The 115,343-nt window shown below is 40.3% G+C and carries 99 protein-coding genes, 2 tRNA genes, 1 rRNA gene and 3 riboswitches (1 of these 105 running past the window's edge); of the genes, 24 read left to right on the top strand and 78 right to left on the bottom strand.

Going from position 1 to position 115,343, the window contains the following annotated elements; genetic code table 11:
* From purL to ACFO3D_RS14670, 21 genes are all read right to left on the bottom strand, one after another.
* On the bottom strand, window positions 1-259 hold the start of the coding sequence (gene purL / locus ACFO3D_RS14770) for a phosphoribosylformylglycinamidine synthase subunit PurL (RefSeq protein ID WP_390297649.1). 1,961 nt of this gene lie to the left of the window's left edge; 259 of the gene's 2,220 nt are visible here — the first part of the coding sequence; its start codon is at window positions 257-259; its stop codon lies off the left edge, out of view.
* Window positions 243-926, bottom strand: a complete 684-nt coding sequence (gene purQ, locus ACFO3D_RS14765) for a phosphoribosylformylglycinamidine synthase subunit PurQ (RefSeq protein WP_390297646.1) — start codon at window positions 924-926, stop codon at window positions 243-245. The genes purL and purQ overlap by 17 nt, the downstream gene beginning before the upstream one ends.
* Window positions 923-1,174, bottom strand: a complete 252-nt coding sequence (purS, locus tag ACFO3D_RS14760) for a phosphoribosylformylglycinamidine synthase subunit PurS (protein ID WP_390297643.1) — start codon at window positions 1,172-1,174, stop codon at window positions 923-925. The genes purQ and purS overlap by 4 nt, the downstream gene beginning before the upstream one ends.
* On the bottom strand, window positions 1,171-1,884 hold the full coding sequence (purC, locus tag ACFO3D_RS14755) for a phosphoribosylaminoimidazolesuccinocarboxamide synthase (RefSeq protein WP_390297640.1): 714 nt from the start codon (window positions 1,882-1,884) through the stop codon (window positions 1,171-1,173). The genes purS and purC overlap by 4 nt, the downstream gene beginning before the upstream one ends.
* Window positions 1,885-1,886: 2 nt before the next feature.
* Window positions 1,887-3,185, bottom strand: coding sequence for an adenylosuccinate lyase (purB, locus tag ACFO3D_RS14750; RefSeq protein ID WP_390297637.1), 1,299 nt, complete (start codon window positions 3,183-3,185; stop codon window positions 1,887-1,889).
* Window positions 3,182-4,312, bottom strand: a complete 1,131-nt coding sequence (gene purK, locus ACFO3D_RS14745) for a 5-(carboxyamino)imidazole ribonucleotide synthase (RefSeq protein ID WP_390297634.1) — start codon at window positions 4,310-4,312, stop codon at window positions 3,182-3,184. The genes purB and purK overlap by 4 nt, the downstream gene beginning before the upstream one ends.
* A complete protein-coding gene (gene purE / locus ACFO3D_RS14740) occupies window positions 4,299-4,790 on the bottom strand; it encodes a 5-(carboxyamino)imidazole ribonucleotide mutase (RefSeq protein ID WP_390297631.1) in 492 nt (163 codons plus the stop codon). Before purE ends, purK begins: the two co-directional genes overlap by 14 nt.
* Window positions 4,791-5,199: 409 nt before the next feature.
* Window positions 5,200-5,299, bottom strand: a riboswitch (purine riboswitch).
* A gap of 208 nt (window positions 5,300-5,507) precedes the next feature.
* Window positions 5,508-5,876, bottom strand: coding sequence for a DUF1801 domain-containing protein (locus ACFO3D_RS14735; RefSeq protein WP_390297628.1), 369 nt, complete (start codon window positions 5,874-5,876; stop codon window positions 5,508-5,510).
* Window positions 5,877-5,901: 25 nt separating this feature from the next.
* Window positions 5,902-6,357, bottom strand: a complete 456-nt coding sequence (locus ACFO3D_RS14730) for a DinB family protein (protein ID WP_390297625.1) — start codon at window positions 6,355-6,357, stop codon at window positions 5,902-5,904.
* Between the two features lie 200 nt (window positions 6,358-6,557).
* The gene (locus ACFO3D_RS14725; RefSeq protein WP_390297622.1) at window positions 6,558-7,175 is read right to left on the bottom strand and encodes a DUF2179 domain-containing protein; all 618 of its coding nucleotides are present in this window, start codon (window positions 7,173-7,175) and stop codon (window positions 6,558-6,560) included.
* Window positions 7,176-7,287: 112 nt separating this feature from the next.
* Window positions 7,288-7,947, bottom strand: a complete 660-nt coding sequence (locus tag ACFO3D_RS14720) for an MOSC domain-containing protein (protein ID WP_390297619.1) — start codon at window positions 7,945-7,947, stop codon at window positions 7,288-7,290.
* A gap of 91 nt (window positions 7,948-8,038) precedes the next feature.
* Window positions 8,039-9,532: a class I adenylate-forming enzyme family protein gene (locus ACFO3D_RS14715; RefSeq protein WP_390297616.1), complete on the bottom strand. Its 1,494-nt coding sequence runs from the start codon at window positions 9,530-9,532 to the stop codon at window positions 8,039-8,041.
* Between the two features lie 790 nt (window positions 9,533-10,322).
* On the bottom strand, window positions 10,323-11,066 hold the full coding sequence (fabG, locus tag ACFO3D_RS14710) for a 3-oxoacyl-ACP reductase FabG (protein WP_390297613.1): 744 nt from the start codon (window positions 11,064-11,066) through the stop codon (window positions 10,323-10,325).
* 3 nt (window positions 11,067-11,069) lie between these two features.
* Window positions 11,070-11,990 carry an intracellular short-chain-length polyhydroxyalkanoate depolymerase gene (phaZ, locus tag ACFO3D_RS14705; RefSeq protein ID WP_390297610.1) on the bottom strand — a complete coding sequence of 307 codons (921 nt, stop codon included), beginning with the start codon at window positions 11,988-11,990 and terminating at the stop codon, window positions 11,070-11,072.
* On the bottom strand, window positions 11,991-13,016 hold the full coding sequence (locus ACFO3D_RS14700; protein WP_390297607.1) for a 3-oxoacyl-ACP synthase: 1,026 nt from the start codon (window positions 13,014-13,016) through the stop codon (window positions 11,991-11,993). It abuts the gene before it with no gap.
* Window positions 13,017-13,026: 10 nt separating this feature from the next.
* Window positions 13,027-14,004: a branched-chain amino acid ABC transporter permease gene (locus tag ACFO3D_RS14695; protein WP_390297604.1), complete on the bottom strand. Its 978-nt coding sequence runs from the start codon at window positions 14,002-14,004 to the stop codon at window positions 13,027-13,029.
* Between the two features lie 8 nt (window positions 14,005-14,012).
* Window positions 14,013-14,873, bottom strand: a complete 861-nt coding sequence (locus tag ACFO3D_RS14690) for a branched-chain amino acid ABC transporter permease (RefSeq protein WP_390297601.1) — start codon at window positions 14,871-14,873, stop codon at window positions 14,013-14,015.
* Between the two features lie 12 nt (window positions 14,874-14,885).
* Complete coding sequence (locus ACFO3D_RS14685) at window positions 14,886-15,593, bottom strand: ABC transporter ATP-binding protein (protein ID WP_390297598.1); 708 nt, start codon at window positions 15,591-15,593, stop codon at window positions 14,886-14,888.
* Window positions 15,577-16,344 carry an ABC transporter ATP-binding protein gene (locus ACFO3D_RS14680; protein ID WP_390297595.1) on the bottom strand — a complete coding sequence of 256 codons (768 nt, stop codon included), beginning with the start codon at window positions 16,342-16,344 and terminating at the stop codon, window positions 15,577-15,579. The genes ACFO3D_RS14685 and ACFO3D_RS14680 overlap by 17 nt, the downstream gene beginning before the upstream one ends.
* A 110-nt stretch (window positions 16,345-16,454) precedes the next feature.
* Window positions 16,455-17,678 carry a substrate-binding domain-containing protein gene (locus tag ACFO3D_RS14675; RefSeq protein ID WP_390297593.1) on the bottom strand — a complete coding sequence of 408 codons (1,224 nt, stop codon included), beginning with the start codon at window positions 17,676-17,678 and terminating at the stop codon, window positions 16,455-16,457.
* 200 nt (window positions 17,679-17,878) lie between these two features.
* On the bottom strand, window positions 17,879-21,112 hold the full coding sequence (locus ACFO3D_RS14670) for a winged helix-turn-helix domain-containing protein (protein ID WP_390297590.1): 3,234 nt from the start codon (window positions 21,110-21,112) through the stop codon (window positions 17,879-17,881).
* Window positions 21,113-21,246: 134 nt separating this feature from the next.
* Here ACFO3D_RS14670 and msrA point away from each other — a divergent pair, with 134 nt between their 5' ends.
* Window positions 21,247-21,777: a peptide-methionine (S)-S-oxide reductase MsrA gene (msrA, locus tag ACFO3D_RS14665; protein WP_390297587.1), complete on the top strand. Its 531-nt coding sequence runs from the start codon at window positions 21,247-21,249 to the stop codon at window positions 21,775-21,777.
* A 33-nt stretch (window positions 21,778-21,810) separates the two neighbouring features.
* Here the strand turns inward: msrA and ACFO3D_RS14660 are convergent, their stop codons facing one another.
* A complete protein-coding gene (locus ACFO3D_RS14660; RefSeq protein WP_390297584.1) occupies window positions 21,811-22,308 on the bottom strand; it encodes a hypothetical protein in 498 nt (165 codons plus the stop codon).
* A 129-nt stretch (window positions 22,309-22,437) separates the two neighbouring features.
* Here ACFO3D_RS14660 and ACFO3D_RS14655 point away from each other — a divergent pair, with 129 nt between their 5' ends.
* On the top strand, window positions 22,438-23,598 hold the full coding sequence (locus ACFO3D_RS14655; RefSeq protein ID WP_390297581.1) for an MFS transporter: 1,161 nt from the start codon (window positions 22,438-22,440) through the stop codon (window positions 23,596-23,598).
* Window positions 23,599-24,121: 523 nt separating this feature from the next.
* Here the strand turns inward: ACFO3D_RS14655 and ACFO3D_RS14650 are convergent.
* The 10 genes from ACFO3D_RS14650 to ACFO3D_RS14605 all read right to left on the bottom strand — a co-directional run bounded on the left by ACFO3D_RS14650 (window position 24,122) and on the right by ACFO3D_RS14605 (window position 37,850).
* Window positions 24,122-25,456, bottom strand: a complete 1,335-nt coding sequence (locus ACFO3D_RS14650) for an NCS2 family permease (protein WP_390297578.1) — start codon at window positions 25,454-25,456, stop codon at window positions 24,122-24,124.
* Between the two features lie 116 nt (window positions 25,457-25,572).
* Window positions 25,573-25,674: riboswitch (purine riboswitch) on the bottom strand.
* 84 nt (window positions 25,675-25,758) lie between these two features.
* Window positions 25,759-27,294, bottom strand: a complete 1,536-nt coding sequence (gene guaA / locus ACFO3D_RS14645) for a glutamine-hydrolyzing GMP synthase (protein WP_390297575.1) — start codon at window positions 27,292-27,294, stop codon at window positions 25,759-25,761.
* Between the two features lie 187 nt (window positions 27,295-27,481).
* A riboswitch (purine riboswitch) is annotated at window positions 27,482-27,583 on the bottom strand.
* Window positions 27,584-27,657: 74 nt separating this feature from the next.
* Window positions 27,658-29,832: a DUF4129 domain-containing transglutaminase family protein gene (locus ACFO3D_RS14640; RefSeq protein ID WP_390297572.1), complete on the bottom strand. Its 2,175-nt coding sequence runs from the start codon at window positions 29,830-29,832 to the stop codon at window positions 27,658-27,660.
* Window positions 29,829-31,097: a DUF58 domain-containing protein gene (locus ACFO3D_RS14635; RefSeq protein ID WP_390297569.1), complete on the bottom strand. Its 1,269-nt coding sequence runs from the start codon at window positions 31,095-31,097 to the stop codon at window positions 29,829-29,831. Before ACFO3D_RS14635 ends, ACFO3D_RS14640 begins: the two co-directional genes overlap by 4 nt.
* A complete protein-coding gene (locus tag ACFO3D_RS14630; RefSeq protein ID WP_390297566.1) occupies window positions 31,097-32,059 on the bottom strand; it encodes an AAA family ATPase in 963 nt (320 codons plus the stop codon). Before ACFO3D_RS14630 ends, ACFO3D_RS14635 begins: the two co-directional genes overlap by 1 nt.
* Before the next feature lie 180 nt (window positions 32,060-32,239).
* The gene (locus ACFO3D_RS14625; protein ID WP_390297563.1) at window positions 32,240-33,763 is read right to left on the bottom strand and encodes an amidase; all 1,524 of its coding nucleotides are present in this window, start codon (window positions 33,761-33,763) and stop codon (window positions 32,240-32,242) included.
* Window positions 33,764-33,816: 53 nt separating this feature from the next.
* On the bottom strand, window positions 33,817-33,999 hold the full coding sequence (locus tag ACFO3D_RS14620) for a hypothetical protein (protein WP_390297560.1): 183 nt from the start codon (window positions 33,997-33,999) through the stop codon (window positions 33,817-33,819).
* A 2-nt stretch (window positions 34,000-34,001) separates the two neighbouring features.
* On the bottom strand, window positions 34,002-35,204 hold the full coding sequence (locus ACFO3D_RS14615) for a Ger(x)C family spore germination protein (protein WP_390297557.1): 1,203 nt from the start codon (window positions 35,202-35,204) through the stop codon (window positions 34,002-34,004).
* Complete coding sequence (locus ACFO3D_RS14610) at window positions 35,197-36,303, bottom strand: GerAB/ArcD/ProY family transporter (RefSeq protein WP_390297554.1); 1,107 nt, start codon at window positions 36,301-36,303, stop codon at window positions 35,197-35,199. Before ACFO3D_RS14610 ends, ACFO3D_RS14615 begins: the two co-directional genes overlap by 8 nt.
* A 5-nt stretch (window positions 36,304-36,308) precedes the next feature.
* Complete coding sequence (locus ACFO3D_RS14605; RefSeq protein WP_390297551.1) at window positions 36,309-37,850, bottom strand: spore germination protein; 1,542 nt, start codon at window positions 37,848-37,850, stop codon at window positions 36,309-36,311.
* A 169-nt stretch (window positions 37,851-38,019) separates the two neighbouring features.
* Between ACFO3D_RS14605 and ACFO3D_RS14600 the strand changes: the two genes are divergently transcribed.
* Both ACFO3D_RS14600 and ACFO3D_RS14595 read left to right on the top strand, forming a co-directional pair.
* Window positions 38,020-39,033 (top strand): DUF3231 family protein, encoded by a 1,014-nt coding sequence (locus tag ACFO3D_RS14600; protein ID WP_390297548.1) that lies wholly within the window; start codon window positions 38,020-38,022, stop codon window positions 39,031-39,033.
* A gap of 2 nt (window positions 39,034-39,035) precedes the next feature.
* Window positions 39,036-39,521, top strand: a complete 486-nt coding sequence (locus ACFO3D_RS14595; RefSeq protein WP_390297545.1) for a hypothetical protein — start codon at window positions 39,036-39,038, stop codon at window positions 39,519-39,521.
* A 41-nt stretch (window positions 39,522-39,562) separates the two neighbouring features.
* Here ACFO3D_RS14595 and ACFO3D_RS14590 read toward each other — a convergent pair whose 3' ends face one another.
* The 4 genes from ACFO3D_RS14590 to ACFO3D_RS14575 all read right to left on the bottom strand — a co-directional run bounded on the left by ACFO3D_RS14590 (window position 39,563) and on the right by ACFO3D_RS14575 (window position 43,303).
* On the bottom strand, window positions 39,563-40,726 hold the full coding sequence (locus tag ACFO3D_RS14590; protein WP_390297542.1) for a D-alanyl-D-alanine carboxypeptidase family protein: 1,164 nt from the start codon (window positions 40,724-40,726) through the stop codon (window positions 39,563-39,565).
* A 466-nt stretch (window positions 40,727-41,192) separates the two neighbouring features.
* Window positions 41,193-41,465: a hypothetical protein gene (locus ACFO3D_RS14585; RefSeq protein WP_390297539.1), complete on the bottom strand. Its 273-nt coding sequence runs from the start codon at window positions 41,463-41,465 to the stop codon at window positions 41,193-41,195.
* A gap of 199 nt (window positions 41,466-41,664) precedes the next feature.
* On the bottom strand, window positions 41,665-42,231 hold the full coding sequence (locus tag ACFO3D_RS14580; protein WP_390297536.1) for an NADPH-dependent FMN reductase: 567 nt from the start codon (window positions 42,229-42,231) through the stop codon (window positions 41,665-41,667).
* Between the two features lie 13 nt (window positions 42,232-42,244).
* Window positions 42,245-43,303 (bottom strand): LLM class flavin-dependent oxidoreductase, encoded by a 1,059-nt coding sequence (locus tag ACFO3D_RS14575; protein ID WP_390297533.1) that lies wholly within the window; start codon window positions 43,301-43,303, stop codon window positions 42,245-42,247.
* 174 nt (window positions 43,304-43,477) lie between these two features.
* Here ACFO3D_RS14575 and ACFO3D_RS14570 point away from each other — a divergent pair, with 174 nt between their 5' ends.
* On the top strand, window positions 43,478-45,715 hold the full coding sequence (locus tag ACFO3D_RS14570; RefSeq protein ID WP_390297530.1) for an outer membrane protein assembly factor BamB family protein: 2,238 nt from the start codon (window positions 43,478-43,480) through the stop codon (window positions 45,713-45,715).
* Between the two features lie 249 nt (window positions 45,716-45,964).
* Here the strand turns inward: ACFO3D_RS14570 and ACFO3D_RS14565 are convergent, their stop codons facing one another.
* Window positions 45,965-47,113: a PQQ-dependent sugar dehydrogenase gene (locus ACFO3D_RS14565; RefSeq protein WP_390297527.1), complete on the bottom strand. Its 1,149-nt coding sequence runs from the start codon at window positions 47,111-47,113 to the stop codon at window positions 45,965-45,967.
* A gap of 214 nt (window positions 47,114-47,327) precedes the next feature.
* Between ACFO3D_RS14565 and ACFO3D_RS14560 the strand changes: the two genes are divergently transcribed.
* The 3 genes from ACFO3D_RS14560 to ACFO3D_RS14550 all read left to right on the top strand — a co-directional run bounded on the left by ACFO3D_RS14560 (window position 47,328) and on the right by ACFO3D_RS14550 (window position 49,509).
* Complete coding sequence (locus ACFO3D_RS14560) at window positions 47,328-47,543, top strand: hypothetical protein (protein ID WP_390297525.1); 216 nt, start codon at window positions 47,328-47,330, stop codon at window positions 47,541-47,543.
* 448 nt (window positions 47,544-47,991) lie between these two features.
* The gene (locus ACFO3D_RS14555) at window positions 47,992-48,297 is read left to right on the top strand and encodes a PadR family transcriptional regulator (protein ID WP_390297522.1); all 306 of its coding nucleotides are present in this window, start codon (window positions 47,992-47,994) and stop codon (window positions 48,295-48,297) included.
* An 18-nt stretch (window positions 48,298-48,315) separates the two neighbouring features.
* Window positions 48,316-49,509, top strand: coding sequence for a chromate transporter (locus ACFO3D_RS14550; protein WP_390297519.1), 1,194 nt, complete (start codon window positions 48,316-48,318; stop codon window positions 49,507-49,509).
* A gap of 101 nt (window positions 49,510-49,610) precedes the next feature.
* Here ACFO3D_RS14550 and ACFO3D_RS14545 read toward each other — a convergent pair whose 3' ends face one another.
* A complete protein-coding gene (locus ACFO3D_RS14545) occupies window positions 49,611-50,174 on the bottom strand; it encodes a GNAT family N-acetyltransferase (RefSeq protein ID WP_390297516.1) in 564 nt (187 codons plus the stop codon).
* 101 nt (window positions 50,175-50,275) lie between these two features.
* Window positions 50,276-51,730, bottom strand: a complete 1,455-nt coding sequence (locus ACFO3D_RS14540) for a DHA2 family efflux MFS transporter permease subunit (RefSeq protein ID WP_390297513.1) — start codon at window positions 51,728-51,730, stop codon at window positions 50,276-50,278.
* Between the two features lie 227 nt (window positions 51,731-51,957).
* On the opposite strand from ACFO3D_RS14540, the gene ACFO3D_RS14535 reads away from it, so the two are divergent.
* Entirely contained in the window at window positions 51,958-52,461 is a 504-nt protein-coding gene (locus tag ACFO3D_RS14535) for a CarD family transcriptional regulator (RefSeq protein ID WP_390297510.1), read from the top strand.
* Window positions 52,462-52,527: 66 nt separating this feature from the next.
* On the opposite strand, the gene ACFO3D_RS14530 is transcribed toward ACFO3D_RS14535, so the two are convergent.
* The 3 genes from ACFO3D_RS14530 to ACFO3D_RS14520 all read right to left on the bottom strand — a co-directional run bounded on the left by ACFO3D_RS14530 (window position 52,528) and on the right by ACFO3D_RS14520 (window position 59,432).
* Complete coding sequence (locus ACFO3D_RS14530) at window positions 52,528-52,965, bottom strand: MarR family winged helix-turn-helix transcriptional regulator (protein ID WP_390297507.1); 438 nt, start codon at window positions 52,963-52,965, stop codon at window positions 52,528-52,530.
* Window positions 52,966-53,270: 305 nt separating this feature from the next.
* On the bottom strand, window positions 53,271-57,815 hold the full coding sequence (locus tag ACFO3D_RS14525) for a S8 family serine peptidase (protein WP_390297504.1): 4,545 nt from the start codon (window positions 57,813-57,815) through the stop codon (window positions 53,271-53,273).
* Between the two features lie 603 nt (window positions 57,816-58,418).
* Window positions 58,419-59,432 (bottom strand): hypothetical protein, encoded by a 1,014-nt coding sequence (locus tag ACFO3D_RS14520; RefSeq protein ID WP_390297501.1) that lies wholly within the window; start codon window positions 59,430-59,432, stop codon window positions 58,419-58,421.
* 250 nt (window positions 59,433-59,682) lie between these two features.
* On the opposite strand from ACFO3D_RS14520, the gene ACFO3D_RS14515 reads away from it, so the two are divergent.
* The gene (locus ACFO3D_RS14515) at window positions 59,683-59,934 is read left to right on the top strand and encodes a hypothetical protein (RefSeq protein ID WP_390297498.1); all 252 of its coding nucleotides are present in this window, start codon (window positions 59,683-59,685) and stop codon (window positions 59,932-59,934) included.
* An 85-nt stretch (window positions 59,935-60,019) separates the two neighbouring features.
* On the opposite strand, the gene ACFO3D_RS14510 is transcribed toward ACFO3D_RS14515, so the two are convergent.
* The 8 genes from ACFO3D_RS14510 to ACFO3D_RS14475 form a co-directional block, all read right to left on the bottom strand.
* Entirely contained in the window at window positions 60,020-60,382 is a 363-nt protein-coding gene (locus ACFO3D_RS14510; RefSeq protein WP_390297495.1) for a cytochrome C oxidase subunit IV family protein, read from the bottom strand.
* 1 nt (window position 60,383) lies between these two features.
* Window positions 60,384-60,989 carry a cytochrome aa3 quinol oxidase subunit III gene (gene qoxC / locus ACFO3D_RS14505; RefSeq protein ID WP_390297492.1) on the bottom strand — a complete coding sequence of 202 codons (606 nt, stop codon included), beginning with the start codon at window positions 60,987-60,989 and terminating at the stop codon, window positions 60,384-60,386.
* Window position 60,990: 1 nt separating this feature from the next.
* On the bottom strand, window positions 60,991-62,925 hold the full coding sequence (gene qoxB, locus ACFO3D_RS14500; RefSeq protein WP_390297489.1) for a cytochrome aa3 quinol oxidase subunit I: 1,935 nt from the start codon (window positions 62,923-62,925) through the stop codon (window positions 60,991-60,993).
* A complete protein-coding gene (gene qoxA, locus ACFO3D_RS14495; protein ID WP_390297486.1) occupies window positions 62,925-63,866 on the bottom strand; it encodes a cytochrome aa3 quinol oxidase subunit II in 942 nt (313 codons plus the stop codon). Before qoxA ends, qoxB begins: the two co-directional genes overlap by 1 nt.
* 449 nt (window positions 63,867-64,315) lie before the next feature.
* The gene (locus tag ACFO3D_RS14490; protein ID WP_390297483.1) at window positions 64,316-64,738 is read right to left on the bottom strand and encodes a RibD family protein; all 423 of its coding nucleotides are present in this window, start codon (window positions 64,736-64,738) and stop codon (window positions 64,316-64,318) included.
* 2 nt (window positions 64,739-64,740) lie between these two features.
* Complete coding sequence (locus ACFO3D_RS14485; protein WP_390297480.1) at window positions 64,741-65,496, bottom strand: GTP cyclohydrolase II; 756 nt, start codon at window positions 65,494-65,496, stop codon at window positions 64,741-64,743.
* Between the two features lie 1,020 nt (window positions 65,497-66,516).
* Window positions 66,517-67,644, bottom strand: coding sequence for a glutamate 5-kinase (gene proB / locus ACFO3D_RS14480; protein WP_390297477.1), 1,128 nt, complete (start codon window positions 67,642-67,644; stop codon window positions 66,517-66,519).
* Between the two features lie 688 nt (window positions 67,645-68,332).
* Complete coding sequence (locus ACFO3D_RS14475; RefSeq protein WP_390297474.1) at window positions 68,333-69,025, bottom strand: helix-turn-helix transcriptional regulator; 693 nt, start codon at window positions 69,023-69,025, stop codon at window positions 68,333-68,335.
* A gap of 264 nt (window positions 69,026-69,289) precedes the next feature.
* On the opposite strand from ACFO3D_RS14475, the gene ACFO3D_RS14470 reads away from it, so the two are divergent.
* Together ACFO3D_RS14470 and ACFO3D_RS14465 are read left to right on the top strand one after the other, a co-directional pair.
* Window positions 69,290-70,951, top strand: coding sequence for a GMC family oxidoreductase (locus ACFO3D_RS14470; protein ID WP_390297471.1), 1,662 nt, complete (start codon window positions 69,290-69,292; stop codon window positions 70,949-70,951).
* 504 nt (window positions 70,952-71,455) lie between these two features.
* Window positions 71,456-72,016, top strand: a complete 561-nt coding sequence (locus ACFO3D_RS14465) for a hypothetical protein (RefSeq protein ID WP_390297468.1) — start codon at window positions 71,456-71,458, stop codon at window positions 72,014-72,016.
* A gap of 24 nt (window positions 72,017-72,040) precedes the next feature.
* Here ACFO3D_RS14465 and ACFO3D_RS14460 read toward each other — a convergent pair whose 3' ends face one another.
* Complete coding sequence (locus ACFO3D_RS14460; protein WP_390297465.1) at window positions 72,041-73,492, bottom strand: PQQ-dependent sugar dehydrogenase; 1,452 nt, start codon at window positions 73,490-73,492, stop codon at window positions 72,041-72,043.
* Between the two features lie 438 nt (window positions 73,493-73,930).
* Between ACFO3D_RS14460 and ACFO3D_RS14455 the strand changes: the two genes are divergently transcribed.
* On the top strand, window positions 73,931-76,063 hold the full coding sequence (locus tag ACFO3D_RS14455; RefSeq protein ID WP_390297462.1) for a choice-of-anchor J domain-containing protein: 2,133 nt from the start codon (window positions 73,931-73,933) through the stop codon (window positions 76,061-76,063).
* A 349-nt stretch (window positions 76,064-76,412) separates the two neighbouring features.
* Here ACFO3D_RS14455 and ACFO3D_RS14450 read toward each other — a convergent pair whose 3' ends face one another.
* Together ACFO3D_RS14450 and ACFO3D_RS14445 are read right to left on the bottom strand one after the other, a co-directional pair.
* On the bottom strand, window positions 76,413-76,886 hold the full coding sequence (locus ACFO3D_RS14450) for a GNAT family N-acetyltransferase (RefSeq protein WP_390297459.1): 474 nt from the start codon (window positions 76,884-76,886) through the stop codon (window positions 76,413-76,415).
* 93 nt (window positions 76,887-76,979) lie between these two features.
* The gene (locus ACFO3D_RS14445; protein ID WP_390297456.1) at window positions 76,980-79,127 is read right to left on the bottom strand and encodes a type IA DNA topoisomerase; all 2,148 of its coding nucleotides are present in this window, start codon (window positions 79,125-79,127) and stop codon (window positions 76,980-76,982) included.
* A 443-nt stretch (window positions 79,128-79,570) separates the two neighbouring features.
* Between ACFO3D_RS14445 and ACFO3D_RS14440 the strand changes: the two genes are divergently transcribed.
* Window positions 79,571-79,708 (top strand): recombinase family protein, encoded by a 138-nt coding sequence (locus ACFO3D_RS14440; RefSeq protein ID WP_390297453.1) that lies wholly within the window; start codon window positions 79,571-79,573, stop codon window positions 79,706-79,708.
* A 22-nt stretch (window positions 79,709-79,730) separates the two neighbouring features.
* Window positions 79,731-80,003 carry a recombinase family protein gene (locus ACFO3D_RS14435; protein WP_390297449.1) on the top strand — a complete coding sequence of 91 codons (273 nt, stop codon included), beginning with the start codon at window positions 79,731-79,733 and terminating at the stop codon, window positions 80,001-80,003.
* Between the two features lie 142 nt (window positions 80,004-80,145).
* Here the strand turns inward: ACFO3D_RS14435 and ACFO3D_RS14430 are convergent, their stop codons facing one another.
* Window positions 80,146-80,412 carry a hypothetical protein gene (locus ACFO3D_RS14430; RefSeq protein ID WP_390297446.1) on the bottom strand — a complete coding sequence of 89 codons (267 nt, stop codon included), beginning with the start codon at window positions 80,410-80,412 and terminating at the stop codon, window positions 80,146-80,148.
* A gap of 305 nt (window positions 80,413-80,717) precedes the next feature.
* Between ACFO3D_RS14430 and ACFO3D_RS14425 the strand changes: the two genes are divergently transcribed.
* Together ACFO3D_RS14425 and ACFO3D_RS14420 are read left to right on the top strand one after the other, a co-directional pair.
* Window positions 80,718-81,335, top strand: a complete 618-nt coding sequence (locus tag ACFO3D_RS14425; RefSeq protein WP_390297442.1) for a hypothetical protein — start codon at window positions 80,718-80,720, stop codon at window positions 81,333-81,335.
* A gap of 102 nt (window positions 81,336-81,437) precedes the next feature.
* The gene (locus ACFO3D_RS14420; protein ID WP_390297439.1) at window positions 81,438-81,674 is read left to right on the top strand and encodes a hypothetical protein; all 237 of its coding nucleotides are present in this window, start codon (window positions 81,438-81,440) and stop codon (window positions 81,672-81,674) included.
* A gap of 117 nt (window positions 81,675-81,791) precedes the next feature.
* On the opposite strand, the gene ACFO3D_RS14415 is transcribed toward ACFO3D_RS14420, so the two are convergent.
* The 6 genes from ACFO3D_RS14415 to ACFO3D_RS14390 all read right to left on the bottom strand — a co-directional run bounded on the left by ACFO3D_RS14415 (window position 81,792) and on the right by ACFO3D_RS14390 (window position 88,064).
* Window positions 81,792-82,409, bottom strand: coding sequence for a YecA family protein (locus tag ACFO3D_RS14415; RefSeq protein ID WP_390297436.1), 618 nt, complete (start codon window positions 82,407-82,409; stop codon window positions 81,792-81,794).
* Between the two features lie 149 nt (window positions 82,410-82,558).
* Window positions 82,559-83,020 (bottom strand): hypothetical protein, encoded by a 462-nt coding sequence (locus ACFO3D_RS14410; protein ID WP_390297433.1) that lies wholly within the window; start codon window positions 83,018-83,020, stop codon window positions 82,559-82,561.
* Window positions 83,021-83,068: 48 nt separating this feature from the next.
* Complete coding sequence (locus ACFO3D_RS14405; RefSeq protein WP_390297430.1) at window positions 83,069-83,572, bottom strand: helix-turn-helix domain-containing protein; 504 nt, start codon at window positions 83,570-83,572, stop codon at window positions 83,069-83,071.
* 80 nt (window positions 83,573-83,652) lie between these two features.
* Window positions 83,653-85,143 (bottom strand): 23S rRNA (uracil(1939)-C(5))-methyltransferase RlmD, encoded by a 1,491-nt coding sequence (gene rlmD, locus ACFO3D_RS14400; RefSeq protein WP_390297427.1) that lies wholly within the window; start codon window positions 85,141-85,143, stop codon window positions 83,653-83,655.
* 333 nt (window positions 85,144-85,476) lie between these two features.
* Window positions 85,477-86,469, bottom strand: a complete 993-nt coding sequence (locus tag ACFO3D_RS14395; RefSeq protein ID WP_390297424.1) for a DNA/RNA non-specific endonuclease — start codon at window positions 86,467-86,469, stop codon at window positions 85,477-85,479.
* A gap of 608 nt (window positions 86,470-87,077) precedes the next feature.
* Window positions 87,078-88,064 (bottom strand): HNH endonuclease, encoded by a 987-nt coding sequence (locus ACFO3D_RS14390; protein WP_390297421.1) that lies wholly within the window; start codon window positions 88,062-88,064, stop codon window positions 87,078-87,080.
* A gap of 230 nt (window positions 88,065-88,294) precedes the next feature.
* Here ACFO3D_RS14390 and ACFO3D_RS14385 point away from each other — a divergent pair, with 230 nt between their 5' ends.
* On the top strand, window positions 88,295-91,087 hold the full coding sequence (locus tag ACFO3D_RS14385) for a UvrD-helicase domain-containing protein (protein ID WP_390297418.1): 2,793 nt from the start codon (window positions 88,295-88,297) through the stop codon (window positions 91,085-91,087).
* Between the two features lie 940 nt (window positions 91,088-92,027).
* Here the strand turns inward: ACFO3D_RS14385 and ACFO3D_RS14380 are convergent.
* Window positions 92,028-93,692 carry an AIPR family protein gene (locus ACFO3D_RS14380; protein ID WP_390297415.1) on the bottom strand — a complete coding sequence of 555 codons (1,665 nt, stop codon included), beginning with the start codon at window positions 93,690-93,692 and terminating at the stop codon, window positions 92,028-92,030.
* A gap of 429 nt (window positions 93,693-94,121) precedes the next feature.
* Here ACFO3D_RS14380 and ACFO3D_RS14375 point away from each other — a divergent pair, with 429 nt between their 5' ends.
* A complete protein-coding gene (locus tag ACFO3D_RS14375; protein ID WP_390297412.1) occupies window positions 94,122-95,081 on the top strand; it encodes a hypothetical protein in 960 nt (319 codons plus the stop codon).
* Window positions 95,082-95,094: 13 nt separating this feature from the next.
* Entirely contained in the window at window positions 95,095-97,893 is a 2,799-nt protein-coding gene (locus ACFO3D_RS14370; protein ID WP_390297409.1) for an N-6 DNA methylase, read from the top strand.
* A gap of 73 nt (window positions 97,894-97,966) precedes the next feature.
* On the opposite strand, the gene ACFO3D_RS14365 is transcribed toward ACFO3D_RS14370, so the two are convergent.
* The 4 genes from ACFO3D_RS14365 to ACFO3D_RS14350 all read right to left on the bottom strand — a co-directional run bounded on the left by ACFO3D_RS14365 (window position 97,967) and on the right by ACFO3D_RS14350 (window position 101,585).
* Entirely contained in the window at window positions 97,967-98,842 is an 876-nt protein-coding gene (locus ACFO3D_RS14365) for a DNA-methyltransferase (protein WP_390297407.1), read from the bottom strand.
* Window positions 98,843-99,651: 809 nt separating this feature from the next.
* Window positions 99,652-100,611 (bottom strand): hypothetical protein, encoded by a 960-nt coding sequence (locus tag ACFO3D_RS14360; RefSeq protein ID WP_390297405.1) that lies wholly within the window; start codon window positions 100,609-100,611, stop codon window positions 99,652-99,654.
* 46 nt (window positions 100,612-100,657) lie between these two features.
* Window positions 100,658-101,440 carry a MobA/MobL family protein gene (locus ACFO3D_RS14355; protein ID WP_390297403.1) on the bottom strand — a complete coding sequence of 261 codons (783 nt, stop codon included), beginning with the start codon at window positions 101,438-101,440 and terminating at the stop codon, window positions 100,658-100,660.
* The gene (locus ACFO3D_RS14350; RefSeq protein WP_390297750.1) at window positions 101,379-101,585 is read right to left on the bottom strand and encodes a MobA/MobL family protein; all 207 of its coding nucleotides are present in this window, start codon (window positions 101,583-101,585) and stop codon (window positions 101,379-101,381) included. Before ACFO3D_RS14350 ends, ACFO3D_RS14355 begins: the two co-directional genes overlap by 62 nt.
* A 172-nt stretch (window positions 101,586-101,757) precedes the next feature.
* Here ACFO3D_RS14350 and ACFO3D_RS14345 point away from each other — a divergent pair, with 172 nt between their 5' ends.
* Window positions 101,758-102,291: a DUF2441 domain-containing protein gene (locus tag ACFO3D_RS14345; protein ID WP_390297401.1), complete on the top strand. Its 534-nt coding sequence runs from the start codon at window positions 101,758-101,760 to the stop codon at window positions 102,289-102,291.
* A 228-nt stretch (window positions 102,292-102,519) separates the two neighbouring features.
* Here the strand turns inward: ACFO3D_RS14345 and groL are convergent, their stop codons facing one another.
* Together groL and groES are read right to left on the bottom strand one after the other, a co-directional pair.
* Window positions 102,520-104,157, bottom strand: a complete 1,638-nt coding sequence (groL, locus tag ACFO3D_RS14340; RefSeq protein WP_390297399.1) for a chaperonin GroEL — start codon at window positions 104,155-104,157, stop codon at window positions 102,520-102,522.
* A 54-nt stretch (window positions 104,158-104,211) separates the two neighbouring features.
* The gene (gene groES, locus ACFO3D_RS14335; protein WP_390297397.1) at window positions 104,212-104,496 is read right to left on the bottom strand and encodes a co-chaperone GroES; all 285 of its coding nucleotides are present in this window, start codon (window positions 104,494-104,496) and stop codon (window positions 104,212-104,214) included.
* Between the two features lie 281 nt (window positions 104,497-104,777).
* On the opposite strand from groES, the gene ACFO3D_RS14330 reads away from it, so the two are divergent.
* Entirely contained in the window at window positions 104,778-105,491 is a 714-nt protein-coding gene (locus tag ACFO3D_RS14330; protein WP_390297394.1) for a CPBP family intramembrane glutamic endopeptidase, read from the top strand.
* A gap of 7 nt (window positions 105,492-105,498) precedes the next feature.
* On the top strand, window positions 105,499-105,696 hold the full coding sequence (locus ACFO3D_RS14325; protein ID WP_390297392.1) for a YdiK family protein: 198 nt from the start codon (window positions 105,499-105,501) through the stop codon (window positions 105,694-105,696).
* Between the two features lie 247 nt (window positions 105,697-105,943).
* Here ACFO3D_RS14325 and ACFO3D_RS14320 read toward each other — a convergent pair whose 3' ends face one another.
* Window positions 105,944-106,573 (bottom strand): redox-sensing transcriptional repressor Rex, encoded by a 630-nt coding sequence (locus ACFO3D_RS14320; protein WP_390297390.1) that lies wholly within the window; start codon window positions 106,571-106,573, stop codon window positions 105,944-105,946.
* Between the two features lie 13 nt (window positions 106,574-106,586).
* A complete protein-coding gene (gene moaC, locus ACFO3D_RS14315; protein WP_390297387.1) occupies window positions 106,587-107,072 on the bottom strand; it encodes a cyclic pyranopterin monophosphate synthase MoaC in 486 nt (161 codons plus the stop codon).
* Window positions 107,073-107,207: 135 nt separating this feature from the next.
* Here moaC and ACFO3D_RS14310 point away from each other — a divergent pair, with 135 nt between their 5' ends.
* A complete protein-coding gene (locus tag ACFO3D_RS14310; protein ID WP_390297384.1) occupies window positions 107,208-109,130 on the top strand; it encodes an ABC-F family ATP-binding cassette domain-containing protein in 1,923 nt (640 codons plus the stop codon).
* 496 nt (window positions 109,131-109,626) lie between these two features.
* Here ACFO3D_RS14310 and ACFO3D_RS14305 read toward each other — a convergent pair whose 3' ends face one another.
* The 9 genes from ACFO3D_RS14305 to rrf form a co-directional block, all read right to left on the bottom strand.
* Complete coding sequence (locus tag ACFO3D_RS14305; protein ID WP_390297381.1) at window positions 109,627-110,796, bottom strand: FtsW/RodA/SpoVE family cell cycle protein; 1,170 nt, start codon at window positions 110,794-110,796, stop codon at window positions 109,627-109,629.
* Window positions 110,797-111,015: 219 nt separating this feature from the next.
* Window positions 111,016-112,026, bottom strand: coding sequence for a tRNA (adenosine(37)-N6)-threonylcarbamoyltransferase complex transferase subunit TsaD (gene tsaD, locus ACFO3D_RS14300; protein ID WP_390297378.1), 1,011 nt, complete (start codon window positions 112,024-112,026; stop codon window positions 111,016-111,018).
* Window positions 112,016-112,471, bottom strand: coding sequence for a ribosomal protein S18-alanine N-acetyltransferase (gene rimI / locus ACFO3D_RS14295; RefSeq protein WP_390297747.1), 456 nt, complete (start codon window positions 112,469-112,471; stop codon window positions 112,016-112,018). The genes tsaD and rimI overlap by 11 nt, the downstream gene beginning before the upstream one ends.
* Window positions 112,464-113,171, bottom strand: a complete 708-nt coding sequence (tsaB, locus tag ACFO3D_RS14290; RefSeq protein ID WP_390297375.1) for a tRNA (adenosine(37)-N6)-threonylcarbamoyltransferase complex dimerization subunit type 1 TsaB — start codon at window positions 113,169-113,171, stop codon at window positions 112,464-112,466. The genes rimI and tsaB overlap by 8 nt, the downstream gene beginning before the upstream one ends.
* 17 nt (window positions 113,172-113,188) lie before the next feature.
* Window positions 113,189-113,644, bottom strand: coding sequence for a tRNA (adenosine(37)-N6)-threonylcarbamoyltransferase complex ATPase subunit type 1 TsaE (gene tsaE, locus ACFO3D_RS14285; protein ID WP_390297372.1), 456 nt, complete (start codon window positions 113,642-113,644; stop codon window positions 113,189-113,191).
* A gap of 8 nt (window positions 113,645-113,652) precedes the next feature.
* A complete protein-coding gene (gene thiL / locus ACFO3D_RS14280) occupies window positions 113,653-114,615 on the bottom strand; it encodes a thiamine-phosphate kinase (protein ID WP_390297369.1) in 963 nt (320 codons plus the stop codon).
* Window positions 114,616-114,817: 202 nt separating this feature from the next.
* Window positions 114,818-114,894: transfer RNA gene (locus ACFO3D_RS14275), tRNA-Asp, on the bottom strand.
* Window positions 114,895-114,968: 74 nt separating this feature from the next.
* Window positions 114,969-115,045 (bottom strand) — tRNA-Met (locus tag ACFO3D_RS14270).
* A gap of 33 nt (window positions 115,046-115,078) precedes the next feature.
* Window positions 115,079-115,194 (bottom strand): 5S ribosomal RNA (rrf, locus tag ACFO3D_RS14265).
* Between the last annotated feature and the right edge of the window lie 149 nt (window positions 115,195-115,343).

Below are 115,343 nucleotides of genomic sequence, written 5' to 3'. Positions count from 1 at the left end.
TATCAATGATACCTGCACCTTCTCCCGGCCCTTGAAGAACGTGCGGTGCCTTGGTCGGAAACTTTTTCAGCAGTGGTTTAGAAGTTTTATAGCTGCAGTGTTCAGACCACATAACAGAGAATATTCCAGTCTCCGTGAAATTCGGATGACGATTTAGGATTTTTTTGACCAGTTCAAATTCCTCATCGCTTAATCCCATATCCTTGTATAGCTGGTCTGCTTCAATTTTCTCCGGGCTGATATCAACTGTTGACAACATAGGATTCCCTCCAATTTTTTACCACTGACTGAAATAACTTAAGTCCATCGTCACTGCCAAGCAGCTGCTCAACGGCCCGCTCTGGATGCGGCATCATACCAAGGACATTACCCTGTTTGTTGACAATCCCTGCTATATCAGCCACCGAGCCATTCGGGTTATTCTCATATGTGAAAACAATCTGGTTATTTACTTTCAACTGTTGTAGTGTTTCTTCATCGCAAAAATAATTACCTTCACCGTGCGCAATCGGGAAACGAACAACTTCTCCCGCTTTATAACCGGAAGTAAATATCGTCGTATTGTTCTCGACTACCAATGGCTCGTGATGGCACATGAATTTCAAATTCTTATTACGGAGCATTGCACCTGGCAAGAGTCCTGCCTCGAGCAACACCTGGAAGCCGTTGCAGACACCAAGAACAGGTTTTCCTTTTTCCGCGTGGTCTTTGATCTGTTGCATAATGGACGAGGTTGCCGCTACTGCTCCGGAACGAAGATAGTCACCGTACGAAAAGCCGCCAGGAAGCAGAACGCCATCATAGTTTTCAAGATTTGCAGATTGATACCATACGAGATCAGCCTCAGCACCAAGTATTTCTTTTGCCGCATGGTACATGTCACGGTCACAGTTGGATCCAGGAAAAACTACTACAGCAAATTTCACGAGCGAACAGCCTCCTCCAGGTCAATCTCGTAATCTTCAATTACCGGATTTGCGAGCAGCTTGGCGCACATATCCTTAACACGTGCTTCTACATCCTCTGTTTCACCGATATACAGCTCAATGTACTTGCCTACACGTGCCTCCTCAACTTCCTGAAATCCAAGTGAGTTCAGTGATGTTTGAATTGCTTTACCCTGTGGGTCAAGAACGCCCTGCTTCAATGTAACGTGTACGGTAACCTTTTTCATGATACTGCCTCCAGTCGAGTTAAAATTTCCTGATAGACTTCCAGTAAATCACCTGTCCCCTGACGAAAAACGTCCTTATCGAGTTTCTCCTGTGTGCCCGAGTCCCAGAGTCTGCATGTATCCGGTGAGATTTCATCGGCCAGCACAATGCTGCCATCGTTCAGCCGTCCAAACTCCAGCTTGAAATCCACCAGGGTGACGTTTACTCCATCAAAAATTCGTCTGAGTTGCTCGTTAACTAAAAGAGCCTTTGCTTTAATTTCCTCCAGTTCACTTACCTTAACGTCACTTAAAAATAATGCATGCTGATCATTAATCAGCGGATCGCCCAAGTCATCATTTTTGTAAAAAAGCTCGATCATCGGCGGAGTGAATGCCGTTTTTTCCTCAATACCAAGACGGCGGGTAATACTGCCGGTCGCCAGATTACGAACCACAACCTCGAGTGGAATGATTTTGGTCTGGTGGACAAGCTGCTCAGTCTCATTCAATCGCTCAATGAAATGTGAGTCGATTCCATTTTCTTTTAATAACGGAAAAATCCGTGAAGAGATTTCATTGTTCAGCCGTCCTTTGCCGGTAAAAGAAGCCTTCTTTTCGCCATTAAATGCCGTGGCATCATTTTTATATGACAATACCAACTGACCCGGCTTCCCCTCTGCCTTATATACACGTTTAGCCTTCCCCTCGTATAACAGTTCTGCCTTCATCATTACACCTCAAGTCCGATACGATTGAAAATAGCATCCACATTTTTCAGGTGGTACGTATAATCAAAACAGTCATCAATTTCTTCCTGCGTTAGTTTTTCGGTGATCTGTTCATCAGCTTCGACTAACTGTTTGAAATGCGTCTCCGTTTCCCATGCCTGCATAGCTTTAGGCTGGACAATGTCGTACGCTGCTTCACGGGCCATGCCTTTTTCAATCAGCGCAAGCAATACGCGTTGTGAAAAAATCACGCCATGCGTGCGGTCGATATTCCGGCGCATATTTTCCGGAAATACGGTCAGGTTCTTTACGATATTGGAGAATCGGTTCAGCATATAATTCAGTGCAATTGTAGTATCCGGTAAAATCACACGCTCCGCTGATGAATGCGAGATATCGCGTTCATGCCAGAGGGATACATTTTCAAAAGCAGTAATCATGTTGCCACGGAGAACCCGCGCCATCCCGGTCATATTTTCCGAACCAATCGGATTGCGTTTGTGCGGCATTGCGGAAGACCCTTTCTGTCCTTTGGCAAAAAACTCTTCCGCCTCGCGTGTTTCGGTCTTCTGCAGTCCCCGGATTTCAGTTGCGAACTTTTCGATTGATGTGCCAATCAGTGCAAGGGCAGATACATATGCTGCGTGCCGGTCACGCTGTAATGTCTGCGTGGAGACGGGTGCTGGCTGAAGGCCAAGGTTCTCACACACGTATTTTTCAACAAATGGGTCAATGTTCGCATACGTTCCAACCGCGCCTGAAAGCTTACCGAATTCAATATCGCGAGCTGCCAGTTCAAAACGTTCAAGGTTGCGCTTCATTTCCTCATACCATAGGGCAAGCTTCAGTCCGAACGTGGTTGGTTCCGCATGAACCCCGTGTGTCCGTCCCATCATGACAGTATGCTTATGTTCGATTGCTTTGTTTTTCAATATTTCAATGAAATTTGTAAGGTCTTTACGGATGATTTCATTCGCCTGACGCAACTGATAGGACAACGCCGTGTCTACAACGTCTGTTGAAGTCAGCCCGTAATGAACCCATTTCCGTTCCTCACCAAGTGTTTCAGAAACAGCCCGGGTAAACGCTACAACATCGTGTCGGGTTTCCTGCTCGATCTCATAAATACGGTTTATATTAAACGATGCATTCTCCCGAAGTTTTTTTACATCGTCAGCTGGAATGACGCCAAGTTCACTCCATGCTTCACATGCAAGAATCTCTACTTCCAGCCACGCCTTAAATTTATTTTCTTCAGTCCAGATGGAACCCATTTCTTCTCTTGTATAACGATCAATCATGCGTTTGCCTCCTCATATGCAGTAACAACTTTGCTAACTCTTTCTTCAGTTTCGGCGATAAAGGTAATATGCCCCATTTTGCGTTTTGGTTTTACTCCTTCTTTTCCGTACAGATGAACGAACCCGTTCTTAAGGTCCGGCATTACCTTTAGTGCATGTTCCAGGTCTTCTCCGAGAATGTTCACCATCCGGGCAGGTGCCAACAGTTTAACCGGCATCAGATCCAACCCGCAGATTGCACGGATATGCTGCTGAAATTGCGATATGTTACACGCTTCAATGGTATAGTGTCCGGAGTTATGAGGTCGTGGTGCCATCTCATTAAGGAAAATTTCCTCTTCTTTTACGAACATTTCAATCGCAAATGTGCCGACTACGTTCATCTTTTCAGCAAGCTTCTTTGCAGCGTTGATTGCTTTCTGATTAACTGTCTCGCTTATCGTTGCCGGAACTGTAGTTTTATATAAGATATGGTTCTTATGATCATTCTCCGCGATTGGAAAAAATGCCATTTCCCCTGATTGTGCGCGGGTGAACACTGCGGAAATTTCCCTGTCAAATGGTACCCATTGCTCGATAATACAGGTGTTATTCCGGTCAGCGAATTCACATGCTGCGCTGATACCTTCTGTAGATTCAAGTTTCAGCTGTCCTTTACCATCGTAGCCTCCGCTGCACGTCTTGATAACCGCCGGAAAGGTGAAATCCTTCAGTACCGTCTCACATTCCTTGCTGTTTGTTACAATCGCAAAACGGGGTACCGGCAGTCCTGCTTCACGCATAACTGTCTTTTCTTTTTCACGGTTCTGCGTTACTTCAAGCGCATAAGCACCTTGTGGCAGCTTCCCCGCATTCTCTATATATGCAGCGGCCCCTAAGTCCACATTTTCAAACTCGTACGTTACAACATCACTGATTTCTGTTAGCTGTTTTATTCCGTCCATATGGTCGTATGCGGCAATGATTTGCTCATCAGCTACCTGGGCGGTTGGACAGTTTGGTGTTGGGTCAAGTACAGCAACCCGATACCCCATATACTTGGCAGCAATAGCCATCATGCGTCCAAGCTGTCCACCACCGATAATTCCGATTGTCTGTCCTGGCAGGATTACATTATTTTTTGGCAAGTTCATCCCTCATTTCTGCTACACTGTTTTTCATATTTTTACGGGATTCTTCCAGACGCACAGCAACCTGTCTATTAAACGCCCCGATAATTTGTGCTGCCAGAATTCCAGCATTTTTGGCACCTGCTTTCCCGATAGCGACTGTGGCAGTCGGTACGCCGCCAGGCATCTGAACGATAGAAAGAAGTGAATCAAGTCCATCAAGTGCCTTGCTCTGTACTGGTACGCCAATCACTGGCAATATCGTTTGTGAAGCGACCATTCCTGGCAAATGTGCTGCGCCCCCAGCGCCAGCAATAATTACTTTTAGACCACGTTCCCGTGCCGTTTTTGCATAAGCGAACATTTCATCAGGCGTTCGGTGTGCTGAAATCACATCTTTCTCGTATGGAATTTCCAGTTGATCAAGTATTTCGCATGTATGTTTCATTGTTTCCCAGTCTGATATACTTCCCATTATCACGCCAACCTGTGCCATAGAATCTCCCTTTTCTTTAAAAAATAAATTTGTCTTCCTTAGATGGTTGCCCTTAACCCTCGCAGTCGATATAAACTTCGTCACTCTAGTAAGGTTTATTTCTCGCAGGCGTCGACTGCCCTTTGCTCCGATCAACGCTATGTTAGCGAAGGAAATATACGAAGACTCCTGCGGGAAAACAAAGACGTTGAGACCCCACATTGAGCGTTCTTTGTGAACGAGGAGGCTCAGCGCGAGCCCGCGGAAAGCGAAGTGTAATTCTGTAGCGGTATGTTATGATGCAATTTATAGTTTTCAAAAACAACAATTTTTTATTAAACTACAAAAATAAAAAAGTCTATTCGTCTCCCCTCATATATGAGAGAAGATGAATAGACTAATACACATAACATCTTAAAAGGATCATTGAACACAATTCATCCTCCCCCATAGTCCGGCATTTACGGTGCCGGGTAGAAACTTTCAGGCCATATTCCTGAGGATATATGAGGAATTATTATTCGATTGTTATGTACATCATACCAATAAGAGTGATGAAAAGTCAACAAATATCGAACGATAAAATTAATAACCAATCTAATGTTCGGATTTAACCCTTGCTAAAAACTTTCTCTCATGCATAATGTTGGAAATAACAGCAAAAGCTAGTACAATTGCCCATAAATAAAGAAATCCATTAAACATACAGTACATTAGCTTCGGCCTTCCCACCAAAATTCATTCTCCGTTCAGGTTTACCGCCTTCTTAATAAGGACTGTGAATTCTTCCGGCTTGATTTCATCCATTTTTTTAACCCGTAGATGCCGCATGGTCTTTCCGCTTCCTTGCAATAAACTTTCAGTATCATACTCCATCAGTTCGCTTCCTTTGTGGAAACCTAGGTTAACATGATTCTTGGAAGCCTGAAGATAACAGACTAAGCCATTACAGGAATAATTGGGCATTGACCACTTGAACTCTTCGGTTAGATCCGCTGATGCTCCCAGAATAATTTTTCTCAATGCGCTGGTTATTTCCTGGATATTCTCCGGCAAACCAAAAATATACTGATCCACTGCTTCAATCTTTCTACTGCTTTCTGCCATACTTTATCTCCTTCATGGTTGGATATTAGATTCCATCGTGTTCAAGTTTATCTTCTATCTGTCTGAAATGATGCTCGTCGTGTTCCACGAAGATTGCCACCAGCTTTTCCGGTGAAAAATCACCTGGCTCATTTACTATTGTGAATCGCTCAGTTGAATCTATTGCTTGTAGCTCACCACTTAATTTTTTACGGGTTTCCGCAAAAACATCCATTACTTCCATGGGATTAAACTTATCAATATACCCTGTAGCCTCTGCGTTATAGGTATCATGATCAGGAAAAGGAATAAGCGTCTTGCCTTTTTTCATATCAGGTACCATTCTCTCCAGTATGAACTTATCCCAGTAAAACATATGACCAACAATCTCCTTAATCGACCACTTTCCTGGAGCGATTGGTTCAGTCAGAACTGCATCAGGAACTTCCTTCAGCTGTACGACTGTATCAATTGCACTTTCGTATTTGTCATAAACGCTCATTTATAAACCCTCCATCCTTACCGGTTTTTAATAAGTAAAAGAATCCCTACTTACTAATTTCGACAAACCTCTTTACATTCCTTCTTGGAAAACATGGCTTTTGTGATAGAAATTCAAAAATACTTGGGATCTTTTGCGGAAGAGAAAGAACTAAAAAGACCATCATTGCTATTTCACAATCTGATGGCCAATTCAGCTTCTTATTCTTTTTTCTCCGTGTCAGGATCTGTAGGGATAACCGGTTCTGCCGGTAAAGGACTGCCTTCTTTGGCACTCTTTTTCGAGAGCCGGCCTCTCCGTACCTGTTTGACCCAGAACCCTCCGTTAATCTGTTTTGGTTCATAGGAGATTATAAAGGCTTTCGGATCAATGGTTTTAATGGATTCGTATAGTGTCAGTTCGTATTTTCTCGGTGTTAGAATCTGCATGGCAAGTCGATCACCTTCCATCCCATAAGCATACCAGCTTGTGACGCCATAGCCTTTTTCCCTAAGCTTCCTCGTGAACTCGATATTCGGGTCGGACGAAATAACATTGACCGTGATATAGCCAAGTGCTAATTTTTCCTCGATTTTTGTACCTACGACAACACCAATCCCAAAACCTACCGCATAAGCTACAAGGTTCTGAATTTCGTTCAGATTGTCGAGTACCAGTCCAAGCCCAAGTACATAAATAACAACTTCAAACATGCTTACAACTGCTGCGATATACCGGCGCCCCTTCAGCGTTAAAATCATCCGGACGGTCGATAGTGATACATACACAATATTGATGATTAGTATAATAGCGACCATAGTATAAACATTACTTAGCACGATAACCCTCCTAGAACTGTTCCAGCTAGCAAACTTCATCCAATTATACGGACATCGTTCCCTTTATTTCTAATGTGTATGCTTTTTGTTTTAGGCCAAGAAGAAGGAAATTCTATATTTTCGTTGTGTTAGCCAGCCGCTTGTTCAGTGATTTCTTCCAATTTTCGGCAAGCAGTTCACATGAAACCAGCTCTGCAGCACGTTTCAAATCATCCTTCATTTCATGCGTAACCTCATTGCAGACAGCGATTGTCCATTGTGGGTACGGCCGCTCAATCAGATGAAGTTGCTGACCCGCTGAAGCTCTTCCTTCCTTTAAGACACGGAAATACCAGCCTGTTCGCCCTGTTGTCTGGATTCTCACAGCAAGGTCTTTCACATTAAAACGCCTTGCCGGTTTCCAGCAGGGTTTCCGGGGTTGAGCCACCTGGATAATACTTTCCCCAAACCTATAAGTATCACCAATACAAACGCTGTATTCATCTGCATGCACAAGGGAGAGGTTTTCTCCCATTCCGCCCGCATCAATGGTTTCGATTTCCAACTGTTCCTGCCAATATGAATAGTGACTTTCAGGGTAGGCAAACACAGCTTTTTCTGGGCCTCCGTGATTTTTCTTATCTGCTACCTCATCTCCCGTAAACCCTGTTTTGGAAAGCCATTGATCACCATCCACTATTTCTTTAAACATGCCACTTTTCCAGGATCGGTTCATGGGATCGGCCACTTTTACTTTTCCTGTAAATAATTTATGTACGTACGGTGCAGTCATAACTTCACCTCCTTCTTTCCCTATATTGTATCCCTAGTCGAAAAAAAATGAAACTGGCACGTTTACCTATTTGTAAACGTGCCAGTTCGTATCAGGTTTTGTTCATTGTCTTCTCTTTTAGCGCCGCTTTATTGATTTTACCGACATGGGTTTTTGGCAACTCATCAAGCAGGATTATTTTCTTGGGTATTTTATATCGGCTCAGCTTTTTCTCACAGTGTTGTTTAACCTCTTCTTTACTCAACTTCGAATTGGGAACCACGAAAGCTGCAACGATTTCACCCCATTTTTCATCAGGGAGACCAAGTACCGCCGCTTCACTTATTCCTTCATGAGACTCAAGCCAGTGTTCAATTTCCAGCGGATAAACATTCTCTCCGCCAGTAATAATCATATCCTTTTTTCTGCCTACAATATAAACATATCCTTCTTCATCCTGTTTTGCCAGGTCACCGGTATGGACCCAGTCGTCGACCAAAGTTTCCCCGGTCTGCTGTTCTTTTTTCCAGTAAAATTCAAATGCATGATTACCTCGTATTAGCAACTCTCCCACCTCATTGGAGTGAGTTTCTTGACCCTTCTCGTTGACGATCTTTATTTTGTTGAAGATCATCGGCTTACCAACTGAGCCGACTTTCCGTTCCGTTTCCCCTGGGTCGATAAAGAAGTTGTTAGGACCTGCCTCAGTCAGCCCATAACCCTCTTTAAAGGCAATCCCCTTGTCGCGGAAAGCAGTATAAATCTTATGTGGACACGGAGCACCTCCAGATAGAAAAACATTCATATCAGGGAATGTCGCTTGTTGGAATGCCTCGGTCTGAACCATCATGTGGTACATGGTGGGCACACATAAAACAATTGTGCATTGGTAGTTAACCAGATCAGACACAATTTTAGATGGATCGAACGCTGGGGAGATCACAACCTTACCACCAATGAGCAGGAGTGGTAGTGACAGAACATTCAGCCCTCCAGTATGAAACATAGGCAGACAGGTTAAGGTCACATCCTTATCGGTAAGATTCCAGCTGATGATGGTATTCGTTGCATTCCAGAGAATCGATCGGTGCGACAGGACAGCACCTTTCGGCTTCCCGGTGGTGCCTCCTGTGTAGATCATCGCAAGCGGGTCGGATTCCGCAATATTTTCAACCGGGGCAAATGAATGCCGGGCATGAAGGTCATTTACATAATCATTTGCATATATATCGATGATCCCGTACTCGGTCCGGACCTTTTTTATGTTTTCCTGGAATTCCGGGTGGACACCAATCAGGCTTGGCGAGCAATCATTTATGACGTAGCTCAGTTCGTCGATCGACAGCCGCCAATTGAGCGGAACGAATACCGAGCCAATCTTCATACAGGCAAAAATAAAATCAAAATAACTAACATGATTGGGGGCAAGCAGGGCCACACGATCTCCCTTTCCAATCCCTTTTTCGACAAAGTACTGGGCAAGATGATTTGCCCGCTCATTCAGCTCACTATATGTAAATTGTTCGTCTGTTTCCGAATCGATTACTGCTGATTTATCCGGGGACAGATTCACCCGGTTTTGAAACCAATCTACTGCATACTGCATCATGACCCCTCCGTTTGCAACCATCTTAATTATCGATATTATAATGCTGTAGAGTTACACGCTGGTTACAGAAAAGATATCTTCTTCTAAGTTGATAAAAAATGCGACGTAGTGCAAACTCAACGCTTGACTCAGAATGCTCTTTAAGGGTGCGTCTTTGTCGCTCCGGAAATACACTACGCTTTCCACGGGCTCGCGCTGAGCCTCCTCGCTCGCAAAGAACGCTCGTTGCGGGGTCTCAACGTCTTCGCTTTCCCGTAGGAGTCTACGCGTATTTCCTGCGCTAAGCATAGAGTTGATTGTAGTAGAAGGCAAAGAATTCAATAGGAAAGCGCCCCTGTAAGGGGGCGTATCATTGTTGGAAGCAAAATCCGATTTTAGTCGGCCTTCACTTATTTGCACTTACTTTGGGGTCTTCAGACTGTTACGTCCCATGGTGTGCTGTATTTATCCGCGGCTTTGAATAGTTTCCCTAATTAAACAGGAGGATACCTTTGCCAGTTGCATAGTATATCCATATTAATAATGGCATTAGCGTAAGCAATACGCTGAGACTCCTGCGGAAAAACGAGCCTAAGAGACTCCGCAGGAGCGGTCTTTGCGATCGAGGAGGCTTGTGGTGAGTCCGCGGAAAGCGAAGTGTATTGCTGGAGCGAAGCTCAAGCTATTTCTAAAGTTTTTAGTATGTCGCAGTTTATAGTTTATACGAAGGTTTGTTAATATAAAATTCGAACTACCTTATGAAAGGCAGTTCGAATTTTACATGCCGTATACACTTTTTTTATTCCCCTTACATCATGATTCCACCATCAACGTGCAAAACATGCCCATTTATATAGTCTGCTTCACCAGAGGACAGGAACAGATATGCATTGGCAATGTCCTCTGGCCTTCCAAGCCGTCCCATGGGAATCTGCTCCTTCATTTGGCTGATGACTTTATCCGGAACACCTGCTACCATTCCTGTTTCAGTAAACCCGGGAGCAACTGCATTGACATTTATCCCTTTTCGAGCAAGCTCTTTTGCCCAGGTTTTGGTCATACCTATTATGCCGGCTTTAGCTGCTGCATAGTTGGTCTGCCCAATATTCCCGTAAGTGCCAGACACGGAGGATGTATTTATAATCTTGCCTTTACCCTGAGCTGTCATTGATGGCAGAACAGCCTGTGTACAATGGAATACGCCGGTTAAATTGACATCGATCACCTGCTGAAACTCCTCTGGTGACATTTTTGACAGCATGGCATCCCGGGTAATACCTGCATTATTTATTAGAATATCAATCTTGCCGTAAACGGATAAAACCTCCTCAACCATGACGTTTACACTATCCCTGTCAGCAACATTGACTCGGATAAATTTGCAGTCAACACCCTCCTTCTTCAGTACTTCCTCTTGTTCTTTCCCTTTTGTTTCATCAAAGTCAGCAATAACTACCTTTGCTCCCTCACCAGCAAATGTCCTGGCTGCCTGTAGTCCAATTCCGTTCGCCGCCCCGGTAACAATGGCTACTTTATCCTGTAATCTATTCATCTGCTAACGTCCTTTCTGTTTTACTTCCTTTTTCGCGGTAAAAAAATCTTCCATAATTTCTAGTAGACCTGGCAGATCATCAATCACCGGAGAATGCCCGCTTCCAGTCAAATCCTTATATTCTGCTTTATCACCGTAATCCTCGATAAGCTCTTCGGTCATTTGCTTCGTTACAACCAAGTCTTCATCACCCCAGGCAATCAGAACAGGAATGGTAATGTCTTTTATTTTATCCTGACCCTGTGTCAATCCGTTATGGACATTGCTAATATTGAAGATATTTAATGAATGATACGTCTCAGCAAGGTTCCGCTGGGTTGTCATATCCTTTAAATACTTTTTATACCGCTCTTTTTCCGGTTTGTTTTTTCGATAAATTAGCATATCCCATGTTTGGCGAAGGAAATCATAATTATTCGCATCATACGCACCTTGCACTAGCTTAGTCTTGGTATCACGCTTTACTTCTTCCAATGTTGCAAGTCGTCTTGATGTATCAGGCAGGCCATTCTCACCGGTAGCAAAGTGTGGATATCCGCGTGACGAACCAGAAGCCAGCAGAAACAGCCGCTCGGCATATTCCGGATAATCGGCACAAAATTGCTGTGCCACCGTCCCGCCAAGTGACCATCCCACAATCGCAAATCCCTCCAACCCAATTTCATCACAAAAAAGTTTAACATCATCCGCGAAGTCTTTAATTTCGGTAACCGGCTGCTGATAGGATGATTCCCCGAAGCCCCGTAAATCGACTGCAAAAACTTTAAACCTTTCATCGAGCCCTTCAATCACCACATCCCAATGAACAGAAGAGGTCATATTGCCATGAATCAGCAGCACCTTCTCTGTACCGCCCTCACGTTCGCGGTAAGCAATCTCTTCCCCATTTGGCAGCTTTACTTTTTTTAAAGAAACTAAAGCCATTTATACCGCCTCCTTCGTATTTCCCCATTTAATAACATTCGCACCCCATGCATATCCAATACCGGCCGAAACGAGCACAACCGTATCACCATCCTTTAGCATGCCGTGTTCCTCGGCTAGTTCCAGTGAAATTATCTGATCCATCTGACCAATATGACCATAGTCTTCCAGATAGATAGATTTAGCCGGGTCCACACCCAGCTGCTCTAGTACATAAAAGTGAGCCGATCGTTTCATATGCAACATTGCCACATAGTCAATATGCTCTTTCGTAAGCCCGCTTTTATAAAGAGCTTTTTCCACACATGCGATAAAGTTTGCCATTGATTTTTGCTCCAGCCTTTTTTTCATCGCCGGAGGGTCTATTACATCAAGCTGATAAAGTCCTGCTTCAAGTGCTGCATGGGTAATCGGGTTTTTCGTTCCGCCTGTGGTTACTATCACGTCCTCTGAAAAGGACCCATCCGTAATCATATGGGTCTCCAGCAGTTGGTTCTGCACACATCCCTTCTGTAAAATAACGGCTGCGCCTCCTGCGGCAAGATTAAACATAAACCGGGTACGTTCGTTTTGATAGTTGATAAAATCCTCGTTCCGATAGCCACCTGCAAGTAGAACCGTCCGAATGTTCTCGTCCGCCGTCATCATGTCCTTGGCCAGCTTAAGTGCCATAATGGTGGTGCCGCACCGTAGTGCCGTATCAAACGCCCAAGCATTGATTGCCCCAATTTCATGCTGTAGCTTTATACCAGCAGTCCATAAAGGATATTCTTTATGTTCTTCGCCAATATAAATCACAAGGTCGATTGATTTCGGATCGAGATTAGCTTTAGCCAACGCTCTTTTGGCTGCCGTAATACCCATCGCACAGGTATGGTCATCTTCACCCGCAACAGGTTTTTCCTTAATCCCCAACTTCTTTTCAACCACTTCAAGCGGCAGTCCTGATTCTCGTGCAATTTCCGTGGAAGTCATTTTTTTCTTCGGGATGTAAATTCCCGTGCTTACGATACCAATGGGTTCCATAAAAACCACCTCATTTCTTTGCCAGTCCGTTATACCTGCCCCGGAATTTTGCCTGAAGCGTCCCGACAATTCCTTGTGGAAAAAATATTACTGCTAGGATGTATACCGTTCCATATAGAATAATCCAACGTTCAAAAATCCAGTGAACATTTGCCAAATCTGACAGCCAGTGGTGAGCAAATTCCACGAGACCGGCTCCAATAAGCGGCCCCACCAAGGTTCCAACACCACCAATTATCGTCATAAGCAGTGCATCCAATGTCACATCTACTGCAAATACACTTGTATCAATAAACCTTAGTGTTAGAACATACAGGACACCAGCAAAACTTGCAATCACCCCGGCAACAACACTGACAATGACTTTATAGTTAAGCACTTGATAACCAAGTGACTCCGTACGATCCTCATTTTCTCTGATTGCCACCAGCACCTTGCCGAGTGGTGATTTGGTAAACCGCCTGAGCCCGAAAAAGAATACCAGCAATGACAGAAGACAAATCACATACATAACACCCGAATCGCGCAGGAGATCAGGAATCATAAAGGTGAAACCTTCTCCCCCACCAGTCAGACTGGTCCATTTCTCGGCTGCGACAAGGAACAATCCAGCAAGAGCCAGCGTCAGCATGGCATAAAAGTGACTTTTCAGCCGGAGAGTCAAAATGCCGGCAATAAAGCTGATAATTGCAGCAAATATAAGTGCAATTAGAACCCCAATAAGAAGTGACATTATTGAAGCTTCACCATTACTAAGCATGATGGCAGCTGAATAAGCTCCGATACCAAAGAACATAGCATGACCGAACGAAACGATTCCCGTGTATCCGAGAAGGAGATCATAACTCATGGCAAATATGCCAAAAATAAAAATTTGCATAATCATAAATAGTACACTGCGCCCGGTGAAGATAAACGGAACGATAAACAAAGCAAGCGCTATTGCCAGATAAATCCATGTACTTGTTTCCATACGACGTAACATCATTGTTCATCTCACCCCTTCACCTGAAATAATCCCTGCGGCCGGAAAACCAGTACCGCAGCCATCAAAAGCATATTTGCTGCAAGCGACAGAACCGGCACATAATACGCCATGAAAGCCTGGGTCAATCCTACAAGCAGGGCGGCAAACAGTGACCCTTTAAAACTTCCCATACCACCTATTACCACCACAATGAATGCTAAAATAGCGAACTCCAGTCCCATTTCTGCATATATAACACCTGAATATGGTGCCATCAGCATTCCACTCAGCGCTGCCATAGCTGCTCCAACCATGAAAACAGCCATAAATACCATTCGTATATTAATGCCCAGCGTTTGAACCATTTCCTTATTCATAACACCAGCCCTGACAATCAGACCAATCCGCGTGCGTTTCAAAAGGAACGATACTGCTGAATAAATCAGAATTCCAACTACGATTATAAACAGTCGGTATTTTATAAGAATGATATCACCAACCATAAAACTTCCTTCCAAAAATGCCGGTGGTTGTGCCGATCGCTGTTCCGGTCCAAATACTACTTTAATCAGCTCGCCAAGGACCAGCATGAGTCCAAGTGTTATCAGAATCTGTTGGACATGATTTCCATATACTGGACGGATTATCAGATATTCAGTGATAGCGCCTAGTATCAGTCCTGTAATGATAGCTGCCAGTATTCCTGCTATGAAACTACCGGTGGTGGTGTAGACCCAAACACCACTGAATGCCCCCCAGACAAAAAGTCCTCCGTGCGCGAAATTAAGTACATCCATTAATCCAAATATAAGTGTAAGGCCTGCTGCAAGAAGGAAAATAAGCATGCCGGTTGCAAGCCCGTTGATGGTCAAACTCATAATTAAGTCCATATAGTTTCCTCCCTACGCAATCCCCAGGTATTTTTTCATAAGTGCTTTATCGCTCCGCAAATCTTCCATTTGTCCGTGATGAACTGTTTGCCCATCGTCAATGATATGAAACCGATCGCCGATTTTGCTTGCCATCATAAAATTCTGCTCGACCAGAAGAATAGTCGTTTTCTCCTTCATCTGCTCAATGGATTCCATAACCTTTTCTACGATGATAGGTGCAAGTCCTTTACTCGGTTCATCTACCAGTAGCAGGTCATTTTCATTAATGTACGCCCGCGCAATCGCCAGCATCTGCTTCTGCCCGCCACTAAGCTGACCACCAGGCTTCTGCCAGAACTTCTTCAAATCCGGGAAAAGGTCCAATATCCACTCCATCCTATCGGTTGTCTCCTGATCCTCTATTTTCATAGCTACGCGCATATTCTCACCAACGGTCAAATCTCCGAATATGCCCTGATCCTCAGGAACATAACCTATACCTTTTTTAGCTATCGTGTGCGTTTTCTCGCCTGATATCTCTTCCCCTTTAAATAGAACGGAACCTGCGGACGTCTGGTTCAATCCCATGATTGTCCGCAATGTCGTTGTTTTCCCGGCACCATTCCGTCCAAGCAGAACTGTCACTTCTCCAGCAGGTACTTCAAAAGAAATATCATGCAAGATTTTATATTGCTGGATGTACGCCTCGACCTGTTTTAATTCAAGCAAGCTGCTCATCGTACATCCCTCCCAGATATGCTGACTGTACCGTCTCATTTTCAACGATTTCTTCCGGACTCCCCTTTGCAAGAAGCTCACCATGAAAAAGAACGAGTACTTCATCCGACAAATCCATTATCATATCCATCTTGTGTTCAATCAGGACAATTGTCCGGTTTTCTTCATTCTTTATTTTATTGATCACCTCAATAATAGCGGGAACTTCTTCAAGCGCCATACCTGCAGTCGGCTCATCAAGCAATAGTACCTCTGTTTCCAACGCCAGCAGCATTGCCATTTCCAGCTTCCTTTTTTCACCGTGTGCTAGGTTCACCGCCCGAAGCTCTTCCTTACTATCCAGGAACACTTTCTTAAGAAGTTCCCTTGCCTTTTCTTCAAACTGCTTATAGTGCTTAAAATGGGCGAGCATCTGGTAGCGTACCTTAGCCTGTGACTGAACAGCCAGCCGGACATTTTCCAGCACCGTCAGATTGGGGAAAATATTGGTGATTTGAAATGAACGGCCAATCCCCATCCGTGCCCGTTCTGTGGTGGAAAGTTTAGTGATTTCCTTCCCTTTGAAAAAAATACGGCCACTTGTCGGGGAAAGCTGACCACTAAGCAGGTTAAAGAAGGTTGTCTTACCTGCACCATTCGGGCCGATAATTGAAGTGAATTTCTTTTCCGGTATTTTAACAGAGACCTTATCGACAGCCTTGTGGCCGCCAAATGCAATCGACAGGTCATTCGTTTCCAGTATTGCTGTCATGGTTTATCCTCCTGTATCAATTACTTTCGAAAACATGGCATAGGAAAGATTTGTACGCTTACCCGTTGAAACAAACCCTCGCCCGAAGGCAAGGGTTATAGTCCAATTTCTTAGTCTTTCTCGTTCTTAATCGGAGGTGCAGTCTCCTCAGGTGTCAGCACCCGTTTAAGGACAGGAACCGGGTAATCCACGCCTTCTTTTTCCTCAAGGGTTATCGCATACAATGACTGTAGTGCCTGATGGTCTTCTGGACGGAATGTCATCTCCCCTTTTGGTGTATCAAAGCTCATTCCTTCCATTGTATCAATCAGTTTATCGGCTGTTGCATCACCTTCAGTCTTCTTAAGCGCCTCTACAATCGAGATAGCAGCACTCATTCCACCTGGGGTGAATAAATCAGGAACTGCCCCGTCATACCGTTTTTTGTGTTCTTCGACAAGCCAATCATTAATTTCATTATCAGGAAGTGTATGGTAATAGACAGTGAACCCTTCCATTCCAACGAGCGCTGACATTGTAGACAAGGCGGCAATATCAGGAGCACCGGTGGTTATTTTAATGCCCTGTTCCTGAAGTTTCATATCCGCAATCTGGTTCCATGGTGAGTTGGCACCGGCCCAGACAACGAATAAATAGTCAGGGTCTGATTCGATAACCTTTTGTATATTTGCAGTGAAGTCTGTCGCAGTTGCTGCTGCATATTCCTCGTGAATAATTTCAGCACCAAGATTGACTGCAGCTTCTTTAAACGCTGCAACTCCATCCCTTCCGAATGCTGAATCCGGCGCCAGTGTAGCAATCTTAACGCCCTCATCTGCGATAGAGGCAGCCGCTGCAATCGCGTCCTGCGAGGAGTTACGAGCAGTTCTGAAAATGTAATCATTATATTCAGAACCAGTAATACTGTCGGCAACCGCTGGCTCAACAACCATAATAGTTTCATATTCTTCCGCAAGTGGCGTTACGGCCAGCGTATCCCCTGAGCTTGATGACCCAACCAGAAAATCTACATTTTCCTCTTCAAGCAAGCTTAGAGCCTTCTGTCGTGCAACTTTCGGATTGGTTTCCGTATCTTCGTAAATTACTTCAATCTTTTTACCTGCAACTTCCATTGTTCCATCTGTTGCGTATTCAAGACCCAGTTCAAAGCCGCGCTTTGATTGTTGCCCATAAGCTTCAAGAGCCCCGGTAAGTGATGCCAACATACCGATCTTGATGGTTTCCTTGCTTTCGTCCCCACCATCCCCAGCTGCATTTCCATCTCCGCATGCTGTAGCAAGAACAGTTATCAGCATTACCGCAAAGGCAAGGCCAATTATTCGCTTTACATTCATTGCTTAATTCCCCCTTTGATATATTCGTTACATCTTACTGCAATCATAAAATCATCCGGTTACAGAGGAGTTACAAAATCCCAAAACTAAAGCGCCACTCTTCTAGGGCAAACATGACTAATGCGGTATACGGTTGCATCATTAATTTTCCTGCGGTAAAAAAACTCCCCTGACATGAGAGCATATCAAAGGAGTCGAGTTTAGTAGGTTTTCAGTTCTTCAGATTCAATAATCATGTTATACATTTCATTCGTTGGGTCCATCGGCCGGATTCCCAGTTCCTGTTCCAAAACAGAAACGCACTTCTCATACCACTTAATCGCCTGCGGGCGGTTATTATTCCGATAATAGCTGTACATCATGAGCCGATATGCTTCTTCCCATGTATTGTCGATGGCCAGAATCTTGGTGCACCAGTCAATACAGACATTGAACTCCTGCAGGCGCACCGCAACTTGGGCAAGCTTTTCAGCCCCGCGCGAATACAGAAGCTGCAGCCGCTCACGTTCCGAACTGCACCACTCAGCAAAACGAGCATCGGACAAGTAATCACCTTTATACATAGATAGAATTTTTTCAAGCAGTTCTTTTGCCCGGGAATCATCCTTTTCCTGAATCCCCTGTAATATTCCTTCTTCGAAAACTATCGAATCCAGATAGTAACCCGACTCCGGATTGAGTCCATATGCACTGCCCGTCCGTTTAATGAAAAATGATTCCTCTCGTGCTTTCCGTTCCGGCTCCAGCGCCTTCAACAATGCATTCAAGGTAACCTTGAATGTTTTAGCAGCAGTTTTCTCGTCATGGTGCGGCCATAACTTCTGGAAGATTTCCTCCTTGGAAATCAGTGTATTTCTTCTGGTAATGAAAAGTTCGAACAACTCTTTCGCCTTACCACGCTGCCAGTCGCCAGGCTCAAGCGGTCTGTCGCCAAGCAATACTTTTAAATGGCCTAGTGTCTGTATAGTAAGGGTATAGCCCGGGTGACTCTTCACCGATTCATCCACTCCCAATTCAAACATTAATCGGGACACGAACGCCGGGGATATCCCTAGATCCTTTGCTTTCAGCAGCATTGGTGCCACATTCTGGATATCGGCCGGGCCAAATGTTGTACGCTTTTTCAGAAAAAAGTCATATTCACCGGTCTGCATAATGTTTAAAAGCGCTTCCATTTCTCCCGTAAAAGAACCCTCATTATCTTGCTGATGGGCGATAAATGCCTTCCAGAACGTAGTCACAAGTTTTCCATACTGATCTCCGCATGCGTTGAACTCCTGGTAAACTTCTTTAATCACCCGTTCAGCCTGGTCGAAATCCTCATGATAGATTTCGGTGATTCCCAAGCCCAGTTTTATCAATGCACTGAGCCAGCGATCCTTTACCTTTTCCGTCTCATGGAGTCCTTTATTTGCCATTTCTTTAGCTTTCTCGTACTGTTGCTTCTTCCCGTATAAAATCGCAAGACCCATATAGGGTTCAGCTTTTCCTCTTGAGACATTAATTTTATCCATTATATCGAGAGCCGTTTCATAACAGTTGACTGCAAGACTGGAGTCGTATTGGTTAAGCAGTTGAACTGCATGCCCCATCCGCATCCAGCCGCAGGCCTCCACAAATGGTGACTGGATATTCAAGCCAAGTTGAATACCATCACTCGCTAGCTTCTTGCTGGACTCCGCCTCTCCCATAAATGCCTCTATTATAGATAAAAGAATATCGGTTTCACGGTGTGACTGCGGAAGACGTTTGACTGATTTAGCTGCCTTTTTACGCTCAATCAGTATTTCTTTTGCCTTTGCCAGACGACCTGTTCGAAGGTAAATCCGCGCCTGAAGATTACTTTCCTCCAATGGCAAATCGAGCTTTTTAGCCCGGTTAAACCACTCCTCCGCCTTTATTGCCTGTCCGGCGTTTATCAGGTTTTCGGACATTAACTGGTACAATCTTGCCATTTCATCTTTCTCTGCGCCGGACTTTTCGCGCATACGAATTGCCTGGTCCACATAGCGTTCGGCAATATCCGGCTGAATCGTATCCAAATAAATTCTGGCTTTTCCTTCCAGTGCCAATCCTGCCGTATAGTAGTCGTCCTTACAATATTCCAGCACCTGATCATAATAGCGTTCTGCCTGTATATACCCAGACCTGTAACGTTCGATTTCACCCAGGTAAAAGTATAACAGGGGATATTTATCCTTAATGTTCACTGGAAGCTCATCCAGAAGGTCATAAAGATGCTGCAGTCTTCCCGAACGCAGCAGTTTTGTTCCCTGCTTATACAGTAAATGGGCAACCGTATCGTACGAGCGGACTTTACGATAATGGTAGAGCGCCGTTTCCGTATGATAAATACGTTCATAATATTTCGCCGCCCGAGTATGAAGATTAGTAAACTCTTGCGGAAAATTCTTTTCAAGTTTATTTTCCAAAAAGGTTCTAAACAGGGCATGGTACCTGTAGTGACCACCGTCGCCTTCCACGATGAACAGGTTTTGTTCCACCAGTCCAGCCAAGATTTCCTCGGACCCATTGATTTGCAATACCTCATCACTGATATCAGCAGTCAGTACATCGATCACACTTGATTGAAGCAGAAACTGCTGGATAATCATCGATTGCTTGGATAACACCTCAGACGCCAGATAGTCAAATAAGTCCTGCAAAGAAGTCTGCCTGTTTTCCAGGACGTGATCAATCGTAGTCTCTGACTGAATATGCTGGACAAACATACTGAACGCAATCGGCCATCCCTCGGTAAATTGATGAATTTTCTGTAAGTCTTCATCCATAAATTCTACCTCGTAAATATCTTCAAGCACATGTTCCATTTCCTCTGATGTCAATACAAGTTCTCGTTGGGAAATGTCAAGCAAATCCCCCTTCATCCGAAGTTTTGGAATAATACTCCACTTTGGCTTTTGACGAGTTGAGAGAATGAGATGGAGGTTTTCCGGTATATATTCAACCAAAAGACTGGCCCACTGATTAATCTCAGCTGAATTACCTGCGTGGTGAAAATCATCCAGGATTAGAATTATGTCTTTTTTTATCTCCATAACCTCATTTATAAATGCAGATACCAACGACCGGATTTGCTCAGCGGATATGTAATGGTCTAGTTGTTCAAGTTCGAGCAAAATCACCTTGCCGAATGAGGGGTATTTGGATCTCAGGGCATGAACCAATTTATTCAGGAAGGGAAGAATATCGTCATCGCTCTGGGAAATGGAATACCAGCATGTTTCTGGACATGTATCATGCACAAACAGTGTCAGCGCCGTACTCTTTCCATATCCTGCCCCTGCATGAAGTAAGGTGAGCGGATAATTAGCCGAATCGGTAAGCTTACGGTTTAAATTTGCGCGCCGTAAAAAACCATCCTTAATCGGCGGCGGGCTAAGCTGGCTTTGGATGATTGGTATTTTTCCCATAACCGTACCTTCTTTCTAAAACTTCAATCTATTTTTATTCTAACATATGATGAGCGCAACAAAATAATTTATTTCATTAGAAAATCTATGGTATAGTGTTAAGAATATTAACGAAGACTTTGGGGGAGAAGAGCATGAGTAAAACCTTTAAAAAGGCCACCTTTGCCGGCGGATGCTTTTGGTGTATGGTGAAGCCGTTTGACCAGTGGGATGGGATAGAAAGCGTTATTTCCGGGTATACAGGCGGGCATACAGAAAATCCATCCTATGAAGATGTAAAACGCGGAGATACCGGCCACTATGAAGCTGTTGAAATAACGTATGATCCTGAAAAAATGCCATACGATGAAATTCTCGAAGTTTATTGGCGCCAGATAGATCCTACTGATGACGGCGGGCAATTCCATGACCGTGGTGATTCCTATCGTACAGCAATTTTTTATCATGATGAAAACCAGCAACTGGCAGCAGAAAAATCCAAGCAAGCTCTTGCAGACAGCGGAAAATTTTCCAAGCCGATTGTAACAAAAGTATTGCCAGCGTCTACTTTCTATCCTGCTGAGACTTATCACCAGGACTACTATAAAAAGAATAAAAAACATTATGAAGAAGACCGTGCCAAGTCAGGCCGTGATGAATTCATAGGGAAAGTATGGGAAGAGTAGATTTCACATCTACTCTTTTACAAAGGTTTAAGCCTACCCATGCATTATATCTGCAGGAACATTATCTGAGTCTTTTGTAACCTGCCACTCTCCGTCTATATTGACTACGGTCATTTTGCCATCAAAAGTCAATTCATCGACGACTTCATTTTCTTTTGTTACTTCTATCGTTATCTCATATACAAGTTTTATTTCCTCCTCTGACCCTGAGTTTCCTCCTTGACGGCCAAGAGTTATATCCTTCACGGCGATATCTGCCTGCCGTGCTAATGCAGCAATATAAGGTCTCCCCATTATTCGGTCCAGCAAGTCTGATTCCAATAATTCTTTACTCGCGTATGGTGCAGCTTTTTCTTTAAGATACTCCATACGTTCTGCTTTCTTTTCAGGAATCTCATCGTGTTTTATGGTATATGTATCGGTTTTATAGCTTTTTCCTACATCTATAGCTTTCTTGAGATTTTCCTCGTTCTCTGGTGCACAAGCAACCATCAAGGAACCTAAAAGAATCAGCAGCATTAGCATTCTCACATTATCCTTCCTTCTGTTTTAACATTCTCCAAGATCCACCCCCACATGGAAACTCTTTTCGTTAATCAATTTTGTTAAGTATAGTATAATAATCATTTACACAGCCAACAACAGTCAGGAGCGAAATAAATGGCAAACAGTGAATCCCTTACACCCCTTAAGACACTATTATTTTGTTTTCATGCTACTAATACGATTATTATCAGCTTTCTTCCTCTATACCTGAGATTCAAAGGACTGAACGGAACGGAAATCGGTTGGGTGCTAGCGGTAGGTCCACTTGCCACTATTTTCGCCCAGCCTTTCTGGGGCTATCTCAGTGATAAGTACAAAACTGTTAAGAGAATGCTGGTAATCTGTATTATCGGTTTGCTCCTAAGCAGTGTTGTGTTCTTTCAGATGGAAACTCTTATCGCCATTATTCTTGCTGGAGCAGTATTCTACTTTTTTACGTCACCAATTGGAGCTCTTGGAGACAGTCTCGCCCAGCGCCGAGCAGATGATTTAAATATATCATTTGGAACAATCCGAACCTGGGGGTCGATCGGCTTTGCCACTTCTTCACTAATTGTCGGCCAAGTTCTTTCTCAGATCGGGGTCCAGTACATGATATGGCCGTACCTGTTCTTTGGCGTTTCCGCACTTATCGTTGCTCTGAAGCTGACTGATGTAAAAGTAGAATCGGATCCCATACAGTTGAGTGATGTGAAAAGACTGGCACGGAACAAGCCGTTCATCATCTTTTTGCTGATGATTATGTTTCTTACCATTTCACATCGGGCGAATGACAGCTTTATTGGACTATACATCGCACAGCTGGGGGGAAGCGAAGGGTTGGTGGGCCTAGCCTGGTTTCTCGGAGTTGCAAGTGAGGCTGCCGTATTTGCTTTTGCCGGACGTTGGTTTCGAAAATACCATACGTTCGTTTTTATTATCTTTGCCGGTGCTGTCTATAGCCTCCGCTGGTTTTTGTACGCCGCGGTTGATGACCCGATGTTGATTGTCGCCCTTCAGGTCCTTCATGGGCTTACATTCGGTGTTTTCTACCTGGCAGCATTCGAATATGTAACTCGCCTGATTCCGGAAATACTACAGTCGACCGGACACCTGGTTTTCTTTGCTGTCTTTTTTGGAATATCAGGGATAATCGGCTCACTTGGTGGAGGAGCTTTAATCGATTCCTATGGTGGGGGCACTTTATACTTCCTGATGGGCTGCTGTGCTCTGATTGGCACACTCGCCCTTATTGCATATCACCTGCTGCCGTATGGAAAAAAAGCACGTGGTTGACGTAACATATGATTATCAAAGCCTATCCCAAAGTCTTTGTTAGTGAGACAAAAAGTATAAACTACAAAGTAACAGCGAGGTTGATTTCCGCTTCAGGCAGTCGCTTTCACCGCTCCGGGTGCAAGGTCAACATCTGTTCAAGCTAAAGCTTTCACAGTGTTTCCTTTGCCGGGGGCTTCGGATTCGTGCTATTCCCCCAGGAGTCTACGCATTCTGCCTGCACTAATAGGCGTTCACCATTTGATAAGATTAAGAGGCCAATGTAAATACAATATGAATCAGGCTCAATCCAGCGAGGGAAATACATGGAGACTCCTGCGGGAAAAGCAACAGCTGAAAATCCCGCAGGAAGTGGTTTTCTTCCGAGGAAGTTGAAGCGTTGCCCGCGGAAAGCGGAATGTATTTCCGGAGCGAAGCTACGAGAAACGTCACAGTTTCACATCAACTGCAAGGGTTAAAGCCCAACAAAAAAATAACTTATCAAAAAACCCCTGTTCCGTTAAAACGGAACAGGGGTTTTATACTAACTTAAGAATATAAAGTACAATACAAAGATAACAAACAACACATACATAATCGGGTGTATTTCTTTGCTCCGGCCTTTTAAGATCATGGTAATCGGATAAAAAATAAAGCCGATTGCAATTCCTGTTGCGATACTGTAAGTCAATGGCATAGTTACAATCACAAGAAATGCTGGTACAGCAATTTCAAATTCATCCCATGCAATGTCTTTCAACGATGATGCCATCAGGACACCAACAATGATCAGGGCTGGAGCGGTTACTTGAGCTGTAACGACGCTCAGCAATGGTGAAAAGAACAAAGCCAGCAGGAAGAATCCTGCGGTTACAACAGAAGTGAATCCAGTTCGTCCGCCTGCCCCTACTCCTGCAGTTGATTCAATATACGAAGTAGTTGTTGACGTACCAACTACAGCTCCTGCTACAGTTGCAGCAGAGTCGGAAAATAATGCTTTTCCGGCACGCGGCAGTTTATTATCCTTCATAAGCCCCGCCTGATTGGCAACTGCAACGAGTGTTCCTGCAGTATCAAAGAAATCAACAAATAAAAATGTCAGGATAACAACAAGCATTTCAATCGTAAAAATATCACCAAAATGGGCAATTGCCGCTCCGAATGTTGGCGCCAGACTTGGAACCTCACCTACAATTCCACCCAGACCATTAGGGGCATCAATTAATCCGAAAATAATACCAGTTATTGCCGTCAAAATCATTCCGTAAAATATGCCGCCTTTAATATTAAGGCTCAGCAAAATAACGGATACTACAATACCGAAAATCGCAAGCAGTACAGTAGGTTGAGTCAAATCTCCAAGTGATACCAAGGTGGCATCGTTGCCTACAATAATGCCGGCACTCTGGAATCCGATAAAAGCAATATAAACACCAATTCCTGCTCCAACAGCATATTTCAAATGTGCTGGAATAGCATTAATAATGGTTTGCCGCAGGCCGGTTAGCGTCAAAATAATAAATATAAGTCCAGAAGCTAGTACACCAGCCAGTGCTGTTTCCCATGGAATACCATATCCAAGGACTACCGTATAAGCGAAAAATGCGTTAAGTCCCATACCTGGTGCAAGGGCAATTGGATATTTTGCGAGCACACCCATGATCAGAGTACCAAGTGCGGCAGCGATTGCAGTCGCAGTAAATACTGCTCCCTGGTCAATCCGGGTCACACCTTCAGGCAATTCCTCAATCCCAACCAGAGCCAAAGTCGCTGGGTTAACGAAAAGAATATATGCCATCGCGAGGAAGGTTGTCATTCCTGCCATAAATTCTGTTCTATAATTAGTTCCAAATTCCTCAAAACGGAAGTATTTTTTCAATGCTCTCTCCCCCTCAGTAGTAGATAAATTAAGACAAATACAAAAAGCACCCTTGATGGACAAGAGTGCTACTAAACTACGCAGGATGAAGCAATGCAAAACAGACATACGCCTGCCGCCATTACTGTTACCTGCGTAGTCAGACCATTTACGGCGGTCTGGTAGAAACTCATGGGCCATATTCCCGAAATTATACGCAAGGTGCTTATGCAATTTGGAAATCTACAACTATTTTACTACCATATTTCGACAAAGTCAATCAAAATACGAACATTTTATTGTTTTATATCTATATTATTCGTTTATTCCCACTCTATGGTAGCGGGTGGCTTACTGGTGATATCATACACTACACGATTAATATGTTCGACATCATTTACAATCCTAGTTGATATTTTTTCCAATACATCCCATGGAATACGTGCCCAATCGGACGTCATTCCATCAATGGACGTAACTGCTCTAATTCCAATAGTGTAGTCATACGTACGGGCATCACCCATTACCCCTACACTTCGGAAGTTTGGAAGCACCGTAAAATACTGCCAAATATCACGGTCAAGACCGGCAGTCGCTATTTCCTCACGTAGAATTGCATCAGATTCACGGACGATTTCAAGCTTTTCCTCAGTTACTTCCCCTAAAACACGAATTGCAAGACCCGGACCAGGGAACGGCTGACGCCATACAATCTCTTCAGGCAGACCAAGCTGAAGACCCAACTCACGGACCTCGTCTTTAAACAAAGTGTTCAACGGTTCAATTAGCTCAAACTGCATGTTTTCCGGCAGCCCGCCGACATTGTGGTGCGACTTGATTGTCTGGGCAGTGTCAGTACCACTTTCAATAATATCGGTGTAAAGGGTGCCCTGTGCCAAAAAGTCTATATCCTTGAGCTTTGCTGCCTCATCATCAAAAACATAAATAAACTCGTTACCGATTATCTTCCGCTTCTGTTCAGGATCATCCACGCCCTTCAACTTGGACATAAATCGCTCAGCTGCATCCACTTTGATGATGTTCATGTTAAAGTCATCGGCGAATGTCCGCATTACATCATCCGCTTCGTGCTTCCTCAATAAACCATGGTCAACAAAAATACATGTCAGCTGATCACCAATCGCCTTATGGATAAGCGCTGCAACAACCGATGAATCCACCCCGCCGCTCAGTGCACAAAGGACATTTCGGTCTCCCACTTTAGTACGGATTTTTTCTGCTTCCATCTCAATAAAGTTCTCGATAGTCCACTCGCCCTTACAACCACAAACATCGAACACAAATTGTTTTAGCAGGTGATTTCCGTATTCGGTGTGACGCACTTCCGGATGGAACTGTACCCCAAATAAATTACGTTCTTTGTCACTCATTGCAGCAATCGGGGTCGACGCACTCGTTGCATCTACATCGAATGACTCAGGTGCTTCCATTACTTTGTCACCATGACTCATCCAGACTGTCTGATTCTTCGGTGCATCTCTAAAAAGCACCGGGTCCTTGTTCAGATCAATCATCGCTTTACCATATTCCCTGTTAGCCGCTTTATCTACCTTTCCCCCAAAGTGCAGGGCCATCAGCTGCATACCGTAACAGATACCGAGAATTGGAATATCAAGGTCAAAGATTTCTTGGTCACAGCGGAAACTATTCTCATCGTATACACTATGCGGTCCTCCCGACAGAATAATTCCCTTTGGATTCATTTTCCGGATGGTTTCTGCTGTTATTTTGTGCGAGTGCAGCTCACTATAAACACCATGCTCACGAATTCTACGAGTAATAAGCTGGTTATACTGGCTTCCGAAATCCAAAACTAAAATCATTTCATTTATTTCCATGTTTACCGTCTCCTGTCTGCCACCTGGGTATTTTTGATTTGGAAAACCTGGCTTGTGAAAGCCTTTGTTGCCTTTACTTTCTGCAATAAACAATAAAAAAACCCGGACTTGCCTATCATGTAGCACAGTTCAACCGCTACACAAAGGCAGAAAATCCGGGTGATTAAAAATAATCATATCCATAAAAAAGGGATTTTTCCGCCTTCATAGTCAGAGCATTTACGGTGCCCCGGTAGATACTTTCGATCCTTATTATCGAGGATATACGAATGGCGTTTATTCACTTAGTGTTATAATTTCTTATCCCCGGACTGGCCCGGAGCCTTCAATATTATCTCATTCTACTAATCATCTTTAGTACGGTCAACCCATTATCCGCTTAATTAAATTTTTCCATAATTGGCTTAGATTATCTGCGGCATTGTTGTCCAGATTATTCCGGTACAGAATACGCTCGTAATGGGCCGTTAATTGTCCCATCTCATCTGTGTTATACCTGGAGTCAATTCGTCTGGAGTATTCCCTTAATGTTTGACCTTCGTCTTTTGCCAGTCCTTTTACTGCAAGGACCTTCAGCAAATGGTGATATACTTCCTGATACGTTCGCTGATCACCATGACGTTTAAATTTATAATGAAGATAAATCGACTGCCAGCGGAACCGGGTCCGGTAAAGAACATAAGCAACAAGAAGCAGAACGGCTGCCCCTGTTAAAACATACCACCAGTTTACGGTGAAGTTGCTGTTGCCGTCGTCGTTATTGGCTGCGGCAGCTGCATTTTCCTCCGGCTTTTCAACCTGTTCTTGCTGTTCTTCCGGTGTCTGTGGCACTTCTACATCAGTTTCCGGAGTAGCACTCGCCGGATCTGCTTGAAATTCAGCGGGGTTTGAGAAGCCCTGTGTTGGCTCGAAAGGTACCCAGCCAACCTCTGGAAAATAGACTTCCACCCATGAGTGGGCGTTTGCATTTGTCACTTCATAAATATCATGTGCATCTGCAGATTCTCCCTGATCAACGACGGTGCCGGCCGTAAATCCTTTTACCCAGCGGGCAGGAATATCAAGCGTACGAAGCATAACCACCATTGCGGTAGAGAAATTGTCACAATATCCTGCCCGTGATTCAAACAGGAACTGATCAACATAATCCTGATTCTCTTTTGGAACTGGGACGTTATTTATCCGATATACAAACCCATTCTGATTGAAATAGGATTCAATTGTCTTAGCGGCATCATACCGATTTTCCGTATTGGCGGTAACCTGTGTAGCAAGCTCACCGACTCTTTCAGGTAATGACTCAGGTAATTGTGTATACCGTTCCTTGATTGCGGCAGGGTCTTCCTCTCCTGCCTGGCGCAGTTTACCCACATTATACGAAGGGCGGTCATAGGTGATTGTAAACCTGTCCAAATCGGTATTACCCCCGTTTTGCCATGCCTGTATAACGCCAAATTGTCTATCCAGCATAAAATCGACGTTCTTGTCCGTCTCCACCCCTGAAATACCGTATGGATAAACCATCTTATCAATGGAGCCCCTATTCTGGAAATCAATACTTGTTTGAAATTCTTGCGTTTCCACGCGGGCAAGATTCAGATCGATTTCGTCACTGGGCTGCCGCTCAAAATTCAAATCCGATGAACGCTCCCAGCCCTTGCCGGTATAAATATCCTTTGACTCAATCCGCCAATAATGATCGTCTTTGGCCGAGGCCTGAAATACCGGAGTGTAACTTTGGACAAACGACCCGCCAAGTCTCGAGTCATTTGTTCCATAACCCACTTTCTGAATTCCTGCACCACCGCCAGAGCTTCCGGCACCATCAGCAGCACTTCTCAAAAACGGTACAGGATCCGGCCATTGCGGACTGAACTTTGGTGCTGCATAGCCAATCAATGTGGAAAAAAGCACAACTGAAATAATGGGTATCACCCATATCGGTGCATTTCTAGCCCATGAAAAGCGAATCGCTTCCCGGTCTATCTCTTTAAAAAAGTTGGTAATCCCGAGGGCAACAAATGAGAAAATAAACGTCCGTACGATTGCTGTGTCAGCATCATACGCGGTAAAGGTATCAAGCACTGTCAGATAAATGAATGTCAGTATTACAAATAAAAATATCTTTTTCATGACGATGAACCAGTAATGGAGCAAATAGCTCATCAGCCAAATCAAAATCAGAAACAGGATACTGCGGAACATTGGAGTTAGTTCATACCATTCCTGATTGATTAACACATTCACATTGAAACCAATTTCAGTGAACAACTGGGTGACCCATGGCTTACTCAAAAATGGATAGACCAGAAACAAACTATGAATAATGAATACCAGCCCAAAACCTTTCAGGGCCATTGATAACCACCATTTAATCTCAAGCATGGAAATCAGGAAGCAAAACAATGTAAAAAGAATAAACACTGTCAAGTTGGTTACGTCCCCCACCACATTCACAGGATACAGCCACTCCAGAAACAGGATGAAGGCACAGATGTAAAGAACTGCCGTGTATAACATTGGTGTTTCGTTTTTCATGAAATGTTCACCCCAACCATTTCCTGCATAAGTTGTTTTTCAGTCAATACGTTAACTACTACGCCTTCATATCGAAGTTGCTGAATAATATTATTTTCGTACCGTGAGATTAATGAGGAAGCCTGAATAAACAGAATAACCACCCTTCTGGACCGCTGTTTAACCTGCTGAATTGTTTCCTGGAAAGTCTGATCCACATGTGTGGTCACTAAAATCATATTTACACCCGAACCGATTTTCATCATTTCTTCTTTCAATTTCATAGAGAATGGGCGTGCCCCTTCAGGCTGTACCTTTGTCAGATACTGTTTTACCCGTTCCTTCTTGACCGCATTATTCTGAATCGGGAAATGGGCAGTCTCCTCACCGACAGCTATTAAACTGACCTGCGAGGAATGACGTTGAATAGTACTTATTAAGGACAAAGTAAGCTCGATTCCAGCCTCAAACGCAAGCTCATTTATTCCTTCATGGTTACAAGCATTCAGGATTATAGCGGTATCTGTGCTTTTTTCCTGTTCAAACTCCTTGGTGATAATTGTATTCTTCTTGGCAGACTGCTTCCAGTCTATCCAAGAAAATTTATCACCCGGCATATACTCTCGTACACCAGTGGCCACATTTGTATTTTTAAGATTCCTCGCATACGAAGATAACGAGCCCTGTTCAAAGCTGTTAATATTTTCGGTAAGATGTACAGGCTGCTCATCAGGAACAGCAATGATTTGATCTTTCACATAGAAAATCTGTTCTTTTTTAATAAATCCGAAAAAGTCCCCGGTTCGTACTCGAATTGCGTGAAGTTCGTGTTCCCCGCGCGGTACCTGCTCAATGGTATACGGCAGTTCCATATGGCGGCGGAAGCCCGGAAAAATCAATTTCTTTATCCTCCGCTGAACATGCAGCTTTTCCGGCTGATCCATGTAACGGTATTTCTCTCGGTGACTGAATGCCTTCTGGAGGGTATCCGGGAATATTTCTTCACAAATACAGTAGTACAGCGGATAAGGTGTCTTGCGATGAATTTGCAGGGTAACGGCCACACGGTCACCTGCCCGAACTACATGATGGGAAAGCTGGCGGGTGACCTTCCACTTCTTAATGGGATAGAAAAGCAGTCCAATGTGATTAATAAAAATAGGCAAAAATCCGAAAAACAAAAACCAGCTCACAAACCCTCCCTGAAACATTGCATAGGAAAATAAAAGAACCAGCAAAAAGACGACAAAACTTAATTTGCCTATAAATCCAAGCATGCCACGCATCAATTAAATTCCTTTCGTATCGGGATATGCGTTTTGTTAACTACCTGTTCAATTACCCGTTCACTTGTAAGTCCGTCATATTTTGCTTCTGAGGTAAGGATAATCCGGTGACTCAACACAAATGGCGCCAGATACTTCACATCATCCGGTATGACATAATCCCGCCCATGAATGTACGCATACGCCTTCGCAGCTTTCATCAGAGCGATGGAACCACGCGGACTTACCCCCAAATACACGCTGGCATGATTTCGTGAAGCAGTTACTAGATTTATAATATACTGCAGAACGTTTTTATCAATATAAACTTCCTTTACTTCGTCCTGTATTTGGATGAGTTCGTCTTGGTCAATCACAGCAGAGATTGATTCAATTGGGTGATCTTTTGAAGTACGTTCAAGCATTTGGAGTTCCTGATCTATTGACGGGTAGCCCATTTTCAGTTTTAGGATAAACCGGTCCAGTTGGGCTTCGGGAAGCGGATAAGTTCCTTCATACTCAATCGGATTTTGGGTAGCCATAACAAAAAACGGTTGTTTTAATGGGATAGTATTGCCATCAACCGTTACATTCTTCTCTTCCATTCCTTCAAGTAGCGCGGACTGGGTTTTTGGAGAGGTACGGTTGATTTCATCAGCAAGCACCACATTTCCAAGAATCGGTCCACCACGGAATTCGAATTCCATTTCTTTTGGATTATAGATTGATATACCTGTCACATCGGACGGAAGCAAATCAGGTGTGAACTGAATTCTTCTGAAATCACAATCAAGTGACTTCGCCAAGGTCCTGACCAACATTGTTTTACCGACACCCGGAACATCCTCCAGGAGCACATGTCCCTGGGCCAAAAGGGCTACCAGACTAAGTGTTGCTGCATCCTCTTTTCCAATCATGACTTTATTTATATTCGTTAAAACCTTTTCTATCCTTTCGTTGTATACAGCGGTGTCTTGCATCATATTGCGTAACTCCTTCCCAGCTACAATCCTATAAGATTAGTTAACTTAACTATACTAAAAATGTCCCATGAAGTAAAAGCAGAATTGTAGAAAAACTTAGCAAATCGTCTCCAATTTAAGAGGGTTGCTAAGTTTTTCTGTCAAAAGTTACATATTATGCTATTAATAGTATAAAAACCATTATTTGTTGATTTCTTCTTTCTTATACCTGAGTATCGGATTTTCTTTGGATCCAACCCAAATTTCAGAGCTTTCAAGCTGGTAAGCAAGCTGGAGTAATTTATCCTCTCCCCCTTTAGGAGCCATCACCTGAACACCCAACGGCAATCCAGCCTCGGAAAGATGAACCGGAACCGACATTGCAGGTTGCCCGGTAAGGTTCGCAAGCTGTGTATGCGGTGTATAAGTCAGGCTGGGCAGGAACATATCATAAATAAGCTGTTGCTGCTGTTTTGGATTACTGTCCTTCATCTGCCTGCGCAGTTCTTCCTGTTTGGCCGGTGAATGATTCAGTTCCCCTACTTCCGGCGCAGTATTGGCAGTAGCAGGTGTTATATAAAAATCATAAGTCTCATGAAAAGCAGTCATTTTTGCGGCAGCCTGATCCCAAGAGGCAAGACTCGCCGAAAATTCTGCTGCGGAAACCGACTTGCCTGCCTCATGAAAGAGCCAGGTTTCTATCTCCACATCTTCGGGCGTAACCGACCTGCCCAGTCCCTGCTCAATTTGGCTTAAAACATTGGAGATTTCCCCACTGTTCATCAGATAATAGTCACGCATTAACTGAACCCCATCCATGTCAGGTTCCCTCTCCTCAACAATATGGCCTTCTTTTTCCAGCCATTTGACAGTCTTGATGACGGCATCCACTGCTGCATCTGACACAAGGGTGTCAACTGGCGATTTTACAGTATACGCGACCCTTAATTTTCTGTTGAAAGGAAGCTTCATCGTTTCTTTATAACTGCCTGGAAACAGCGGGGTATTAAATGCTGCTTCAGGCTGAAATGTCTGAAGTTCATCAAGCATGGCGGCACTATCCCTTACCGTACGGCTTAACACAAAGTCGATTGACGCGCCCTGCCACTGCCGTCCAGTTCCAGGCCCAACAGGAGTGCGACCACGTGTTGGTTTTAAGCCAAACAGCCCGGTAAAAGAAGCCGGTATACGAATAGAGCCACCACCATCATTAGCACCAGCCACCGGAACAATTCCGGATGCTACGGCCGCAGCTGACCCACCACTTGAACCTCCGGCCGAATGGACAGGGTTCCATGGATTACGAGTTGGCCCATACAATTCAGGCTCAGTTATATTCTTCAGTCCCATTTCAGGGGTGTTTGTATGGCCCATAAACAGAAAACCTGCATCCCGCAGTTTCCGTACAAAATTGGAATCCTGTTTGCTGATGCTCGATTTTAAGAGCCGGGCACCCGCAGTCAGCGGTTCCCCCTCCAACGTCTGGGATATATTTTTTAATAGTAAGGGAACGCCTGCAAATGTACCATGGGTATTGTATCTTCCTTTTTGCAGGTCACCCATTACACGCGCTGTCCGTTCATGAATAACTGCATTCAAGGAGGGATTGACCTTCTTCAGCTGCTGGGTACTAAGATTAACGAGCTCTTCTGGCGTTGTATTTCCCTTCCTGATTTCATTTGCCATTTCCGTTGCGTCCATTGACAGATATGTTTTAAGATCCATAAGTTCACCTCAGTTAAACTAGTTCTACCTTCATTGTACCATGCAAAAGTGTGTTATCCTTCTGAGGTGTCTTTATCTTCCGGCCGCTTGGGAGATTCCTCTTTTTTCCACGGTGGGTCCCCGAACTCGTGAAGCTTCGTGTTTATTTTAAAAATCGAATACGGAACTGCAAATGCAGCAAACGCACAGATCAATTCCGCCCAGTCCGGCAAACGGTCAAGTATACCTTCCCACATGATTATTTACCCACATCCTTGTTTTCTTTCGTCTGTTCTGCAGCACCGGTCGACTGGAGGTTAACTTCAGCATTAACCGTTATACGGGCCTGTGAAAAATAATTTCTGCCTCTGTCCCAGTTCTCTTTAATTTTTTTCCATTCATTATAGTGATTCTGCCGGTAAAGTTGGCCTATACCTAAAATGTCTACTCTCAGTTCATCCTGTGCTTTTTTAAGCGTATCATCAGCAAGTTTTTCGATAACTTTTTCTGTTTTTTTCACTGCTTCTTTTCTAATTTTCGCTGAAGCAAAGCTTGCTGTACTAAAGGTCTCTGCTATTGTTCCTTCAACTTTTATATCAATCGAAACGGCTGCGTTCTGCGGATTACTGTCCTTGATTTTCACCGCATTATTAGATTTAAGGATTTCAATCATGACCGGATACCCATCCATCATAATTTCCAGGGTGCCGCCTTTAACCTGTCCCATCAGGAGGTTATAGCCCTTCGTTTCCAGAGCGTTCAGAACGCCTACCATCTGATCATTATGTCCCTGGAACACGCTAAGTCCTTCGTAATCCAATTTTTCTCCCATTTTTCTTACTCGTGGAAGTACAAAACTCATTTTACTTAACAAGAATTTGTGAATTTGTCCAATGGTTACAGGCTCAATAACTTCCGCATTTTTAAAACTGTTCTCCATGATTGACTGAAAGTAGAATACCGGCAGCTTTTCGGCCTTAGGCTCAGTTTCCAAGATCTCTTTTGCAGGACCATCGGAAATAACCACATTTACGACACGTCGCATATTGTAGTTGCGAATAACCAGATCCATTGCATTGGAAAAGAGGTTTGGCTTACTTGCAAGTTCACCGGATACGATGAACATCTGCAAATGCTGAAAAAATGGCGACCTGCTTGTTAATGTAGCCATTTCGTTCTGAATTTCATACAGACTGTTTCCGGTCGATGATAGATTAAAAAAACCTTTTGAATCGCCACCGTCCCCTCCCCCGCCTGGCGCTCCCATTGCTGATGGAACTGCAAACTGATTGGTGACAGTGATTTCAGGTTTATTCTCCTCCTCGCCTCCTTCTTCCGCCAGGTCAACCGCCATTCCCACTACAAACCCCCGCTGTTCTATTTCCACACGGTCCCAGCATCCTGTTAGTAAAAGAACAATACAAAGCAGCGTTGTTATTATAGCTAGTCTCTTATCACTCATGCCCTTTCACTCCTCGGAGTTTTGCAATAATAAGTAATAAAAAGGTCACAAGGGTCGTCATGAAAAATCCATAATACCCAAGAAAAGATCCAAATGTTCCAAGCTCATTTTCATCATGCGGTATCATTCCTATCAAAAAGATAAGGGGAGACAGCATAAAAACTACTTTTTCTTTTCTTACCTGCCTGAATACTGACTGAATTGCCATCAGTGCTGCTCCCAATGCCATAACTGTTGTGTTGAAAATAGCCATAATCCAGATGACAAAGAAAATGGACTCAAAGCGTTCAAAAAAACCACCGGGTATTTCCACATTTTTTGCCAGTTCAATCGTAGGGAATTGCAGGTTCGCGGTTACCAGATTCCCGAAAACTCCGATACACATGATATAAAAGAGAATATAAAGGACTACTGCATAGGACATACCGATTGCAGCTTTCTTCGGCATGCCTTTTGGGTCTTTTACTAGAACCGAGAAAAAAAGTATGATTCCAAATCCAGTAAACGATAATATGCTATTTTTAAACGCGTCCAAGTAACTCCCTATATCTGTTTTAAAAGCGGGCAGCAGATTCTCCATCTTGAACCACCCAGTAGTAAACAATACGACAGAAAGTGAGATAAACACAATGATCGGGAAAAACATCATATTTATCCGAAACCATCCGGCCTTTGTTCCACATACTGCATATACGACTACCAGCAGAAAAGTTAGCCCAATCACTGGAACCGGCGTCTCCTCAAATAAATATTTTGACGAGACCTGTGCAATCACCCGCATTTCATACGCCGCAATTAAAACTCCAAGTGTAGAGAATAAAAGTGTCATGCCAATTGCTCCAGGCCGGGAGATAACCTTGGAAGCATACTCTAAAAATGGCTGCTGCGGAAACCGTGAACCTAGTTTTCCAACTAGCCATGTCAGAAAAATGACAAACACACCTCCAACCAGCAATGAAATCCAGCCATCAGCCGATACTGTATCTTCCGCAATACTTCTTGGCATAGTTAAAATCCCTACCCCGATTACGATGGAGGGAATAGCAATCAAAATCTCATTATCGGTAATTTGCTCATCACCATATTCGAACTGTCGCATTGTATTTATCCTTTCTTGTCGGCTGATGTGCTGTCTTCTGGTTTTAGATATCCTGGCCGGTTGGTCAGCAATGGAATCGGAAGGCGCAGAACCAGATTACGCCAGTCTTTATAAAAGCTCGGCGCAAAAGGAGCCGAATACGGTACTCCGACGCTTTTCAAATTAACAATATGAATATTGATCATAATGTAGGCAAGAACAATTCCATACAATCCCAGAATCGCTGCAGCAATCATAATCCCAAACCGCATTAATCGAAACGATATCGCGACACTGTATGAAGGAATCGTAAACGATGAAATTGCGGTGAGTGCGACCACAACGACCATGACAGGACTGACTATACCAGCACTGACCGCCGCTTCCCCGATTACCAGACCGCCGACAATCCCAATTGTCTGCCCGATTGTTTTGGGTAGTCTTGCACCCGCTTCACGCAATAATTCCATGGTAAGTGCCATCAGTATGGCCTCCACCACAGCTGGAAACGGAACCCCTTCCCTGGTTGCGGCGATTGAAAAGGCCAGCTTGGAGGGAATCATTCCCTGATGGTAAGAGACCAGAGCAATATAAAGAGACGGCAGGAAGATGGCGATGAAAGCGGCCAAATATCTTAATGACCTGATAAAGGTCCCCATTGACCAGCGTTCATAAAAGTCTTCGGGTGACTGCAGCGTATTCCCAAACGTTGTCGGTGCAATCAATACAAATGGTGTACCGTCCAAAATAATGCCGACTTTCCCACGCATAATTGCGGCTGAAACCTTATCAGGTCTTTCGGTATTAATAAACTGCGGAAAAGGTGAAAGAAAACTGTCCTCAATCCACTGTTCGATATAACCTGATTCTTGCGCATCATCCATGTCGATTGACTTTAGCCGGCGGTTTAGCTCTTTGACAATATCTGGATGAACCAGTCCTTCAATATAGGCCACAACCAGATTCTTCTTTGATCGCCGGCCTACTACGTGTGTTTCAAAGCGCAAATTCTGATCACGTATATGCCTGCGGAGCAGCACTGTGTTTGTCCGCATATTTTCCGTAAAACCTTCACGGGGACCCCGAATCAGTGTCTCCGACTGCGGCTCCATAATTGCACGACTTTCCCATCCTTTTGCATCAATCACAAGGGCCTGTTTGACCCCGTCGGCGAAGAGAATCGTACTTCCATACAGCAATGCATTGGAAATTTCTTCAAATGATTTTACTGCCTTTACACTGCTTAGAGAAATTAGTTCAACTTTTAACGCATCAAGCAGTTTTTCACCTTTTTCTGTAAGTCCCTGTTCTTTTGCCTGAAACTGAAGATTTTTCAGTACAAAGTCATTTATAAACGCCTTATCAACCAGACCATCGATAAATAGGACTCCGCAGCGCTGCTCTGTAACCCCTACTGTAAATTCACGGACCACCAAGTCATTAGGATTTGCGAGCAACTCTCTTATGGCAGAAAGATTCTTGTCCAGTTCCTTTTCAATATCAGCGGCTGACTCTTTTTTGTCTTTTTCTTGTTTGCTGGTTTTCCTGGAAACTATGCGGCGACCCATAACAATCCCTCATTTATGTAGTGACTGGATACAAATACACTATCCTTTTTAAAATAACTCCTCCTGTACTTTTTATACTATAAATGGCCGGATGAATAAGACTCTTTAATTAACGACAAACTAATATTAAATTTAAATTTTTGATGAAAAGCAAAGGAATGATCTGCATATGGAAACTAAGATCAGCAGTATACCGCTGACCTCAGCCGACTTATCATCGTTATGGAATTCCTACCAAATTGAAACGATGGCTATTTGTGGAATCAGTCATTTTCTTCAGCATGTGGAAGACGCTGAAATACAGACTCTTACAGAGAAGGCACTGGCGTTAGCGGAAAGCCATAAAACTGCAATAGTTGGGATACTTAGTGAAGAGAATATTACTATTCCACACGGCTTTACGAAGGAAGATGTGGACGTGGAGGCCCCTCGCCTTTTTTCGGATACACTATATTTAGAGTATCTCCTGAATTCAACCGAACTATATCTTAATGAATACTGTACTTCTTTCTCAATGGCAGACCATGATAATACCATTGAATATTTCTCAGATGTTATCCAGGAGTTAAAAGAATTCCAACTTCGCGCGAAGCAGGTTTCAAAAGAGAAAGGAACTTATCTAAGAGCACCAAAAGTTCCCTTTCCAGAACATGTCAGCTTTGTTAAAAAACAAAATTTCCTGTCAGGTTGGTTTGGAAACCGTCGTCCATTGCTGGGACAGGAAATTGCCCAGATTTCCTATAATGCGAAACGAAATGCGCTCGGACTTGCGCTAATGCTTGGGTTTAAGCAGGTGGCGAAGTCGAAAGAGGTCCGTAATTACCTTGAAAGAGGCAGAAGTATTTCTCAAAAGCATTTTGATATATTTTCTTCGATTCTGAAGGATGATTATATTACTAACAATGCGACCCCACATCTGTCGGAAGTTACCGATTCGACCGTTTCCCCATATTCCGACCGACTAATCATGAGTTTTATATCGACCCTGAATGGAGCAGGATTAGCGCAGTACGGGAAGGCCATGGCAGCAAGCCCTAGACACGATTTGGGGGTTCACTATTCCCGATTGAGCGCAGAAATCGCTCATTATGCTGAGGATGGAGTAAACCTTATGATTAAAAATGAATGGTTGGAACAGCCACCTATTTCTCCAGACAGAGATAATTTAGCGAAGCAGAGATAACTATGGGGAAAAGGTATGGAGTGAACAACGACAAAGTGGAAAAATTGATGTGGAGTATTGCTCTTCCGGGGTTTGGACAACTGCTTAACAGAAAATATATAAAAGGAATACTTTTTATTGCACTGGAATTTTTAGTGAATGTTATGGGGAATTTCAATGAAATCATTTTACTAAGCTTTCATGGAAGGATTTCTGAGGCAATAGCACAAACGGAATATCCTTGGCTTATGTTCTATCCGTGTCTTTATTTTTTTGCTATGTGGGATGCCTATAAGGACGCAGAAGGAGAAAGCAAACCGTACGCTTTCCTGCCATTTGTATTCTCTGCATATATGGTAACAGTGGGATGTATTTTTTCACCGACCTTTACCCTCTTCGGTGTTATGCCAGGTCCAGTATTTCTTCCTATGCTTTTCCTGTTGCCGGGATTGCTGATTGGAGGAATACTTCGGTGGATATTCCTGCAAAGACTTGAACATAATCATTGAAAAAGGATCCTCACCCCGTGTTACGGAGAGGATCCTTTTTATCAAACTTTCTTTCGGCGTCTGAGTATAATACCCAGCAGAATAAGAAATAGCACAGCACCACCAACTGCAATCATCAAATAACGATCACTAAAAAATGAATTTGTCTTAACAGCTTCAGAATCACTGTTGACTGCGGTGGCCTTTTCATCCTTTACTTCTTTCAATTGGAAGGTGTCAATTAACGAACCATCTGAACCGACAACATGCAACTTGCCTCCACTTTCAATTTCTTCCGTCACGTAGTCACTCTTTTTGTGGGTAAAAAATAGCTCTTCGGAAGTCTCAAATTCTTTATCGCTAACTTGGAAAGTAGTGTGTTCCGGGATCGAAGCACGTGTAAAGTTCTCAAATCCATAGTCCAATAGATTCATAGTATCGTCATACGCTCTGGTCTGTATATCAGCGTTCAGAGTAATAACAATAAGACTGAGGTTATCCCGCTTGGCAGTTGTAGCTAGCGTAAAACCAGACTGGTTGACAAACCCGGTTTTTCCGCCTGTTACGCCTTCATATGGAATCTGCCGCAGCATTTTTTGATGTGCCAGAAGTGTTGTATCCCACGTTTCCCCGTGCCACTCCAGCCGAACAGTTCCAAAGATTTCCCTGAAAAGTTCATTTTTTATGGCATACCGGGTAATCTTCGCAAGGTCCTCGGCTGTTGTCATATGATTGGGGTCGAATAAGCCATGCGGATTTTCAAAGTGGGTGTTTTTGACACCAACTTCTTCTTTTAGATACTTGTTTATATCCTCAGCAAACTGGTCTACACTGCCGCTTAAATGTTCAGCGATCGCGACCCCAGCATCATTTCCTGAGTTGATGATAAGTCCTTGAATTAGCTTCTTCAGCGGAACCTGCTCACCAGGTTCCAGGAAAACTCTGGTCCCCTCTACGTTTCTGGCTTTCTCACTGACTGTAACAATATCATCCAGGTCACCAGTCTCAATCGCATAGATAGCTGTCGCAATTTTAGTCAGACTCGCGGGATACATAGGTGTATCAGCATTTTTTTCATAGAGTACGGAACCTGTTTTGGCGTCGATCATGATTGCAGCATTACTAGAAAGTGAAGGTGGCTCACTGGCTTCATCTTCTGCAGCATTGATTGTCATTATAGGATTAATTGTTAGTAATGTTATTAGAATTATTATCAGCTTTCTCACCGGTCACACCCGCTTCTTTTTGAAGTCATTACCTCCATTGTATAGTATTTTTATTCGAATTTTGTCGACGTTAACTAATTGTTAATTATTTGTAACAGGAAAATTCAGGATGGGTTAGTATAGGATGTCTCCAAACTTTGTACAGCGGGCATCGGGTGGAGATTAAACTCTATTGTTCCATTGGTAGCTGAGTTACTGATTTCTCGGATTCTCATTCCGTTATTTCATATATTTCCCTCGATAAAAACATGATTTAGGATCCTGGTTCCGTTATTAGCCTTTTTTACCTATAAATTCTATTAATAATGCTCAATTAGCGGAACCAGGGTCAAAATTTCCCCTTTTGGAACCACTTTTTTCCCTTTTAACGGAATGAGGATCTGCATATGAATAATATAGGACAAAAAAAGACCAAGCCGCTATGCGATTTGGTCAGTTGACGGGCAATTTTATTTGTCTCCATAACTTACTCCTCTGTCCCCTCTTCATTCAGCTCCACACCTTCTAGATCAAGCCAAGAGAGCATTTCACGCACAACCGTATTGATTTTCGCATTGACCATATCTTTTCCGTACTTTTTCTTGGCTCGCTCGATATTAGTTGCTACTTCCTGATCAAATGCAATAATCGGGTCATCACTCTCAAGTTCATTAAATAATTCAATCATCGCTTCATTTCCTTCAGAAATCCGGTCGATTGCTTCGCTATATTTATTAAGGTCTTCCTTATTTGCCTTCATATGTATCACCCGGTCATAGTTTGCCCGGAAAGCTTTATTTCATTATGGATTATGGTTATATTTCAACTGTCATTCGCTTCCTCCACCGGGTCCGCCAAGAGGACTTCCTCCCTTTTTGTCTTCAATTCATAGCCTCATCCAATCTTAACTGAAATGGAAAATCCTGACAGCTACTGTCAGGATTTTTCTTTTCGTTTTATTAAAAGTCATATTCTGCTTCTTTAGCTTCACGGATTTCCTGAAATGTTTTTGAGAGTACTACCATATCTTCCGCCAAACGGTCTATCCGCAATAATACATCATCGTTAACAATTTCTTTCCTATAAAAGTCCATCTCTTCGATAAACACATAGGTCTGCACCATTTGCGCCTTCATATACGAAAGAATCGGTTTAAGCTGCTGTTCAGCAATCAGATAATGTTTTGCTGAACCTGCTGTCACAACCATGCCCACCACTTTATCGCGAAACGCATTGACCGGGAGTAAATCAAATATATTTTTCAATGTCCCCGGAATGGATGCCTGGAATATCGGCGTGCCAATTATTATGGCATCTGCATCCATGATGGTTTTGGTTATATATCCGGTATCACCTTCGTATTCGAGATAATTTCTTCCGTCACTGAACTGGATATCATAGTCAGCAAGGTCCAGTAAGTTCACTTCATGTTCCGGGTACTTTTCATTTACTTTTTTTATGGTGTAATTCATTGCTGTTCTAGTTTTCGATCCGACTACAGAGCCAGAAAGACCAACAATTTTCATGCTTTTCCCCCCCCTATTTTTTTGCCGTGTATTTTCTGATTGCTGGTAAAATTTCGCTACCAATTATTTCGACATTCTTCTTCACCTTATCAAACGGCATACCACCAAAATCAATCTGTGCGATGTAGCGCTGATGCCCAAATTGTTCATGTTGGTAAAGGATCTTTTCGATGATTTCCTGTGGGCTTCCAATATTCATGACATTATGCGGGTCAATGCCCTGTGCAAAATGCTGTTTCGGAAATCCTTGTCCGTTTGTCAGTTTCATGCCTTCGTTAATATGCGGATACATGTCCCTCAATGCCTGCTGGGACGTCTCGGCAGCATAGAAAAAGCCTGCTGTGGCGACTGGAAGTTCTGCCGGTTCAAACCCACGACTTCTTGCTGCGTCACGATAGGCGTCGATAGTCCGTTTGAATATTGATACTGGACCGCCTAGATGCGCCATAAACATTGGAACACCAGAATATCCTGCTTTTCTGGCACTTGCTGGCGTGCCACCTACCGCCCGCCAAATAGGCAAAGAGCCATCCTTAGGACGCGGAAGAACCTTCGCATTTTTAAGTGGCGCCCGGAATTCCCCGCTCCAGTTAACCACTTCTTCTTCATTTATTTTCCGAAGCAAATCAAACTTTTCTTCAAACAATTCCTCGTAGTCACGAAGATTATACCCCAACAGGTCAAACAGCCCTACTCTGGATGCACGTCCAGCCACAATTTCAGCCCGGCCCTTTGAAATTAAATCAAGCGTTGCGAAGTTTTCGTAAACACGGACAGGATCCGAGGTGCTAATAATAGTCGACGAGCTGGCAATCTTTATATTTTCGGTTGCTTGGGCAATCGCTGACAGTACCAGTGCATGCGCCTGTGTCGCGAAATACTCCTGATGACTCTCCCCAACACTGAAAAAGTCAATCCCTGCCTGTTCAGCAAGCTTTGCATATTCAATAATCTCATGAACTCGTTCCCCTGCTGAGACTCGTTCACCTGTAAATGGATTTGGAAGATGGTCCCCCAATGTATAAATACCAAACTCCAATCCTTTATCCGGCTCTATTCTATAATTTTTCATATATATCAAACCTTTCAGCGAAAATAGCTTATTTAAGATACAGTATCAGTTTATAACATATAGGAATTTACTCACAGAAGAATGCTCTTTTTAACGTTTATCAATAATTTTATCGAATAGTGGGCAAATTACAGGATAATTCTAACCCTGCATTCAACATGAAAGGAGAACAATATGAAGAGATGGGTAATGATTTTTATAGTACTCTTTATGGTTTCCGGCTGTCAGGATAACCCTGATAAGGATGAACCTGCAGAAAACGGCAACCAGACAGAAAACAACGAGAATAACGCTAATACTGAGCAAACCGGCAATAAAGATAATGATAAGAATTATGAGACTGTCCAATTTAAGGAGTACCCCGGGAAAATCGCACCGGAATTTTCGGCAAAAGAACTAACAGAACCACCCTCGGGTAACTGGTTAACCAACGGAGGGAATCTTCATAATGGCAGATACTCCCCACTTGGTAAAATAACGACTGAAAATGTCGCGGATTTAAAGTTGGAGTGGGTTACAAGTCTGGGATCGGGAATGGAATTTAAATATTCTGGTGAGTCCACGCCAATTGTATATGAAGGTGTCATGTTCAACATTACGGGTGCCAACGAAGTATCCGCAATTGACGCTAAAACCGGCGAACTTATCTGGCAGTATAAGCCAAAACTAGCTGAAGGACTGGATACGGTGTGCTGTGGATGGACTAGCCGCGGAGTCGCAGTCGGAGACGGAAAAGTTTTTGTTGGGCTTCTGGATGCCAGACTGGTAGCGCTTGATCAGAAGACCGGTGAAGTATTATGGGAAACCCAGGTTGATGAATGGGAGAAAGGATATACCATCACAAGTGCTCCACTTTACTACAATGGAAAAGTTTACACTGGTGTAGCCGGTGGTGAATTTGGAATAAGGGGTTACATGGCCGCATATGATGCAAAACTAGGACGACAAATATGGCGAACCTATACACTCCCGGCCCCTGGAGATCGTGGATCAGAGACCTGGCCAAAAGACAGCCGGGGATGGCTGACTGGCGGAGCACCCGTCTGGCAGACCCCAGCGGTTGATCCGGAACTTGGAACCATTTATTTCGCGACAGGTAATACAGCCCCAGATCTGGATGGAAGCAACCGGAAAGGGAATAATTTATATTCCGACTCAGTCATGGCACTGGATGCAGATACCGGAGAATATAAATGGCATTTCCAGGAGATTCACCATGATATATGGGACCTCGACCCGGCAAACCCCGTCGTTTTATTTGATGTGAAAATGGACGGAAAAATGCGGAAAGGTATCGCACAGGCTGGTAAAACAGGGTGGGTTTATATTTTGGACAGGACGACAGGTGAACCGCTAATCGGCATTGAAGAAAAGCCTGTGCCGCAAAGTGAGAAACAGAAAACATCACCTACCCAGCCATTTCCGATTGGTGATGCATTTGTCCCTCAGACAGTAACGAAGGAAGATGTAAAAAAGGACCTGCCAAAAGATTTCAATGGGAAGATCGGAAGTATTTTCACACCTTTCTGGGACAAACCGGTTACAGTTAAACCATCTCCGCAGGGTGGCGCTAACTGGCCACCATCTGCCTATAACCCAAATACGGAAATGTTTTATGTGCTCGGAAATGACAACTATTTCGCCTATGCACATTACGGTGAAGAGGAACAAGAAAAATTTGAACAAGGTAAAGAATACATTGGAAGTGTTTGGCAGCCTGTTAAGGACTCCCCAAGCCGCGGAACCGTGACAGCACTTGATATTAAGACCAATAAAATTGTCTGGCAGAAGAACTGGGATACAATCGCATACAGCGGTATTTTAACAACCAAGGGAAATCTGATATTCACCGGACATAATGATGGCAGGATTATTGCCTACAATGCCACAAACGGTAAGAAGGTATGGGAATTTAAAACAGACGCAGGAGCAAACGCACCGCCAATCACCTATGAAATTGACGGAAAACAGTATATTTCCATTTTCTCAGCTGGAAATACACTTGCCGGAACGAAACATGGTGACAAAATTTACACCTTCTCCCTTGAAGGAGAGTATAGTTCCCTGGAAGATATACCACGTGATGATATCAACGCCCCACCAGAAAAAAATGAAGAAAATAAGGAAAAGCACGGCGACGATGAAGCAAAGAGTGAAAATGGTGGAGGAACGGTATCAACTGGAGCAGACATTTACAAAGGAAATTGCCTGGCCTGTCATGGAGCCGAAGGAGCGGGCGGTCATAATGGCCCTAACCTGCAGGACAGCAAGATGATTAATGATAAAAAAGCGCTGATCGAGCAGATTAAAAACGGCAGCGGTACCATGCCACCTTTTAAAGATACGTTAACGGAAGAGGAAATTAATGCAGTAGCTGAATACCTGATGAGCCTTTCCAAAGGTGAGGAGTAAATAAATGTGAAATCGCCTGATATGCAATGGTTTTCGCATAATATGGTCGCATAATTGCCTGATTCGAAGCGATTTTCGCCTAATTCTGCTTCAAAATCGCCTGATAACAATATTAAATTTCAAGTTTCTGCCAAAAAGGAATCACTGAGAAAGAGCATTTTTCAAGCAGTGGAGCAAATCCATAATGGCACATACTCCTAACATGCAAAAAGGTAATCTCCCCTTTAAAAGGACGATTACCTTTTTAATTTATTCACCAGTAGTTTTTTCAGTAAGCGATATATGAATTAAACGATCATCTTTTTCACTAGGCTCCCCGCGACTGTCATGATTACTTGTAATCGTGAAGAGAGCATCCTCATCGACAAGCACATCTCGGAGGCGTCCGGCATCATCGAAGAATTCGCTAGTTCTCCCGCTTTCTGGATTGTACGTGAAGATTTTCGAGCCTGCCAGTGATGCAATATATAACTGTCCGTCATAGTAAGCCATCCCTGCTGGTGCCCATGTATCATCACCCGAGTGTTGAAGCGGAGTCACCATATTATCTGCTTCTTCATCACCTTGAATAACTGGCCAGCCATAGTTCTTACCAGCTTTAACTAAGTTAATTTCATCATGGCCAGATTCTCCGTGTTCGGAACTATAAAGGTTATCCTGTCCATCCCAAGCCAGCCCCTGTGGATTTCGGTGTCCATACGAGTAAACAAAGGAATCCTTAAACGGATTATCTTCTGGAATTTCACCGTTTAAATCCATACGCAGAATCTTTCCAGCTAAACTGGCCTGCTCCTGTGCCAGGTTTGGCTCTCCAGTATCACCAGTAGTGGCATATAACATACCATCTGGACCTATCTGAATCCTGCCGCCATTGTTAATATCCCCGCCAGGGATTCCATCCAAGAGAGCATTCTCTTCCTTCCAAGTGTTCCCCTCCAGGGTAAGTGAGACAATACGGTTCAATGCTTCACCATTTTTTTCATACGTATGGTAAGCGAAAGCACTCTTTGAGGATTCAAAATCAGGAGCAAGCGTGAATCCAAGAAAACCACCCTGCCCTTCATGGAGAATTTCTTCAGAGAGTTTTACATCCTGAACTTCCACAATTCCCAAATCCCCCTCAATTTTCACTACCGCACCATCACGCTGGCTCAGAAAAAAAGTATTACCATTCTTACTAATGGTCCATGGAATGAATAAATTACTTACATTAATTTTTCCATCGTCCGTAACAGTAACCTCCACTGATTTATCCAGCACCTCTACTGCATCCTGCTTAAACAGATCCTGCTCTTCCTGCTTAGCTGAATGATCAGGGGAGTTATTGTCAGTAAGTAAATATACAATGCCTGCTATCAATACAATTCCCAGGAAACTTAAATAAAAAGATTTCCTCAAACAAATCACCTCTGCATTCTTTAAATTCTCGTCACTATCGTTGCCAAAGTTCTGATAATTTAAACCCGTTTCAGGTAATTGTTTTCAGAAAGGTTGCTCGTCTAACCAAATAAAAAATTTCAGCAAATTACCCAAAAGCAAGATAAATACCCACCCCGATAATTCATGGTTGAATATCCTGCATTTGTAGACTAATTAACCAGGAGGAATTTCCATGCAATTTGATGATATGTTAGAAAATTTATTAAACGAGGCAACCATGTATTTCTTATTTGCAAAACGATATGAGTATGTGGACCCACAGCGCCATATGTATTTTTATCAGAAACATTTTGATGCAGCGATGAGACTGGAGCAGCACTATATGATGCTCATGGGAGAGGAACACGGGTCACATAAAGGCATGCACGGACACTTTTCCATGTATTAATGAAAAGGGCTGCATGCCTCCCTTTTCACCGTCATAAAATAATCGAATATGCAAAAACTAACCCCAAATAATTAAAGGGGTTGTAGCTTTTGGAAAACAAGTTGAACCTGATCGTCTGGCTATCAGCAGTTGGAGCTGTACTGAATTTTGTTCTGCTTATTATGACACTGATGCATGATAAACGAGTTACGGGTGGCAGCTGGAAATAATTAAGGAGGTACGGGTATAAGCCGTACCTCCATTTCTTTATTTTAACTATTAGTTGTTGCTTTTACCTTTGGAAACTTCGCTTACTGTGTCGCCTGCAACTTTGTCGGCACCTTCTACGCCAAGGTCACCTAATGATTTACAAGAAGATGTTAATTCGTTGACGTTATACATTAATATTGCTATTTTATTATTATTATCGAAAAGCAATATTGATTTTCGATATCGGGGAGTGATAAAAGTGGAGAACAAAATACTACGCAAACTGTTTCTAGGTTTCATACAAATCCATATACTTCACCATGCTGAAGAACATCCTATTTTTGGGGTATGGATGCTGGAGGAACTCAGGGAACATGGATACGAAATCAGTGCCGGTACCCTATATCCCATTCTCCACAACATGGAGGGCGACGGGCTTCTTTTGAAGGAAGAGAAAAAAGTGGAAGGGAAAATCCGTAAGTACTATACAGCTACTCCAAAAGGGAGTGAAGTACTGAAAGAAGCACGAGCTAAGGCATATGAATTATTTAAAGAAATTAAGTAAGATAGGAGAAGGTGAAATATGAAGCGTAAAAGTGAAAATAAATTTTCATCCTTGAAGGAAATCCTGCTGGTTTCCACGAGACTTGGTTTTACCTCTTTTGGAGGTCCTGTTGCCCATCTGGGTTATTTTCATGAAGAATACATACGGAGAAGAAAGTGGCTGGATGAAAAAAGTTATGCAGACCTAGTTGCCTTGTGTCAGTTTCTTCCCGGACCTGCCAGCAGTCAGGTTGGCATTGGGATCGGTGTAATGCGCGCCGGTGCCTTGGGAGGAATTACATCATTTCTTGGCTTTACATTACCATCTGTAATCGCACTTATCATCTTTGCTCTTTTGCTCGACAGTTTTAATGTGGCGGATGCTGGCTGGATTCATGGCCTGAAAATTGTAGCAGTTGCGGTAGTCGCGCATGCGATTATGGGAATGGCAAAAAAACTTACACCTGACATAGAGAGAAAAACAATGGCACTCGGAGCGATCGTAATTACGCTGCTGTGGCAAACAACGTTTTCTCAGGTTGTTGTGATTCTGCTAGCAGCATTTATTGGCTATTTATTATACCGGAAACATACAGACCAGGATGAATCTTTTATACCGGTTCCGATTTCAAAAGGTTTCGCTATAGGTTGTCTCACTTTATTCTTCGGACTGCTCATTCTCTTGCCGATTTTAGCAGAAGCAACCGCGATCGAATGGCTGGCACTGTTCGATAGCTTTTACCGGTCGGGCTCTCTTGTATTTGGCGGGGGGCATGTCGTATTGCCGCTACTTGAGCGGGAATTTGTGCCTACTGGCTGGATGACCGAAGAGGCATTTCTTGCTGGCTATGGTGCAGCTCAAGCTGTACCAGGTCCATTATTTACCTTTGCTGCCTATTTGGGAGCTGTTATAAACGGGTGGGCAGGAGGATTATTGGGTATGGTCGCTATCTTCCTGCCTGCATTCCTGCTTATTTTCGGTACCCTTCCGTTTTGGGGAGCACTGCGCAGTAATGCAGAAATTAGAGGCGCGTTAATGGGGGTTAATGCAGCAGTTGTCGGCATATTGATTGCGGCTTTTTATGATCCAATTTGGACCAGTTCCATTTTTGCACCTATCGATTTTGCATTTGCTGCTGTCCTATTCAGTATGCTGGTATACTGGAAACTGCCGCCTTGGATTATCGTGGTGACTGGAGCAATAGGTGGTTCCATACTGGGAATGATTTTTTAGTGATAGTCTTCTGATATCCATGACTAAATAAAAACAAAACTAAAGAAACGCATGAAACTATCCGAGTAGTTTCATGCGTTTGATGTTTGCCACTAGTTTATTTATTCTTCGACCTGCTTCTGCTTCCAATCTTCTCTAGTCAATTTCATATTAATGGAATCGATCCATTCCCCTTCAGATTCTAAATCTTTCTCGTCAACACTATCTATTATAAAACCAACTTTCTCATATACTCGCTTTGCTCTGGGATTGAACGCAAATACACTCAATGTTAGTTGGTTCAGGTCAGTATTCTTAAAAATATAATCGACTACCAGTTGCGTTGCTTCTGAACCAAATCCTTGATCTCTTCCTCTGGGGCCAATGAGAATTCTAAAATTCATGCTATGATTATTTTCATCATATAAATTGACCACAGCTTCTCCAACTAGAACTTTCCGCTCCCTATCCATAATAGCGAGATCCAAACGTTCAGGTTGTTCATTTCTGGTATTGTACCAATCCAGGACCTCTTCTCTATTATACTCAGAGGAGCTCCCTGTTAATTTAATAACCTCGGGGTCTTGTAAGCACGCTTCTATATAAGGAAAATCTTCAGCTGTCTTAAAAGGCCTCAGCGTAATTTTGTCCCCCGCAATTGTAGGTTTATCTTTTAAATCAATCATCTGTCCCACTCCAATAATTAGCTTATCTCCTATAATATTGCTTCTTAAATATAACAGCTATTTAGCTGTTGAAACAGATTGAATTTAAATTTAAAATTATACTAGCTACGTACAGGTTCGGTTGTTTTCACCGCAACCGCAGATTTTTTCTTTATTTCGCCCGGTTTCTTTACAAATAAAGAACACATTAATCCAACTACTGAAATCCCTGTGATAAAGTAAAAGGCATATTGGACTCCAGCTGCTAATACTTCTTGCTGATTAGCATAGGGAAAATCAATCATATAACTGTTTTGCCCCGCTGTAAAAACCGTAATCGCGATAGCTGTTCCCGCTGCTCCTGCAACTTGATTTAATGTATTCATAGCCGCTGAACCATCCGCATATAGCTCACGCGGCAATTGATTGAGCCCATTTGTTTGCGATGGCATCATTACCATCGTTAATCCAAAGAATAAGATCATGAACGCTGCAACTATTTGCCAAGCGGGTGTTTGACTTGAAATAACCAACATGAAAATTATATTCCCAAGCAACACAAATAGAAAGCCAGTAATTACGAAACGACGTGCCCCCCATTTATCAAATAACGATCCAACAATCGGTGACATAATAACATTAACCGCATTTCCAGGAAGTAATAATAAGCCAGCCGCCGCCGCACTGATTAATAAAGCTCCCTTTAAATAAAGTGGCAACAAAATAGCCGTTCCTAAAATGACTAAAATACCAAGACACATAATCAAGGTTCCTAATGTAAACATTGGATACTTAAAGACTTGTAAATTAACCAAAGGGCTAGCCATTTTCGATTGGCGAATTCCAAATAAACCAAGCGAGATAATTCCTGCAATTAAAGGAACCCATACTTTAGGGGATGATAAGGCCACTTCAGCCATCGTACTCAAAGCATAAATTAATCCACCAAAACCTATTGTTGATAAAAGAATCGACAAGATATCAATTTTAGGTTTGGTGATTTCAGATACATTTGTAATTTTAACTGCAGCAAAAATTGTCAATAACACGTATAAAATAGCGCTAATCCAAAAAATGTAAGGCCAACCCATCGTACTGATAATGACCCCTGAAAGTGTTGGTCCTAAAGCGGGAGCTAATGTAATAACGAGACCCATTACTCCCATGACCACTCCACGTTTACGGACGGGAAAAATAAGCAACACCACATTCAGCATGACCGGTAGTAAGATGCCTGTTCCCGTTGCTTGTACTACACGACCTATCAATAATATAGGAAAATTCGAAGATAACGCTGCTAAAACTGCTCCCAACAGCGAAATTATAAGTCCCCACACAACTAATTGTCTTGTAGAAAACCATTTCATTAAAAGTGCTGAAATCGGCACTAGAATTGCTAACACTAGTAAATATCCTGTTGTCAGCCATTGCGCAGTGGCAGCTAAGACTGAAAATTCCTCCATAACATCTGATAATGCCATATTTAATGCTGTTTCTCCAAACAATCCTAAAAAGGCACCTAACATTAAGATAAATGCCATCGTCTTAGGATTTTTTACGTGAATTTGCGTACTCATAATAAGCTCCTTTTTAACTAACTTGATCCGTCTTTGTCACTACTCTCTGCTGTAAAAGATTTATATGAATTTCAATTGACAGCGGTTGTCCATTTCCGTAGTACACCTCTCATACTTACGGGGCTAGATAACTATATCAATAGCTTTTTTAAAATGTCAACCTGGTTGACAAAAATATTTTCTCATGTTAGTATAAACTTAGTTGATTATGAATATGGGAGGATAAAATGTTTAATATTGGGGATTTAATCATCTATTCCACACATGGCATCTGTAAAATTGATGATATATGTGATAAGACAGTTTCAGGCGTTACAAGAACATATTACGTTCTACACCCTATGGAGGATGATCATCACTTAACAATTAGCACTCCCGTTAATGATAGTAAGGTAGTTATGCTTGAACTGATTCATAAAGAGGAAGCCTCTACTATACTCGATTCTTTTCAATATCCCGGGATAGAGTGGAACGATAACCCTAACGAACGGTTCAGAAAGTATTCTGATATTGTGAATTCAGGTAATCGGAAAGAAATTGCCAGTGTTATTAATACACTGATGCGAAGAAAAACTGAAGCTGAACTTCAGGAAAAAAAGCTGTATGAACGGGACCATAAGCTATTAAACACCATTAAAAATATTTTATTTAAAGAATTGGCTATTTCGATGAACACTACATTTGAAGATGTTAATGAGAATGTCTTTAAAGTAATAACTGAAAATAGATAGTTCTAACTAGAAAGAAGCCCCCTATGGCATTGGATTGCCATAGGGGGCTTCTTTCTTTTGTGGATATCATTGTATTCCCCAATCTAACTTTAAAATATCTTTAAGAACAGTCACCTGTTGCTCACCTATTTTTTCTGCAATTTTTTTCTCCAGTTGGGCTTTGAGAGCGGCGTTCTTTTCATAGCATTCCTCCCCTAAAGGGGTTAACTGAATACACTTCTCTTTCTTGTTACTTTCAACATCCTGGACTTTAACTAACCCTTTTGTGGTGAGGTTTTTGATAAATTTATGTATTGCCTGGCGGGAAATGTCCACATTTTTAGTTACATAGGAAATGGTCGGTCGCTTTTTATAAATCCTCGTCATTATATACCATTCCGAATTGGAAATATAGATTTCACTCTGATCGTTCCATGCTTTCTCGGAGATGCTCCGAACTAAACTATGACGCTCACTTAATAAATCGATAAGGTCTAAATTTTGTAACTCAGCGTTCGAAGTCAACCGATTCACTCTCCCTCTAGTCTTCGCCACCTACTATACAAAAGCCACTATAAGTTGTCAATTTAGTTGACCTTTGATTTCAGTCTTTGTAAGGCTATTTGTTTGCCTAGGAACGGAACAGGTTAATGTCGCAAGAGTGAAACTAACCATTTATTATAGGATACTTTTTTAACGTCCCAATCCCAGCAACTACATAATGCGGCAAGTCCGTTCCTTTTATTCGGCGTGTTAGAATAAGCATTAAAGAAATGAAATCCCCACCTGAAATTAGGTGGGGATGGTAGTGTAACTATCCGCTTCTTTTATTATCTACCTACCTTTAAGTCATGGGTAACGGTGGCTGTCGCCCCACGATTGTCGGTTACAGTAAGGGTAACAGTATAGTTACCTGGTTTATTGAAGGAATAATTAATTGTTTGGCCTTCAATTTTTTTAGCTTTCTGGTTTTTACCTATTTTCCATTCATATTTTACTAACGTTCCGTCCGGATCAATCGATTGATCTGCATTTAAGCTAAAGGCTTCATTCGCCCTCAGGTTTTGTGGCGTTTCAAAATTCGCTATTGGTGCTTCGTTTGGCACATTGATGAATAGTTCTCCATCGGCTACCTTTTCTGTCTTGTTACCAAAGTCATCTTCTGCGATCACCCGAACTTCCGCACCTTCCGCATACCAGTCGGAAGGAACTGTCCAGTAGCCAACATAATGGCCTTCTTCCGTTTCTTCCATTGGTAATACGGTGGCATTGTTAGTCTGGGCTGCCATATTGGTATTAACCAATGGCTTATCAATTGTAAATGATGCGTCTATTCCCGGCTCACTATCCATGGTGATTTTTACACTTTCTCCTGTTTCAAGGTATACATCTTCTTTTGGTGACAGATTTTCAATACTTGGTCCATCAAACTTTGCTAAGACCGTAATGTTTTTAGTTGTTTGGTTCCCTGCCTTATCCTGGGCAGTAACCTCGATAACATTTTCTCCATTATCCAGTAACACTCGGAGGGAATACGTATTATCTTCTGCCACATTGGCAATCTCACCGTTTACTTTCACCCATTCGAGATGTTCATCCTGAATGTTACCAGTGATTTCAGCTGCCATCTCATTTGTTTTCCATCCATCCGCCGGACTGGTGATCGTTAATTCTGGATTAGTTTGATCCAGTGTAACCATGACAGGTTTTGATGGATCTGTTGTACCAACGTCGGTAGAAGCTGTTGCTGTAATTATGTTTTCTCCCTTATTTAAGGTGATATCCCCGGAGAAAACCCCATTCTCATTGGTTTGTGTTTCTACTACTGACTCTCCGTTGTTCAGAATAGTAATGTCGGTATTTGGAGCAGATGTTCCATTAACGGTTAGATTCTCTTCACTGGTAAACGTCTTATCAGTTGGAGAAGTAATCTCCGGTGATACTATTTCAAAATTGACTAGCGCCCGAATCATGTAGTTTCCTTCTTCAGTTGGAGAAGGCGTCCAAGTTCCGCCAGTCAACTGCCAACTGCGTCCATTATGCTGACTGCTCTCATCTGCCGCTAAAGCAGGCGAATTTGGATGAGGGTCGGTTTGGATATATACCATGTAAAAATCATCATGGACGATTATACCTTCTTTGCTCAAATCAACAGTTGTCCACTCACCTGTGCGAAGTGCTGTGGCGTCAATTGGACCTGCTATTTTGTTTCCAGGAGCGCCATCTGATCCACTGGAGTCCCAAATTTCTACTTTGAAGTCAGTTCCACCCGGGTCTGGGAATTCTTCATTCCAGAAGCGGAATTTACCTCCTGTAACCATCGCACTGTTTTCATCTTCCGGCAGGGACATCTTCACCGCCCAACCATTTCCTGCCTCATACCAGGCGCGTGCATTTTCTGCAGTTCCGTCATCATAGGCGAGTTCACCCGGATAACCAATAAACGGTCTTATATTGATGTTTTTCTCTGTGGTTTCATTTCCCGCTATTGTAAGTTCGACTTCTTTACTGTAGTAATCTTTAGCCGATAAATGCAATGTGTACTGCCCTTCAAAAGCGGTAATGGAGTACTGCCCATTCTCATCCGTAGTAACAGGGGTGATTGCAGCATCTTCCATAAGCATTAACGTTGCCCCTGCCACTGGCTCTCCTGTTGCTTCATTAATTACCTGCCCTGTTACAGTTCCTTCAGGGATCGGTTGTAAAGTAAAACTTGTTTCTGTTGTAGTGTCTTCCGCGATGTCGATTGATTGTGTCTTTGGATAGAATCCATATGCATCAGCTTGCAGAGTGTATGTCCCCGCAGGATGCAGCAATGAATAACTGCCATCTGCCGGATTTGTATTTGTTGATAAGCCCGTCTCAACTACACTAACTGTCGCAGTTAAAGGCAGTGCCGATAGATTGGCCTCTGTGCTATTTGCATCCGCATTAGCGGTGGTCTTCTTTTTCAAATCTTTTTCATCTGTTTGCTCGACAAGTTGCAGGGACTGGATATTGGAGGAACTGCTGATAACAACATCATCGATATACCAGCCATCGAACATTCTGCTTCCATCTGAGGAAACATGAAAGCCGATGTAAATTGTTTGCCCAGCATACTCCGAGATATCTATACCATAACTTTCCCATCCATCCGTTTCACCGGTGAATTCAGCAATAGTTTCCCAGTTCTCCTGATCTGTCGATACATATATATGAGCAAAATCATATGCACCAAAGTCATAACTCTCCAGTTCATACCATTGTTTAAAATGAAGATTCGCTGAACCTTCTGGTAGTTGAATGGCTGGTGTGGATAATACCATATCACTATCATTCCGATAGGTATCATCTAAATCCGTTGCGTACACATTTTCTCCGGAGTATGCCTCACCTGGTCCCGAAGTCGGTACACCCCATTCCCACGCATTGTTGGTGCCGGAAGACTCCCAACCAACAGGCTCCGACTCGAAGTCTTCACTGAAGATTGCTGGTAATACCTGGACCTCGAAGTTTTCGGTAACTACTTCATTCTGACCATAGTCGTTGATTCTCCATCTGTATGTCACAGCTGGTTCAGCGACTATGTTCCCTGGAATTTCAACCGTATAGGTGCCGTTCTTATAATCACCGCTTACACGGGGAGCCTTTATGATTTCCCAGCTCCCATCAGCCGTAAGATATTCTAGTTGAACACTTTGTACACTTATATTATCTTTCACTGTAATTGCTAACGGTATCGCAATTCCAGATGATGCGGATTCAGGTATAACATGCTCATAGGTTGGTTCTTCGGTATCCTCTCCATCTTTAAAGACCTGTCCTTTTATAGTTCCCAATCCGGAAGTAACCGATGATACTGCACGGAATGCATTGATCACTCCATATCCATAACCATTATTAGGAGAATCAGTAAACTCTCCATCCGTCAAAGGAGTGGCGGAATTCATTAAGGCACTCTCCAATTCATCAACTGTCAGTGAACTGTCAGCCTGACGTAATAACGCCACTGTCCCGGCTACCACCGGTGTTGCCATAGAAGTACCACTTTTTCCACCATAGGAACTGCCAGGTATCGCGGAACGGGTTCCTACCCCTGGTGCAACCACATCTGGTTTGATTTCATCATACGGCGAAGGACCCTGTAAGGAAAACTCCGCTAGATCATTTTCATTATTAATAGCTCCGACTGCGAAGGATTCAGGATAATTGGATGGAGCAGCTACAGAACCTGGTCCGCCCGGTTCTGTGGCAGTTACATTGCCTGCCGCAAATGCAGGAAAAATACCAGCGTCACGCCATGCCTGTACCATAGGACGGTACCATTCATCTAAACCACGGCCCCCTCCCCAAGAGTTATTTACAATATCAGGAGCCATCTCGGGATGTGGATTTCCTTCAGCATCCTTTGGCGCAAGGATCCATTCACCCGCAGCAAGTAAATCTACATCTGTCCCCCCGAGTGCCGAAAATGCTTTTACTGCTATCCACTCAGCACCAGGTGCCACACCGATCTGATTTGATCCGTCTGATTCTGATCCAACCATGGTTCCAACTGTATGGGTGCCATGACCGATATCATCATATGGAGCCGCTTCTCCATTAATGGGATCAAACCAGTTGAATTCATGATTGGACTGGTCTGGAGTCTCTGGATTATAACCACGGTACTTCTCTTTTAAAGCGGGGTGGTCCCATTGAACTCCCGTGTCAATACTGGCGATTACAACACCAGAACCGTCAATTCCCATTTCCCAAACTTGTGGAGCATTGATATGTTCCACGTTCGGTTCAACCTCATTGGCATTCAACTGGTCGGCAGTTAATGATGTCTTCGATTTCCCAGTTGCATCCCCTTTAATCAGTTGCCGCGTTCTGTTGGGAAGAACTTTCTCGACCTCGCCAAACTCGGCCAGTTTTTTGGCAACTTCTTTCGTGCCTGTTACCGCTATGGCATTAACAATGTAGAAAGATTGGAAGCTTTCCACATTGCCGGCCTTTTTCTCTTTCTTTAAAAAGGCCATGACGTTCTGTTGTGTGTCCAGTGCCTTAGCACGTAGGTTCGACACAATAAGTGAACGTTTCCTCAGCTCTGTCTTGGTCTTACTCAGCTGTAATTTTTTCGCCTGATCAGCTGCTTGTTCGGCGACTTTCGTTGTGTTTACTTGCTCTGTGAATTTCAGTAGGAAGGTAACTTGATTCTCGTCATTGAAGTTATCCAGGAGGTCTTTACTAATTTTGCTTTGAGTGGAGGTCTTGGAAGTGTAAAGCGATTTCTTGCCGTCAGAACTTGACTCTGCTGTCGCAATCTGTGGCAAACCCGCTGACAACAGCAACATAAGTGCCATCATCAGGCTTAACAAGCGTACACCGTCTTTTCTCTTAGCGCTCATTTCCTTTTGCCCTCCTTTAATTTTTGTGCGGAACCAATCGATGGTTATTCCTGAGGCCTGACTATGTCAGCGCCACACATTTGGAATACAAAAATTAAGTGAACAAAATTCATGATGTTTCATCAATTATGTAGTAAGTTCAACAATGTTTCAATTAATTTTAAAATTTTTCTGAAAAATGGTATTATTGTATTGGACCTATTATACTGTGATTACTGTTAAAACCTTACATTTATGGTTCTTTCATACTGTCAAAAGATACATACAGCGGTATAGTAGTAGTGAAATATAAAAAAGCTCCTCTACAATCTAAATCGATTAAGTGGGCTAAAGCGATTGTCTTAATGGATTCCATTTTGCAGAAAAAAGACAGGGCCATCTTCCACAACGAACAAACTATAGACCCCCTTATGTCAATCCAATGGCATAGGGGGCCTTCGTTTGTAGCTATTATTCTATTCTCCAACCTTACTTTAATATATCTTTATGAACATTTACCTGCTTCTTTTCAGGAATTTTTTGTCGAGCTGCGATTTGAAAAAAGCAGAAGGTAAAACAACTGGGACGGAGAACCTGACCCCTTGTCCCAACCCCTTGTCCCACCTATTTTTGTACATATTTAACAAATCCTACTTCAAGAAATACAATCATATTGTCGGGATAAGTCCACATCTGAATTGATTTATACGGATCTTCAATTTTTTTTAGCGGTTCGCCCCATAGCGCAGTTACCTGCCCCTCTGAGAGGCCTTCATATCCGTAATCACCATATTCGTCTAGTTTTGCCTGCAGCTTTTTCTTTTCGGCTTCCACTTCAGGGATGGGATGTGTTATTTTCTTTAAATAATCATTTGCTAGCGTATGGGCATAGTTCTGGTAATCCTGAGTTTTAAAATCCTCATAGTAACTATATGCTTTAGCAAGGTTATGGAAATTGAGATCAATATTGCTTTTTAAAAGTTCTGTTTTAGAACTAATAGCATCATATTCTTCTTTTTCTATCATCTCCAGGTATGTTGATATTCTGTATTCATCATATTTAGTTTTCGCTTCATTTAACTTCTCTTCAACGTTAAATGTGGAGGAGATTCGTTCTACTGTTTCCTTGTCAAATTTCTCATATAACATCGTTAGTGAAACATAATTTTTATAATCATTAGTCAGGTTTTTGAATGATGCTATGATTTTGTCGTCAGCTAACTGTAATAGATACTCATCCTTAATTAAACTTTCATTATATACCGATAGAACTTTCCGGTACTTTTCGTCTTCAAATAAGCGAACCATTTCAGCATATGTTAGGACATCTTGATAGTTATATTTCTCATATAAAAGCTTCTGCGAGGCAAACTCATTTTCTTCAATTAAACGAACTGCCTTATCGTATTCTTCGTTCTCAACATGTGTATTAACCTTATGTACCTTTGCTAACTGTTTATAGTCGTACTTTGGATTTTTGACCTCTTCAGAAGCCAGCTTATATTCTTCTATTTTATCAAAGGCCTTTTCATATTCCTTTGCCATTAATAATTCATCGACTTCTTCGACCTTCGCACTTAGTGAACATCCTGCTAGAGTAATCACAACTAGTAACATCAATAACAAATTTTTTATCATATAATAACTCCCCCTCCGTTTCTTTCCTTTTATCGGCAATTATTCAAAATAAATGAAAGGGGGATGAGGAATCCGCTTTATTTAGGAAGAGATTCTGGACCTTCCACTTTGGAGATATCTTACTCCTAATCCCAAAGTGCTGTTAATTATAAGTTGCGGCTATGTTTTAAAGAACGTATGACAACTTTGTGAATAATTTGTTATAATAGCAGTAAGAATCAGGTTACACGGATGACTGGAGTTGATATCAATGGGTATCACAGTTATGTTTATAATTCTGAGTACTGTCACACCATTCATTTTCTTGTTCTTGAAAAAAAGATTTCTTGCAGTGCTCCAGTCGGTATTACTAATCGGCATGTGGCTTTATTTTGTTCAAATAATGTTCATTGAGGTAACGGCCTTATTTTCCATGACATGGATAATGTTTTACGCCAGCCTATTATTGTCAGTAGTTGGCTGGGTGTTATTAATCATTGATTTGGTCAAACGTCAGCGATAAATAGAAAGCGTTATCAAAACGAAATACGCCATTATTAAAAACCTCTTGCCTGTAACGGGAAAGAGGTTTTTTTGAGGGTGATTTATTAATTCTCTTGCTGTTCCATATGCTCTTCGTTCCCTTGCCCATTTCCGCTATTGTCGTCATGTTCATGAGTAAATCCAAATGACATTGTAAACAGAGAACCCGCCACGATGATGGCGAATACGACGGTCCCATGGAAGATCATATTCCACGGCGTCCGACCGGCTCCTCGCTCGGTCAAGTGCATAAATAAGAATAACTGTATTGCTGCTTGGATTACCGCGAGCAAAAGAATACCTATTATAATCCACATCACGGGCAGATCAGAACTTAGCGCAGTCCATGCTGCAATCAGTGTCAACATCATGGATGTGATATAGCCAATTATGTGGTCTACCGGAATTCGTCTTGAACGATTTGTCATTTTAAACCACCATCCCAATCAAATAGACCGCTGTAAAAATGAAAATCCAAATAACATCTAAAAAGTGCCAATATAGTCCGATAACAAATATCTTCCGGCTGGTGACATCTGTAATACCACGCTGAGCAAGTTGGATAAGCAGGATAATCAACCACCCAAGTCCGAATGTCACATGCAGACCATGTGTTCCGGTTAAGACAAAAAAGGTAGACCAGTAGGCACTCGATTGGAGTGTTGCACCGTTACTGGCATAATGATAAAACTCATAAATCTCAAATCCAAGAAAGCTAAGCCCGAGAACTAAGGTGATAATCAGCCACGTCATCAGCCCTTTTGCCGATCCTCGCCGCATTTCATGGACGGCGATGCCGCATGTGAAACTGCTCGTAAGCAGTATAAACGTCATTATAAGCGTGGTTCCCGGTTCAAAAAGCTCTGCGGGGGTCGGTGCATCGGCAGTGCGGCCAAATAACACGGCATATGTCGCGAATAATGTACCGAACAAGGCCATTTCAGCCGCTAGAAAAATCCAAAAGCCGATGATAGTCATCTGGCCGTCCTTTGTTTTGTATTCAAGCGGGATTTCTTTTGTTTCTTGCGCATTCATGCTATAACCCCCTTGCCGAACGTTCAGTCCGCTTTATTTCTTCTACCTCAATGTGATATCCATCATCATAGTCAAACGAACGGATAATCATCATAATCAGAACACCAATCAAGCCTGCGATTGCCAGCCAAATCCATTCAAATACAAGTGCAAAGCTTGCAAAGAACAAGATAGCCATCATGATGAACGGCTGGCCTGTACTGTTTGGCATGTGGATGGACTCAAGTTTTTTCTCATCGTACACCGTTTTACCTTTTTGTTTCATGTCCCAGTATGCATCATGGGATTCTACATACGGTACAACCGCAAAATTGTACGCCGGTATTGGTGTCCTTGTCGCCCACTCCAATGTCCGGCCATCCCATGGATCATCAGTTGTTTCACGTTCACTGTACCGGTAGCTGTAATAAATATTATAAACAAACACGGCAAAACCGAGTCCCATACCGAATGCGCCAACGGTTGAAATAGCGTTTAATGGCATCCATTCCGGCACGATATGGAAAATGCGACGCGGCATCCCGTCAAGTCCAAGGAAATACTGCGGCAGAAAGCATACGTGAAAGCCAATCACGAATAACCAAAAGCTCCATTTGCCGATTCGCTCATTGAGTGTGTGTCCGAATATTTTCGGATACCAGTATATGAGCCCGGCAAAGGAGGCGAATACGGTACCTGCAATTAGAACATAGTGGAAATGGGCGATCAAAAAGTATGTGTTGTGGAACTGGTAATCAGCTGCTGCCATGCCGAGCATGACCCCGGTTACACCGCCGATGACAAAGCTTGGTATAAACGCCAATGCCCACATCATCGCCATTTTTGTCTGAATTTTCGATTTATATAACGTAGCTAGCCAATTGAATATCTTCACGCCTGTCGGAACCGCAATGGCCATCGTGGTGACCGAAAATACGGAGTTGACAAATGCACCTGCTCCCATTGTAAAGAAGTGGTGGACCCAGACAAGGAAACTCAGTCCCGCAATCATGATAATCGACCAAACCATGACCGTGTAACCGAATAATTGTTTTCTGGCAAAGGTTGCAATCACTTCTGAGAAAATCCCGAATGCTGGCAGAATTACGATATAGACTTCCGGATGACCCCACATCCAGAAGAGATTTGCCCACATCATCGGCATCCCTTCGCCGGTCACCGTGAAAAATTGTGAACCGAATATCCGGTCAATCGTCATTAGTGCCAAAGCGATAGTCAGAATTGGAAATGCAAATACGATGATGAATGATGTAATCAGGGTTGACCATGTGAAAATCGGCATTTTAAATAATGTCATGCCTGGAGCCCGCATTTTCAAAATCGTGACCATTAAGTTAATCCCTGTTGCCAGTGTTCCAATTCCGGATAACTGCAGGCTGAGCAGATAAAAGTTTTGGCCTGGTCCAGGACTCATGGCGGCTCCCGCTAATGGTGTGTAACTAGTCCAGCCTGCATCAGGCGCACCACCAATAATAAATGAAATGTTGAACAGCAATGCACCGAAGAAAAAGGACCAAAAACTCAATGCATTTACAAATGGGAACGCAAAGTCACGGGCACCTATTTGCAGTGGAACAACGATGTTCATTAAACCAATCAGGAAAGGCATTGCCATAAAAAAGATCATAACCGTTCCATGCGTGGTAAAAATCTCATCATAATGCTGAGCATCCAGAAAATTCATATTCGGAAATGCAAGCTGCGTACGCATCATCAGTGCGTCCGTTCCGCCACGGAAAAGCATTACCAACGCACTTAAAATATACATAATCCCGATTTTTTTATGGTCTACGGTTGTCAGCCACTCACGCCAAAGCCACTTCCAACGTTTAAAATAGGTCAATAGAAAGATGATGGCCCCTGATACGAGTGCGATGGCAACCATTCCAGCATAAATGAGAGGTTCTCCCGTCACGAAAAATTCATCCAATTTCACTAGTGTTCACCTTCTTTCCCCGTTGGTCCATGCTCATGATTTTCTCCATTATCGAGGTGCAGTTGATTTCCGTATGCATCCCTGTGCCGTTCAACGGAATAATCAGCGCCCTCACTGGTGCCGTGATGAACCCACTGAAGGTGTGTAGAGGAAAATTCCATTGTTCCTAACAGCCCTGGTTTTAATAGATTATTGTATTTATCCTGTGTCAGCTCAGGTGCTGTATTTTTGGTGGATTCGACCCAGGAACGGAACTCGCTGCTGCTTTCCGCATAGACCTTAAATATCTGTTCAGTGAATCCTTCACCATTAAAGTTGGAATTCCGGCCTTTGTAGACCCCTGGTTCATCTGCTTGCAAATAAAGCTTTGTCTGCATACCGGCCATGTTGTACCTTTGGCCGCCTAAAGCGGGTATCCAGAAGGCAGCCATCGAATCAGCCGAAGATAAGCGGAATTCAATGGCACGGTCTGTCGGGATATGCAAGTAGTTGACCGTTTCAATCCCCTGTTCAGGATAACTGAAAAACCATTTCCAATCTGCTGACGTTGCATAAATAACTAACGGCTCTTGGTCAGCAGATGACTCAGGTGGTTCTTCAAGATCAAACAATGTTGAAACCGTGGGAATGGACAACGCAGTCACAATCATAATCGGGATGGCGGTCCATATGATTTCAAGTTTCCGATTACCGTGAAGATTGGGTTTGTAGTCCCCCTCTTTGCGATTCGGTTTATCCCGGTATTTTACAACCATGATTGTAAATAAAATGAAAACAACCATGACGATTCCTAACATAAAAATCAGCGAGTACATAATCAAATCTCTTTGACTCTCAGCAACGGGACCTTTTGGATTCAATACTGTCAATTCGCTGCACCCGCTGAGCAGCAGAAGAAGCCCTGTGAGCAAAAAGACTGGAAGCTTGTGTATATAACGCATAAACTGACACCCCCGCTTCTTACTTTATTATTAATAGGTTAGTGTAGTTCCTTCCCGTTTTATAACGCTACAAACCGGGTATGAGGAAAAGGTCACGAAATTGTGATTTTTTATTTAAAAATGCATATGCTTATGTATTCTGATTAGTAAAGGAATTTTTTTCTTCCGTAGAAACTTATAAACTCTGATAGCACAAAAAAACTTCTCAAGAGTCTAATGACTGATGAGAAGTTCTTTTTTATTGGAAAGTGTGGTTATATCCTGCCCACCGTATGATGAGCGGGTGTAATATCGTTACCATTTTTCGCCGTCTTATTTCTCCTCTCTCCAAATTGGTGAAGGTTATATTTTAAACTTCCTCATTGGTGTATGCAGGATATCCAGTTAATTTAAAATCTTTCCCAATTTATACAATATCCGTATCAAGTAGGTCAACTGCATCTCGCATTTTATCTACTCCCTAAAATTCCAACTACTTCATTTATATCTACTTGTTTAGACCCACTTGTACGAATCACTTTAATTCCATTTGATAAAAGCTTTTTCTCTTTATCTTGTTCAACATTTTGACTAGTAAAAACCCAAGTTTCAGTTAGTTTATCAATGATTACTTTAGAATCTAAAGGAATTCTCAAATTGGAATCTAGAATAATCCGAATTGGATTACGTCCGTTTGGTATTCTAACCGTTAACTCAGGGTCATCTTTAATCACAGTATTAACCCCAACAAGAATAGCCATATTTTCATTTCTTAAATGATGTACATCTATTCTAGACTCTTCAGATGTAATCCATTTACTGTCTAAAGAATTCGTAGCGATTTTTCCATCTAATGTAATGCCTGTTTTTAAAGTAACAAAAGTAGAATTCATGACTAGTCATTACTACATGTCTCCTCTTCTCCGATGTGACCCGAACGACTTACTTTTGTTTCCAGATATTTTTCATTAAACTCTGATCGATCTCCCCATAACGCCTCTCTTCCTGATACAGGTAAACCAGCATTTTTTAAAGCCTGCAATTTTTTTGGGTTATTGGTCATCAGGGTAACCGGTTTACTTCTTAACGCTTTTAAAACATTAATGGCATCGCTATAATTTCTGGAATCATCAACAAAGCCAAGCGCTTCATTTGCCTCAACAGTATCATAGTTATTCTCCTGGAGAATGTAAGCCATTGCTTTACTGAAAAGTCCAATTCCTCTTCCTTCATGGTTTGCTAAATAAAATAAAGCACCTGATCCATACTCGACAATATTTTTCATTGATTGTTTCAATTGAAATCCACAATCACACCTTTTACTTCCGAAAATATCTCCTGTATGACAGATGGAATGCATTCTAATAATGGCATCATCGTCATAAGAAAAATCTCCATAAGTTAACACACTGGATTGCTGTGATTCAGCTAAATTAGCTGAAGATAACTTTTCAATAATCCGATTAAAATCCCCGGTTACTTCTTCACAGTTTAACCAGCAATACCATTGAAAATTAACTGTCTCTCCATACAATTTAACAGGAAGTTTTATAGGGCCTACTAAATAGATGGCACCTTCCTCTGAATTTATTAATTGTATTTTATCTTCAAGAATCGAATGAATCTTTGACTCAAACTTTGTATGTAGCATTGATAATCCACCTTTTTATATTAGTTTGTATGTTAGGTTAGTTTTATATTTAAGAAAATAACTGGTAATTATAATCGTTAATTTACTAGCTAACATTAATTTTTTCCTTCAAGGATACAAGCGTATTTTTTAATTAGAAATAAAATATTCTTATTAAGAAACATACGAACAAAAAAATTGCAAGACACAAAATAGTATTGCAATAAGAATATATGTTTTTTATAAGATAACAATTTATGTTGTAAGTTGTCAACATACTTTGTTGGTATAAAAATATGTTTCCTGTTAGTAAACTGTTGAGATGATTAATTTGGAGTTTGTCACTAAATTCGTTCAATACGTAAGAGAAAAAACGTGAGGAAGGGGAGCGATTCGTTCACTTGGAAAGCAAGTATTCTTCACTTTGTAAATAAACATTGGAGATGAAAAAGCTGTCATTAAATCAGATAACGAGTTGAACAATGTTTTAAAGAAAGCTGTGTAATAATATTTTTTATATAGAATAAAGAAAAAAAGAGACCTCTCCAAATTTGAAAACTGATTACAAGTACCAAACTTGATTATGTTAGCAAATCATTCAAATACCCTTTTGTATTACATCATGCCGCTCTACGGTGAGAGTGATTAATACCTTTCATGTAGTATTTATCAGGAGCGACAAAGCAGGTCTTTCTTAAAAGTAAGTATAATAGCTTTAATGAAATTTTACTCTTATTATTTCATGCGTTAGCCAAATCGTAGTATTGGATTTAAAACACCACTTTGGAATAATATGGATAACCTTTCCCGCGACGAAATACGGCATTTCCAGGTTTTAAACAGAGATTGATGCATTGACAGTGACTTTCGGTATAGCCTCATGAATCATTTCTATCATGGCAAGTAGATCTCTCTTATTGTAAAATGGTAAGAAATAAACTTAAGTGCTTTATTTTTATTCCGCCGCCTTTGCTAGTGACGCTGCTGTGTATTTTCTTAGCTTTTTAAATTAACTCACTAATTTGGTCATCTTGATAAATTTCACTCATACTTCATGCTCTTTTTATTATGAATTACCCAATAATCCCTATGAATAACGACCTTTTGATCACTATTTGCTTTTATCATTGCCTCTGTGCTTGATAATCCCTTAATTTCTAACAATTGCTTAGAAGAAAAATTCACACTACCTTTCCCGATAAGTTGCCCCTTTACATTAACTACATCAACTACATCATTGACATTAAAGTTACCTATAATGTTTGTTACACCAACAGGCAGGAGACTTTTACCATGTCTTGATATAGCAACTTCGGCACCATGATCAACTTCTATTTTCCCGCTAGGAATGGAATGTAACGCTAGCCACTGTTTAGAGTTCTTCATACTGGCTTGTGAGCTGCTGCCAATATAAGTTCCATCGCCTTTCCCAAATAGAATATCAACAAGTTTTTCATCCCCCGTCCCGGATCCAATAAATACTTTCACACCTAAAACTAATGCTGTACGTGCTGCCTCTATTTTTGACTTCATCCCACCAGTACCTACTTTTGAACCTGCTTCAGAAGCCCCATTTACTAAATGATCATTAATCTCACGAAGGAAGGTATACTTTTTTGCATTTGGATGAGTTCTTGGATTTTGATCATATATACCATTGATATCCGTTAGTATCATTAAAAAATCTGCATGCACCAAACCACTAACTAGTGCTGATAACATGTCATTATCGCCAAAAGTTAATTCTTCAATTGACACTGAATCATTTTCATTAATAATAGGTGTTACATTCCGCTTTAGAAGTTCAGATAAGGTTGCATATGCATTCTGATATTGTTCTTTATACAAAAAGTTTTGTCTTGTTAAAAGTAATTGTGCTGCAACAATAGCATGTCTTTTAAATTCGTCTGTATAATGTTTCAATAATAGTCCTTGCCCTACTGCTGCGGATGCTTGTTTACCGGCAATCGTTACAGGGCGCGATGAATATCCAATATCTGTAAATCCAGCTGCAACTGCTCCGGATGATATCAAAATCACCTCATGCCCAAGTTGCTTCAATCGGGCAAGCGCGTCTACATGCTCACGCAGCTTTTCAGCACTTAACCCACCATTCATATTTGTTAAGGAGCTACTACCTATTTTGACAACGATCCTTTTCTTATTCATTTTCCATCCACCATCCAATTTTTATGTGAAAAATGCCCTTCCCCCTTATACAAAGGACGGAAGAGCAAAATCTCAGCAGTATTACCTTCATAAATATATAGATATATCTAATAACCACTTTATAGTACCCTTTAACGAAGGAAAATCGATAAAGAGATTGACTAACAGGTCAAGGGTCAGGTTCAATAGCATTGCATGGAATGAAATTTTTATGTCGATGAATATTATTCTCTTCCCCCTAAGTTAATAAATAATTATGAAATAAATTTAATTAGAAGTCAATATAAAACCAGACTGAGTTAGTGTAAAAATTAGAATTAATAAGAAACTCCCCATTAGTGGTCTGAACTATAACCCGAATAATGGACATTAAATAAAAAGCGTCCATTACTGTCCACTTGCGGATTAACTTTTTCGGATTATCCTAAGTATCATTAAAAAATTATTGCAATCTAATAGGTTAATAGAAAAATAGAATAGTCATAATGAAAACTAACTTACACTGCCCGTTAAAGCTGTGTGAGTTGCTTTTTCATCACCAATTAATTTAATTTGGCAACCAAAACACTACAGATAACTATCTCTGACGTTGTTGTGACTTCAACACAAACATCTTTCAAGAAAAGAGAGGATCCCCTGCTCTGTGGATAGCAATTAGGATAATAATTTGTCGATCTGTCCCAACAGCTTAACCTATTATCCCTTTTCTTAAAAGTACAGCAATTGCGTGAGTGCGATTTTGTACTTTTAATTTTTTTAGAACAGATTTTACATATTGCTGTACAGTTTGATTACTGATTCCTAGGTAGTTAGCAATTTCTTCTGTATTTTCTCCCCATGAAATTCTTTGCATGACTTCTACTTCTCTTTTACTTAAACTTTCAGTGTTTCCAATCATTTCATTATTGTCAAGTAAACCCCCTGAGAATTTGGCGAAGTGAGTAATTGTAGTCAGTAATTTCTTATCAAAGTTTGGTTCACCTTCAAAATGATAACTTAAAATAAAGCCAATAATGACTTCGCCAATACAGAGGGGGGCAACTAAGGTTGAATTAATTGTAGAAGGGAAAATATAATCACTTGTCATGAGTTTTATTAGATCAATACCAGAATAGAATCTAGCCTTTTTTTCTTTTAGTAGGGGGATAAAACCAGGAGACGTCTTGATACTTGCTCTTTCTTCGCGGATATTAATAATACGTGATGAAGATAAACCGATTACACCTTCGCATAGGTACCCAATAGGAGAATAACGATATAGAAAGGCATCCTCTACAGGGAAGATGTCGATATAAGTTTTTAGAATACTATACAGCTTGTCTTCTTGATTAGAGATATTTTTAAGGTGTGAAATTTGATTTAGAATTTCAGTTTGGTTCATACACGTACCCCTCCATATTGGTATTATTAACATATATATTATCAAAAAATTTTAAACACTACTATTTAGTTGTCTGAAAAGTGAAAAATACTACTTATTGGATAGAAAAGGAATCTCCCAAAAAAGGGAATATACAAGGGTGTTTCCATTCCAATACAATAAGTTTATAGATGAAAAGGGAGGCAGATAACTAAAAAAAGAAAACGGTTACATACCCTAATACAATTCTTAGTAGGGTTAACTTTTTTAAAGGAGGAGAAAAGTATGGGTAAATATGATTATATCATTATTGGCGCGGGATCAGCAGGTGCTCCTCTGGCGGCACGTTTAAGCGAGGATCCAGCCAAGGAAGTGTTATTGATAGAAGCTGGAGACGATTATCCTGATAGTGACAAGTTTCGTGAAGACCTTTTAAATGCTAGTTTTATGGCAGGTGCTGTCCCAGGACATCCAAATAACTGGGCATACACTGGAAATCTCACTCCAGAATTACCATATTCAGTTCCAAGAGGAAAAATTCTTGGCGGTTCATCTGCTTTAAATGGTTGTTATTTCATCCGTGGTACTAAGGAAGACTTTGATCGTTGGGAAAAAGCTGGGAACACGGAATGGTCGTATGAAAAGGTTCTGCCATATTATATAAAAGCTGAAAATGATTTGAATTTTGGGGACACAGATATCCATAGTAGTAACGGTCCAGTACCAGTTTATCGGGAAATGAAAAATCCTTATGGGATGACGAAAGCCTTTTACCAAGCTTGTAAGGAACTTGGTTTCACTTATGAAGAAGATAAGAATGCTGGAGGGGAACCTGGTTATGGTCCGGTACCTTTAAATGCAGTAGATGGAATCAGAATTAATACTGGTCTTGCATATATTAATCCAAATCGAGATCGTGAAAATTTAACTGTCAGTGGAAAGACTTTTGTGAGAAGAGTCATTTTTAGGGAGAAGAAGGCAATTGGTGTGGAGGTCGAAAGAAATGGTGGAACGGAAATTATTCATGGAGACCAAATTGTATTATCTGCAGGGGCTTTTAATACACCTCACTTATTGATGTTATCGGGAATTGGACCCAGTGAAGAATTGGATGCGGTTGGAATTGATGTGGTACATAATTTACCTGGTGTAGGTAAAAAGTTTTCTGACCACCCTGATATTCAAATGGGATATAAACCAAACAAAGTACCTGGCCCAGATGAGCAGCGAGATAACTTACAGTCTGCATTAAACTTCACATCAACGGGCTCGGAACATCCAGGTGATTTGGAAATTATGCTCATGTCGTTACCGCTTGGTGCCTCCATGCTCGGTGGATCAAAGTTTAAGGGGATTGCAGATATCGTCAAAAGACCTGGCCAAACATTAAAGTCAGTGAAAGGTATCTCTAAGAAGCGATTTCTTCAGCAAGCAATGCATCAGGGAGACATGATGGTTGTTATAGGTTTGCAATACTCTAAAGGCAGAGGAAATATTACCATTACTTCAAAAGACCCTCACAAATATCCTAGAATAGATTACCATTATTTAGAGAATGAATATGATTTAAGTAGAATGAGAGAAGCCATGCGAACTGCTGTGAAAATATTAACCAGTGACGCTTATAAACAGTATTTCAAAAAATTGACTGAAATAGATGAAGCTACACTGAATGATGATGATAAATTAAATAAATGGTTACTTACTCATCTCGCATCTGCAATTCATGCTAGTGGAAGTGCAAAAATGGGGCCAAGTAATGACCCTGAAGCAGTCGTTGACCAATATGGTAGAGTACATGGAATGGAAGGATTATGGGTTGCGGATACATCCATCTTCCCAATGGTACCATCACGTGGTCCTGCAGCAACGGCGATAATGGTAGGAGAAAGAATTGCAGATTTCATTAAGGAATTTTCAAAGGATAAGGAAGAAGTGAATCAATAGGATTTGAAGTGTGGAGAAGTTATCCGTTTTTTAGGGTAGCTTCTTATTTTCGGCTCTATACCGAATATGGTGGTGTCCCCCCGGCTTGAAGTAGGTCAAAAAGATGGCAAAGGTGGATCTAACCTCAGCCCTTCTTCATCCCCATTATTTCTCCAAATCCTTCAGCAATCAATGTACTTGTTGGGATAGCTATAACCGCGAAACTCTTCATTATTCCATTATTTACCCGCTCTAAAGCGGCGGTCAAAAAATCCTACCATTATTCCGTCGAGGATGGTACATTTCAATCGCTGTAATCATTAGTAAATCATCCTTCACCCATGGCTGTTTTTGTTTTCATCTTACACAACTTTTGTGATATAAATCACATTTCGTTATCCATAATAATGCTATCATTATTTATGAAGTTAGATAATATAAAAACCGCTATTTAATAAGTTCAATTCTAATAAGTGGTAAATATAATGTATGGTACATATAAATCATTTAGAATGAGGTGGAAAGGTGTATTTTTTAAAACCTATTTCTGAAGAGGTTCGTTTATCTCAAATAATATTCAATAAACATAAAAAAACGATGAGGCTTATTTTAGTATCTATTTTTGCCGGTATTGCTGCTATTCTGCAGGCTGCAGGCGGCTTTTTACCAGGTGTCGGATATTTTTTAAGTGCGCTTGCCACTGCACCCATTCTGCTAAGTTCTATGTTTTCCATTTCATTTGGAGTAAAGTCCTATTTCCTGGTAATTATATTGTTGTTCATCATACAACCAACTGAATTAATTGTATTTCCTTTTACAACAGGATTGTTAGGACTTGGCATAGGGGCATCTTTTCACATTTTTAAAAAGAGATTAAGTATTATTGTTACTGGCACAATTTCTTTAATGTTAGGAATTATGAGTCTATTGTTTATTTTTCACTTTCCAGTTTTAGGTCCAGCTGTCTCAGATTCCATTTCATTTCTTACAACTGCATGGATTTTTTTATTCGCTTTCCTTTATAGCTGGTTATGGGTTGAAATTGCTTTAATCATTTTTAAAAGAGTAAAAAAGATTATTATTTAGTGATCGTACAAATCACACCAGTCATTATGGAACTATTTCAAAAACAGTGCCTTGATTAAAATTTGTTACATTCATAGAGTCATAAACCCCTAAATATAAACTGGTTTGATTCATATTCGTTCCCAAACTAGTATAATAGGCTGATTGAGATTCAAAATCATAATCGATTTCAATCACACTATAATCATTTTGTGTACCATCTGGTCTCACCCTGGTATATGCTAAAGCCCCTCTAATCGGGGATTGAGGCTCTTTCCGGGCAAAATCAGTAAACACAACGCTTCCTGTTAAAGCAGGGATTCTGTTCCCCATATATGGCTGTACTCCAGTAAGTGCAGTCCCTGCAAACTTATCGGGTCTGGTATCTTGATGAAAATAACTAGTTAAAGGCCGAAGACGATTCCCTGAAAGTGCTACTGCTTCATTGTAATAAGCAATAGTTTTCTCATCCAAATTCGGATTATTAGTGCAGCTACTCATAATCGGAGTAGGAAAAGCACCTTCCCAACCTCTCCAGCCAAAGTTAATAAAACCTTCATTGTCAGGTTTAAAGTTCATAAATGGAGCTTGAATTAGCTGAGTAACCGGAATTGGTTTATATTGGACGAATGAAAAAATCGACTCGACCAAATGCTGTCCGACATTTCCTGCGTATTTTATATACTGATTATAAAACCTTTGAAATGTAATGCCTGGTATATTACGAACCCCTTTGGCGATTACTGTAAGCGTTTCCTGAATAGGTGCGGGAATTTCATTAAACCTTGTGACAATCGATGGATTATTGATGTTTGCATTCATACTTACATCTATTTCAATGATTTTACCAGCGATTTCTAAATCGTCCTGGCTTAAGTTAAATGGATCATATCCTGATCCACCATCTCCAGTAGTTAAAACAAGTTTTCCTGTTTCAGGTGAAAAGTTTAAGCTGTTGACACCATTATGATTAAAAAATGGTCTTCTTATATTAAGTAATGTTCTTCGTTTTTGAGGTTTACCATTCGGTTGTAAAATCCATTCTTCAACGGTATCAATATGATCATATTGAGTTTCTCTATTTATCCACTTTAAGTTTAAGGTTTCAGGATCACACGGGTTAGGCTTAAAAAATTCAGGAAGAGCTTCATGATGTTGGTTTGCATCTTCAGACTTAGGAAGAGCACCTGGGCCTTGTGTTCCAGCTGCTGAATAATGAAGATAAAATAAACCATTATAGTAAAATTGGGGATGGAACGCTAATCCTAGCAATCCCCGTTCATCATATCCCCCATCAGCAATGCCCAATTTTAGGATTCGCGGTCGGATATCTAAAAATGTCCGAATATCTCCGTTGCCAATATAAAAGATTTCTCCTACCTGTGTTGCAATAAACAATCTTTCAATTGAGTCACCCGGAAACATAGTTGTTTTTATAACAGTAGGTAAATTTATCTTGCTTACAATGGGTCTTAATCTCACTTTAACTTTTTTCAACTAACATGACCTCCTTCATACTAATTTCTTTTATAAGAATATGATTTGAACTGTTTTATAAGTACCAAATTATGACGAGGAACCAAACCAGGTAATGGCACCATTTTCCGCAAAAAGGTTAATCAAATTAATAGAGGGTAACGTATTTTTAAATTGAAGGAATTACTCTGTATTTATTTGAAAATAGAGGACAAAAAAACACTTACTTTTGACGAGTATTCTACACATGAAAATACAAACCAGCTTGGATAATGTACTTTTTTTTGACAAAAAGAGACTAAATTAGTAATAGAGACGTAAGAAATTGCGACAAAAATTCAGCTTGTTTTGAATTATAATAAAAAAGTAGGACTAATATCTTAGTTTTGATATTAGCTAATTTGGTTGAAAAGGAGGGACAGGCTAGCAAGGCTAAAAATATGAGAGGGGAATAATTAATTGAAAAAGAAGAAGTTCTTTTCAGTCTTATCGGCAGGGACATTAGCGTTATCTCTGATTGTACCATCATTCGGAGGGGCAGTTACCGCAGATACTGCTACTTCCTCCAAGTGGAACACAGAGCGTTATGGAGATCGAATTGATATTGACGGGCAGTTAAACAGGTTGTCCCAGAATGAAGAATTTATGAAGGAAGCTAAACAAAAAATTAAAGAACAGGCAAGTCAAATCAATTTTAACGAAGATACCTCCAGTGAAGGGGAAGAAGCTGATTCTACCTTTACCTATGACGGGGGAACAAAGTATTTTCTGGATCGTAATTTAGCATTCAAGGAATTCACATTGAGAAGTGTTGGAGAAAATGTGGAAATCTGGGTAGCTAAAGACCTCTCATTCCCGGAAGGAGATTCACGACCTGCTCATGTGGTTACCCAGGAACAGGTTGATAAATTAGCAGCAGAATTTGATAGTAATATGTATCCGGTGGCGACAGAATTTTTCGGTAAGCCGGATACCCTCGACGGGTCAAATTCTCCACTTCCGGAAATGGTCGGACTCCCAGAGGGTTACTATTCAGGTAGTGACAAAATCATCATGTTAGTAGATAACATTCAAGATGAAAACTATAACGATCCAAGTTATCCTTTCTTCGTTGCCGGTTTCTTCTGGCAAACACTAGAAATCTATATGGACAGAAATATTATTACAATCGACACAAACAACTGGGAAGAGCGTCTTGAAAATACTTTTTTCGCTACAACCATCCATGAACTTCAGCACTTAATCCACGCAGACAATGACGGTGCAGAAGAAACATGGATTAACGAAGGGATGTCTACGTTCTCCGAGTTCCTTGGCGGTTATGGGCATGGCGAAGGTTCAATCAACTTTTACCTTGACCACCCAGAAAATTCTCTTGTGAACTGGGACGATCATTACGATGCGGAGACCGGGCCGGAAACAATTGCTGACTATGGCCAGGTTTATCTCTTTACGCTTTATCTGTATGACAAATTTGGTCAGGAGTTTGTCCGGGACCTTGCAACAAGTACAGATGTAGGAATTGAGGGAGTTAACAATACTCTAGCAAGCAATGGCATAAATATGGACTTCACTGAGCTTTACAATCAGTTCATCACAGCGCTAGCCCTGGATGATGGCACTGGTGGTAAGTATGACTTTGACAGCATTGATTTAAGAGATTTAGCTGTCGATTCAGAGGAAACAGAACGAGGATTCACGGTAAACTATGTAAAAGCTGAAACATTTGAAAAAGAAGGCGTTCCTGCATGGGGCGGTGATTTTAAACAACTGGACTTTCAGGATAAAATCGATCGGATTAATTTTGATGGAATCGACTTCCTGCCAGTACCATGGGAAAGTGTAGCTGATCCTTTAGGAAGCTACAATCAGGTACTTTGGGGTAACCAGGGGAATGAGTTGGACAATGCCTTGATTTTTGAAGTAGATTTATCAGGTGTAGACACTGCAACACTCCAGTTCGATAACTATATAGATATTGAAGAGAAATGGGACTTCGGAGTTGTGCAGGTATCAACTGACGGTGGACAGAGCTGGACAAACCTTGCTAACGAAAACACCAGGTCAGATATCGTTGCAGAAGGTTACCCTGCCATTAAAGAGAACCTTCCTGGCTTCACTGGCCACTACGAAGACTGGCAGCAGGAAACGTTTGATCTTTTAGCCTATACCGGGCAAAAAGTTCATATTGCTTTCCGCTACATGACGGATTGGGGTTATAACGATTCTGGATGGTTTATCGATAACATTGAAATTCCTGAAATCGGATATTCCAACGATGGAAGCCCAACTGATGAATTTTTATCAATGAATGAACTGCTTGGCCAGTATGTGGATTACACGGTTACATTTATTAACGAGCGTACTGTAGGTAAAGGGAATGGGGCTAACACAAAGTATAAAGTGCTTCATGTTGAGCCTTTTAATGTTACTGAAGAAGATGCTTTACAATTACGGCAGTTGTTTAAAAATGGCAAAAACTATATGATCACAACTTATGCCGCACCAACTAATGATAAAAGTCCAGTTGACTTCTCGTATGAAGTACTGCTAAAAAAGAATAATGGAAAAGGAAATGGGAAAAATAAATAACTATTTAATTCTCGATCAGTCTAATTAGATACTCACGTAAGGTATGATTCTGCTTTCTAAAGATGGCCCTGTTAGGGGTCATCTTTTTAATATTTTGTTATGAACTTTATAGTCATACCTTTTACCATAAAAATATCTCACCGAAGCATTCAGATGATGTATGCTGTGACGGTTACATACACACAGAAACAAACATTTTCATATATTACTTTTATAGTCAAAGGAACTAAAAAAGAGGCTGGGTCAAAACCCATAAAAGTATTACCCTAACTTAATGATCGTCCGCTTACGTCTTTAACGAATTAATCACCAAATCTCATATACTAGCAGACATTCTGTAATAAAAATTTCATTCAAGTATAAATACAAATTCTTCCACTTCTTCCCCGCGTGCGTTAGAAAACCCAATGTCCTCGCCAGAGATTGTAAAACCGCATTTCTCCAGTACCCTGAGTGACCCTATGTTGTCCTTTGCAGCACGAGCATAAAGTGGATGAATTGTAACGTGTTTTGTAAATTCCCTTAAAGCATTGGTAGCGATTCCTTTGCCCCAATATTCTTTTCCTATCCAATAGCTGACACCGGGTACGGCGAACTGCTCAAAACATAGAATATTTCCAGCAACATTTTCCTGAACAGTGATCGTTTGCTTGATGATGTCTTTGTTCGACAGAATTTTGTTCCAATGAGTTAAGAAGCTTTCCCAATCACCCGGGTCCTCACTTGTAAATGCCGCCATATGATTTGCATCCAGATCCTGCTGGTGTTTGAAAAAAACCCGAAGATCATCTTCCGTTACGTCCCGCAGCATTATAGCGCTCATCACAATTCCCCCTTGCAGTTTATTAGGTTTAGCATACGCTTTACCCCTGATATTAATAGTGTAGCCACCACAAATCTGAAAGCTGTGTCAGCATCATTTCACACCCATCCCCGAATCTTTGAAACAAAATTTAATCTTATAATCTTCATCCAATGCTAAAGCTGTACTGAACGTTTTCTTCCCCTTAAATCCTTTTAGAACTTTCGTTTGCTTTCTTTCACACAATGTTTTAATCGTATTCCTAGTCAACGCTTTCCCTGCTAATTTTTTCGGGAATGTCACTTTACATCCCTCTTTATACGCGGAACATCCATAAAACTTGTATCGGTCCACAATCGAGCCTTTAGAACAGGCAGGGCATTTGGCGATTGGCTCATTCCATTTCTTTTTCTCGCCGGTGCTTCGAATGGAAACCTTTTGAATCGAGCCGGGAGTGTCCTGCATTAACTTTTCAATAAACTGGCTTGTCTGTTTGATAAACACTTGTTTTGATCCTTCACCACTGCCGATTTTCTTTAAGTATGATTCCCATTTCGCCGTCATGGAAGGACTTGATAACAGCGTTCCTTCAATTGCTTCACACAACATTATTCCTTTATTTGTAATAGAGACGGTGTTTTTTCTCACTTCAATATACTTCTGCGCCTTTATTGTTTCAATAATGCTTGCACGAGTTGCCTCTGTCCCCAAACCTTCGACTTCCTTTAAAATCTCCACATCTGCCTCGTCATCCATCAGCTTTCCGCAGGTTTTCATCATATTGATCAACTGGCCTTCTGTGTACGGCTTTGGTGGCTGTGTCATACTTTCCTTAATATGAACCTCCGCGCCTACCTTTTCACCTTTTTGGACATTCGGCAGATTAGGTTCCTTCTCCTGTTTTGATTTAGACGGCTTCGGAAACAGCTCTTTCCAGCCACTTTTCACTTCTCTTTTGCCGGTAGTTTTAAAGGGTAGATCATGGACATTTGTAAAAATGGTAGTCTCTTCATACACGTAGTCCGTGTGAAACATCGCCAGGGTGGTGGCCAGAATTTCATGATAAATATTCTGTTCTTCACGGCTTAGTCCGCTTAGCTTCTTTGAAGTGGGGGCTGACTTGGTCGGAATGATTGCATAGTGTTCCTGAACTTTGCTGCCGTTGACATACCGTTTATTTGGTTTCAGGGACGCAGGTGTGAACGAGATGTTCAACACTCCCTGATAGGAATTCAGGTTTTTCACTAAATAAGCAAACTCATTTTCGGTTATGAAGTTACAGTCGGTTCGCGGGTAGCTGACAAGTCGCTTCTCATAGAGTTTCTGGAGCGTCTTGAGGACGTGCGACGGTGTATACTTCCAGCGTCTGTTGGCTACGCTCTGCAGGGTGGACAGCGAATGCAGTTTAGGTGACTTTTGGTGTTTTGTCTTTTTGTTTATGGTTTGAACCAGGCCGGTTAACGATTCCTTTTCTTTCAGTCCGTGTTCATCCATAATTGCTTGCACCTTTGTCTTATCCTTTTCCTTAACTTCAGCCATGCCTTTGTATGTACCTGCTGCAGCCTGAAAAGACCCTTCAATCTGATAAAAAGGCTCGGATTGAAAGCTCTCAATTTCCTTGTGCCTCTGATAGATTAAATACACCGTGGGAGACTGCACACGTCCAATCGTTAAATAGCTTGCGAAACCTTTTTTCTGCAAAAGCAACGTAAACAAGCGACTGGCATTGATTCCAACCATCCAATCACTGATTTGACGGGCTTTCGCTTCATCAAACAACCGCAAATCCTTCTCGTTATTCTGTAAGTTCCTAAATCCTTTCCGAACTTCATCCTTCTCAAGTGAATTGATCCACAATCGCCTGATGGGCTTTTCTTTTACACCCGTTAAGCGGAGAATACTGTAAAAAATGTTGGAGCCTTCCCGATCGACATCGGCCGCATTCACGATCACATTCGCCTGTTGGAACAATTTTTTGACAGCCTGAAACTGTTCCCACTTTCCTTTAGAAACTTTCTCATAAAACTTTTCCGGGACAATCGGCAACTGATCGAGTTTCCATTTCTTCCATTCAGGTTTATAGTCATGAGGCTCTTTTAATTCAACCAGATGGCCGACTCCCCAGGTGATTGTCGCACCATCCGGGAATATATCATCCGGCTTTAATAGAATATAAGTTTTTGTTTTTTCCAATATCGTAAAAGCTTCTGCATATGCTTTAGCCTGAGAAGGTTTTTCGGCCAGGATGACCACTTTTGTCATGGTCTCCACTCCTTTCAATGAACCATTAGAGTACTTTATTTGTTTTTGATTAGGGAATATAAGAAGTTTAAGCATTTCACTAGCATAATTTTACCCTATTCTAAGAGAATGTATGTTCCCATCATATCATGACAGTTAGTCTTTTGGCTATTGCCACTCGAACATATCCAAACTTCTTAATTGCCATTTCTATTCCCCTTATTGATGTTGTTGTATTTGTTGTTTGGTATGTCATAACTATACTCCAATTGTACCAAAAGGTTTATATACTTTTGGGACGTTTCATAAGTTACCATGTAGACATTATGAGACGCGAAAAATATTATTTATGCTACTGCTGCTGATAGTGCCAAAACGTGTACCTTTTAGAAGGGTATTTTTGATAACGGTAGAATAAGGGTTATAGGTGTCTAAAAAGTTAGTATAAAAAGGAGTTCGAAAAAATGATTGTTGGTTATGCAAGAATTTCAGATAAATCGCAAGAAATCGGAACGCAAATCGAGGAACTGAAGAAATATGGATGTAATCGGATTGTGCAAGAAGTGATTACAGGAGTCGCCGAAGAAAAAAATTCTGATTGAGGAATTAAAAGAAGGCGACACGTTGGTTGCGACGCGCGTGGACCGTTTGGGGAGGTCGGCGCTGCAAGTGATGCAGCTCGGAAAAGAATTAAGAGAAAAAAATGTGCATCTGGTCGTTTTGGATCTAGGAGTCGATACACGGACGATTGGCGGGGAATTGATTTTGAACGTGATGGCGGCATTCGCTGACTGGGAACGAAAAAACAATAAAGAAAAACAGCGAAGAGGAATTGAATTGGCTAGGAAAAAAGGAAAACATCTTGGCCGTAGAGGCGAATATGGAGCTCGTTTCTAGGGAATTTTACCAAAATAGCTGATTTTCGTTAAAATCATCAAAAAATAGGATAGGTGATCAACATGGCAGTGATTGATAATTTGAAACTGATCGACAAAACAAAAAATCCACCTATACAAAAGGTTGATTAGCCTATTTTGGACTAGAGATTTTCTTTATCTGTCTTTCTTTTATCGTACTTGGCTTTGATACCTTTAACTCCTTTAACACCTACACCAATTAGACCTAAACCACCCAAAATGATTACCCCTCCGGCCATTTGCCTACGTGGTCTGAAATGCTTAAAATCGTCATATCCGTGCAATCGTTCTAAAGTTATAGATTTTCCGTTTCTCAAAACTTCTTTTTTAGGGTCATTATCGCCCCAAGCATAAAAGAACTCATTAACTAATTTTGATAATTTAGACATAATTATCATATCAGCCTCCTACTATATGAATTTAGTTTCAATACGATCATATTGAGAAAAGGTTTCAAATTTCTATTTCAATAGCAGAAATAACGACTGCTTACTTTCGCTAACCTGCAACGTTAGTTTAATAACAGCATGACATTCTTCAATGTATGTTTCTATAGAAAAACTTACATTCATATAGCAATACACCACAAGGGAACCGTTACGGTATGTTCAGGGTTGACACATGGTTATTTAATGAATATAATGGAAACAAATAATAAACCCTAACGGAACCGTAAGGGTAAAGGAGAGATAATATGAAAAACGTTAATATTTTTCAAATGAAATCCAAACCACATGGAAAGGAGAGGTTCGATGATTTTGTCCGTGATTCATTCGTGGCCATTGGTTGGCCGGGTATTGGAGATTTAACAAACGTAAGTAAAGATGAAATCAGAGAAAGATTAGTAAAGAAATATAAGTATAAAGGGCAGCAATTAGGAACCTATTTAGGTGCAGTCAACGCATTTGCAAATACCTTGAAGAAAGGAGATTTAGTTCTAATAACAAATCGTCTAGACCAGGTATATATTTTTGAAGCTGGAGATTATCGTTATGAAAAAGATTATGACAACGATACAGATGGTATGTGTCACCAAAGGTCAGCAGAATTACTAAAAGTTATTAATAAAGCTGACTTAACTCCTGAAATCCAAGAACTACTAAGAAATCGGGGAACGATTACCCAATTCAAATATCCTTATGAAAAATCGGGATTAGATAAGCACCTTGATGAAACTGAATTAAAGTTGAAAGTAAATCTAGAACAATTAGTCAATAAAGCCCTAGGGGTTTTAGAAATTGAGTTAGATTCCAGCGATCCGATTTGTCGTATTAAAGCCGCAGCAGAGATTCTACGTTATACCAAAAGTTAGTTTAAGGAGATATTAAATTCATTTCCTTTTATTATGATTAATGTTTACTTCTTTCTGTTGTTGTATAGTAATTCTAATCAATGAAATGAAAGGAGAGGTTTTATGAAGATTAAATATGCCAATTTCGAGTTGGAAACATCAAGCGACAAAGAGATAGCTGCAGTAGTTGGTATCGCTACAATGGGGTTTGGTTTTCTAGGCAGCTTAGTTGTAATACTAGCAAAGCAAAAACAGTTAGCACCACTTTGTGAAAAAGCTTTAGAACTACTTATCAATAGAAATCATGATGTAGTTTGTATAGACCCCCCTTATGGTTCTGGTACATCGAATAAAGAATAATGTTTTACTGATTTTAAAAAATGGTGTATTAACATATTTCGTTGTTAATGCACCAATGTTTTATCAAAATTCTTTTGTAGGTAATAATATTTCTTCGGGAAAAAGATATGGAAATTTTTATATTGATTCGGAAATCGACATTTTTCTATATGAACTATAATATTTGCTAACAGCAGCACCAATATCATCAAGGAAAATTCCTGAGTTTTCAGCTATGGTTTGCATTATCTTAAGAGTGCTTTGAGCTTTTCCTTCCATAATATACTGGCCAATAGACTTACTCATGATTACTTGGGCCATAGGATCTAAATATTGTGTTACTCCGTATTGATAATCTATTTTTTTGCCCGTAGCTACTGATTTTCCAAAGAGTACGGGTGGAAGTTTAATATCATTTAACTGATTCATAATTGCAATATCTATTACCTCGCCATCTAACTCAATCCAAGAATGGTCAAATAAATAGTTATCAATTTGAACTTCACCAATTCTGACAACAGAATTGAAACCTTTTTCAGTCAGTAGGATATGGACAATTGCAGAAATCAAATGACACCCACCCTGGTAATTATGTTCTGCTATAAAATCAAAAGCACCTTTTACAATATCTTTAACTTGTTGCTCACATTCAAAATTATCGATACCTATTGCCCAGTTTTCACTCCAATTCAAACAACATTTCTTGTATTTCTTTCCACTCCCACATATGCAAAGATCATTTCTACCTATCCCCATGTATTTCATCTACCTTTCTATCTCAATCCAGTCGCTGTTTAATCCTTTGAATATGTTAACTGGTATCTCAACTCTATTTTGTCTTGTTGGTCTTTTTCTTTCCATTATCCTCACCTATCTTTTTTCTCTACTCTACCAATATAGCAATTTTATTTTAATCGAATGATTTTTACACCCTTATCTTTCCGTTTTTGAATTTCCTCATTGTATTTATCGAATGATTCTTTCTTAACGGCAAGTGTTGTGTAATAGGGTATCGAATCTTTTTTTATAGATCGATATAATTCATTAATTTTCCTCTTTATGTATTCAGCCATAAAAAAAGTTATTGCGTCTCGTTTGTCTTCACTACCTTTATTTTCTATATACCAATTTGCTAGTTTTTGAACATTTATTTGGTCGGGCATAATAAAGTGGCCATCAAGATATTCTGCAGAACCAATTACTGTATCTACTGTACCAACCACCGACATTCCATAACTAGCACCCAGTTGTGAATAATGAACTTTTCCAGAGTAGTTACTAGCATATTTTCTAATTAATGGAATTGCTATATCCTCACTTGTTTCAATATCTTGTAAATCTTCTGGTGTTAATTTTTTATCTTTCACTATTTAATTCCCCCCCTAATCCATTTTGCTGTTACTTTTGAATACAGTTTAGTCATAGTTGCGATATTTTTTCAAATCATTATGGATTTCCTCAATGGCAGCATGAGATAAGCAAACAGTAATCTCCATATTATTTTTATCACCTATCTTCAGGTACACCCCTCCATCTTTAATGGTATATGAAATATTGGAATGGGCTAGTGGTTTATTAATTCTCTTTTCAACTTTCTTTTTTTCTAATAGCTCCGGATAACGTTTGTAATGTTCCCCGAGCGCTTCTTCATGTTCAAAATCAATTGATTCATCATCAAGTAATAGTTCTACACTCCCACTTGGAAATTCTCCACTCTTCCAGGCATCAAGAATAGCTTTATGGAACAATAATAATCTATCGGTCCCCCAGAGCCTGGAATAAGGTATTTTATCTTCTTTTATCATTTTTCTAAGCTTGTATAGGGATATATTTAGGTACTCTGCCGTCTCCTTTGCTTTCATTGGTCCAACAAACCACTTTTTTGCCTCAATCTCTCCTTTTAAAACTGCACCAATCATTTCTTCCACTTCCTTTTAAATGATGAACATATCTTAAAAAAGCCTTCCGGATTAGGAAGGCTTACACACGGTACATCTCATTAATTTTTTCTAACAAGTAGTGAACAACACTCCACGTGTACTGTCTGCGGAAACATATCAACCGGCTGAATACTTTCAACTGCATAACCATTCTTCGCCAAATACTTCAAATCCCGTGCCTGTGTCACCGGGTTGCAGGATATATACACTACCCGATTGGGCTGCATCTTCACCACACTGGATAAGAACGCTTCGTCACTACCGCTTCTTGGCGGGTCCATAAACACCACATCAGCTTTCTCACCGCGTGCTGCCATCTGCATCATGAACTCCCCGGCATCGCCCTGATAAAACCGGGCATTTTTCATGCCGTTGCGCTTTGAATTGTGGATAGCGTCGCGAACCGCATCCTTATTCAACTCCACGCCAATGACCTTTCCGGCTTTCTTACTGGCAATCAGCCCGATAGTACCGATCCCGCAATACGCATCCACCACGGTTTCCTTTCCAGTCAGCTCTGCCATTTCAATTGCCTTTGCATACAATTTTTCCGTCTGGACTGGATTAATTTGGTAGAAAGATTTCGCAGAGATATTGAACTTAAGACCGCAGAGAGTATCTGTTATGGTCCCCTTGCCAAACAGCACTTTTTCCTGATTGCCCAGAACCATGCTGTCATTCCTCTTATTCACGTTCAGCAAAATGGTCGTAATCTCCGGGTGGGCCTTTCTTAGTGCTTTCACAAAATTATTCTTCCCTTTGAACATAGGTGAAGCAGCTACCAGCACTACCATGATTTCACCGCTTTTCTTTCCGACCCTCACCAATACATGTCGCAAAAAGCCTCGTCCGGTGTCTTCGTTGTACGGCTGCATTTTAAAGGATTTCATCATTCCTTTGATGGTTTGAATAATCTCATCCGCTTTCTGATCATGGATGATGGACCTTTCCATCGGTATGATCTGATGGGAATTTTCAGCGTATAACCCACATATAATCTGCCTTTTTTTATTCAAACCGAACGTCATGACATTTTTATTACGGTAGTAAAACGGAAACTCCATGGTTATAATTGGCTCTGGTTTTCCGAATGGCTTCATTAGTTCATCTATGAATTTTTGTTTAAAACGATTTTGGGCATGCTCATTCATGTGATAAAGGTGGCATCCCACACCCTCGTTAGGGAATGAAAGTGTTAGGTTGGCACGGTCTTCTGAAGGTTTTATTACCCGCTTCAGCTTTGTGTCGATAAAGCGCCCTTTCTTGAAAATGTTCACTTCACCCGTTTCACCAGGCAACAGACCAGCTATCTCAAGCTGCTTTCCTTTCCACTGTACAATGCCCTTGCCTTCATTGGTGAGTCCTGTACAGGTTACTTCTGCAGTTATGCCTCTTTGGTTACTCTGACGCGGAGTATCCGTTCTGTGCTTGCCTTTGGATTTGCCGCTCGTTCGACTCGCTTGTGCCGAGTGCTGTTTCCCATACTGTTTTTTAGATTTATGGTGTTTTTTTCCCGATTTTATATTTCCGTTGTTCTTTTGTTTATTCATGGGCACTTCACATCTTTCCTTCTTCTTTGACACCTCATTATATACTACCTAATGCCGGCAGTAAAACGGGGTATGTAAAAATACTGACTTTAGGAATTGAATTAGCAATTCTTCTGGTATACTTAACATTTTATATTAACCATAAATCTAAAAGTAAGTAACAGGTCACTAGTTTGAATGCAATAATAAATGTATATTATCATGTTAAAAATGACATAAAGAAAAGAAGCTTCTCAAAAGTTTTTTAATCACTTGAAAAACTTCCATAACTAATGTAGTAAATATAAGTTCAATGTTATTTCGTTCAATTATTTTGCTCAAAGTTCTAGAGACTTACTCTCCAACCATCCCATCTCCGTCATTATCTTGCATATAGGAGTATAACCAGTGATCACTCGTTATCGGCATATTATAGCCAGCTTCTTTTGCTTCTTTAATTGTTACCTGTCCATTACCGTCTTTATCAACACTAGAAATATCACCGGTTGTGATTGAACTAGTCGAATCGGAAGGCTTACTGTCTGTTAAACCGAGTGATGCGTTTACTTCATCAGGGTTCACATTTTCAAATGTATCAACGATCTCGCTATCCATTAAAGTATAGGTATATTGATAGTTTGAAGGAATCTGTGTTTCCGTATTCGGATATGTGATAATTGCTTCAAAATTATAGGCTCCACCTGCGCTGCGGATTGCGTGTTCCATATATGCTTGATCACCATGTCGGTTGAGCGTACTATTTTGTGGGGTAATATTATAAGCATTCGAAACCCCTCCGAGAGAATCAGCAATAATATGTCCTTCATCTAACACGTCACTTTCAACACCAGGAACCTTTGCCTCATCAGAGTAGTATCTGCCAGACGATAATACAGGTTCGTTTCTGTCATCCTGCAGAACAATTTCGTCTGCAATGACACGTACTAGTTGCCCGTATTCATTGGTGAATGTCCAATATTCACGCTCCCCATAACCAATATCAACAACGACGTTAGGTTCACGATGCCCTGACAAGTCTCCACCATCAACTTCAATAAGTTTGTATCCTGAGAAGAGATCATCACTTGTGTTGGTTGGCGTTTCCTCTACTACTGGATCATCAACAACCGTAGTGGTAGCTTTTTCCTTTTCACTATTTTTATTTGTATTAGCTGTTGTTCCTTCTTGTGGATCTGTTTCTCCATCTGTTTCATTATTTTTATTGGTAACCGTGGTTATTTCTTGTGAATCTTTTTCTTTAGCTGTAATGGATGTATCTTCTCCGTTAGTACACCCAACCATAAAGATAAGAATCGTTAAAATTAAATAGGTCATTTTCTTTTTCATTTTGGAACTCCTCTATATTTGTTTCATATTGTCATTCTAAAAATTTCGCAATGTTAACATAGATTACCATTGCGTCTGTTGAAAAAATCATATGGAAGATGGTAATTGGTCCTTAAGACTCACGCTACCGACAAGTCTAATCTTCTATTCTCCCATAAAATTTCAAATCCATAGCCCCTCCTTATGAGAGATTAACTGTTTTGCAACCTTAAGACCACCTTTTATTGATACAGTTGGCAATACCTTAAGGCGTTATAATTGATTTCGTGGCAGTAAGAAAAATTTTTTTATACCTTCATGGAATTTACTTTCCAACGTTTTCATATTATCTCTCTCAATACCAATTTACCTTTGAAGGTTTGATTTATTTTATTGTCGTATTTGTATTGACCATAATATTTACTATACGGAAATTTGAGCATCGTTAAATATGATAAATTGCCCTAACGTAATATCTAGGTTCCACACCTTTGCTCGAGGATAGGTTAGCAGCTAATATGTCTGAGGCTTTACAATTGGAACATTATGTTCAAAAGTTTCAAATGTATAAATTAGTCATTGTTTAACTTTTCATTGGTATATATTCCCCGTTCAACTTTATAGGCTATTTAACAATAACACGATAGCAATTGTTCAAAAGTTATTACAATCCCAGCTTCTTTCAGTAAATCTTTTCTATCGTCATATAATTTTTTTAATACCACCTCGAAATCCTTACCATAGTGCAAAAGATTATGGCAATGGCTACATAAAGAAACAATATTCTGTTCTATATCTAATGAATAAGGAAAATTATTGTGAAAGCTTAACGGTATTAAGTGGTGTGGTTCGGTATATGGATTACCGTCTCTTTTTCTTATAAAGGATTTATGCCTATTGTCAAATTCACATTTGAACTCAGCCCTTTTTAAAGCATTTATCGCTACTTTCAAATTTCTAGGATAGGTGAATGACCCTTGACCACTTGCTTTCAAAGGTAACTTTTCTTTAGGTTCGCTAAAGTAAGGTGTTACCTTACTTTTTTCTATCTCAATGTTTTCTATAGCATCTACTAAGTCATTATCATCAAGAACTTCCACCTCATCTAATTCTAACAAACCGACTTCCTCTCTTACCTTACGCACGTCTTCTTTGCTTACCTCATCTTGTTGGATTGATTCTGTTTGTTTTAATAAGTACCTTGCTAACTCTTTATTCGCTGAGAACAAATAGCCCGTATTCCCTCTACCAATTGAGTTAAACGGTGCATTATGTGACGGCTGAAGTTCTAAAATTTTTGTGCTATGATCCGAAGTTATAATTGGATTGTTTATCTCAATATATCTGGTATCTACTCTCCACCCTTCATCTTCCCATAACTTCTCTTTCCTTAGTTCCTCTGGCTGAATGGCAGCGAAAACATCAGTAATTGCGATGCTTATGGCCACAATTTTTTTCATATAACTATGTATTATCAAATCACCCTGTTTAACATCCTTCATACTTTCCCAATGAGAAACACGGTTTCCATTTTTACTTCTTTTCGGTGCCCATAAGTATCCGCCTTGTTTTTCTTTAAGATAACTCTTATTTTGAAATACGAAATAGTAATTCATGTGGCATCCCTTTCTTGTTTAAAACAAAACTAGTATATTTGTATTATACTACTATTTTTTGCACATTTCGAAGTTTCGTGGAAGTTTGTTTACGGTGTTATAATAAATACCCTACTCCTTCCGTTAAGATAAAAAATACTCCTGGATTGTGAAAATAGGATTCTCAAGTAAGAAATATAAGTCTAGAACCCAGCTTGACCATAATTTATTAATAGAGAGTTGGAAATTATATGGTTGAAGTAATAATGATATGTATCTTGGTTATCGGAGTCTTAAGTATTGTTATTTTTAATAAGATCAAGAAAAAAAGAACACTTAATAATCCTACTTATATAAAGTTAAATAATTCTGTGAATAAATTTCTTCGTGAGATCGAACATTATAAAACTATGTATTTTAGATATAGCGTAAAAGAAGAGCTTCGAATTGAATACATAAATGATTTTAAGTTACTAAGTTCACATCCCACCTTTGTGAAGATTAACAAGAATGGCACCTTTGCGAAATTTCATGACATATATAAAAACTTGGACCATTTCGTTAAGGAATGGAATGAACAATATGTAACTCAAGAATTAGAATCTAATCAGGCATTTTTAAGCGATATTGATGGCAAATCATTAGACCCTCAACAAAGGAAAGCAGTTGTTATTGATGAGGATAATAATTTAGTTATCGCTGGTGCAGGTAGTGGTAAAACTCTAACGATTACTGGAAAAGTGAAATACTTGGTGGAAAAGAAAAGAGTAAAGGATGATGAAATATTACTCATTTCGTTTACTAAAAAAGCAACTGATGAGATGCAAGAGCGAATTAGTCAAAAGCTTAACATAGGAGTCGAAGCAAAGACTTTCCACAAACTAGGTTTAGATATTATTTCAAAGAAGTTCGGTTATAGACCTGATGTTTTTCAAGATATAGATGAAATATTAGATAACTACCTTTCTAATGAACTCATTAAAGATACAAAATCTATGTCTCAAATAATAACTTTTTTTGGCTACTATTTAAACATACCTAAGGATATGGAAGAATTCGAAAACTTAGGGGAAGCGCAGGATTATTATCGCAATATAGACCTCGAGACTTTAAGATCAAAAGTTTTAAGTAAAACCAATGAGCTAAAAAGACAAAAAGTCACGATTCAAGGTGAAAGAGTAAAAAGCATAGAGGAAGTAATTATTGCAAATTTTTTATATTTGAATGGGATCAACTATGAATATGAAAGAGTATATCCATATGCTTCAAGCGATCCTTACCGTAAAAAATATAGGCCAGATTTTTACTTATCAGATTATGACTTATATTTGGAGCACTTTGGTATTACGAAAGATTGTAGAGTGCCTTGGTTATCGGAAGTCGAAGAAAAGAAATACCTAGAAGGTATTAAATGGAAAAGGGGCTTTCACAATAAAAACAATACCACTTTGCTAGAAACGTATTCTTATTACAATAAAGATGGGGTTTTGCTTTCGGAGTTAGAAAAAATATTGAAATCGAGCGGAGTTGCATTTTCAGAAATAGATTATGGTCAAGTTTATGAAAATTTATTTGCCGCTGACAACGGTAATAAATATTTCACTGAATTCAAAAAGTTGATCAAAACATTTATTGGATTGTATAAATCGAAAGGTTTTTTAGAAGATCAATTTAGACAATTGCATCAAGATGGAAGAAAGATTGAAAATAATTTTCTAAAAAGAAGAACTGAATTATTCTTATCAATTGTTAAACCAATATATGAAAAATACCAAAAATATTTGAAGGAATCTGATCAAATTGATTTTAACGACATGATTAACCTTGCAACTGACATCGTCCAAAATGAGGAAACAGATTTAAATTTTAAATACATTATCATTGATGAGTACCAAGATATCTCTTTTAGCCGGTTTAAACTGATAAAAGAAATTAAAAACCAAACGAATGCAAAGATTTTATGTGTTGGTGACGATTGGCAGTCCATCTATCGTTTTGCGGGTAGTGATATAGATTTATTTACAAGCTTTGAAAAGTACTTCGGATATTCTGTGTTATTAAAAATTGAAAAAACATATAGAAACTCTCAAGAACTAATAAATATTGCTGGGCAATTTATTAGTGCTAATCCTAAACAGATTAAAAAAGAATTAGTATCTGATAAACACAACAGCAATCCAATCCGTATTATAACTTATGATAAATCAAATAATATGGATGATTGGAAGCTGCTTCAATCAATTGAAAAAGCCATAGATGAAATAGTTTACCTAAACGGCGAAAGTACACAAATATTGATTTTGGGAAGGAATAATTTTGATATAAATGTATTTACTGATGACAAGAATGATAACAACAATGCAAAAGATAATGAAATAAGAAAAAGATATAGAGTGAAAAAAGTTGAAAACCGAGTTGTTATTCAATATGCAAAATACCCAAATCTAGAAATATCCTTTTTAACAACTCACCGATCAAAAGGGTTGGAAGCTGAAAATGTAATCGTAATAAACTTAGAAAATAAACTTGTTGGTTTTCCAAATAAAATTTCTGATGATCCGGTGCTTTCGTTAGTATTAACCGATTTGGATACATTTGCTTATGCAGAAGAAAGAAGATTGTTTTACGTAGCGTTGACACGCACACAAAATAATACGTATCTAATTGCACCAGAGTACGGACAATCAGTTTTTGTAGATGAACTTATTAAGAAACAAGGAATTAAATTCGACACCTTAACGGGTAAAAACTCTTTAGTAAATAACCCTAACTGTCCTAAATGTGAAAAAGGTTATTTAATACTTAGGGAAAACACTAATAATAGAGCAAAGTTCTTAGGTTGTACCAATTATCCTCTGTGCGATAACACATTTAAACAAATTGCGTTGTTGGACAATTATATTACTTGCCCCAAATGTGGTGGATACATGGTAAAAAGGAATGGTAAATACGGGGTGTTTTACGGCTGTACCAATTACCCGTTCTGCAAAAACAAGTTTAATATTGAAGGAAGAAATGTAAAAGCATCTTATGAAAAAATTTAATACACAGCTGCTTTGTGGAAGTGGATCTGATCTCAACTTTATCCATCCATAACTATATTAAGAACATTCCAAGGCTTGGACACGATTCCGGGCCTTTTAGTATACTTGCTCAAAGATCTGATACTCTATATCTGTCTATCCAGCAAAACCATAATCATCTTTTTTGTAGATAAGCATTTTCTCTACAATTCGCAGCGATTGCTGTAATGGTTATTGCGTCTTTTATGACTTCGATTCACAACCTGATTAGCTTTCTATTTTAGTTTTCGAGTAGGTCCTCGCTGGTCTTCATATCATTCCACTCTTATAATACTCGCTGTTTTATAAGATGGCTTAATTAATGATATTGATAAAGATTAAATAGAGCACTTTATGTGTGTATTGCTACAGCCTTGTTCCCCCTTTTTCACGGAGTGTTAAAGAGTACGGAGGAAAGAATACTTGACTATTAAATCAATAAAAATACCGCTATCTTTTAATCTAGTATAATTTAAATCTTGACATCTTTTATGAATAATTGTGTTCCAAACATCTAATATGACTTCTTCTTGCTCCTTAACCAAATTACTACATTTCGGACAACGCAAATCTTTCACCTCCATTACCAGCCCTCCGGTGATTACAATAACTATTTTATTAAATATAAAAGGGAGGATAGTAATTAAAAAAGGATAATAAAAAGTACAATAAGCTACTCACTATTACATTAGAACATTTTATTGTTGTACATTGGATTAAGAACTATTTATGTCATAAAAAAATGAACCCCTACCGTCGTAATCAATGAGAGTTCTGAAACACCCTACTGAGATATACCCCTTTACTTCCGATAGCTATAATTAATGAAATATATGTTCCTATCCGAAAGCTCAAAAATATAGGAGGCACCAAAAATAAACCTCCTATATTTTTATCTATGTAAGCTTATACAAACTGTAAACTAAATTCCTTTAAAATGCTTATCTAATTCATCTTTAAATCCCTTTTGTATTAATTTACGCGCCTCGGAAAGTGCACTGTCTTGTTTATATTCAATTAAGACTTTTTCTATAAGTTCGATATTATTATTTATATTCGAATTGAATTCATTCAGATATAACGCATAGAAAATCTTTTGCTCGTATACATTATAACTGCTTTTTTCATATGAATTACTTATTTCAAGATATTTTTCTATCACTCTAACAGCATCATCGATATCAAAATTATCCTCACCGAAAATCTCATCATAGTATGTATCAAAAATTCTTTTCTTTTGATTACTTGCACGATCAGGATAACCAAGTTTTGAATAAAGGAGTTGTCCAAATTTTTCCATTGAAATACGATGATCATATTCTATATCATTTTCACCTAAGTCTCCAACCTTTCTAACATACAAAATCTTGTGGTCTTTTAAGATTTGTTCAATTTTCATTTGAAGTGAGTCTAAAGACTTTAAATCAACAGGTGATATTGCATTTTGACTATTAGTAAACTCAGCAATTTTATTAGTTAATCCTTCTTGAGTTCCGGTCTTAAATACTCGAACTAATACATTCGCCTTATTTAATATTTCTTCGTCATAATGAGATTCTTTAAAATCATAAAGTGTTCTTAATGATTGCCCTCCATTAACCACTTGAAAATCTTCTAATGAAATTTTCCACTTTTGATTACCATTTACTGGTTGCACTTCAATATCTTTTGACGTCATCGTTATACCATTATTATACATAAAAAACTTAGAAGGTTCTGAGTTGAGTGTCTTAAAAATGTTTTTATTAAATTTGGTTTTCCCTAAATACCCTCTCACATTATCGAACAATACGGAAAAATCTAATTTTAAGTGTTCTATTTCGTCCATATTCTCATAACTATACTTATTCCTCATGTCTTTAGATGAACTTGTAATTCTAATTAATTCGCCTATTGATAATTTCATTAAATATGACTTATAAGTAGACAAATCTTCTTCTTCATACGATAACACAGAATTTCTATTTAATAATAGAGTTGCCCCTATTGGTTCTGGTCTCATTGATATAAAATTGCTAAAATCCCCAAGTGTATATGTTATAACTTCTAACCCATATTGAGATTGTAAATTTCTAATAGCCTCACTATCAGTCGATAAACCATTATTTTCATTTGAAACCATATATAATCTTAAATTCCAAATATCATCCGAATTAAGCCTTTTAATTATTTCATCCACAAAAGCTTTAGTTTTACCTGATATTTCACTGCTATCTGAGTTTTGAAAAGCATTTACGAAATTCATACTAATTAAAGCGTCATTTTGTGATAAACCTCTTCTTGGATTAAAGTTTTCACGAAATTTGAAATTAAATAGATTAATAGTATGGTATTCTTCATCTATATCCACAGCATCTATTCCCAAGTCTATATTTTCTAACCCAAATACAATACTGTTAAATTCAGTATCATTAATTTTCTCTTTTAATTCATCAATATCTTTATTATTTGTGATGCACTCTAGAGCGAATAAATAAAACCCTAATCTTGCCTGTTCAATTTCCGCTACTTCCTTATTGAGTTTCAAATATTTATAATACATCTTAGATTTCTTCTTAACTATTTTAAAGTCATTTAATGTTGCCAATGTAGTTCACCTCAATATTTTTTAATGTAAATAATATATATTATATCATTAGCGAAAATGTATTAATATAATTACTTGCTATAAGTATTAATGATTATCCTTTATGTGACACTTCTAGTCCCTACAAAAAATAACCGCACAACTCCAGTGAGTGATTGACTTGTTTTGATTAACAACCGACTATTTAATGTACACCTAACTTAAACAAATGCTAATCCTGATCTATCAAGCATTCACATTGTTCATTTAGACTTGTTCAATAAATAAATTATTAACTTTATGATAAAAATTTTATATGAAAGAAATCTTTATCTAATACTGAAATTTAATGATGACATATTAAGTTAACTACTTTTCAACTATTTATATAAGTGAATAGTTAATGTAAAATGATCTTACTTAACAATAAATAATTTCAGGAGGGTTAATTTGATTAGTGAACCTGTTTCAAAAAGATGTGATAACAGAAAAATGCAAGCACCTCAGCACCCTAATACTACAGACGCAAGTGAATGGTTTTCCATTAAATATTTACCAAATGGCTATTACACGCTTTCATTTGATTTTTTTGTAAATTGGAGAACATACCAAATTTCCAATGAAATTTGGCTAAAGAGAATAGTAAATCACAATTCATATAGTAGTTGGCCAACAACTAACAAAACAACTGTTCAATCAGCACTAGATCAATGTGAAGGAAAAAATACTCTTAAAAGGATTGGATCATTTGCTTCGAAGCGTAATTTAAGGGCTATATATCATATCTTCAAAGACTCAATAAATTGGGTTGATTACCCTGCAAGTTTTATATCAACAGAAATTAATAGTAAGGGTAATATAGCAAGAATCACAAAAAACGATTTAGGATTTATTAAGGATGAAATTATTAGATTATCTGGGAAGAAAATTTATGTAGGTCAAAAAGGATTAAGCTATTCTTCGACCGCGTTAGAATGTTATCTAGCTAATCAGAAAACAGGTGCTACTTGGCCGGGGGACGTTGATGCCATATTATTTAATAAGGATGACGAACCTATCTCTATTATTGAGTACAAGAAAAATACAATTCATCCAAGGAAATCATATCATACACCTATTATTAAAGAGGGGCTTTCAAATTTTTACAGTCCTACTAAATGGGCTAAAGATAACTCTAAATACAATCGATTATCCATATTTCGTGACTACATAGGGGATAAAGAACTTCCTATTATTATAGTCTATTATCCTTCATGGGAATCCGATAAGCCAGAAAAAAATATCATAAAGCTTGAAGAAATTGGTGGTAAAGTAAACAGTCTAAAAACAATTCAAGAAAAAACCTTAGCAGTACCGTATACAACTAAGGATAAGAAATCTTTAGTTGCCACTCTCCTAAACATGGTTTGAAAGGGTGTTAAAAATGAACATTACTAATTATAACGAAAGAAGTTGGGCAATAGACGTAATTCAGGAAATAACTAAATGGGCTGATCAGAGATCAGTCATGGTTAAAAGGGCTGGCGGGGAAACTACCGTGAACACAGGAACTGGAAGTCTTTTTCCCGACGTCCTTTTGTACGGGGACAAAAACACCTTGTCAAATATATTGCAAGGTTGGGAATTAAAATTCCCTGATACCCCCTTAACAGACCAAGAATTAATTAAGAATGCCCGTAAAAAAGCTGACATCTTTGGTGTAAATAGTTTTTTAGTTTGGAATGTTAAATCTGCTGCCTTATATATTATAAATGACAAAGGTAATCATGAAATATTACATACATGGGACAATCTAAATTATGTTACCAAAAGAGAACACGTCAAACAATACAAGAATGAATGGACAGATATGTTACATAATATTCTAAGTGATATATCTGATTATTTTAATAATGGCACAATCAGAAGTGCCTCAATTATTGATTCCATAACAGGAAACGGAATTTCAAATTTTATATTGGGTAACACGGACCAAGTAGCACAACAATTAGAAGAAAAAGCACAAGTTGATGGAGATTTCTTTGACGATGTTAACATTTGGTGGCTTGAAAGTCGCAGAGAATATTTAGGAGAAAAAGACCCTTGGATTCCGCTTGCTAGAATTATACTAATCTCTTGGACTAACAAACTAATATTTGGTCACTTATTAAAAGGCTTTCGCGAGGAAGCAAATGAATTCAATAACATAACAGGGGATATTACCGTTAAAGAAGCTGTTGAAAAGATTACTTCTATTTCTGAGAAGTGCGATTTCTGGAATATATTTAGACCTAGTTTAGGAGAATACTTAATACCTGATACGGCTTGGAGGGGACTTGTAAAGTTTAATGACCTTCTAACCCGATTAAGATTGGAGGAAGTTGATCAATCTCTATTACAGGATTTATTAAGGAATACTGTTTTTCGTTCTCAGCGTAAAGCTGCTGGGCAATTTTCTACTCCTAGGTCGTTGGCAACCCTTCTTGCATCATTAACCATTAAAGATAAGAGTTCTAATGTCATTGATCCTTGTTGTGGAACTGGTACAATTGCAAGAGCATCTTACGATATTAAATTGAACGCAGGTATTAGTAATAAGGATTCTTTAGAATCAACTTGGGCTAGCGATAAGTTTGCTTTCCCAATTCAAATGGCTACCTTGGCACTTACCAGCCCTGATAATATGGGGGAAGTTATACCTATATTCAGAGAGGATGCAACACAACTACAGCCTAACATGTTAGTAAATTTGTACGATCCATTTGATGGTAATATATTATCAAAACAACTACCAAAATTTAAAAATATCACTTCGAATTTACCGTTTGTTCAGCAAGAGGACTTAAAGAAATTAAACCCAACGATAATTAACGATATAAATAGCACAATCTCTAACATTGCTGAAGAAAAATTAATGCTTAATCCAAGAAGCGATTTATATGCGTATATCCCGTTTTCACTTTGGTCACTGTTAGAAGATGGCGGTAGGTTTGGTTTAATTATTTCCAACTCTTGGCTCTCAACCAATTGGGGTGGGGATTTTAGAAGTTTGCTAAACAGATTCTTCCACATTGAAAGTATAATTACATCAGGAAATTCACGTTGGTTTAAAGAAGCAGATGTTGTGGCGAACATAATTATTCTTATCAAAAAAGATAGAAAAGCAGTAAAGTTAAATAATCCTGAAACCGATGAGGAAACTTCTTTTGTAACTCTGAAAGAAAATATAGAAGAATTGGTAAGAGATGATGATGGAAAAATCGATTATACAAATGCTAATCATCTTTCCTCAATCATAAGGACACAAACTGAAGTAAATGATAATAATCTAATGATTTCCTCATATTCTAAAGAAGAGATTACCATGGCAAAAAACTTGGGGCTTGGTTTGAACTCCCTGTTTGCAAATACTAAATGGCTAGCTACGGTTTCAAATAAAATGGTTAGAGTTAACACTTTATTTGATTCCATTCGTGGAGTCCGAAAGGGCTGGGACAAAATGTTTTATCCTACGAGTGAACATGGAATTGAAAGTGAATATATAAAACCAGTACTTTTAAATTCAAAAAGCATTAAATATCTTGACACGCAAGCTACCTCTGATGCCTTTTGTTGTGATGTCACAAAAGATGAGCTAAATCAACTGGGTCATACAGGTGCATTAAATTGGATAAATACTTTTGAAAAAGGAGTAAACAATACTGGTGTACCTTTACCGAAATCCATTCACTCTACAAAGAAAGAACGTTGGTATCAAATGTTACCAAATCAATTAGCTGAAATAGTAATTGGTATTAATCCTGGGGATAGACTCTTCTTCGCAAAACTCGATAAACTATCATTTATAAACCAAAGATTATCAGGGCTAAGCAGAAAAGACCCGGATACTAACTTAGATTTATGTCATGCATTATTAAATAGTGTTGTAGGTCTATTTTATATTGAGGCTTTGGGATTCGGAAGAGGGTTAGGTGCTCTAGACTTAAGATCCACAGACTTAAAAGAACGATTTTTTATGCTAAATCCAAATTTATTAGACCAACAGCAAAGCAATAAAATCTTATCTAAATTCCAAGCTCTTAAAAAACGACCTATATTACCAATAATACAAGAGCTTAATCATACTGACAGGGAAGAATTTGATAATGCTGTTCTTGAGTCATATGGTATTTTGCATTTAAAAGATGATATTAAAAAGTCCTTAATTACACTGTACAATATTAGAACATCAGTAAATAAATAACCTTTAAACATGTAAAAGGAGAGCATTTATCTGCTCTCCTTTTACAACTTGTGAACCACAGTATGGATGTAACTTAATTTTTAATTGACACCTCATTTAATTCCTCAGCCTGAAATCCTCCTATTAAATTAACATTAAATAATGCACTTTTTTTATCTTTATCTAATTGATTCCAAGCAGTATGAAGCCTTTCTTTACATACCTCTAAATAGTCAATAGATCCTTTTTTAAATAGTTCAGCATCTTCATTTTTTTCAATTCCGATAAAATTACGCCCTTCTAATAGTGCAGCTACCAAAAACGAACCGCTGCCAAACGTATTGTCTAGTACAATATCCCCCTCGTTTGTGTAAGTACGTATCAAATACCTTCCTAATTGAATTGGTTTTTGAGTAGGGTGTACCACTTTCCCTTCCGATTCCGCTGTTTTAACATAAATAATATCTGTTGGGTATCTTTCTCCTTCACTCTGCACTAATACAGGAGAAAAGTCACCATAACTTCCAGTAAGTTGATTTTTACGAACCCCCTTACTGTAAGAATCACCCTCAATCATTTGGGGATTATATGTCGGCTGTTTTTTATAAAAGACACAAATATCTTCATGTTTTCTTAAAGGTTGCTTCTTAGCATTTAGAAAATTAGTAGATTTAGATTTCTCCCAAACCCATTTATATTTATAATATCTTTGATTACTAAGTATAAGCTTTGCAGTAAAAATTCCATTTGAGGTAAGAACAATTGCACCATTATCTTTTATAATACGATTATACTCTTTCCATAGTTTATCTAAAGGTATCACTGTGTCCCATTTATTTTGAGTTGTCCCGTACGGTAAATCACAAAGAATCATGTCTATTGATTTATCAGGAATTTCTTTCATCTTTTCTAAGCAATCTGCCTGATAAATATTATTTAAGAGTTCTTGTATCGTTTCGAAATTTGTCATGGAAGCCAGACTCCTTTTTTTAAAAAGATTTACATGAAAATAATCCTTTTCTAATATATTTCTAATTATAATTCATTTTCTCCAATATCTCTATAGTACTTACCAATCTTATGTGTTATTGCTTTTTGTTTTCTTTGCTTTGTCATGCTTCCTATCATTCCTGTGGATTGATACCTAAAATTAGAGTACTAAATTAATGAAACTTCTCGATTTCCCACTGAAAACATGGATTCATATATACGTAAAAATCCATATCATTGAATTTGCTAACATTTTAATAAGTCTGTTAGCAAGGACTGAATAATTTGAGGGTGAAGTATAGTATAAGCTTATAGGCTTGTTATGGGAAGCACATTAACAGAAGCTTTGAGATTATGTTTACAACATCATTAGTTATTCAATGAGCTCCTGCTTGTGGAAATTATAATACCGCCAACATTCACTATTCTAATACCAGACCCTAAAATATGTCCGATAAATAAAGATTTCCCTATTGTTTTTTTCTGAAATAAGAAAATCCTTCTCCGAGCCAACCGGAAAAGGATTCTGAAAACAACTAGAAGGTAAGGGGGAAACCCCTTCCTTCACCACTTCTTGCACTTCTAACACTTTAATTATATCACGAATCTTTATTTTTTAGTAAATCATTTACCAATTGTTCTCTGGTCATTTCCCCCATACAAACCTTGCGTATAGCCTCTTTATCCTCTGCGGTCATGTTGAAGCCCTCTACTTCTAGTTGTCATTTTACACCCTGCCAATTCTTCTCGAATTGGTCTCTTGAAATTGGTTCGCCCCTAGCCATTCAATCACTCCATTTCTAACTCATTGTTTTTACCTAGCGTCCTTTCTTTCATCTTAGATTTGCTTTTACGCTTAATTTTATCATAATCTTTATCACGGTCATGTGATTGATTGCCCAGATTATCGAACAGTTTAGCAATACCACCAATATTAGCCCCTGCCTGTACAAACTCTTTATCGTATAAATGAGAAATGTCTTTTCCTTCTCTAGCAAGATCCTTTTCCACCAGTTTAAGATCCTTAGAAAGCACTCCTGTACTTCTATTTTCAAGATGTAATTCGAGAAGTCTTGCTTTTAACTTAGTTGGTGTTTGCTCAATCAATGTTGATGGTTGGTTTTGGTACTTAGAAGATAGACTTTCATTCACTCTACCATTCAACACGCCTTTTTCATTCTCACGTTGATTAACCTGATACTTAGCAATTTCAAGTTTAAGTCTTGTGTCATAAATCTTATCTCTTGTTGAACCACTACTATAAATACCGCTGTACTCTTTACTCCACTTAGCAACACTTCGATTAGCAATTAACAAGCTGTGTTGATTATCTTCCCAATCCTTCTTCAACTCTATATCATTAGCACGTTCAGATGTGTAATGCTTGAACAACTCCGGATTTTCAAATTCCTCAATCTGTTCATGCTTAACATCAGTTTTTAAATACTCCTGAACATACTCATGTTTCAAGTCAGTAATCAATGTGTTGTACTCTTCTGTCACATGGCTGTATTCAGAATAAATTTCACTAAACTCTTGATGAACAATTTCCTTCTGAACTTCAAGGGCAATTTTGCTGTGCTTTTCAGATTCATGGAATGCGTTCAGATTTCCTTCGTATTTTTGGGCTTGTTGATTAAGCCCCTTAATTTTATCGCCCTTTTCCTCTGCGAATCGTTGAGGTAACAACCCATATCGCATACCTCTTGATTTATCAATATTAAACTCTTTTTCTGCATTGTCTAACAAACACCTAGCTTACGCCCTGAAAACTCAACAGATTTACCCCAATTCTTTACAGTTTCATATTATCTTTTGCTTTTTCATAGGTCACATAACCATGAATACGCTTTGCGACAAACTGCATTGATTCAGCTTGTTGATTTGACAAAGGAAATGTATCTCTAACATTAGGGATATATTGCTCGTCAATTTCTCTTTCAAGTACTTCTTTATAATCTTCTAAACTAATGATTTCTTGTTGTAGTAAATCTTTCAATTCATTTGTTTCTCTAATATCCTGATTAACCATTCCCATATGTGTTACTGGCTCGTATTCCTCACCCTTTATTTGAGCTTGAATTTGAGCTTCTTGTTCAGCTTTCAACTCGTCATAAGTCAAACGGTGGGTAGCATATTTATCAATTCCTCGTTTTTCATAAGATTCATGAGAAACAGAAATATTTAAACCTGATTCGTTATAATATTCATTAACTTTTCCAGCCCAATTTTCACGCCATGTTTCTAGCGTTTCTTTCTTTCCCCAATCGGTCAAGAAAATGTTTCTCGATCTAACATTTCCGTTAGGCGTTTTTGTTTTATTTCCATCTTCATCAAGAATATATTCCTTCTTAGTTTTCTGCCCCCATGAACCATTTTCATTAAACGGTCTAATAGTCAACATGATATGGGCGTGTGGATTATGCTGTTTATCTCTATGAATAGAAATATCAGCTACCATACCACGTTCAACGAAGTTATCTTCTGAATAGCTTTTCACTAACTCCATCTGTTTTTCATTGGATGGATTCGCTTGGCAACGCAACTCGAATTTCCCTTGATAATTGACTATTAACATTGCTCTCCACTCGTTCAACTTCATTCCAAAGCCTTTCACGATCATAAACAAAGTCAGGTGCGTGTTTAGGGGCTAATATTAGGGTTTCAGGTTGTACTTCTCTTGTTCTGTAATCCTTATACTCTTGATCACCTTCACACCACAACTTTTCACCACTACGATATGAAGCAGAAGCAACAGCAGATTGTCCTTTACCTCTTGAAATGATGTTTGCCGATAAATGATAGTACCCCAATTCCAGGGACTTTATTCCTGCATGTTATGCAGGATTTTAAGGTCTTAAAGCCGAATTAATTGATATAAGGGAGGTAACTTTTATGTACGCATATCACATAGACAGAAGTCATTCAAATCACTTTAATAAGGGGGATAATATAGTACTCAGTAAATCAATTACAAATTTTGAGGAAACAAATTTATTACTCGAGACTCAATTTTCAGAGGGCCTAACAAAACACGGACAAAAGTACCTAACTAATTCTATTGATCCCAGAACACCTTGGAATAATTTTTATGAAACAATTTTTGAATACGAAAGGAAAATTAATTTTCCCGAAAAAATTTCAAGGTACCAATCTCTTTTTGCATTGGAAAAATTAGATGATGTTAGATATTGGGAGGAAGTCTTTCAGTTAAAAGGGAAAGAACCAATTTGGAAAGTTTATGCTCCTGACGACAAGGTATTTCGCGCGGATGCCTCATGGTTCACACTAGAAAATTTCGATCAATCTACATTGCGTATTTCTTATAATGCTAGACAGTATTGGTCGGGTAATTTAAGGGAAGGTTATAGTGCTAAGCCTGAACTATTAATTAGGGGCTCTATGCGATTAGTTGAACGTGTCAGGTAATTTATCTTAAAGAGTTATTAAAGAGTCACTAAAGAAGATGTGTCATTTAGGAAAGATTAACACAAATATACATTTACAGACAACATTGAAAAAGAGGCTTCCAAAAAGTTAGAAACTTAATGGAAAACCTCTTTTAAACCTCAATTTCTAATGTCGGTCACTTTTTCGGACACTATAATTGATAAATACGGTCGTGAACGTTGATGTAACAAGGTTTTATAACCTATATTACATCATGCCGCCCATTCCGCCCATGCCACCCATGTCTGGCATGCCGCCGCCTGCGTTATTGTCTTCTTCTGGAAGATCAGCAACTACAGCTTCAGTTGTTAGGAACATAGCTGCAACAGATGCCGCGTTTTGCAGTGCGGAACGTGTAACTTTTGTTGGGTCAACGATTCCGGATTCAACCATGTTTACCCACTCGCCGTCAGCTGCGTTATAACCTACGCCGACTTTTTCGCCTTTAAGACGCTCAACGATGATTGATCCTTCAAGACCAGCGTTGTGTGCGATTTGACGTACTGGCTCTTCAAGTGCACGAAGTACGATGCTTGCACCAGTAGCTTCGTCACCATCAAGTGACAGTTCGCCAATCTTGCTAAGAACGTTTACGAATGCAGTTCCACCACCGGAAACGATACCTTCCTCAACAGCTGCGCGAGTTGAGTTCAGTGCGTCTTCAATGCGGAGTTTGCGTTCTTTAAGTTCAGTTTCAGTTGCAGCACCAACTTTAATTACTGCTACACCGCCTGCAAGTTTAGCAAGACGTTCCTGAAGTTTTTCTTTATCGAATTCAGAAGTAGTTTCTTCTGCTTGTGCACGGATTTGTGCTACACGGGAAGAAATTGCTTCCGGATTACCTGATCCTTCAACAACTGTAGTGTTTTCTTTTGTAACAACTACTTTAGATGCGCGACCTAGCTGATCGATTGTTGCGCTCTTCAGATCAAGGCCAAGGTCTTCTGTAATTACTTCAGCACCAGTCAGTGTTGCGATGTCTTCAAGCATTGCTTTACGACGGTCACCGAACCCAGGAGCTTTAACAGCTACTGCGTTGAATGTTCCGCGTAGTTTGTTAACAACTAGTGTTGCAAGAGCTTCACCTTCAACGTCTTCAGCGATCAGAAGAAGTGGCTTGCCTTGCTGTACTACTTGTTCAAGAACAGGAAGTACTTCCTGGATGTTACCGATTTTCTTGTCAGTAATCAGGATGTACGGATCTTCAAGAACTGCTTCCATTTTATCCTGGTCAGTAACCATGTATGGAGAAGCATATCCGCGGTCAAACTGCATACCTTCAACCACTTCTAGCTCAGTGTTGAATCCTTTAGATTCTTCGATAGTGATAACACCATCGTTCCCAACGCGTTCCATTGCTTCGGCGATCAGGTTACCTACTTCTTTATCGCCGGAAGAGATAGCTGCAACCTGTGCAATTGATTCTTTACCTTCGATAGGGTTAGAGATACCTTTTAGTTCTTTAACTGCAGATTCTACAGCTTTTTCGATACCGCGACGAACGCCTACAGGGTTAGCACCTGATGCTACGTTTTTAAGACCTTCACGGATCATAGCCTGTGCAAGAACTGTTGCTGTAGTTGTACCGTCACCAGCAACGTCGTTCGTTTTGGAAGCTACTTCAGAAACAAGCTGTGCACCCATGTTTTCGAAATGGTCTTCAAGTTCGATTTCTTTAGCAATTGTAACACCATCATTGGTGATCAATGGTGAACCATATTTTTTATCCAGAACAACGTTACGGCCTTTTGGTCCCAACGTTACTTTAACAGCGTTAGCTAATGTATCGACACCGCGAAGCATAGCTCTGCGGGCTTCTTCACTGAACTTAATTTCTTTAGCCATGTTAAATTCCTCCTTGATAATTGATTTCGTATGTTATTATGCTGACAATCCTGCTTAGCTTACAACAGCAAGAATGTCATTTTCACGAAGAATTAAGTATTCTGTGCCTGCGTATTTCACTTCGGTACCAGCAAATTTTGAAAAGATGATACGGTCCCCTTCGCTAACCTCAAGTGCAACTTTTTCGCCACTGTCTGTTACACGGCCGGAACCTACTGCAACTACTTTACCTTCCTGTGGCTTTTCTTTTGCAGAGTCTGGAAGGACAATACCGCTTGCTGTCTTTTCTTCCTGCTCAACAAGCTCGATTACGACACGATCTCCTAGTGGTTTAATCATGTAGACAACCTCCTTAATTCCTTTTCATGTATTTGTTTTGATTTATTAGCACTCATTGTTAGTGAGTGCTAATTCCAATTAATATAATAATTAATTGACATTAAAAATGCAAGTATTGACCTTTAAAATTTTTACTCTTTTTTTCAGGAACGTCCTACGTAACCATACTATTATAACGTGTAGGGAAATTATGATAAAATATTTATGTTGTAATTTTTTCTAGCAGCGCGTTTTGTTGCATATACTATACTAATCCTCACATTAAAAGGAGTAGTTTTAACTTGGCCAGACGCTATTGGTATGTAATTTCAACTTATATAATTATGCAGTTTTCCGGGTTGCTGTTTGTCCCGGTTCTGTACTTCATGCTTCCTGTCTCACAGGAGCAGGCGGCAATCTACTGGACAATCTTCAGTTTCATCGCCGGGCTGATTGCTGTACTCATTTTCATGCGGCCGGATATGCGACAGGCACCTGTTCGTGATAACACCTCTGCAGGCCATTTAGTCTTATGGTCCATTGCAGGTGTTATTATGGCCTATGTTGCCCAAGCTCTTGCGGTGACAATAGAAGTACAGTTATTCGGTATTAAACAAGGCTCACAAAATACGCAGGTTATTATGGATATAACACGGGCAGCTCCTATATTTATGATTATCCCCGCGATTATTGCACCGATTCTTGAAGAAATTATTTTCCGGAAAATAATATTTGGTGAGCTTTACGTCCGCACAAACTTTTTCATTGCGGCTACACTTTCTGCACTGATTTTCGGAATAATCCACGGGGAGCCGGAACATATTTTAATATACGCATCAATGGGCTTTGTATTTGCATTTCTTTATGTAAAAACCAAACGGATTATGGTTCCGATAATAGTTCATATGACGTTGAATTCCATTTCACTTATCGTTCAGCTGTCACTGGACCCTGAGGATTTAGAAAGAATGCAGCGCCAGATGGAACAGATGCAAATGATTTTAATTGGAGGCTGATTCACTAATGCGACTTTCACCTAAAACAATGTCTTTGATATATTTCCTACTAGGGTCGGTCTTTACCTATATGGCAGTTCAAAGTGCAGAAGATACAGTCTGGAATTTCATGACGATTCTTCTTGCTTTCTTCGCCACAATAGATTTCGGTGTAGGAATCCGGATGCTGATTCTGCATTTTAAATTAAAACAAAAAAATAAGTGAATTATGTACACTCACACAACCAGCAGGATCTGACTGCTGGTTGTATCATCTGCTTGAGTTGCATTACCATTCTCTCCACTTTGTTCATCGCCCGCATTCTCTCTTCAAGTAGTCCACTCTCTTAATCACAGCCATTTAAATCTTTTTAGCTAACAAAGCCGTAAATCCCTTCCCAAGCGCAGGGAAAAGATAGACGTAAAATAAATGTAAAGGAGCAGCCCTCGTGGACTGCTCCCCTATAGAAATATTAATCTAACGGATAATGCTTTAAAAAATATACAAGTGACTGCAGTTCAACAGCAAGGTCTATATGATGGACACGGACCCGCTCCGGTACCGTTATTCTTGCTGGTGTGAAGTTAAGTATTCCAGAGACTCCGTAATCGGTCAGCCTATTGGTGATGTTCTGCGCCTCGGTGGCTGGAACGGTGAGTATTGCTACACTTACGCCCTGCATCCTTTCCTCCAGCTCATCAATATGATAGATGGGCACTCCGCCGATATCGGTTCCCGCTTTTTCTGCGTTTGCTTCGAATGCCATGACAATTTTGGTATTATTATTTTTCATAAAATTATAATGTAAAAATGCCGTACCCAGGTTTCCAACACCAATAAGAGCTACCTCGGTCACTTCATCCTGGTCGAGTGTCTTCCGGAAAAAACCAAGTAAGTATTCTACATTATACCCGTACCCTTTTTTCCCAAGCGCACCGAAATACGAAAAATCTCTTCTGATAGTGGCAGAGTCAACTTTTACTGCCTCACTAAGTTCCCCGGAAGAAACCCGCTTCTTCCCCTGCTGAAATAAATTGTTCAGGAACCGGTAGTATAACGGCAGCCGCTTGGCAGTTGCCTGTGGTATCTTATTTTGCTCCATTCCAGTTACCCCCCTAATCTTCCCTCTGGTAGTCACCCGATTTACCGCCTTTTTTACTCAGGAGATATGTCTGGCCAATTACCATTCCTTTATCGATTGCTTTGCACATGTCATATATGGTCAATGCGGTTGCGGAAGCAGCGGTCAATGCTTCCATTTCCACCCCTGTACTTCCTTTGGTTTTTACCGATGCACTGATCCTAATTTCATATGTATCCCCGTCAATATTCCAGTCAAATGAAATATCCACTCCTTTTAGTTGCAGTGGATGACACATTGGAATCCAGTCAGAAGTTTTCTTGGCTGCCATAATCCCTGCAACCTGAGCTACCGCAAGCGCGTCACCTTTTTTCATGGTATTGGAAGTTATTTTTTCATAGATTTCGCGATTTACAAAAACGCTGGAAGCAGCTGCAGCCGTCCGTTCCGTCTCATTCTTTTCACTGATGTCGACCATTCTTGCTCTTCCTTGCTCGTTAAAATGTGTGAAATCTGCCATAAAAATCAACTCCAGACGAAAATGATATATACCCCATTTTATCAGAAATTAATAGGTTAGTCGTGATTAATTTCACATTTGTATTGCCCGCCTATTTGCTAATACGATACACTTGTATACGATGAGGTGAACGAAATGATTATTATGCAGCTTAACGGAGTCTCCAAGTCTTTTGGAGCCGATGAAATATTATCCAACGTAAAACTTGAAATAAAAGAGAACGACAGGATTGCAATCGTGGGCAGAAATGGGGCAGGTAAGTCCACCCTGCTGAAAATAATGGCGGGTGAGTATTCGTATGATGAAGGGGATTTAATTAAGCCCAAGGATCTTACAACAGGCTATCTCTCCCAGCATACTGGACTCGAATCCGATAAAACTATTTGGAATGAAATGGTGGAAGTCTTTCGGGATCTGGTGAAACAGGAACAGGAACTTCGCGGGCTCGAAAAAGAGATGGAACAGGCTGCGACACTTTCCGAGAAAAAATATGAGCAGCTGCTTGTGGATTATGACCGGAAACAACAGGCTTTTGATGCAGGTGGCGGCTATCGCTATGAGGCAGATATTAAAGCTGTCCTAACCGGCCTTCATTTTCATGACTATGATTATGATACACCGATCAACGAACTTAGCGGCGGGCAAAAAACCCGTCTGGCACTCGGGAAGCTATTACTGAAGAAACCTGACCTGCTCATTCTGGACGAGCCTACCAACCATCTTGATATCGATACACTAAGCTGGCTCGAAAACTATCTGGCAGGTTATCCAGGTGCCGTAACAATTGTTTCGCACGACCGCTACTTTCTGGATAAAACTGTGTCGATTGTTTATGAGATTTCCCGACACAAGACTAAGAAATATCATGGTTCGTACAGCAAGTTTCTCGAACAAAAAGCCCAGGACTTTGAACAGGAAATGAAAGAGTTTGAGAAGCAACAGACAGAAATTAAGAAAACAGAAGAGTTTATTCAAAAAAATATCGTACGTGCTTCGACAACCAAACGTGCGCAAAGCAGACGTAAACAACTTGAGAAAATGGAGAAAATGGAACGGCCAAAAGGCGATGAGTCATCCGCCTCTTTCTCATTTGATATCAACCGGCGGAGCGGGAACGATGTACTGAAGATCGACTCCCTCTCCTTCCGTTATGAGGATAACCTGATTTTTTCCAACGTGGATGTACAAGTGAACCGTGGTGAGCGAGTAGCCCTTGTCGGACCTAATGGCGTTGGAAAAACAACATTGCTGAAAACGATAATCGGCGGTCTACAACCGTCCAGCGGTACAGTTAAAATCGGCACAAATGTGGAAATTGGCTATTATGATCAGGAACAACAAACGCTAACCCCTACAAAAACAGTGCTTCAAGAACTGTGGGACGAGTATCCTCTGGTAAATGAAAAGGATATTCGGACCGTTCTCGGAAACTTTCTATTCTCCGGGGATGACGTGCTAAAACTTGTCCAGTCCCTTAGCGGCGGGGAGAAAGCAAGATTGTCGCTTGCCAAACTGATGATGCAAAAAGCTAATCTGCTGGTGTTGGATGAACCGACAAACCATCTTGATATCGACAGCAAAGAAGTGTTGGAGGCAGCACTTCAGGACTTCTCTGGCACAATTATTTTTGTATCGCATGATCGTTACTTTATAAACAAAATCACCGATCAGATTGTTGAAATGCAACAGGATGGCTCCACTCTTTATCTGGGTGACTATGATTATTATACCGAAAAGAAACAGGAAGAGGCAGAACTGAAACAACTGCAGGAAACGAAAGAGGCTGTCGATACACAGGACCACCGAAAAGCCAAGTTTAAAGAGGATAAAATGCTTCAGCGGGAGGCTCGGAAAAGACAGCGACGGATTGATGAATTGGAAGCTAAGATTGAAGAGCTGGAAGCCAGGCTTGAGGCCACCGAGCAAAAAATGACCGATCCGGAAGTTTACCAGGATCATGAAAAGGCTCTGGAACTGACGAAACAAACCGGGGATTTAAAACAAGAAATTGAGAAGCTGCTGGAAGAATGGACCGCTTTGCAGGAAGAAACGACCTAAAATCATTACAGATTTAAAAATATCGAATTGACTGGGTAACATAGAAAACGCTCCGAGCATAAAAGCTTGGAGCGTTTCTTTATATGGCCTTATTTATTTCTATTAGAATAGTTTATACCCTGACTTTTTTCATATATCTACCTGGATTGGCTGATTGTCGGATTATCATTCCGCTATTTCCTCTAATTTCTCCGTTAAAGCTTGATTTCGGATCCTGGTTCAGTTATGTGTCTATTTCACCTTAAAATCTATTGATATAATCCATTTAACAGAACCAGAATCCACTTTCCCCCTTTTTTCCCTTTTAACGGAATGAGGAACCGCTTTGCTGACTTGCTGGATTCCCAATCCGCTATTTTTCTCATTTGAGGTGATTTTTTTAATTCCCGTTCTACGCTGTGATATCCCGCTATTCTGCTGGTTTAGTTTAGGTACAATAAAAAAGCAGCCCAATTTCTATAAAGATTGGATTGCTAAAGTTAATCGCCGTTTCTATCTAGAATAAATAACTGCGCTGAATGGAGTTTTCCACAGCTACTCGGTAAATCACACCAAAACCAACCATGGTTGCCAGCACGGAACTTCCACCGTAACTGATAAGTAATAATGGGATCCCAGTTATTGGCATGATACCAATCGTCATTCCGATATTCTGAAAAGCATGGATAAGAATAATCCCCAGATAGCCAAAACTTAAAAATGAACCAAACAACGAATACCTGGAACTGTACAAACCCAATGTTACTAGTTTGTATAACAATAGGAAATACAAAAAGATAACAACCGATGTGCCCAGAAACCCAAAGCTCTCCCCGATTACTGAAAAGATAAAGTCTGTATGTGCCTCAGGCGTCTCCACTTCAAGACTATCCATCCCTTTTCCAAATAGCTGCCCTGAGCCCAGCGCAAGCACTGAAAGATCAAAATGGTATGTATCATCGCTGTCCTGTTCCGTTGGATTAATCCAGGTCATTACACGATCAATTTGATAAGGATCAAGCCCTATGTATTCCTCTGCTAGGGAAGGGAACTTAACAATAAATCCCACGGCCCCTCCGAGAATAATGGACACTGCAAGAATCAAGCTTAGTATTATCTTCCAGTCAATTCCCGATAAAAGAACCATTAACCCGGCAATAAACACATAGACCATTGAGGTTCCAAAGTCGGGCTGCAATAGAATAAAGAATACAGGGATTGCTGTTACAAAAATAATTTTGAACAATAAAAATGTATCACTGCCAAGATTACTTACTTCATATTTTTTCTTATGTTTCGTGATTACTGCAGCGAGGAACAGTACGGTTGTTATTTTTGTGAATTCAGCAGGCTGTATCGACAGTCCTGGGAGGGTGAACCAGCTTTTCGTTCCATGTATCTCCCTGGCAATACTGTCAGGGCTAATTAACAGAACGATCAATACCAGTATCCCTAGCCCATAAATATAGATGCTGGCTTTAAAGAGCTGTTCAAGATCTACAAACTGAATAACTGCCGCTCCTACTATACCTGCCGCAAACCATACGCATTGTTTGAGTACAAAGTTTTCCCCTCCGTACTGTGGAAGCTGCTGTGCATTATAAATCGATATCAGACTGACACAGATGAACAGAAACAAAAGGAACAGCAAGTCACTTTGTATATAATAGGACTGTTTATTCGACATATACCTTCACCAGATTTCGATTAGTTTAAGAGATCTGTTGGAACAGTTATTAACGTTATCCACAGACATATATACAAAAAGTCAGCCCTTTTCAAGGTTTTCAACAGAGTTATCCACTATATCCACAGGTTAACGCTAGGTTTTCCACAATTTTTATGCACATCCACAGGCCAAGTACTGTCTACTTTTACAAACATTACCCACATGGTTGTGGATAACTTATTTCAGGATGAGCGATGGGTTTGCATTCAAGTCCCAGCCGGCTCGCAGCCCTCTTTCGTACGAGATAAACCCGGCGGCAGCTATCATCGCAGCGTTGTCCGTACAAAGCTTCAATGGAGGGATAAGTAATGGGATACCCGAGTCAGCAAACTTTTCGTCCAATGCCTTCCGCAGACCCTGATTGGCAGCTACGCCTCCTGCCACAATAACTTGTTTTACCTGATACTTTTGCGCTGCTTTCCGTGTTTTAGTTGTTAATACATCCACAACACTTGCCTGAAAGCTTGCAGCAATATCCTCTTTTTTGATTTCCTCGCCACGCTGTTCAGCATTGTGTATAGTATTGATAACAGAAGACTTTAAGCCGCTAAAACTGAAATCAAAGCTGTCATCCTCCAGCCAGGCACGAGGAAAATTAATACTCTCCTCCCCAACGGCAGCAAGCTTGTCCACATGCGGTCCTCCCGGATATGGAAGTCCAAGCATGCGTGCAACCTTGTCATAAGCTTCACCTGCTGCATCATCTCTAGTTTCACCAATCAATTCATAGCTGCCATGTTCCTTCATCAGGACCAATTCCGTATGCCCGCCTGAAACAATCAATGCAAGTAGCGGAAATTTGAACTCACTCTGGTAGCGGTTTGCATAGATATGGCCGGCTATATGATGCACACCAATTAGCGGTTTATTTTTCGCAAATGCAAGCGCCTTGGCTGCATTAACACCTATCAACAGAGCTCCAACAAGCCCTGGTCCTTCCGTAACTGCTATGGCATCAATGTCATCCCAGGTAACCTTTGCTTCATTAAAAGCTTCTTCAAGCACAACAGTGATCTGTTCAACATGATGTCTGGATGCTATTTCCGGTACAACTCCTCCAAATCGCTTATGGCTATCAATTTGGGAAGCGACTACATTGGAAATTATTTCTCTACCATTTTTGACGATTGCCACGGCAGTTTCGTCGCAGCTAGTTTCAATTCCGAGAATATATTTTTCATTTTCCATCTAAATTCACCCACATAACAATAGCATCCTCCTGGTTATCAGTGTAATAATTTTTACGTAGGCCACCAGGTACCAGACCAAATTTTCGGTACATACGCTGTGCAACTACATTAGATTCTCGTACTTCGAGGGATAATCGCTTTGTTCCCATCCTGATTGCCTGCTCGATTGTATATAAAAATAATTTCCCACCCAATTTGTTACCACGATACGCAGGTTTTATGGCAATATTGGTTATTTGTGCGTCGTCAATCACCAGCCACATTCCAGCATAACCAATTACACGCCCATCTATTTCCACTACATAATAATAAGCATGCCGGTTGCTGACCAGTTCCTGAACAAATATGTCCCTTGACCATGGTGTCTCAAAAGTTGCTTTCTCAACTTCTAGTACTTCCTCAATATCAGAAGGCTTCATCTCGCGAATTACCATTTTAGCCATCATTCTGGTTTTCCTTCTGTTTCTTTTTCCAGTTCGCTTCCGCTTCCGCCAAGCGTAAATAGTTAGGGGTCAATGTATGCGTATGGTCTGGGTTTTTATTCATTCCAGCAATAGCCAGATGGGATGGTTTAGCAATATGGAAAGGTTGTTCCGGGATAATAGCCTGATCGCCAAGAGCCTCCAGAATGGCGTCTTGGTGAACCTTAATATCAGGACTTAAAAACATTATCTTATGATTGACTTGCCCTAGCTGCTGCAACCAGCTTTCCATTGAAATGTTCTGTTCTTCTTTCAGCAGCTGAGATTTCCCCTCATCCCACTGATATAACCCTGTGTAGACCAAACCCCTTCGCGCATCAAAAAATGGGCATACAGCGGCGTCAAAAAAACTACCTTGATACGCAAGTACCTCAAGGCTCGAAACTCCAATAACCGGAATATCCAGGGCCCATGCCATTGATTTAGCGGTTGTAAGCCCAATCCGCACACCGGTATATGAGCCTGGCCCCTTAGCAACCACAACCTTATCAAGCTCATCTGGCAGCATATTAACTTCCCGCATTAACTGATCAATTGCAGGCATTAATCGTACCGAATGATTCTTTTTTATATTTGTAACCATTTCCCCGGCAAGCTGTCCATCCTTTAATAAAGCTACGCCAAGTGCCTGGTTTGATGTATCCATTGCAAGTATATTCATTAAAATAACTCCTTAATTCAACCGATAAGTTCAGCGATAACAGTTTTAAAATGGGCCCCATGCGGATAAAACTCAATCATCCTTGAATTTTCATCCAGATTGGAAATCTTGATGTCCAACCGATTCTCCGGAAGATATTCTACGATAAACTGCGCCCACTCAACAACTGATATCCCCTTGCCGTTAAAATATTCATCAAAACCTATATCCTCATCAGAATCTTCGAGCCGATAGACATCCATATGATATAAAGGAAGTTCTCCTTCATACTCTTTTACAATCGTATACGTGGGACTATTAACCGTTCGGCTTACACCGATCCCGTTGGCAATACCTTTTGTGAAGGTAGTTTTTCCAGCCCCTAAGTCGCCTTCCAATGTAAGAACGTCACCGGGTTCCAACAATACTGCCAGTTTCTCGGCAAGTCTTATTGTCTCCTCACTGGTATCTGTTTTTATTTGACGCTTACTCATTTTCTCACCTACTTTAAGTGGGTATAGCCCTGTTTAAACAACGGCTTCTTCCGGCCATCCCTTTCTATATAAACATCGCTCTTGGTTTGATTCGAAACGTATCCTATTTTAGTAACCGGTGTATTCGTTCCCTCAGCTGCAGTTATTACCCTTTCCCAATCATGCTTCGGGACAGTTCCGAGAAGTTCGAAATCTTCCCCGCCAAAAAGCTTCCATTCGTATTGAAGCTTATCCGGGAACTGATAAAATTGCTTACTAACAGGAATGCTGTTTTCCTCTATGTGCAGACTCACCTTCGATGCTTCGGCAATTTCGTTTGCTTCATTAGCAATACCATCACTGACATCGTTCAGTGACACTCGCTTAAGACTTCCAAGTTTCTCTGAAAAAGAAACACGGTGTTCAGGTAAGCGATGTCGATTAAGGAAATAATCCGTATCCTTGTATGTCCCCGGATTTTCTAATATATGAAGACCAGCCCTGGAGTCTCCCAATGTCCCTGTAACAAAAACAATATCACCGGCAGCAGCATGACTACGATAGCGTGCTTTATCTTTGTCTGCGAATCCAATTACCGTTACAGAAATGGTAAGCTCTTTGCCGGAAACAGTATCTCCACCTATCAAATCCATATTATGAATGGAAGCCATTTTGTGCATTCCCTTATAGATTTGATTAAGTTCTTCCTTATTCCACGAGGACGGGATTACAATGGAGACAAGATAAAAAGCAGGCGTTGCTCCCATAGCTGCCAAATCGCTAACATTCGCTGCGACTGCACGATAACCGATATGAAATGGCTCCATTGTTACATTAGTAAAATGCACGCCTTCCACAAACGTATCAACCGCAGTTACAGTATCCTGTGTTGTTTGCCGGATGACTGCAGCATCATCGCCTATTCCCTTTATTACGGAAGATTGCCTGTAAGTTGGTTGTTTAATCGAATTTATAAAATCAAACTCGTCCATAGTTTACCACCATTCCCTGTCGTTAACTATGATAATGATAGCAAAAAGAGGCTGAAAAGAAAAACAAACACAGGAAAAGCACATACAACGAATCAAAATCCACATAAAAAAACGCCTTCCCATGGAAAGCGATCTTGTTCAAAAGTTATGTACAAATAAAAAAAACATGTTCCCCGATGGAAATCATGTTACAAATAAAAAGTGGCGGTCCGGACGGGACTCGAACCCGCGACCTCCTGCGTGACAGGCAGGCATTCTAACCAACTGAACTACCGGACCATTGGTTGTACTTCAAAGTACTACTGATTTTTAACTAGCATAGATGTAGTTCGAGCTAGTAAGTTGAAATAATTTGGTTGCGGGGGCAAGATTTGAACTTGCGACCTTCGGGTTATGAGCCCGACGAGCTACCAGACTGCTCCACCCCGCGATAAGAAAAAGTATTAAATTAAGATTTAATATTGCCTGGCGGCGTCCTACTCTTGCAGGGGCAAAGCCCCAACTACCATCGGCGATGGAGAGCTTAACTTCTGTGTTCGGCATGGGAACAGGTGTGACCTCTCCGCTATTGCCACCAGACACTTATTTAAATCAGCAACAAACTCTATTATAGGCACTTTCTCACAAAAAAGCAAGAGTTTTTTATGATTTTGTACCCTAAAAACTAAATAAGAGCCTCGCATGACATCAGATAAAGATTTAGTTAAGTCCTCGATCTATTAGTATCC

The organism is Virgibacillus kekensis (genome assembly GCF_042654125.1).
GTDB lineage: Bacteria > Bacillota > Bacilli > Bacillales > Amphibacillaceae > Lentibacillus > Lentibacillus kekensis.
Note: the sequence above shows the minus strand (reverse complement) of the source record. Positions and strands in the feature narration are given on the sequence as shown.

What these genes read in the sequence shown, in the direction of transcription:
- ACFO3D_RS14515 (WP_390297498.1), top strand. Translation starts at nt 59,683, where the DNA reads ATGGGTATCACAGTTATGTTTATAATTCTGAGTACTGTCACACCATTC.
- ACFO3D_RS14585 (WP_390297539.1), bottom strand. Translation starts at nt 41,465, where the DNA reads ATGAAGGCAAATAAGGAAGACCTTAATAAATATAGCGAAGCAATCGAC.
- ACFO3D_RS14670 (WP_390297590.1), bottom strand. Translation starts at nt 21,112, where the DNA reads ATGGGAAAAATACCAATCATCCAAAGCCAGCTTAGCCCGCCGCCGATT.
- fabG (WP_390297613.1), bottom strand. Translation starts at nt 11,066, where the DNA reads ATGAATAGATTACAGGATAAAGTAGCCATTGTTACCGGGGCGGCGAAC.
- ACFO3D_RS14310 (WP_390297384.1), top strand. Translation starts at nt 107,208, where the DNA reads ATGATTATTATGCAGCTTAACGGAGTCTCCAAGTCTTTTGGAGCCGAT.
- ACFO3D_RS14355 (WP_390297403.1), bottom strand. Translation starts at nt 101,440, where the DNA reads ATGTTAATAGTCAATTATCAAGGGAAATTCGAGTTGCGTTGCCAAGCG.
- ACFO3D_RS14370 (WP_390297409.1), top strand. Translation starts at nt 95,095, where the DNA reads ATGAACATTACTAATTATAACGAAAGAAGTTGGGCAATAGACGTAATT.
- ACFO3D_RS14510 (WP_390297495.1), bottom strand. Translation starts at nt 60,382, where the DNA reads ATGACAAATCGTTCAAGACGAATTCCGGTAGACCACATAATTGGCTAT.
- ACFO3D_RS14675 (WP_390297593.1), bottom strand. Translation starts at nt 17,678, where the DNA reads ATGAATGTAAAGCGAATAATTGGCCTTGCCTTTGCGGTAATGCTGATA.
- ACFO3D_RS14390 (WP_390297421.1), bottom strand. Translation starts at nt 88,064, where the DNA reads ATGAATTACTATTTCGTATTTCAAAATAAGAGTTATCTTAAAGAAAAA.
- ACFO3D_RS14345 (WP_390297401.1), top strand. Translation starts at nt 101,758, where the DNA reads ATGTACGCATATCACATAGACAGAAGTCATTCAAATCACTTTAATAAG.
- ACFO3D_RS14325 (WP_390297392.1), top strand. Translation starts at nt 105,499, where the DNA reads ATGCGACTTTCACCTAAAACAATGTCTTTGATATATTTCCTACTAGGG.
- ACFO3D_RS14640 (WP_390297572.1), bottom strand. Translation starts at nt 29,832, where the DNA reads ATGAAAAACGAAACACCAATGTTATACACGGCAGTTCTTTACATCTGT.
- ACFO3D_RS14320 (WP_390297390.1), bottom strand. Translation starts at nt 106,573, where the DNA reads ATGGAGCAAAATAAGATACCACAGGCAACTGCCAAGCGGCTGCCGTTA.
- purE (WP_390297631.1), bottom strand. Translation starts at nt 4,790, where the DNA reads ATGGCACAGGTTGGCGTGATAATGGGAAGTATATCAGACTGGGAAACA.
- ACFO3D_RS14395 (WP_390297424.1), bottom strand. Translation starts at nt 86,469, where the DNA reads ATGAAAAAGAAAATGACCTATTTAATTTTAACGATTCTTATCTTTATG.
- ACFO3D_RS14540 (WP_390297513.1), bottom strand. Translation starts at nt 51,730, where the DNA reads ATGAGTACGCAAATTCACGTAAAAAATCCTAAGACGATGGCATTTATC.
- ACFO3D_RS14620 (WP_390297560.1), bottom strand. Translation starts at nt 33,999, where the DNA reads ATGTGGGAAGGTATACTTGACCGTTTGCCGGACTGGGCGGAATTGATC.
- ACFO3D_RS14570 (WP_390297530.1), top strand. Translation starts at nt 43,478, where the DNA reads ATGAAGAGATGGGTAATGATTTTTATAGTACTCTTTATGGTTTCCGGC.
- ACFO3D_RS14485 (WP_390297480.1), bottom strand. Translation starts at nt 65,496, where the DNA reads ATGCTACATACAAAGTTTGAGTCAAAGATTCATTCGATTCTTGAAGAT.
- ACFO3D_RS14405 (WP_390297430.1), bottom strand. Translation starts at nt 83,572, where the DNA reads ATGATTGGTGCAGTTTTAAAAGGAGAGATTGAGGCAAAAAAGTGGTTT.
- msrA (WP_390297587.1), top strand. Translation starts at nt 21,247, where the DNA reads ATGAGTAAAACCTTTAAAAAGGCCACCTTTGCCGGCGGATGCTTTTGG.
- purC (WP_390297640.1), bottom strand. Translation starts at nt 1,884, where the DNA reads ATGAAGGCAGAACTGTTATACGAGGGGAAGGCTAAACGTGTATATAAG.
- ACFO3D_RS14635 (WP_390297569.1), bottom strand. Translation starts at nt 31,097, where the DNA reads ATGCGTGGCATGCTTGGATTTATAGGCAAATTAAGTTTTGTCGTCTTT.
- ACFO3D_RS14415 (WP_390297436.1), bottom strand. Translation starts at nt 82,409, where the DNA reads ATGGGGATAGGTAGAAATGATCTTTGCATATGTGGGAGTGGAAAGAAA.
- ACFO3D_RS14695 (WP_390297604.1), bottom strand. Translation starts at nt 14,004, where the DNA reads ATGATGTTACGTCGTATGGAAACAAGTACATGGATTTATCTGGCAATA.
- ACFO3D_RS14580 (WP_390297536.1), bottom strand. Translation starts at nt 42,231, where the DNA reads ATGAAAATTGTTGGTCTTTCTGGCTCTGTAGTCGGATCGAAAACTAGA.
- rimI (WP_390297747.1), bottom strand. Translation starts at nt 112,471, where the DNA reads ATGGCTAAAATGGTAATTCGCGAGATGAAGCCTTCTGATATTGAGGAA.
- ACFO3D_RS14520 (WP_390297501.1), bottom strand. Translation starts at nt 59,432, where the DNA reads ATGATAAAAAATTTGTTATTGATGTTACTAGTTGTGATTACTCTAGCA.
- ACFO3D_RS14420 (WP_390297439.1), top strand. Translation starts at nt 81,438, where the DNA reads ATGAAGATTAAATATGCCAATTTCGAGTTGGAAACATCAAGCGACAAA.
- qoxC (WP_390297492.1), bottom strand. Translation starts at nt 60,989, where the DNA reads ATGAATGCGCAAGAAACAAAAGAAATCCCGCTTGAATACAAAACAAAG.
- ACFO3D_RS14595 (WP_390297545.1), top strand. Translation starts at nt 39,036, where the DNA reads ATGGGGAAAAGGTATGGAGTGAACAACGACAAAGTGGAAAAATTGATG.
- ACFO3D_RS14715 (WP_390297616.1), bottom strand. Translation starts at nt 9,532, where the DNA reads ATGCAGTATGCAGTAGATTGGTTTCAAAACCGGGTGAATCTGTCCCCG.
- ACFO3D_RS14655 (WP_390297581.1), top strand. Translation starts at nt 22,438, where the DNA reads ATGGCAAACAGTGAATCCCTTACACCCCTTAAGACACTATTATTTTGT.
- ACFO3D_RS14490 (WP_390297483.1), bottom strand. Translation starts at nt 64,738, where the DNA reads ATGAATTCTACTTTTGTTACTTTAAAAACAGGCATTACATTAGATGGA.
- ACFO3D_RS14305 (WP_390297381.1), bottom strand. Translation starts at nt 110,796, where the DNA reads ATGTCGAATAAACAGTCCTATTATATACAAAGTGACTTGCTGTTCCTT.
- tsaB (WP_390297375.1), bottom strand. Translation starts at nt 113,171, where the DNA reads ATGAATATACTTGCAATGGATACATCAAACCAGGCACTTGGCGTAGCT.
- ACFO3D_RS14475 (WP_390297474.1), bottom strand. Translation starts at nt 69,025, where the DNA reads ATGAACCAAACTGAAATTCTAAATCAAATTTCACACCTTAAAAATATC.
- ACFO3D_RS14365 (WP_390297407.1), bottom strand. Translation starts at nt 98,842, where the DNA reads ATGACAAATTTCGAAACGATACAAGAACTCTTAAATAATATTTATCAG.
- ACFO3D_RS14720 (WP_390297619.1), bottom strand. Translation starts at nt 7,947, where the DNA reads ATGACTGCACCGTACGTACATAAATTATTTACAGGAAAAGTAAAAGTG.
- rlmD (WP_390297427.1), bottom strand. Translation starts at nt 85,143, where the DNA reads ATGAATAAACAAAAGAACAACGGAAATATAAAATCGGGAAAAAAACAC.
- ACFO3D_RS14615 (WP_390297557.1), bottom strand. Translation starts at nt 35,204, where the DNA reads ATGAGTGATAAGAGACTAGCTATAATAACAACGCTGCTTTGTATTGTT.
- guaA (WP_390297575.1), bottom strand. Translation starts at nt 27,294, where the DNA reads ATGGAAATAAATGAAATGATTTTAGTTTTGGATTTCGGAAGCCAGTAT.
- ACFO3D_RS14735 (WP_390297628.1), bottom strand. Translation starts at nt 5,876, where the DNA reads ATGGCAGAAAGCAGTAGAAAGATTGAAGCAGTGGATCAGTATATTTTT.
- ACFO3D_RS14690 (WP_390297601.1), bottom strand. Translation starts at nt 14,873, where the DNA reads ATGGACTTAATTATGAGTTTGACCATCAACGGGCTTGCAACCGGCATG.
- ACFO3D_RS14600 (WP_390297548.1), top strand. Translation starts at nt 38,020, where the DNA reads ATGGAAACTAAGATCAGCAGTATACCGCTGACCTCAGCCGACTTATCA.
- ACFO3D_RS14610 (WP_390297554.1), bottom strand. Translation starts at nt 36,303, where the DNA reads ATGCGACAGTTCGAATATGGTGATGAGCAAATTACCGATAATGAGATT.
- ACFO3D_RS14445 (WP_390297456.1), bottom strand. Translation starts at nt 79,127, where the DNA reads ATGACAAAAGTGGTCATCCTGGCCGAAAAACCTTCTCAGGCTAAAGCA.
- ACFO3D_RS14525 (WP_390297504.1), bottom strand. Translation starts at nt 57,815, where the DNA reads ATGAGCGCTAAGAGAAAAGACGGTGTACGCTTGTTAAGCCTGATGATG.
- purS (WP_390297643.1), bottom strand. Translation starts at nt 1,174, where the DNA reads ATGAAAAAGGTTACCGTACACGTTACATTGAAGCAGGGCGTTCTTGAC.
- ACFO3D_RS14560 (WP_390297525.1), top strand. Translation starts at nt 47,328, where the DNA reads ATGCAATTTGATGATATGTTAGAAAATTTATTAAACGAGGCAACCATG.
- ACFO3D_RS14550 (WP_390297519.1), top strand. Translation starts at nt 48,316, where the DNA reads ATGAAGCGTAAAAGTGAAAATAAATTTTCATCCTTGAAGGAAATCCTG.
- ACFO3D_RS14685 (WP_390297598.1), bottom strand. Translation starts at nt 15,593, where the DNA reads ATGAGCAGCTTGCTTGAATTAAAACAGGTCGAGGCGTACATCCAGCAA.
- ACFO3D_RS14470 (WP_390297471.1), top strand. Translation starts at nt 69,290, where the DNA reads ATGGGTAAATATGATTATATCATTATTGGCGCGGGATCAGCAGGTGCT.
- ACFO3D_RS14605 (WP_390297551.1), bottom strand. Translation starts at nt 37,850, where the DNA reads ATGGGTCGCCGCATAGTTTCCAGGAAAACCAGCAAACAAGAAAAAGAC.
- thiL (WP_390297369.1), bottom strand. Translation starts at nt 114,615, where the DNA reads ATGGACGAGTTTGATTTTATAAATTCGATTAAACAACCAACTTACAGG.
- groES (WP_390297397.1), bottom strand. Translation starts at nt 104,496, where the DNA reads ATGATTAAACCACTAGGAGATCGTGTCGTAATCGAGCTTGTTGAGCAG.
- tsaD (WP_390297378.1), bottom strand. Translation starts at nt 112,026, where the DNA reads ATGGAAAATGAAAAATATATTCTCGGAATTGAAACTAGCTGCGACGAA.
- phaZ (WP_390297610.1), bottom strand. Translation starts at nt 11,990, where the DNA reads ATGGCTTTAGTTTCTTTAAAAAAAGTAAAGCTGCCAAATGGGGAAGAG.
- groL (WP_390297399.1), bottom strand. Translation starts at nt 104,157, where the DNA reads ATGGCTAAAGAAATTAAGTTCAGTGAAGAAGCCCGCAGAGCTATGCTT.
- ACFO3D_RS14385 (WP_390297418.1), top strand. Translation starts at nt 88,295, where the DNA reads ATGGTTGAAGTAATAATGATATGTATCTTGGTTATCGGAGTCTTAAGT.
- ACFO3D_RS14545 (WP_390297516.1), bottom strand. Translation starts at nt 50,174, where the DNA reads ATGATTGATTTAAAAGATAAACCTACAATTGCGGGGGACAAAATTACG.
- ACFO3D_RS14440 (WP_390297453.1), top strand. Translation starts at nt 79,571, where the DNA reads ATGATTGTTGGTTATGCAAGAATTTCAGATAAATCGCAAGAAATCGGA.
- tsaE (WP_390297372.1), bottom strand. Translation starts at nt 113,644, where the DNA reads ATGAGTAAGCGTCAAATAAAAACAGATACCAGTGAGGAGACAATAAGA.
- ACFO3D_RS14730 (WP_390297625.1), bottom strand. Translation starts at nt 6,357, where the DNA reads ATGAGCGTTTATGACAAATACGAAAGTGCAATTGATACAGTCGTACAG.
- ACFO3D_RS14700 (WP_390297607.1), bottom strand. Translation starts at nt 13,016, where the DNA reads ATGGAACCCATTGGTATCGTAAGCACGGGAATTTACATCCCGAAGAAA.
- ACFO3D_RS14680 (WP_390297595.1), bottom strand. Translation starts at nt 16,344, where the DNA reads ATGACAGCAATACTGGAAACGAATGACCTGTCGATTGCATTTGGCGGC.
- qoxA (WP_390297486.1), bottom strand. Translation starts at nt 63,866, where the DNA reads ATGCGTTATATACACAAGCTTCCAGTCTTTTTGCTCACAGGGCTTCTT.
- moaC (WP_390297387.1), bottom strand. Translation starts at nt 107,072, where the DNA reads ATGGCAGATTTCACACATTTTAACGAGCAAGGAAGAGCAAGAATGGTC.
- ACFO3D_RS14535 (WP_390297510.1), top strand. Translation starts at nt 51,958, where the DNA reads ATGTTTAATATTGGGGATTTAATCATCTATTCCACACATGGCATCTGT.
- ACFO3D_RS14430 (WP_390297446.1), bottom strand. Translation starts at nt 80,412, where the DNA reads ATGTCTAAATTATCAAAATTAGTTAATGAGTTCTTTTATGCTTGGGGC.
- ACFO3D_RS14625 (WP_390297563.1), bottom strand. Translation starts at nt 33,763, where the DNA reads ATGGATCTTAAAACATATCTGTCAATGGACGCAACGGAAATGGCAAAT.
- ACFO3D_RS14575 (WP_390297533.1), bottom strand. Translation starts at nt 43,303, where the DNA reads ATGAAAAATTATAGAATAGAGCCGGATAAAGGATTGGAGTTTGGTATT.
- proB (WP_390297477.1), bottom strand. Translation starts at nt 67,644, where the DNA reads ATGAATAAGAAAAGGATCGTTGTCAAAATAGGTAGTAGCTCCTTAACA.
- ACFO3D_RS14630 (WP_390297566.1), bottom strand. Translation starts at nt 32,059, where the DNA reads ATGATGCAAGACACCGCTGTATACAACGAAAGGATAGAAAAGGTTTTA.
- purB (WP_390297637.1), bottom strand. Translation starts at nt 3,185, where the DNA reads ATGATTGATCGTTATACAAGAGAAGAAATGGGTTCCATCTGGACTGAA.
- ACFO3D_RS14450 (WP_390297459.1), bottom strand. Translation starts at nt 76,886, where the DNA reads ATGAGCGCTATAATGCTGCGGGACGTAACGGAAGATGATCTTCGGGTT.
- ACFO3D_RS14425 (WP_390297442.1), top strand. Translation starts at nt 80,718, where the DNA reads ATGAAAAACGTTAATATTTTTCAAATGAAATCCAAACCACATGGAAAG.